Source organism: Compostibacter hankyongensis (assembly GCF_039541075.1).
In the GTDB taxonomy this organism is placed as follows: Bacteria; Bacteroidota; Bacteroidia; order Chitinophagales; family Chitinophagaceae; genus Compostibacter; species Compostibacter hankyongensis.
On record NZ_BAABFN010000007.1, the window covers coordinates 57,672 to 173,014 of the forward strand.

Here is a 115,343-nt window from a genome sequence, read left to right on the forward strand (position 1 = left end):
AAATCGAACCAGGATTTGCCCTCGGCGGCAAATTCCTTTAGCCGTTCGGTAAGTATGGCCTCGTCAATGTCGCTTTTTGAAAGAGAGGAGGCATAGTAATTGTCTACCTGATATGCCCGCTTTGCGATCCGGTTCAGGGCTGAAATAGCCTCTGCACTGTTGCCGAGGGCGTTTTCGATCTCTGCTTTGAATAGCACCGCTTCCGCATAACGGTATATTTTGATGTCGGAGGTAAAGTAGCGGGTCCCGTTCTCCCATTCTCCCAGGTATTTGTTGATCCATCTGAAATGGATATTGTTTCCCGGATCGGTAAAAGCCGCGATGTTGACCTTGGCCCTCGTATCCTGCGGGTCTTCATTCAGGGTGGCTTCAAAATCCGGCGTAAAGCAGACCCATTGCTGGTGGCTGCCGACCTGGATAGGGTTATTGATCAGGCTTTGCGTTTGTATATATTGCACGGCTACCAGGAAATCTGCCGGGAAGCCGCCGGTATACTCATTCTGCTCAAAGTTCAGCGCAAAGATCACTTCGTTGTTATCGTCATTGCTGAAGACGCTTTGATAGCTGCCCAGCAGGGTAAAGTCCGGATCCGCCAACACGTAATCTACGGCTTCTTTTGCCTTGTTCAGATCGTCTTCCTTATGATCCTCCGTTTTGTACATCCACAGGTAATAATCGGCTTTAAGCATATTGGCGGCTGCTTTGGAACCTGATTTGGCGGATGTAAAATCATCCGGGAACAGGGATACGGCTTGCTGTATATCGGCAGCTACCTGCAGGTAAACGCTGTCCCTGGAGCTCCGGGAAGGATACAGGTCCTCTTGTTTGTCCGATTCGAATCCGGATAAAACAACAGGAGCGTCCCCCCAGACCCTTGCACAGTAAAAATAGCAAAGCGCTCTTACAAAATAGGCATTTGCCAGGATAAGGTTTTTATCTTTTTCGTTGTCAAACGTTATCTCCGGGGTGTATTTCAGGATGAGGTTACAATCGTTGATGGCTTTGTAAAGCCCGCTCCAGTCCGTGCCGCTGTCGTCGCGGTTCAGGGAATTATTGAATATATTCTGCAGCAGGCCTTCCGACCCGATGCCGTCTCCGAACAACCCGCTGCGGTAATCTCCCCAAAAAGCGTAATTATCGCTGAGCGCATTTCTCAGCTGGGCATACATGCCGTACATGGCGCCTTCGGCGTCATCTGCCGTTTCCCACATGGAGGCGGAAGAAACAATGCTCTTGGGTTTGATGTCCAGGTCTTTGTTGCATGCGCCGATCCCAAGGACCGCGGATAGCAACAGCAACAGATATATATTTTTCATGTCAGATTTGTTGAGGGTGACTGTCGGTTATCAGAATGTGACTTTTATTCCGAACGCATATTTGCGGACAGGAGGATAGTTATAATAGTTGTTGTTATAGGTGCTGGCGGAACCTTCTTCAGGAGAAACCCCTTTTACGGCGGTAAAATAGTATAAGGTGTTTCCCGAGATATACAGGCTGGCGCCTTTGATCGTGTATTTTTTAAGGAATCCCGCGGGCAGCTGATAACTTAAGATAACATTGCGGAGGCATAAATAATCCCCCTTGTAGGTAAACACGTCGCTCGCCCGGCCGAAATTATTGTTTCCGTCGTCCGGATCATTTGCGGTCAGCCTGGCATATTTTGCTTTCAGATCGTCCGGACCTTTCCAGGTTTGTTTTACATCATCCACCAGTGCATAGTTGTAGGAAAAGGTGTTCATGAAATACCGCATAAACGCCTCGTCAAAAATAGCGTGGCCCAGTCCCCAGTCCAGGTAGATGTCCAGCGACCAGTTTTTGTAGGTGAATTTATTGTCCAGGCCGCCGGTAGACACCGGTACGGTCACACCGAGCTCAAACTGGTCCAGCGAGTTGATGATCCCGTCTCCGTTCCGGTCCGCCCATTCGTAGTCGCCCGGCAGCTTCCTTCCCGGCACCCTTTTCTGGTCTGCAGGGCTCCATCCCCGGGCCAGCTCGTCATAATTGGCCTTGTCGGCCTGCGCCTGGTTTTGCAGGATATAGGCCACGTTATAGCCATAGAAACGATACAGGGATTCTCCTTCTGCTATCCCGCCGTAGTCATTCCCGTCCGGCATGGCTATCCCACCGATCCTGTTTTTCGTCCTGCCGTTATCCGGCAGCTTTAATACCCTGTTCTTTGAAAAGCTCCAGGTGAACGAGGAGTTCCAGGAAAACCGCTGATGCTGTATGTTGACCGAGCTGATATCGATATCAAAGCCGTAAAACCTGACCTTGCCGACATTGGATTCAACGGAAGCGTATCCGGAAGTATTGGGCAGTTCCTTGCTGAACAGGAGGTTTTGGGTTCTTTTATCATAATAATCAAAAGTGGCGTTCAACCGGTTGTCGAAAAGGCCGATCTCTGCCCCGAGATCCAGCTGCTTGGTCGACTCCCAGGTCAGGTTGTTATTGGGCATGGAGGTAGAGCGGATACCGGCATGGCCGTCGTAGATGTAATCCACCGAATATTCCCCCTGGGCGTCGTACAGCCCGATGGAATTATTGCCGGTGAGGCCATAGCTTGCCCTGAGCTTGAGGAAGCTCAGCGCCCGCAGGCTTTTCATAAAGGGCTCTTCGGAAACGATCCATCCGGCGGATGCGCCGGGGAAGAAGCCCCATTGATTGCCGCTGATGAACCTGGAGGATCCGTCTTCCCTGAACGACAGGGAAAGCAGGTATTTCTTATTAAAGTCGTAGCTCAGCCTGCCGAAGTAGCCGATAAGGACCTCCTTTGTGATATAGGTGCTGGCGTCCGTTTTATCGGGAGCGGCATTTAACGTTGGTATCTTATCGGTGTTGCCGCCCTGCGCCGCAGCCGACAGGGTTTTATCATCGATGTTCAGATAGGAATAGCCTCCGGTCAGGTTAAAAGAATGGCCGCCGAAGTATTTATCATAGGTAAAATAGCTCTCCAGCTTTGCCTGCCTGTTTTGTGAAAATCCCGATTCCGCCTTCCGCGAGCCGCTGAATTCATTTGCTTTCTGGAAGAAATCGCTTTGCATGGTCTGGGTATAGTAAGAGCCGTTCACCTTGACCGTTAACCCGTTCAGGACGTTCCAGCTGAGCATTTCCTGGATGCCGGTCTGTTGGTCCCTGCGGCTTTGATCGGTGATATAGGCATACCACGCCGGGTTGGGAGCGGTGGCGTTGAAGCCCGGCGCGGGCCGGCCGTCGTCCCAGTAGATACGTTGGGTAGGAGCGGAGGCCAATCCCCGGGCGATGATGTTTTTCTGATTATCGTACTCCTGAGATTTGCTTTCTGAATAATTCATGTTTGAGGTCAGCTGTAATCTTTTGGAGATATTCACCTCCACGTTGGCCCGGGTGCTGAAGCGGGTCCATCCCGTGGCCAGGGCTACGCCGCCGTCATCGGTATATCCGGCGCTGCCGGCATACTTGATCTTGTCCGTTCCTCCGGTTACCCCTACATAATAGTTTTGCCATAATGCCGGACGGTAGATCACGTCTTTGAAGCTGTTGTCCTGGAATACCAGGGTTTTTGAAGGGTCCAGGGGATCGGGCATGGTTTTCCAACCCTGCGGCGCCGCTTCCCCGGGCTTGAGATAATGTGTGGTAAAAGCAGAGTTGGAAGTGTTTCCGGAGCTGGCTGAGAAGCCGGATATATCATTCCTTTTGGGATTGGGGCTGAGCGCAACGGCGGGCCTTACATAAGAAAGGTAATCTTTTGCGTTCATAAAATCATAGGAGGTCTCTATGGCTTCGCGGGCGAAATCGGATTGAAAGGTTACCCTTGGCGCCCGGTCCTGTTTCCCCGTTTTGGTGGTGACCAGCACCACGCCGTTTGATGCCCTTGAGCCGTAGATGGCCGTGGAAGCCGCATCCTTAAGTACATCCACGGATGCGATGTCATTCGGATTGATATCCGCCAGGCTACCTTCCACGCCGTCTATCAGCACGAGCGGGTTATTGCTTTTATTGATGGAAGAGCCGCCCCGTATCCGGATCACCGGATCGGCGCCGGGGGTGAAGTTGTTGGTATATATCCTTGCGCCGGCCACCCTGCCCTTTAGACCGTCTCCCACATTGTTGATCGGGGTGTTTTCCAGTATTTTACCGTCGATTTTGGAAACAGCGGTGGTAAGCGTCCGTTTGGATTGCTTTCCGTACCCGATGGCGACAACCTCATTCAGCTTCGTTGTGCTGCCTTTTAAAACCGCATCGACCTTTTCCCTGCCGTTGACGCTGATTTCCGTTTCCTGCCACCCTATGGCTTTAAATATGAGGACGGCATTTTCATCCACGTTGATACGGTAGCGGCCGTCGTCCCCGCTGACGGTCCCGTTCTGGGTGCCTTTTTCCACAACGGTGGCGCCGGGGACGGGGTTCCCTGACTCGTCTGTTATGGTCCCGTTTACGCTGATCCTGGTATGACCGGTTTGCAGTTGGTCCGGCAGGATTTTCCCCGGTAAGGCTGTCGGGCATACGGACAGTGCCGGGAGAAGGAGCGCAGTGCCGAGCAGCATACGATGGAGTAAAGCTCTTTTTTCCATAAAGTAAATTTTTATCATGCGGATTTCAATCCGGTCGCCGGCCGGTCCTGTAGATCGGCTGACGGGTTCTTTTAATAAGTACTACATAAAACAGACAAAATAATTATTTTGGGGGCTAAAAGTAGTGTTTTATTTATTATTTGTAATACATAATAGAGAATTTTTGTAAAAAAGTGAGATATTTGCCGGTGAGGGAAGGAGTATCTGCGGGAGAAGTAGCCTTATATTTGTTCCGCAGGTAGGATGTAGGTACGGGCAGCGCCTTTAAATAAGTCAATGATCGACGGATGAAGAACGATTCCACGCTCACCGAACAGGTGGAGCAAAAAATACTGAAGTACATTACCGAGCAGGGCTATCAGATCGGCGATACGCTGCCCAGGGAAAACGAGTTTGCCCTCCTGCTGGGGGTCAGCAGGGTAGTGGTGCGCGAAGCGCTTAGCCGTCTGCGGATCATGGGTTTTGTGGAAACCCGGCGGAAACGGGGCACGGTATTAAAGTCGCCCGACATGTTCTACGGGGTAAAGACGATCATCGGTTCCGGCAAGCTGGACCTTGAGTCGCTGAAGGATCTCTTCGAGGTGCGGATCATGCTGGAGATCGGCATGGCCGATTTTATTTTTATGCGCAGGACCGAAAATGACCTGGAAGAGCTGATGCGGATCATACAGGAAGAAAATGCCACCGGAGAAACCGACTTCGAAAAGCTGGCCCGCCTGGATATACAGTTTCACAGCACATTGTACAAGATATCGGGAAATAAGACCCTGCGGGCTTTCCAGCACCTGCTCAATACCCTGTTTGTAACCTATTCGAGAAACAAAGACTGGAAGCACAAACAGATCATCTCCCATGAAGCGCTGGCCGGTATCCTGGCCCACGGCACGCCGGATGCTTTCCGTTCTGCCATGCGGCTGCACCTGAATACCCGATTCGAGGATATGGAAAAACTGTTCTCGGGTCCGGAAAAACTTCGTATGCCCGATGGAGTTAGTCAATAGTCACTGGTTTGAAGTTTGAGGTTTATCGCTTCTGGTTTATTTCGCGCATAAAGACTTTAAAATGGTCTCACTGAACGCTGCGCGTTTCTCGTTTCCGGCTTGAGGTTTATCTCGCGCGTAATGATTTTAAACGGTCTCGATGAATGCTGCGCGTTTCCGGTTAATTGCCCGGAATGAAACCTAACTTTATCATCAAATCAGCACATCATCAAAGGCGAAGCCTTCACTGAGACAAATAAAAAAACATTATGCACGAAGCAAATTATCAAATCATTAAATGCCTTTCACCCTTCACCTTTGACCTTTCACCTTATTCCGTCGGATACGTCAGCAGGCTGTGCTGGGTAGCCGTATGGAAATCGCGCCATACCCGGTTGATCTCCGTACCGGCCGTGGCGGCGCTGAGCCCGCAATGCGGATATAGTTCGTCCACCAGCTTTCTGGCGGTGGCTGCCAGCTGCCGGCTGGTATTGCTGACCGCCTTCAGGGCGTCTGGGGGAACGGAGCCTTCCGTTACAAGACGGTCCCAGGAATCCTGTACGGCGGCGTAAAACGACTGCCGGTCCCGTTGCCAGCTGTTCCGGCTTTTTTCGAGCAGCTGCTCAGCCAGCAGGATGCGTGGCGCATTGCTGTGCGGCGCTTGCCGCTTCCGGGTAAGCTGATCGTGACACAGCTCCATGAAATGGGCCGCCATGCCGGAGCTGTTTACCACCAGGGTGGCTTCGGCAAACTGCAGAAAAGGATATTGATAAAGCGGATCCTTAAGAAAAGCTGAGGCGCCATCGATGCGAAAGCAACGCGCTGACGGCACCCGCAGCCGTTCTACAGAAAAGCTGTGGCTGGCTGTCGCGATCATGCCGGTGGTCTGCCAGTTCTCCGTCAGGGTCACCTCATCTTTCAAAAACCAGAAGGATCGTATGAGGGGGCTGCCGTCTTCGTTCCTTAATACCGCGCCATCCTTTTCCAGCACACAGTTGACCGTGAATACGGTAGCATGCGGCGCTCCCGTGGCGTAATCCCAGGAACCGGTGATCTCATAGCCGTTACCGGTACAGATTGCCCTGCCGGAGGGCCGTCCGCTGCCGGCGAGACAGACCTCCGGGTCGTGGAAGAGCCGGACGGCCACATCCGGCGGCAGGAACCCGACGAACCAGCACGCGCCGCTGCAAAGGGTAACCGTCCATCCCACGCTGCCGTCGGCCCAGGCCAGGCTTTCCTCGGTGTGCAGCGCTTCCGGCAGCGTCAGCTGCAAGCCTCCGTAATCCCGGGGCACAAACAGTTTAAACCACCGCTGCGCATAGATCAGCTCCAGCTGCCGCGGATGCAGCTTTCCTGATTTTTCGGCTGCGGCAGCGGTTTGCCGGAGCGTTTTTACAAAAGAAGGTTGAAGAAAGGCGGAAGGGTGTGGTACAGTCTGCATGATCCTGGGTTTTACGATGATGTCTTTACGCTTATCCCAAGAAGTGCAAAGCGCCCCGGCTTCACAGCGGTATCCGCTTAATCCCTACGCCGGCATTATCCGGATCAGGTTTATGAAAGCACAGTCAACGGCGCTTTCAACGGGTATGATCTCAGCCTGTCTTTCAGCGGGGCAGGAGCGGCCGGTTTCCGGTCCGCTGCTATCCCGTCAAGGCACCCCTTGGAAATATGATCGCAAAGATAGGGAGAAAAAGCCGCTGTGCCTACCGGATCATGAAAAGAAATGCGGGCCGCAGGAGCCTCATGAATTTTATTTTAATCATTTGATTAAAAAATTTGTTTAATTCTGAAAATAGTTTTTATCTTTGTCCTGCACAACGCAATGATATGGCCAGGCAAAAGAAAACAGATACCGATCTTTCCACGGAAGAAAAGATAAAGGAAGCGGCCCGGAAGGTTTTTACCCGCAAAGGATACGCCGCCACCCGTACGCGCGATATTGCGGAAGAGGCCGGTATTAACCTGGCCCTGCTCAACTATTATTTCCGGAGCAAGGAAAAGCTGTTTCATCAGGTAATGGTAGAAAAGGTGCAGCAGCTCTTCAGCGTGATCGCTCCCATTGTCAATGATTCGTCTATCAGCCTGGAGTCCAAGATCAGCCGCATTGCCGAAAGCTATATTGATATGCTGTTAAAGCATCCGGACCTGCCTATTTTTGTACTGAGCGAGCTCAGGAATAACGTGCCCAGCTTTATGAACATCGTGCATCCGGAAAAGCTCATCCGGAACTCTTCGCTGGTTACGCAGCTGAAAAAGGCGCGGCCGGACATAAACCCTTTGCATTTTCTGGCGAATATCCTCGGGATGGTGCTGTTTCCCTTTATCGCACAACCCGTGTTTGTGGCCGCACTGGCCCTGGATGCGCGGCAATTTAAGCAGATGATGGAAGAAAGAAAGCAGCTTATACCCGCATGGGTAAAAGCTATGCTGAAGACGAAATAATTTTTTTGACCCGGAATTAATCAAATGATTAAATTAAATGAATAAGATCACACGCATCCGGAATCTTGTATGGGCGGCGGTTGTACTGGGCGCGGGGACGAATATCCATGCGCAATCCACCCGGCTTACCCTGGACGAATGTTATGCGCTGGCCAGGTCCCATTACCCGCAGACCAGGAAGCTGGAACTGGTTGCCCGCAGCAGCGGCTATGCCCTTTCCAATGCGGCAAAGCTTTACCTTCCGCAGCTGTCCATCAGCGGACAGGCTTCTTACCAGTCCGAGACGATGGACTTTTCAGAAGTGCTGGGTGAAGGAGCGCCGCCCGGCATACACTTTCCCGAGATCAGCAAAGACCAGTACAAAGTACAGGCGGAAATCAGCCAGACGATTTACGACGGAGGCGAGATAAGCAACCGCCGCGCCTATATCCGCGCCGATCAGGCCATGCGGCAGCAACAGGTGGAGGTATCCCTGTACGCGGTCAAAGAGCGGGTGAACCAGGTTTATTTCTCCATCCTGCTGATGGAAGAGCAGCTCCGGCAGAATGAAATCCGGAAAGCCGATCTGCAAAGCGCTGCAGACAAGACCGCTGCTGCGCTTGACAACGGCGCCGCTTTTCGCAGCGATCTGAATGAGCTGAAGGCTGAGATCGTGAATGCTGATATGACCGGCACTACGCTCCGCACAGGCCGTTCTGCCTATCTGCGAATGCTGGGTATCCTGATCGGGCAGGCGCTGGGCGACAGCACCAGGCTGGTAAAGCCGGAACCTCCTGCTCCGGCCCGTGATATCCGCCGGCCCGAGCTCAAAGGGTTTGCGCTTCAGGATAACCTCTATGACGTAAGGGAAAAGCAGCTGGGCACCGCCTATCTGCCCCGCCTGAGCGCTTTTGTACAGGGTGCATACGGCCGGCCTACCCTGAATATCATTGACAACAACTGGGGTCCCTGGTATATCGCCGGCGCACGGCTCAGCTGGAACCTGAGCAGTCTCTATTCGCTGAAAAACAACAGGCGCTCGCTGGAAGTGGACCGGCAGAACCTGGCCGCCGACAAGGCTACCTTTCTGCTCAATACCGGTCTTTCGCTTGAGCAAGAGGAGGGCGATATCGATAAATACCGCGCGCTTGTCGCCGAAGACAGAAAAGCCATAGCGCTCCGGTCAGCCGTTACACAGTCGGCCCGAGCGCAGCTGGAAAACGGCGTGATCACCACCCATGAATATATCGCCCAGCTCAATGCCGAGCATATGGCCCGTCAGACGCTTATCCTGCATAACCTGCAGCTGTTGCAGGCCCAATACAAACTCAAACACATCACCGGTAACTGATCAATCATCCTGTCATGAAACAAACCTATTTACAAACGGGGTACGGTTTCCCTGCCATGCTGCTCCTGGCCTTCCTGCTGGCTTCCTGTAGTCACAAGAACGATTATGATGCATCGGGTAATTTTGAAGCCGACGAAGTGATCGTTTCCGCACAGCAAAACGGGGAGCTGCTGTCGTTCCCCATTCAGGAAGGAGACCGGTTGAAGGCCGGTGAAGCCGTGGGTCAGATCGACGTCACCCTCTCCCGGCTCGGAAAGGAACAGGTGGAAGCTTCCATTACAGCCCTGCGTCAGAAGACAAGCAATGCCGCCCCGCAGACAGAGCTGGTCCGCCGCCAGCTGGCGGTGCAGCAGGCCCGGCTGGAACAGCAGCAGCGGGAGCGGAGCCGGACGGCCAATCTGGTCAAGGCCGATGCCGCTACCCAAAAGCAGCTGGATGATATCGATGCCGCCATAGAGCAGCTGCAAAAGGAGATGAACGCCACCCGGCAGCAAATCCGGCTGGGAGAGTCCAACACCGCTACGCAGAACCGGGGCATCCTGAGCGAACGCTCTCCACTTGAAGTAACGGCCCGGCAGTACCAGGAGCAGATCGACCGGGGACAGATCATCAATCCCATCTCCGGCGTTGTGCTGACCAAGTATGCCCTCCGGGGCGAGGTAACGGCCATCGGGAAGCCGTTGTATAAAATTGCCGACACCGATACGCTGAGCCTCAAAGCCTATGTGACCGGCGACGCGCTTACACAGATCAAAACCGGTCAGCCCGTGACCGTCCGCATCGACCAGGGGAAAAAAGCCTATAAAAATTATAGCGGTATTATCACCTGGATATCTTCCAAGTCGGAATTTACACCCAAGACCATCCAGACAAAAAGCGAGCGGGCCAACCTGGTATACGCCATCAAGGTGCGGGTAAAAAACGACGGCTATCTCAAGATCGGGATGTATGGAGAAGTGCTTTGGCACCATCCGGAATAATCGTGACAAATGCGGGCCGGGCCCGAAAAACTGCATAGTATGGCATCATCGGTAATACTCGAAAACCTGGTCAAGACCTATAACGGAGGAGAGGTGCTGGCGGTAGATGACGTGTCTTTTGAAGTAAAGGATGGAGAGCTGTTCGGGCTGATCGGACCCGACGGGGCCGGCAAGACCTCCATCTTCCGCATCCTCACCACCCTGCTGCTGGCGGATAAGGGAACTGCCCGCGTAGCGGAATATGATGTGGTAAAGGACTACCGCGCTATCCGTAACTGCGTCGGCTATATGCCTGGCAGGTTTTCCCTTTATCAGGACCTTACCATCCAGGAGAACCTCGAATTCTTTGCCACCGTATTTGGCACCACTATACAGGCCAATTACGACCTCATCAAGGATATTTATGAGCAGATCAAGCCATTCGGCCATCGCCGGGCCGGTAAGCTTTCGGGAGGCATGAAGCAGAAGCTGGCCCTTTGCTGCGCCCTGATCCACAAACCCCGGGTGCTGCTGCTGGACGAACCCACTACGGGGGTGGATGTGGTTTCGCGGAAGGAGTTCTGGGATATGCTGAAAAGGCTGAAGCAGCAGGGGATCACCATATTGGTCTCCACACCGTATATGGATGAGGCCAACCGTTGCGAGCGGATCGCGCTGATCCAGAAAGGCCGCATCCTGTCGGTGGATACCCCGCAGCAGATCATTGATGCTTTTCCGAAGACGCTCTATGCGGTCCGCTCCGCCGATATCTACCGGCTGCTGCAGGATGTCCGGCAGATGGAGGAAGTGGAGAGCTGCTACACCTTCGGGGAGTTCCTGCATGTGACCTTCCGGGATGACCGGCCGGATGCTGCCGGCCGCCTGAAGGACTATGTGGCAAAAAAGGGTCATACCGATGTGGTGGCGGAAAAGACCGCTCCCGGCATAGAAGACAGTTTTATCCGGCTGACGAATGAACATCCGGAGATACAGGAAAAAGTATCTTAATCATTTTTAAAAGCCGACCATGGCAGAGCAAGCGATCATCTGTAAGGACCTGACCAAGCGCTTTGGCGATTTTTATGCGGTAAACAAGATCTCGTTTGAGGTGGATAAGGGGGAGATATTTGGTTTCCTCGGCGCCAACGGGGCAGGGAAGACAACGGCCATCCGGATGCTTTGCGGTCTTTCTTATCCCACATCCGGAGAAGCTACGGTAGCCGGCTTTAACGTATACCGGCAGCAGGAATCCATCAAGAGAAGCATCGGCTATATGAGCCAGAAGTTTTCTTTATATGAAAATCTTACCGTACTGGAGAACATCACTTTTTTCGGAGGTATCTACGGTGTGCCCCGCAGGGAAATAAAAGAAAGGAGCCGCAGCCTGGTGGAGACCCTCGGCCTGCAGCGGGAAGCGGGAAAGATGGTCGGGGAGCTGCCGCTGGGCTGGAAGCAGAAGCTGGCTTTCTCCGTGGCGATATTTCACCATCCCCGGATCGTTTTTCTCGATGAGCCGACCGGGGGCGTGGACCCCGTCACCCGCCGCCAGTTCTGGGACATGATCTACGAAGCGGCGGCTTCGGGTATCACCATCTTCGTGACCACCCACTACATGGATGAAGCCGAATACTGTAATCGTATATCCGTGATGGTGGATGGAAAGATGGCCGCGCTGGATACGCCGACCAACCTGAAAAAACAGTTTTCCGCGGCGGACATGGATGAGGTTTTCTACCAGCTGGCCCGAGGGGCAAAGCGTGCTGAGTAAAAGAACGGATATGAAATCGAGCTTGATCATATTTATCGCAGAGCGGGAGGTTAGTATGCGAGGTTTATCTCGTTCATAATAATAGTCATAGGGCTCGATGCACCTTCGGTGTCGTCCGACCGTTAAAAAAACGGATATTAACAGATGAAACAGCTACTCGTTTTTATCAGAAAGGAATTTTATCATGTCTTCCGGGACCGGCGGACGCTGCTGATCATGTTCGGCCTGCCGGTGGTAGACATCCTGCTGTTTGGTTTTGCGATGACGAGCGAGGTGAAAAATGCCCATATCATCATATCGGATAACGCGCGGGATGTACAGACGGAGCAGCTGATCAGCAAGATCAAGGCCTCTTCGTATTTTACCGTGGAGGAGTCTCCGCTTAACTATAAGGCCGTAGAAAGCGCTTTCAAAAAAAATGCGGTAAAATGTGCGCTGGTCTTTCCGGCAGGTTTCGGGAGCGACCTGCTGCACAAAGGAAAGGCCCAGGTGCAGATCATCACCGACGGTTCCGACCCCAATACGGCGAAGACCATCGTCAGCTACCTGACGGCAATCATCACCGCTTACCAGCAGGAGCTGTCGCCTGTCGCCGGTCTGCCCTACCGCATCATCCCCGAGACCCGGATGCTGTACAACGAGGAGCAAAACGGATCCCTGAATTTTATCCCCGGTGTGATGGCGCTTATCCTGATGATCGTTTGCACGGCCCTTACCTCGGTTTCCATCGTCAAGGAAAAAGAGCTGGGAACGATGGAGGTGCTGCTGGTATCTCCCTTTAAACCCGTGATGGTCCTGATATCCAAGGCGGTGCCTTACCTCGTGCTGTCCCTGGCCAACTTCACCCTGATCCTGCTGCTGGCGGTATTTGCCCTGCATGTGGAGATCAGGGGCAGCTTGCTGCTGCTGTTCTTTGAAAGCACGTTGTTTATCATCACCTGTCTTTCATTCGGGTTGCTGATATCCAATACCACGAGTTCCCAGCAGACCGCCCTGCTGTTGTCTATGATGGGCATGATGATCCCGACCCTGATCTTTACCGGTTTCATGTTTCCCCTGGAGAACATGCCCTGGATATTCCGGGTGATTTCCCATGTCGTACCCGCAAGGTGGTATTTTATCATTATCAAAGCGGTGATGCTGAAAGGACTGGGTTTTGCCTATGTATGGAAAGAAACGTTGGTGCTGGTAGGGATGACGGTGATATTGCTGGGAATTGCCTTAAAGAACTTTAAAATCCGGCTGCAATGAATGTGCTGCGCTTTCTGTTGCAAAAAGAATTCCGGCAGATCTTCCGGGACAGGACTATCCTGGTCATGATGTTTGCCGTGCCCATCATCCAGCTTATCGTCCTGCCGCTGGCCATGAACTTTGATGTCAAAAACGTCAACATTGCGCTGGTGGACCATGATCACAGCCCGCTTTCTCAAAAGCTGGTATCCAAGATCGGGGCCTCGGGTTATTTCAGGATCGTGGGGGCGGACCCGTCTTATCCGGAGGCGCTGCAGCGGATAGAAACAGGGGAGGCCGACCTGGTACTGGAGATACCCTCGGGCTTTGAGCGGAACCTGGTCCGGGAGGGCGCGCAGAAGATCGGTATTGCTGTGGATGCGATCAACGGTACCAAGGCATCCATCGGCGGCGGCTATTTGAATAAGCTTATCCAGGATTTTAATGCCGGTATGGAGCTGAATATTATCAGCAGAACGGTCGCTCCTCCTGCCGGGCAGATCGATATTACCTACAGCAACTGGTTCAATCCCCTGGCGGAATACAAATATTATATCGTGCCCGGTATCCTGGTGCTGCTGCTTACCCTGATCGGCGGCTTTATGGCGGCGCTGAACATCGTAAGAGAGAAGGAGGTGGGCACGATTGAGCAGATCAACGTCACCCCCATAAAAAAATGGGAGTTCATCCTGGGCAAGCTGATCCCTTTCTGGGTGATCGGGATGGTGGTGTTTACCCTCGGACTGCTGGTCTGCTGGGGAGTATACGGCATTTTTCCGGAGGGCAACATGGCTTTACTGTATCTCTTTGCCGCCGTTTATCTGGTGGCCCTGCTGGGCTTTGGCCTGCTGATCTCCACCTTTTGCGACAATCAGGTACAGTCTATGTTCATGGCTTTCTTCTTTATGATGATCTTTACGCTGATGAGCGGTCTGTTCACTTCGGTGGAGAGCATGCCCGGCTGGGCAAGGGTAATCGCCAACCTTACTCCGGTAACCCATTTTATAAAAGTGGTGCGGATGATCGTGCTGAAGGGGAGCGGCCTGGCGGACCTGGCTCCCGAGCTGGGGTATATCGCCGCTTTTGCCGTTGTGCTGAATGCCTGGGCGATCTGGAATTATAAGAAGACGTCCTAAGATCATCAGCCGGATTGGATTTCTGATCTCTGTTGGGAAAAGAGCGTCTAAAAATAAAAGTTGTTAATTTGCCAACTTTTAGGTATATTTGCAATGATAAAAGACTTCTTAATAAAAGAAAAAATGAACTATGGGGAAATACATTAAAATTAGAAAGCAGAATAATGCAGATTGTAGGCTTAAAAAAGCTTAACGATTTTTGGAAAAGGCATCGCGATGCCGGGAGTAGTATTTCAACCTGGAGGAAAATTACATCAGATGCAGAATGGCGCAACCGGAGCCATGTTTTAAGAGATTTTCCAAAAGCAAAAATATTGAAGTATAAAAGAGCCCGGTTTGAGATTTCTGGTAAAAGATATAGAATGGTCTGTGAAATAGATTATGCAGATCAGATTGTTGAAGTGCGTTGGATTGGTACGCATGATGCGTATAATAAAATAGATCCAACGGTCATATAAAAAATGAGGATGCCCATATGTTGAATAGCCATCATCAGTGGTTCTTAATCGAAACGGAGCGGGAGTACCGAAAGGCCATGCAGCGGTACGAGGAGGTGAAGTATGCCAAAAAAGGCACTAAAGATCATAAGGAAAAGCTCCTTCTGGCCAAATTGATATCTGAGTATGAAGAGAAGAAGTGGGAAGTGCCGGAAGTAGATCCTATCCAGCTGATTATAACCCGGATGGAGGAGTTCGGGTATAAGCCTGTCGATCTTGCCAGATTTTATGGAGATAAGGGAACGATCAGCAAGGTGTTAAGATACAAGCAGCCGCTTTCCCTCAATATGATCAGGATTTTTAGTAAGGAATTGCGTATTCCTGCTGATGAGCTGATTGAAGAATATGCATTGCATCCCTGATTTATTGTTGAAACATATGAGCCGGGGCCGAAAGTTCCGGCTTTTTTATTATCTGTCTCAGACAAAGCGGATGTTCAGCTGTTTTTCGTGCTTGCCTTTTCAAAAAGGCGCATCGCCATAAGGCCGTTTCCCACTGCACCGCCGGCGCGAAGGGCAGCGGCTATAAATACCGTTTCGGCAATCTCCTCGCGGGTAGCTCCTGCCTGAACCGCATTTTTAATATGCGCTTCGATGCAGTATGCGCACTGCGTCGTCAGTGCGACGGCCACGGACATCAGCTCCCGGTACTTTACAGGAATGACGCCATCGCTCCGTTCCGCCGTGTATTTGAGGTTGAGGAAGGCCGCCGCCTCTTTGGGGGCAGCATTGATCAGCTTGTCGGTGTATGCGCGGTCTTTCGGGGTTTGATATTCGGACATATGAGCAGATGAAGGATGAAAAGATGGATGCTATTGCAACAAATATACGATATAACTGGATCCGCTTCCTCCTGGCAATGGGGCATAGTATTTTATCTGCTCTTTTGATGCTTCGGCTAAAGAAAATTGGACCCCGTTTATGGTCAACACCTTTACTGTTATATCGCAGGTATATGTTTGCGTTTCCGTTGGTTGTTCATTCGGCTCGCACTGGTTGGCCTTCCTGTTTATAACGAGTTTTCCATTTGATTTGAATCTATAGCTGTCATCCTTTTCACAATCCGGAACGGCTTGGTACAGGATTTTTCCCGGCGGATTGGTGGACGGATTTTTATCGACTATCCCCTTCTTCCATACTTTGGCAGTCAATATATTGGGAGTGGAACGATCTTTATCTTTTTTACAGGCAAAGAAAGTGGATAAAAACAATGTGAAGATGAATAAAAATCGAATATTCATTTGTTTGAGTAAAAAAGAAGTGAAATAAAGCCTTCTTCAGGATCGGAATAAAGGCTTTTCGTTATTCAATATTATTATTTACTGTCTTTTCCCTGTGGCCGCAGCGATAATAAACCCCAGGATAGGACTTAATACTAAAGAAATAACCAAGGTCCACCAAAAGCCGAGATTTCTCTTTCGGCCATATCTCGCTACGATGATTACCAGAATGATCCAAAGTAGCAGGAAGAAGATGCTGGCCAATGGGGTGGGAGAGGATTGCATAGTTGACGGTTTAAGCGGGTTGTTCTATACCAATTTTCTTATTATGAAAATCTCATTTCAAAAATAAATGTATTGAATTGAAACTATATTTACAACTATTGTTTTTTATATAGGTGGGAAATGGTTTTTATTTTAGTGTTAACGTCACATCCTCTTTTTCAAAAGAATGATTAGTATAAGCTTTGCCTGAGAAACTTTAGTAGGGGAGACTATATAGGCTGGATTACCTGCGGTGATCCAAAGGAGGGAGCTTACAAATCTTTCGGCCCCGGCATTCGCCGGAGCCTTCTTTTTGTAGACTGGAGTAAAGCTAAAAAGTTCTTTTCCCTGTCCCCTATACTTGATTCGCAGTTGGATAAGTCAATAAAATGTCGTATTTTTGCACAATAGAATTGTCGTATGTTTGTATCATAAGTATCTAATAATCAGTGAAAAAGTCTTCCACATTAGAAAGCAAGATTCTTGCACGAATTTCCAGAAGTAAGTCTAATATATTTCTGCGGGAAGATTTTGTGGATTTGGGGGGGTACGATCAAGTGGGAAGGGTTTTGCTGCAACTGACCCGGAAGGGTATGCTGATTAAGATTGGCTATGGCCTCTATGCAAAGACCAAAGTATCCACATTAACTGGCGTTAGACTACCAGCGGCTCCCCTCCCTTCTTTAGCAAAAGATGCATTAAAACGACTTGGCGTTAAAGTAGGACCTACACGGGCAGAACTTGATTATCAGGCAGGGCGTTCTAACCAGGTGCCGACAGGAAGGCTGATTGGTGTCAAAAAACGTATCAGCCGCAAAATCGGTTTTAAGGAGGTCACTATTTATTATGAACTTGTTCCCCGATAAGGATCTTATCGAAGAAGTTGCATTACAAAAAGGAATTCAGTCCGCCTTTGTTGAAAAAGACTGGTATGTAACACAGGTTCTCAGAAAGATTATTGAATATCATTTTGAGGATTTTCAGATTGTTTTTACAGGGGGAACTGCGCTTTCCAAAGCACATAAGCTTATTCAACGTTTCTCAGAGGATATTGATTTCAGGGTTATAGTTCCTCCTAATCTGGCAACAGAAAGCAAAAGCAGACAGAGCCGTATTTTATCTGTCTTCAAAAATGAGGTGGTCGCTTATTTAAAAACCGAATTTCCGATTGACAAAGACAAGATTTTTGCAAGAAACGGCAATCAATTTTTTTCCATAGAGTTCTATTATCCTACTTTATTTACACGTTCTGATGTTTTACGCCCTCATCTTTTAATTGAATTTACAGTAGCTAATTCGTTATTACCAGTCGTTTCTTTGCCGGTATCTTCCTTCATTAATGAATTATCCGGCAATACACCCGAGATAGAAATAGTTGGCTGTACAGATCCGGTAGAAAGTGCAATTGATAAGCTGAGTGCCATTACATGGCGGATTGCGGAAAGAGAACGAGGTCAACAAAACGATGACCCGGACATTGTCAGACACATCCACGATTTGTCTATCCTAAGTGAACTTGCCATCAGACATGCTGAATTCAGGCGGTTAGCTATAGAAGTTATGACTAAAGACGAGGCCCGTGCTAAAAAAACAAAAGGACGATCCGTTAAAGAAAAATTTGAAATTGTGTTAAATATTCTTCATGAGGATAAGGAGTATCCAGAAGAGTATGATCGTTTTGTAAAAGGTATGTCTTATGCTCCCAATGCTTCAATAGCCTCTTTTCCGGAAGCCGTAGAAGCGCTTCAAAAATTAATTCATTACATCCTTCAATGATAAGATAATCATTTTTCATTAAAAATAACTAAAATTCATCTTTTTTGTAAAATAGAAATACAATTGTAACCTTTCCAAAAAAATGGCTACTTTTTCCCTTGCCCCTTGAGACGGACTATCATGCGCCTCATGCCCATATCAAGAGTTTTGAGAGAGGCAGATTCAATTTGTATTCCCTGTATTTAGTAAGCGCTTGTATGCGGACACTATATTTTCAGCAGTTTCATGCATTTCGTAACGTACTGCCAATGGACTGCGATTAAAAGTTCTCGCGCTTAATTTTGTAATTTCTTCAGCAACAAAATTTGTAATAATACTAATTTTTCGTAATTTATCTGCATTTGTAATACCGGATATGCTTCTATTGCCTGAACGAGTTGAAAAACTCTCCAGCACATATTTCTCAAATAGCTGAGGATTGACCTCAAACAATGGAGTACCTGCTTGTGGAAATATTGATATCTCTTTAATGGCCCCTGCCAGCGAAGAATGGATAAATCTTTTGATCTTTCGCCTTAGGCCTGCCAAAATGGTTACTTCTGCGCATTTCCTAAACTCTGCACTTGCTTTTACGATATGCTTAATAATAACTGTTTGCTGTATTTCTAATTTTAATATATGATCAGCAAAGGTTAGTCCTTTTATTAACAGAATTTCCTCTGTGGAGTTATGTAAGAGATAAGTTCTAAAAAGCTCCGGATTAGAGATATAAACTGGTAAGGTATTGTCATCCATATTCATAGTGCCGATTTTAAATGAGAAAAATTTATTCATTCCATCAAAATAAAGAATTCATCCGCTGACACTCCTGTATCCGCGCCGACCCGAATCCCAATCTCTCATTTTTTTTGTAGCGAGGGCTGGATTACCTGCGGTGATCCAAAGGAGGGAGCTTACAAATCTTTCGGCCCCCGGTCTGCTGCGCAGATCGGTTTTTTATTTTTCCGCCCCTGCCCGGACCAGTCCGGCAGTTGCTGCAAAATAAAAAACCCCGGCATTCGCCGGGGCCTTCTTTTTTGTAGCGAGGGCTGGATTCGAACCAACGACCTTCGGGTTATGAGCCCGACGAGCTACCTCTGCTCTACCTCGCAATGAGAGTGCAAAGATACTGAACTAATCGTGATCTTCCAAACAACAGCTGAAAAAAAACCGGTAACTTTGTGGTTCGTTTTAATGCCTAACCGCCGCCTGACATGCACAAAGCCGGGTTTGTTCATCTTTTCGGTTTGCCCAACGCGGGCAAAAGCACCCTGCTGAACGCGCTGGTAGGAGAGAAGCTGGCCATCGTATCCCCCAAGGTGCAGACCACGCGCCACCGGATACTCGGTATCCTGACTACCCCGGATTACCAGCTTGTCTTCTCCGACACGCCGGGCGTTGTGGAGCCGCGGTACCGCCTCCATGAGAAAATGATGGCGACCGTAAAGGGGGCCATGGAGGATGCGGATGTGGTGGTGCTCTTGCTGGATGCCGCTTTTGAGCCCGCGCCGCAGCGGGAGCTGCTGGACCGTGTGCCGAGGGATATTCCGGTGGTGTTGGCTGTCAACAAGACGGACCGCGCCGGGGAGGAAAAGCTGAAGGAGATCGGCGAACTTTTTAAGGATACCGCTGTGAGTGAGACGGTTGCCATCAGCGCGCTCAAACAGCAAAACCTGGACCGGCTGCTGGAAGCTATCCTCCGTCATATTCCCGAATCCCCGGCCTATTATCCGGAAGATACGCTGACGGACCGGCCGATGCGGTTTTTCGTCGCCGAGCTGATCCGCGAAAAGATATATCAGCTCTACCGCGAGGAGCTGCCTTATCATACCGCCGTGGTAGTCGGGCAGTTTGAGGAAAAAAATACCCTCACCAAGATCACGGCCGACATCGTGGTGCAGCGGGAAACCCAGAAAGGGATCATCCTCGGCGAGAAAGGAAAAATGCTCCGGGAGCTGGGGACGAGGGCCCGGCAGGATATCGAGCAGTTCATCGGCAGAAAAGTATTCCTGGAGCTGCACGTGAAGGTGCGCGGCAAATGGCGGGACAACGAGATCTTTTTAAAGGAATACGGGTACTGACGATTTGATGATTTGGTGATTCGATGATTTGATGATGAAGCAATGGCTGAGCTTTGGATAAAGACAAGCATCTTTAAGCATTGCAGCAGAATATTAACCGGGTAACAAGAACATGGGATATACAGTTGCTATTGTGGGCCGCCCGAATGTGGGCAAATCAACACTGTTCAACCGCCTGCTCGAACAGCGCAAGGCCATCGTGGACGATACCAGCGGGGTCACGCGGGACCGGCAGTACGGGGTAACGGACTGGAATGGGAAAGTCTTCAACGTGATCGACACCGGCGGCTTTGTGCCGGACTCAGACGATATCTTTGAGACCGAGATCCGGAAACAGGTGCGCATCGCGATGGACGAGGCGGATGCCCTGGTCTTTATGGCCGATGCGGCCACCGGGATCACCGATCTGGATACTTCCATGGCCGACCTGCTGCGGAGAACGGATAAGCCGGTGTTCCTCACCGTCAACAAGGTGGATAATAATGCCCGCCTGCTCGACGCCTCGGAGTTTTATGTGATGGGATTTGAAAATATCTTCTTTATCAGCAGCATCAGCGGCAGCGGTACCGGGGAGCTGCTCGATGCCATCGCCGCAGGTATTCCCGAAGAGGTCTCCGCCGAAGCTGTCGCAGAACAGCAGCTGCCACGCTTTGCCATCATCGGCCAGCCGAATGTGGGGAAATCTTCCCTGCTGAATGCGCTGACCGGGCAGGACCGGACTATCGTCAGCGATATCGCCGGCACCACGCGCGATACCATCCATACGCACTACAAGCTTTTCCAGAAAGAGTTTATCCTTATCGATACCGCCGGCATCCGGAAGAAAAACAAGGAAAAGGACGATCTTGAATTTTACTCCGTGATCCGCGCCATCAAGGCTATGGACGAGGCGGATGTCTGCCTCCTGCTACTCGACGCCGAAAAGGGGATCACCGCCCAGGACGTAAATATCTTTTCGCTCGCGTCCCGGAAGGGGAAGGGCATCGTGATCCTGGTCAACAAGTGGGATCTGGTGGAAAAAAGCACCTATACGGCGCGGGATTATGAAAAGGAGCTGCAGCAAAGGATAGCCCCCTTTACCGATGTGCCCGTCATCTTTATCTCGGCCAAGGAAAAAACACGTATACACAAGGCCGTGGAAACGGCGCTCGACGTATATGAGCACCGCAGCCGGCGTATTCCCACCTCGCGTCTGAACGAAGTAATGCTCAAAGCCATTGCCAGCTATAATCCTCCGGTGGTACGGGGGAACCTCATCCGGATCAAGTATGTGACGCAGCTGCCGACAAAAACGCCGGCCTTTGCCTTTTTCTGCAATTATCCCGACGAGGTGAAGCAGCCCTACCGTAATTATCTGGAAAACCAGCTTCGCGCCCAATTCGACTTTAAAGGGGTGCCGCTGAAAATATTTTTCAGGAAAAAATAAGCTTGCAGATCTAACGACCCGCTGCGGAAATCACCGCCGGAGCCGCGCCCGGAGCCGAGGTCAGCGTATTGCGACAGCTTCCCGGCCGGTCGGTATTGATCACCATATCCGGTCCCAGCTGCTGCAGCGTACGCCAGGCTTCCGGCGTATCCGGAGCGCCCCAGAAGCGAAACGGTTTGCCCAACCCGGCAGCGGCCATCACCAGCCTGCGGAGCGTGGCCCGGCCGCCTTCGGATAAACGGCCTTTCCCGTTCCAGTTTGAATACGTCTCGAAGTTATCGCTGATCATGACCACCTTGCGGAGATCGGCAGGGGCGTAGCGGTGTCCGGGCAATCCGTCGAAAAGGATCAGCGAAGGGTAGTTTCTAAAAGTGCTGTCCGGGGGGCGGTTACCGCTGATAAATACCTGCACGGCCATGGGATTATGGCTCCGGTCAAAGCAGCTGCGGTGCTGCTCCAGCCTGCGGATCAGCAGCGGCAGCACGTCCTGCCAGGACTCCTTGATATCGATCATCAGGTAGAACGTATATCCGTCGTCGTTACTTACCTTCCCCTGGTATTGTTCAAACAAACGGCTGACCGGCTGCAGGTACATCGTTTCCAGCGTATGGCCCGGTTTTATCCCGGAGGCCTGGTGAGCCACCATCAGCGAATCGCCCCGCAGGTATACGTCCGCTTCTATGGAAAAAGCCCTTTGTTCATAAGCGTCCCAGAAAGGCTGCGTATGATCGTAATCGTTATGAGAATGGATCTTTATCTTCCCGGGAGGCGCTTTCACAGGGCGCTGCTGGGCGATCGCGGAAAGCGATAAGGTCAGCAGGAGTGCGAAAAGAAAAATCCTTGGCATAAGATCATGTATGGCTGTTTAGCCGGGCAGCGGCGGCTTTATCTACAAACCAATGCAGCGTACCCGCAGAGGGCCGGATCACCTGCGAGGGAAATTGCTCCGGCCGGAAAGGCCCTTCCAGCACTTCTTTCAGCGTGTCCGCCTTACCGGCTCCGGCGGCCAGGAAGACTACCTGCGCAGACCGGTTTACGATCGGCGCGGTGAGGGTGATCCGGTGCATCTGCTGCGTCGGGAGATAAAAGGAGGTGACCCAGGCTTCCTGTTCGTGTACTACGGGCAGACCGGGAAACAGCGAGAGGGTATGCCCGTCGTCGCCCATCCCCAGCAGCACCAGGTCGAAGCTGGTGCCGGTAGCGCCGAAATACTGGTGCAACAGCTTTTCATATGCCGCAGCGGAAGCTTCGGGACCGATATCTGTCCGCATATAATGGATCTGATCTTCCGGCACCGGTACATGCCGGAGCAGCGCCTCATACGTCATTCTGCCGTTGTTTCTTTCATCGTCAAAAGGCACGGCCCGCTCGTCGCCCCAGAAGAGGTGCAGCTTTTCCCAGGGTATCTTTTCTTTATAGCCCGGCCGGGTGAGCAGCTCATACAGCCGCCGCGGGGTGCTTCCTCCGGAGAGCGACCAGGTATACCGGTCCTGCCGCTCCAGGGTGCTTTGTATATGTTCCGTGATCCAATCGGCCAGGTCACGGCTGAGCTGGTCAAGGTCTTGGGCGATATGTAATTCCATGAACTTAAAAATAAACGCATGAACGATCCCGCAGACCTCACTGTTCCGGACGCGGGTATTTCACGTACGAACAGCGGCTATTCCTGGTGCGGCGCCGGCAGCGTGATCCAGTTGTGCCCGTCCCGGGCGATCAGCGCTTCGGCGTCTTCCGGTCCCCAGCTGCCGGGAGCATAGTTGGGAAAATCCACCGGGCTGCGCGTTTCCCAGGCCTCCAGGATGGGCATGATGATCTTCCAGGCCGCTTCCACCTGGTCTGCGCGCATGAACAGCGTCGCATCTCCTTCCATCACATCCAGCAGGAGGGTTTCATAGGCTTCGGGAGAATGATCGCCGTAGGCTTCGTCGTAGTTGAAGATCATGTCCACCGGGCTGAGGGCCATGGCCTGTCCGGGGCGTTTGGCCTGGAAACGGATACGGATATCCATCTCGGGCTGTATGCTGATGGTCAGCCGGTTGGGCCGCCAGCTTTCCGCCGCCTCCCCAGGGAACGCATAATGCGGGGCGGGACGGAACTGCAGGGTGATGATGGTTGTCTTCTCATTCAGAAACTTTCCGGTCCTCACGTAAAAGGGTACGCCCTGCCAGCGCCAGTTGTCGACATAGAACTTCACCGCAGCAAATGTTTCCACCGGGGAGTTGGGGTCTACGCCTTTTTCCTGGCGGTAGCCGGGCACTTTCTTTCCTTCTATCCATCCGGGAGCGTACTGGCCGCGGACGGCATAATCGTGCACTTCGTCCCGGCCGATACGCCGGATGGCATTCAGCACATCCACCTTTTTATTCCGGATCTCATTGTCGTGGAAGGACACCGGCGCTTCCATCGCTACCATGCAGAGCAGCTGCAGGATATGGTTCTGCACCATATCCCGCAGGGCGCCGGCTTTTTCGTAATAGCCGCCGCGGCCTTCAAGGCCTACGGTTTCCGCGGCGGTGATCTGGACATGCTCGATAAAGTTACGGTTCCAGATGGGCTCAAACAAGGCATTGGCAAAACGGAGCGCCAGGATATTCTGGACAGTTTCCTTACCCAGGTAATGGTCGATACGGTAGATCTGGTCTTCGGCAAACATCCCGGTCAGCAGCTCGTTCAGCTTATGAGCGCTTTCGAGGTCATGCCCGAACGGCTTTTCAATAACGATGCGGGTGTATTTGGTATCGGTGCAGACATTCAGCTTGCCGAGCTTGGTAGCGATATCCGGCACCAGCTGCGGCGCCACAGCCATATAAAAGATCACATTCGGATGTTCTCCCCAGGCTTTTTCCCGGTCTTTTACGATATCGGTGATCTTCTGGTAGGCTTTTTCGTCTTCCGCATCCATCTGCAGGTAAGAGACATGCTCCGAGAAGGAAGTCCAGTGACTATTGGGTTCTTCCTTGCGGCGGGAAAACTTTTTTATGCCGTCCAGGAGGTGCTTGCGGTAGTCCGTATCGGAATAGGGGCTGCGTCCGATGCCGATGATGGCAAAATGCTCGGGCATCCACTCGTCCAGGAAAAGATTATAAAGGGCGGGACTGAGTTTACGGTAGTTAAGGTCTCCGCTGCCGCCGAATATAAAGAGTATAGATGCCGGCGGACGTTTATGTTGCGACATGATCAGTTTGTTTTGAAAAATTACTTCGTTCCGGCTTATCCGGACCCTGTTAAGGAACAGGACCGGTTACTGGTCCCATTCCGAATGAAAAATACCTTCTTCGTCGATACGCTGGTAAGTATGCGCCCCGAAATAATCCCGCTGTGCCTGGATCAGGTTGGTGGGCATCCGTTCGGTGGTGTAGGCTTCGAAGTAAGCCAGCGCGCTTTTCAGACCGGCCGCGGGTATACCGCTCCGAATGGCCTGCGCCAGGATAGCGCGGATGGCCGGCAGCTTCGATTGTACCAGGCCGGACAGCTGATCGTCCAGCAGGATGTTGGGCAGCTGGGGATTTTTCCGGTAAGCCTGGTAGAATTGTTCCAGCAGCGAGGAGCGGATGATACAACCTCCTCTCCAGATCTTCACCACATCCTGCATGGGGATATCCATCTTCAGCTCTTCGGAGGCGTTGTGCAGCAGCGCCAGCCCCTGGGCGTAGGCGATGATGGTGCAGAAGAACAACCCTTCTCCGGCCTCTTGGATAAACTGCTTTTTATCGGCTTTTATCTTTTCGATGACCGGCTTGTAGATCGCCGCGGCCTTTACCCTTTCTTCCTTAAAGGCAGACAGGGTGCGGAGAGAAACGGCAATATCAATGCTGGGAATGGCTACCGGCAGGTCCATGGCATCCTGGGAGGTCCATTTGCCGGTACCTTTGGCCCCGGCCTTGTCGAGAACCATATCCACGAGCCGGTTCCCGGTCTTGTCGTCCTTTTTCAGGAAGATATCGCGGGTGATCTCCACGAGGAAAGATTGCAGCTCGCCTTCGTTCCACGTCTTGAACACCTCGTGCAGCTCGTCGTTGTCCAGCCCGAGGCCGCGGTGGAGCAGGTCGTATATCTCGCTGATCATCTGCATGATCGCATATTCGATACCGTTATGTACCATTTTCACATAGTGACCGGCGGCATCTTTACCCATATAAGCCGTGCAGGGTTCGCCGTTGACCTTGGCGGAAACGGCTTCCAGCACTGCCTTTACATGTTGGTAAGCTTCCCTGTCGCCACCCGGCATGATGCTCGGGCCGAGCCGTGCTCCGCTTTCCCCGCCGGACACGCCCATACCCATAAAATGAATGCCCTTGGGCTGCAGCTCGGTCACCCGGCGCAGGGTATCGGTATAATGGGAGTTGCCGGCATCGATGATGATATCGCCTTTCTCCAGCAGGGGCAGCAGGCTGCCCACCACGTCGTCCACGGGTTTTCCCGCAGGCACCAGCAGGGTGATTTTGCGGGGTGCTTTGAGCATCTTCACCAGGTCCTCCATGGTGTTCACCCCTTTTACATCGGTGTTGGGGGTAGCGCCCTGCTCGAGGGCTGCCGTTTTTTCAGGGCTTCTGTTATATCCTACTACGCTGAATCCGTGATCGGCCATGTTGTATAACAGGTTTTTGCCCATTACTCCGATGCCGATCATACCAAGGTCAAATAATTTGTCTGCCATAATTTTCTAATGTATGTATTTGTTAAACAGGCAATAAAGTTAGGCATTTTACCCGTCTTTAACGGTATAAAGTGCCTGCGGCCACGCCCCGCAGATAGCCTACCGACTCGGCGAGACCGGCCAACGGGTCCTTCATATCTCTTTCGTATTCCATGCTGCAATGTCCTTTGAAGCCGATCTTCTGCAGGGCCAGCATAAGGGCGGGAAAATCGATGATGCCGCGGCCTACCGGGATGGCCTGTCCGTCTCTCTTTGCAGCGGTAACATCTTTTATGTGCAGGTCGAAGATCCGCGGTCCGTATTCCCGGGCTGCTGCGGCGGGATCGGTGCCGGCGCGCTGGCTGTGACCGATATCCAGGCAAAGCCCGACGCGTTCATCCATGTTTTTGATCCGTTTGTACACATCTCCCGGGGCGGGGTACAGCTTGTCTTCCGGACCATGGTTATGGATGGCCAGCCGGATGCCGGACTCCTTCACCTTCTGTTCGGAATAGGAAAGCAGATCGTAGGTCGGCACGCCGATGATCAGGGGCACGCCCACCTGTTTGGCATAGGCAAAGGCGCGGTCCACCTCGGCTTTTGATTTCATGTAGATGACGCCGACGGCGTAGATGCGTACATCCGAGGCTTTGCATTTGTCCACCACGGCGCTGATCTGCTGGGGAGTGCTGTCCAGCGGCAGGTGAAAATCCTTGATGGAAAGATCGTGCACATCCAGCCGCTTCATTATTTGCAATGAGTCGTCGAGGTTGAATTGTGCAAAGGTAAAGCCGGCGATCCCGGTCTGCCAGGCCTGTTTACCGGGAATGCGTTTTCCGGCGGACAACAAACCCTTGCCCAATACCGGCTGTACGGCTGTGGCAGCTACGCCCAGAGAAGCGGTTTTCAGAAATAATCTGCGTGAAGAAGACATAAGCGATATGATTTTTTAAACATAAAAAAGTTATATCCCGTTCAGGTAACAGACAGCTGGATGGCTTCCCGAAGCCGGTCTTTGTTGCCCACGATCCAAACGAGATCGCCCGCTTCCAGCACAAAGGAAGAATCGGGATTGAGCCGCCGTTCGCCATCCCGTTCCACCCCCACCACCAGGCCGGAGGTAGTATTGCGGATGTCTGATTCCCGGATGCTTTTGCCGGTAAACGGCGAATTTTTATCGAGCGTGATCTGCATCAGCTTTATGTTTTCCCCGTCGGCTTCCGCGGGGGCCAGGATGTCTTCCGACTCGATGGTATGCGCAAAATCCTCCAGCTGATCATCGGTACCGATTACGGCTATACGATCTGCGGGGTAGAGGCGCTCCTGCCGGGTGGGCACATGGATCAGCCTTTTTCCGCGTTCGATAAGCGCCACGTTGATGCCGTATTTTTCGCGCCATCCCAGCTCCACCAGGGTCTTTCCCACGCAGGTGGCTTCCGGGGGAATATCGAAATAGGCGAGGTGTCCGTCCCAGGGGATGAGATCGGAATCCACCCGTTGCCCCGAGGGGGTGGGCTCCGCTTCCTTGGAATGGAGGTTGGTCAGAAACCGGTGTTCTATCCGGCCGTAAAACGACTGCAGTCGCTTGGAGAAAAGGATGATCACGAGGATGATGATGGCCACGGCGCCGGCCAGGGCTACGGTGACCGAAAAGACGCGGTTCAGCAGAAAGCCGACGATCAGCACGCAAAGGGCTACGCGGATTACCTCGAGCAGTACCAGCGGTCCGCGGTTATAACCCTTGTTCAGCCAGAGCTTGGAAAACGAGATACGGTCTATCCGGCGGAAGCCCAGCGCCCAGAGGAAGGGGGCGGCCAGCAGCAGGGTGATCAGCGCGGTAGTCAGGGAGCTGATGGTGGAGTTGGCAATACGTTTATCCAGCAGGGGACCTACATACGTGGTAACGAGCAGGATAATGCCGGTGATGATCACGAGGTGGAGGATGATGATCCGCAGGTAGGAGCGGAGCAGCAGACGCCAGGTGCTGGTGGTCTGTATCTTCTGCGCGCCGGTGCTGTAGCGGTTCAGGTAGCTGATCCAGGAAGCGGGCAGGTGCTTTTCCAGCCAGTTGTACAGGGGCTCGGACAGCCGGATCATATAGGGCGAGGTAAAGGTGGTCAGCACTGACACCCCGACGGCTATGGGATATAGAAAGGGGCTGGTCACCTTGAGGTCTATGCCGCCGAGCGTGGCAATAATAAAGGAAAATTCGCCGATCTGGGAAAGGCTCATGCCGGTTTGCAGCGACTGCTTGAGGGGCTGCCCGGATATGAGCGAGCCGATGGTGGCATTCAGCGTTTTGCCGCAGATCACCACCGCGGCGAGGATAAGCACAGGTACAATATACTGCCAAAGCACCGCCAGGTTGATCAGCATGCCGACGGAGACAAAGAAGATGGCGCCGAACAGGTCCTTTACCGATTTGACCAGGTGCTCGATTCTTTCGGATTCGCGGGTCTCCGCGAGGATGGATCCCATGATAAAGGCGCCGAGGGCGGAGGAGAACCCCACCTTGGTCGCCAGCACCACCATCAGCAGGCAGAAGCCCAGCGAAAGCACCAGCAGGGTTTCGTCGTTGACCAGCTTGCGGACCCTTTTGAGGAAGGTGGGCAGCAGGTAGATGCCGGAGACAAACCAGAGGATCAGGAAAAACACCAGCTTCAGCACCGAGAAGAGCATGGTAGCGCCGGAGAATTGCTGGCTGACGGCCACGGTAGAAAGAAGCACCAGGAGCAGCACGGCTACCAGGTCTTCGATCACCAGCACACCCAGTACAAGGCTGGCAAATTTCTGGGTCTTTACCCCCAGCTCGTCAAAGGCCCGGATGATGATGGTGGTGGAGGAGATGCTGATGATGCCGCCCAGGAAGATGCTGTCCATGGTAGACCAGCCCAGCAGCTGCCCGGTGATATAGCCGAACAGCAGCATGAAGGATACTTCGTATATGCCGGTGACGGCCGAGGAGCCGCCGACCTTGAGTAGTTTTTTAAAGCTGAATTCCAGACCGAGACTGAACAGCAGGAAGATGACCCCGATATCCGCCCATACCTTAATGGTGGCGGTATCGGTGATCGTGGGGAAAAGATGGAAATTAGGGCTGACGAGCAGCCCGGTGATAATATAACCCAGTACCAGGGGCTGCTTCAGCTTTTTAAAGATCAATGTGGTAATGCCCGCAGCCCCGAGGATCAATGCCAGATCGATAATAAGCTCGTGTACATGCTCCATGCGCCGCGCCGTTTTGCCTTAAAAATAAGACAGAAAGCAGGAAATAACAAAAATCGGCAGGGGAAAGGCGGGGATTTGATAAATTGGTTAACTTCGGCTAAGACTTAAAACAGAACCCCTGTATGGAAAATACTCCACAAACGCCTCCCGTCGCTCCCTCCGGCACCGACGGAAAAACGGTAGCCATCGTCAGCTACATCACTCTGATCGGCTGGATCGTCGCGCTTATCCTGAACAGTAGTAACCGGACGGCGCTGGGCAGCTTTCATCTCCGGCAAATGCTGATGCTTGTGCTGGCCGGTGTTGCGCTGGGCATTGTCCGGGCGGGGCTCAGCATGATCCCTTATGTCGGGGGAGCGCTGAGCTTCGTATGCGCGCTTGCCGGCATCGGTCTTTTTGTATTATGGGTACTGGGACTGGTCGGCGCGGCCAACGGGGAACAGAAACCCCTGCCGCTGATCGGGCCGCTGGCCCAGGAGTGGTTCAAAGGGCTTTAAAAAAAATAACCCCAGCGGTAGGTCGGGGTTATTTTTTTGTAAAGTCTGATGTTGTTTACAGGTGGATGGCCTCTCCGTAAGCCACCTCGATGGCATCTTTGATGCTTTCGCTGATGGTGGGGTGGGGGTGTACGGCGTTCAGCACTTCCTGGTAGGTGGTCTCCAGCTTGCGGCCCAGCACGGTTTCGGCGATCATTTCCGTGACATTGTAGCCGATCAGGTGGGAGCCGAGCCATTCCCCGTACTTGGCGTCGAAGATCACCTTCACAAATCCTTCCGTTGCGCCGGCAGCGGTGGCCTTGCCGGAGGCGGACAAGGGGAATTTTCCGACCTTGATCTCGTAGCCGGCATCCTTGGCCGCTTTTTCGGTGTAGCCTGCCGAGGCGATCTCGGGGGAGCAGTACGTACAACCGGGAACGTTATGATAATCCAGCGGCTCCGGCTGATGCTTGTATTTCTTTTCGCCGAAGGCGATGTTTTCCACGCAGATAATACCTTCTTTGGAAGCCACATGCGCCAGCGCCTGGCCGGGAACGCAGTCCCCGATGGCATAGATACCGGCCACATTGGTCTGGTAATATTTGTCCACGCTGACCTTGCCTTTCTCGGTCTTGATACCGAGCTCCTCCAGGCCGATATTCTCAATATTGGCCACCACGCCAACGGCGCTGAGCACGATGTCGGCTTCCAGCGTTACGTTGCCTTTGGCCGTCTTCACATTGGCTTTAACGCCTTTTCCAGAAGTATCCACGCTTTCCACGGAAGCGTTGGTCATTACCGCTATGCCTTTTTTCTTATAGCTCTTTTCCAGCTCTTTGGATACGTCTTCGTCTTCTACGGGTACGATGTTGGGGAGAAATTCCACGATCGTAACCTTGGTGCCGATGCTGTTATAAAAATAGGCGAACTCCACGCCAATGGCGCCGGAGCCTACAATGATCATGGATTTGGGTTGTTCCGGGAGCACCATGGCCTGACGGTAGCCGATGACTTTTTTGCCGTCGATCTTGAGACTGGGCAACTCTTTGGAGCGGGCGCCCGTAGCCAGGATGATGTGTTTGGCCTCATGCACGGCGGTTTTGCCGTCCTTATCGGTTACGGCTACCTGTCCTTTGGCCTTGAGCTTAGCGGTGCCGTTCAGCACGTCGATCTTGTTTTTCCGCATCAGGAACTGAACGCCTTTGCTCATCTTGTCGGCCGTACCCCTGCTTCGTTTTATAATGGCGGAAAAATCCGGTTTGGGTTCTTTCACGAGTACGCCGTAGTCGCTGGCGTGCTGTGCATATTCCATGACCTGAGCGCTTTTCAGCAGGGCTTTGGTAGGGATGCAACCCCAGTTGAGACATATGCCGCCCAGTGATTCTTTTTCCACCACGGCCGTTTTAAATCCCAGCTGTGATGCGCGGATAGCCGCAACGTATCCGCCGGGACCGCTTCCGATAACGATTACATCGTATGCCATATATTCAGGTTTTGAATGATAAATACCTACGGGGTTACTGATGTACCGGCAGACCGGTCTTCCCGGGCCGGCCAAAGGTAACAAGAAATCGGGAAAACATCAGCGCAGATCCACTACCTCAACGCCGGGGTGGGCCTTGGCGTCGAACGTAAAGCTGTTGTCGGCCATCGCCGCATTGGGCGTAAAGGCGGTGATTTCATAGGTATAGCGGTTTCCGCTCTGCTCGAATATTTCGGTGCTTACGATATTCTTGGCGGCCTTGTCGATCTGTACCACCACCTTGAAAAAAGGTTTGGACTTATCCAGCGGCGTCATCTCGATCACATCCACCGGTTTGCCGCGGTGCGTGCTGCTGCCGCTCAGACGATAGAGAAATTCCTTGTCATAAAAGTTGGAAAACAGGCGGTCCGGGGTAAGGGTGGCGTTATCCGGGGTGTACGCGCTTATCTGTACCTCTTTTGTATCCTTGTTGTAAGACCAGGTGGTGCTGCCGTCGCAGTATATCTCCTGTCCGTCCAGGAGCACTTTGTATTTTTTCCCTTTCAGGTAAACGGTGCCGGTTTTGGTATCCATTACTTTGTTATCCGGCGTGGTGATCTTGAGTGAGAAACCGGCTTTTATGCTTTTGTAGGTTTTGAATTTAGCGCTGGCGGCATCCAGGATGGCCTTGGCTTTGGGATCGCTCTTCCCGAACGGGGTCTGCTGCTGCGCCTGCACCTGCATAAAGGCGATTCCCGTTAACAATAATGCTGCAATAACTTTTTTCATCCGTTAGTATTTGTTTTCTTTCTTCGTTTGTCACTGTTTCGTTGTGCCGGATGCATGCATCCTCGTTAACCGCGCAGGATGTAGCTTATACCCTGCCGGAACGTCCTTTGTAAGGCAAACCCCGTGCCAGGGGAGGGTAGGAAGACAGGATGTCAGAACAGCTGCTGCAGGTATTCTTCCAGCTCCGTTTCCGTTTTAAAAAGCACATCCCTGGCCTTGCTGCCCAGATTCGGACCGACAATACCGGCTGATTCCAGCTGGTCCATCAGTCTTCCGGCGCGGTTATATCCCAGCTTCATCCGCCGCTGCAGCAGGGAAGTGGAGCCCTGCTGGGTCTGCACGATCACCCGGGCAGCTTCCTCGAAGAGGGGATCTTTTTCACCGCTGCCGAACTCGCGGTTCTCCAGTTCTTTTTCATCTACATATTCGGGCAGCAGGAAGGCCTCCGGATACCCCTGCTGGGCGCCGATATATTCCACGATCTTTTCCACCTCGGGGGTATCCACAAAAGCGCATTGCAGCCGCACGAGCTCCCCGTTATAGGAAATCAGCATATCGCCCTTGCCGATGAGCTGTTCCGCCCCGCCGATATCGAGGATGGTGCGGGAGTCCACCTTGGAGCTGACCTTAAAGGCCATGCGTGCGGGGAAGTTGGCTTTGATGGTACCGGTGATGATGTTTACGGAGGGGCGCTGGGTGGCGATGATCAGGTGTATGCCTACGGCACGGGCCAGCTGGGCCAGACGCGCGATCGGCATTTCGACCTCCTTGCCCGCCGTCATGATCAGGTCGGCGAATTCGTCCACCACCAGTACGATGAACGGAAGATACTGGTGACCTTTCTGGGGGTTAAGACGGCGATGGATGAATTTTTCGTTGTATTCCCGGATATTGCGTGCGCCGGCTTCTTTCAGCAGGTCGTAGCGGTTGTCCATCTCGATGCAGAGCGCATTGAGCGTATGCACCACCTTCTTGGTATCGGTAATGATGGCTTCCTCTTCGCCGGGCAGCTTGGCCAGGAAATGCTTCTCGATCAGCCGGTAGATGGACAGCTCCACTTTTTTCGGGTCCACCAGCACCAGCTTCAGCTGGGAGGGATGTCTTTTATACAGCAGCGATACCAGCAGGGCGTTGATGCCGACGGATTTTCCCTGTCCCGTGGCGCCGGCCATCAGCAGGTGCGGCATGGTGGCCAGGTCCACGATAAAGTTTTCGTTGTCGATCTTTTTACCGACGGCGATCGGCAGGCTCATCTTGCTGTTCTGGAATTTTTCGGAAGCCAGCAGCGCCTGCATGGATACGATGCTTTTCTTGACATTGGGCACCTCGATGCCGATGGTGCCTTTGCCGGGTATGGGCGCGATGATGCGTATGCCAAGGGCAGCCAGGCTGAGCGCAATATCGTCTTCCAGGTTCCGGATACGGGATATCCGTACGCCTGCCGCCGGTACGATCTCGTAAAGGGTAACGGTAGGGCCAACGGTAGCGGATATCTTCTGTATGGAAATATCGTAGTTGCGCAGGGTTTCAATGATCTGGTTCTTGTTGTTCTCCAGCTCATTGTTGTCGTGTATGATCTTGTCCCCTCCGTGATTTTCGAGCAGGTCCAGCGTGGGGAAACGATAGTCCTGCAGATCGAGCGTGGGCTCATAGAGCCCCTGCTCTTTTACCGCCTTGTTGGGCGGTCTGCCGCTGCTTTTTTCTTCTTCATGGGCCGGATTGATCTCCAGGGTCACCTCCCCGTTTTCTTTGGCCGGGCGGCGGGCGGGGAGCGGGGTGGTTTCTTTTCCGAGGGGCAGGTCTACCCGGGAGGATTCGCCGGTCTCTTTTTCTGCGGCCGGCGTTTCTGCGGCCGGTGGCGGCACGTCTTTCTCGATGAGCGTCATTTCCCCGGCAGGCTCTGTTTCCGGAGCATGAAGGGGGTTGATGACTGTAGCGGTATCATCGTCTTTCAGCAGGTTGCCCAGTCCCAGCGGCTGCGGCTTTACCTCCTGCGGACCGTCGGCGGGGGCATAGGTATCTTCCGGCACCGGCGGAACAACCGGCCGCGGGCTTCTGCGCGGAAGCTTAAAATCGAAGTTGAACTGCCAGATGAGAAAGGCCAGTCCGGTAGCGGCGAGCAGCAGGGTGGTGCCGAGGGTGCCCAAGAAGCCGCTGAGCCATTGGCTGATCATGTTACCCAGCGCGCCGCCCCAGGGAAACTGCCAGCCCTGGAAGACAAAGGCAAAAGCCGTGCTGAGCAGGACGATGCCAAAGAGCATATAGCGGAAGTTGCGCCAGATACGGAACACCCTTCTTCCCACAATGCAGTTGACGCCGAGGATAAAGAAGAACCAGCAGCAGAAATAGGCCGTGATACCGATACCGTCATAAAAAAAGAGATGGGCCACAAAGGCGCCCAGGCGGCCCAGCAGGTTCTCCATCTGTATGTCTTCCCGGAAGAGCACGTCGGAGGAAAGACGAAACACCTTGTCCTGGTCGTCCTGCCAGGTAAACAGGTAGGAGGTAAAGGCGATGAACAGGTACAGGGTGAGCAGCAGGCACAGCACGCCCGTGACCTTGTGGGTACGTTCGTCCTTCACGAGGTCCTTCATTTTCACATCGGCGACCTTGTCTTTTTTGAGCCGCTCTGCACCCGTTTTACGGGATTTGGTTGAATTATCGGTTTTGAGTCGGTTACCTGCCATAGTGCTTCAGCTGCAAAGATAAGCATTGCCGGGGAAGGTTTCCGGAATGCCGGCGCTCAGCCCTGGGATGCTTTCAGGAAGGCCAGCAGCAGGGCTGCCCATCCGCCGGTGAGCAGCAGGCCCCCGAGCGGGGTCAGCAAGCCTATGCCCGTGGGCACGCTTTTGCCGCCCGCTTTCATCAGGGTGATCAGGTAAAGCGATCCGCTGAAAAGCACGACGCCGGCAATAAAGAGGATACCTGCCCAGGACATCGCTTTCCCGGGATACCAGCGGTATAATATGCCCACGGCCAGCAGGGCGAAGACATGGTAGAACTGGTACCGTACCCCGGTTTCATAGATCTCCAGTACATCGGGTGTGACCAGGCTCTTCACCCCATGCGCGCCGAAGGCGCCGGTGATAACGGACAGGGCGCCCAGCAGGGCGGCGATGATCAGGTATGTTCTGTGCATTGTCTTATTTTTTCGGCGAAGGTAGCGACGTTATGCGGAACCGGGTCAATGATCAGCCGTGCCTGCTCGTAAAAAACGCGGCGTTCTTCCAGCTTCTGCGTCACGTAGGCTTCGAGGGCGGCGTCATCCAGGTCCCTGACCAGCGGGCGTTTTTCCCGGTTCCGCCGCAGGCGGTTCGTCATTACGGGCACAGGAGGGTTGAGCCAGATGGTCAGCCCGACAACATTCATAAAAGACATGTTGTCGAAAAAGCAGGGAGCCCCGCCTCCGCAGGAAAGGACAAAAGCCGGGGCGGCGGCGGTTTCCCGCAGCATATCCCTTTCCCTTCGGCGGAAGAAATCTTCGCCCTCGGCGGCAAATATCTCCGTGATGCTGCGTTGCTCGGCCTTTACGATCATGGCGTCGAGATCATACAGCGGCAGCTGCAGTTCGGCCGCCAGCTGCCGGCCCCAGTAGGATTTCCCGGAGCCCATGAAGCCGAGCAGAAAGATTTTCATGTTAAAAACAGGTCTGGTGGTTTACGGACGCGGACCGGAGGTCTTCGTTTTACGGGCTTAAAGGTAATAAAACGCCGTTGCTTCCGGATCATTTAAAAGCGCTGATGCCGGTGATGTCCTGTCCGGTGATGAGCAGGTGGATATCGTGTGTGCCTTCGTAGGTGATCACGCTTTCGAGGTTCATGAGGTGGCGCATGACGGGGTATTCGCCGGTGATGCCCATAGCGCCGAGGATCTGGCGCGCTTCGCGGGCCACCGCGAGGGCCATCTGGCAGGCGTTGCGCTTGGCCATGGAAATCTGGGCCGGGGTGACTTTCCCCTCGTTTTTCAGCACGCCCAGCCGCCAGTTCATCAGCTGCGCCTTGGTGATCTCGGTGATCATCTCGGCGAGCTTCTTCTGGACCAGCTGGAAGCCGGCGATGGGCCGGTCGAACTGGATGCGTTCACGGGCATAGCGCAGGGCCGCGTCATAGCAATCCATGGCCGCCCCGGTGACGCCCCAGGCGATGCCGTACCGGGCCGCATCCAGGCAGGAGAGGGGGCCTTTCAGACCGGATACGCCGGGCAATATATTTTCCCTGGGGACCTTTACCCGGTCAAATACCAGCTCGCCCGTAGCGCTGGTGCGCAGGCTCCATTTTCCCCGCGTCTCCGGCGTGGTAAAGCCCTCCATGCCCCGTTCCACAATCAGGCCGCGGATGTGGTCCTGCTCATCCTTGGCCCATACGAGGGCGATATCCGCGAAGGGGGCGTTGGATATCCACATCTTGCTGCCCTGGAGAACGACATGATCTCCTGCAGCGGTAAACCGCGTAAGCATGCCGCCGGGGTTGGAGCCGAAATCGGGTTCGGTGAGCCCGAAGCAGCCCATGAGGGTGCCGGCAGCGAGCCGCGGCAGGTATTTCTGCTTCTGGGCCTCGCTGCCAAAGCTGAATATGGGATGCATAACCAGAGAGCCCTGCACGGAGGCGGTGGACCGGATGCCGGAATCGCCCCGCTCCAGCTCCTGCATGATGAGGCCGTAAGTCAGGTAATCCGCTCCGCTGCCTCCGTATTCCGGCGGCAGGGTAGGACCGAAGCAGCCCATCTCGGCCAGCCCTTTGAGGAGCTGGCGGGGAAACTCGGACCGCTGCGCGCTGGTTTCAATGATGGGGATGACCTCCCGGCTGACCCATTGACGGACGGTGCTGCGCACCAGCTTGTGCTCTTCGCCAAGCAGGTCATCCAGCTGGTAGTAGTCGGGCGACCGGAACTGATCCTTTGACATATCGTCCTCCGCTTATCGGTGAGGAAACGAATATACGAAAACCCCTGATTAGAGGTGAAGGGTGAAAGGTAAAAGGTAAAAGGTGAAGGGTAAAAGGTAAAAGGTAAAAGGTAAAGGGTAAAGGGTAAAGGGTAAAGGGTAAAGGGTAAAGGGTAAAGGGTATGGGACATATTGCAGCGTCAAAAAAGCCGGAAAAAAATTTGAAAACTAATTTCAAAAGAGTAAATTTGTGTTGAATACGTATTCATTATTCTATTTTTCGATTTTAGATTGTGCTGTACCGGCCGTGCAGCGGAAGGGGTAATCCGTTCAGTCTTTAACAGACAGACCGGAAACGCGCGACATTCCGTTACATGGAGTTTTGGTCCGGAGGTTTGATGAGCGCCGGCGACAAATGCATTGCTTTCTTATGGGAATATCCCGACCCTGTCTTTCGGGATAGTTTTATCTATTGAATCCCTTATTATCCTTTTACGGATGCTGCGAAAGCAGTCATTGAAAATATGCGTTGTGCCGGACCATCGCCGGCAAAGGCAGGGCCGGTTTTCAGACCGGCAGGCCGGGATGATTGTTTTCAGTTCCGGAGCAGTCGTTCTCCGAAGGGCTTTCGCAGACAGTTTTTCTTCGGAAGAATTTCCGGAAGATCTTTCTCCGGGAAGGGAATGATCACGTGCTGTTGTGTTATGAATACGTATTCATAATTTTATTGTTTTTCGCAGGCCGTTCCGATAAGAGCGGCATCTCATATAATACTCCAAAAATCCTCAATCATGCACATTTCTACGACGATTTGTCTTCGAAGGATGGTGTGCGCGGGTCATCCCGGGCAATCCTTTTTCCGGCGGCTTTTGGCCGGATGCAGTATGACTGTGCTGCTGTTGCTGACGGTAGTACGCAGCGCCTATTCCTACGGGCTCCGCGATGGTGCCCCTCCCTTAGCGGCTGTTTCCGGAATGCAGAGCGCTTCTTTTGTCCTCTCCGGGGTGGTGGAAAACGAGAAGGGCGATCCCCTGGTAGGCGCCACGGTGGGCGTCAAGGGAACGGCCAACGGGACGAACACCGACATTAACGGCAAGTTTTTGCTGGAGGTTCCCCATGCATCCGATTCCCTGGTGGTCTCGTTCATCGGATACAAGACCCGCACGCTACTCATCGGCAACCGCAAGCATCTTACCATAAAGCTGATGCCGGATGTAGAGGGCAACAAGCTCAATGAAGTTCAGGTGGTAGGCTATGGTACCCAGAAAAAAGCCACCATGGTGGGCGCTATTTCTTCCGTATCGGTAAAGGACCTTCGTCAATTTTCCACCCCCTCCCTCACCAATGCGATCGGCGGTAAGCTTGCCGGGGTGCTCACCCGTCAGACCTCCGGCGAACCCGGGTACGATGCGGCAAAGGTATTTATCCGCGGGCAGGTATCCCAGGCGGGTGTCAACAAGCCGCTGATCATTATTGACGGCGTGGAGCGGGAGCTGCAGGACTATTGGACCACCCTCAATATACAGGACATTGCCAGCTTCTCGGTACTCAAAGATGCCTCGGCCACGTCTGTTTACGGGAACCGGGGCGCCAACGGCGTGATCCTCATCACGACCAAACAGGGGGAAGCCGGCAAGCCGGTGATCACCTTCCGGACGGAGACCGCCGAGGTGACCCCGCTGCGGATACCCGATTACATCAACGGATACCAGTATGCCAACCTGGTAAACGAAGCATTGAAGAACGTAGGCCAGCCTCCTAAATATTCCCCCGCCGAAATTCAGAAATATAAGGATGGAACCGATCCGTACCTGTATCCCAACGTAGACTGGGAAGCGCTTGTTTTGAGAAAACATACCAAGCAGTCGATCAACAACCTGGGGATCTCCGGAGGATCGGAGCGCGTAAAATATTATGCCAACCTGGGATATACGCTTCAACAGGGGATCTACAACGAAGATCCCAAGGTGCCTTACCCCACGAACGCCGCCCTGAAAAGATATAATCTCCGGGCCAACCTGGATTTTCAGCTTTCCCGGCGTTTCTCACTGTCCCTGGATATGGCCGGCATTATCTCTACCGCGAATTTCCCCGGAAGGAGTGCGGGACAGATCTTCCAGGCCCTGATGTTTACCCCGCCGAATGCTTATCCGGTCGTTAATCCGGATGGCTCCAGCCCCGGCGGGTTTGGTAACATACAGCTCAACCCGTATGCTGTGATCACACAGACAGGCTATACCAAGCAGTATTATTCCACCCTGATGAATAACCTCTCGGCCAAATGGGACCTGTCCTATCTTACCAAAGGGCTTTCGGTCACCGGGCTGATTGCTTATGATGTGGTGGATATTACCCAGAATGTGCGGCAAAAGACCCCGGAGCTATATAGCTATACCCGCAACACTTCCGGGGAAGATGTATACACCATCGTATCGACGGAGACGCCGCTTGGATTTTACCTGCTGAACGAAAATTATAAAACGGTTTATTATCAGGGCGCCGTTCACTATGAACGTGCTTTTGCCCGGCATAACCTGACCGGTCTTTTAGCGGCGGAAAGACGCGAATTCACCAACGTCGACGCCGGCAGCTCCGTGGCCAACATTCCCCAGCGGAGACAAGGGATCATCGGACGGGTCACCTACAATTACGATACCCGGTATATGCTGGAGGTGAATGCCGCCTATAACGGCTCGGAGAATTTTCCCAAAGGGAAACGTTACGGACTCTTTCCCTCCGTGGGCGCAGGATGGCTTGTCTCGAACGAGAAATTCTGGCATATTCCCTTCGTCAGCACCCTGAAGCTCAGGGGGAGCTATGGACTGGTCGGCAACGACCAGATCGGGGGAGACCGTTTCCTGTATCTGTCGACGTTCAACAAATCTGCACCGGGGTATACTTTCGGGATCAATCAGAACATCGATCCGGGGGGTAAAAGCGAAGCCCGGATCGGCAACGCAGACCTGACCTGGGAGCGGGCGTATAAAGCGAACCTGGGGTTTGACCTTGAGCTGATGGATGGGAAATTCACGCTGACCGCCGACGTTTTTCACGAACGTCGTGAAGGCCAGCTGTTATCCCGGGCCTCGGTACCCGATTATGCCGGATATCCCGGCGGAACGCTGCCCTATGCGAACATCGGCATCACTACCAATAAAGGGATCGACGGAAGTCTGCAGTTCAGGAACACGACCCAGGGCGGATTTTATTATTCGTTCAACGGCACCTTCACCTTTGCCAAAAATAACATTGTGGAAAATGATGCCCCGCCGGCGCTCTATCCCTGGCAGGAGCTGAGGGATCATGTGATCGGCGCCAACCTCGGTTATGTGGGTATCGGATTTTTTGAGGATCAGAAAGATATCGACAACAGTCCCAGCCAGGCTTTTCTGCAATCCGTCACCCGCCCGGGAGATGCCAAGTACAAGGATATTAACGGGGACGGACGTATTACCGATGCCGACAGGACGGTGATCGGTACTTACGGATCTGAACCGCAGATCATGTATGGTCTGGGCGCCACCGTGGCCTGGAAAGGATTTGACGCCTCCGTTTTCTTTAACGGCGCCGCCCGCCGAGATTATTTCTACTCTTCGGGAGACCAGGCCTATACGGCATGGATATTTTCCGGAGGGGTGGGAACCTATAATGTGCTCAGGGATATCTATGACCAGCGCTGGGTGCCCGGCGCAGACAACAGCCATGCCAAGTTCCCGGCGGTGCGGGGCGTCAGCACCAACAACTATATCGGGTCCACGGTCTGGCAGCGGGGCGGGGATTTTCTCAGGATCAAAAATGCCGAGATCGGCTATACCCTTCCCGAGGTTTGGGTGAAAAGGCTGAAGCTGCGGACCCTGCGCATCTTTATCCAGGGAACCAACCTCGCCACCTGGGATAAGATCAAGGTGGTGGATCCCGAATCGAACTTCAGCACCGGCGCCTACCCGCTGACCAAGACTTACAATTTCGGCCTGGAAACAAGTTTTTAAGCCCTCTAAAGACATTTTTATGAAATTGATTTCTTTTCTTCTTCTATGCCTGCTGGTCATGGGATTGACGGCCTGCAAGAAGGACTTCCTCGATAAGACCCCCGACGGGGATCTCACTTCGGATCAGGTATTTACCAACCCAACCTATGCCGAGCAATATCTGACCAATATCTATACCCATCTGCCCCGGGAGCTGTCCCTGGTAGATAATCCGGGAGCAGGGGAGTCTCCCAGCAACGTCTTTACGGCTGCCTCCGATGAAATGGAAATGTCCTATGATCCCAATTTTGCCAACAACATCAATGCGGGTAACTGGAGCCCTACTTCCTATGTGCAGGATATCTGGTCGCAATGCTATATCGGTATCCGCAAGGCTAACCTGTTTCTGGAAAACATCGGAAAGCTGCCGGTGTCGTCGCTGGCGCCCGAAAGCAAGATCCGGAGATGGCGGGGGGAAGCGATCTTTCTCCGCGCTTTCTATCATTTTCTGCTGGTCCGCGTCTATGGTCCCGTACCGGTCATTGACAAAACCATCAGCCTGGATGCGGACTATCTGGCCTATAGGCGGATGCCGATCGACCAGTGTGTAGACTTTATCGCTGCCCAGTGCGATTCCGCAGCGCTTTTGCTGGATCCGCGCATCACTGCGGCCAATGACTACGGCCGGCCGGACAAGACGACTGCCCTGGCCCTGAAAGCAAGGGTGTTGCTTTATATGGCCAGTCCCCTCTGGAACGGCGGTACCACGCTGAAGGACAAGGACGGCCTCGATTTGTTTCCCGCCCCCGATGCCTCCAGGTGGCAGACGGCTGCCGATGCCGCCAGGGCCTGCATCGATCAGGCTGAATCGGTGGGACATAAGCTATACCGTTCGGCCACCAATGATCCCGAGCTGAACTATGCCGAGATCTTCTATAATAATTTTAACGACGAGGTATTTTTTACCCGGGATGATCCCGGGTATAACAATATCGACGCTTACAGCGAACCCCGGGGGATGGCGGGCGCCTTCTGGCCGCTGCAATCGCCGACCCAGGATATGGTGGACGCTTATGAAATGGCAGACGGAACCCGTCCCATTCTCGGATATAATGCCGACATGACGCCCGTTATCAACCCCTTGTCCGGTTACCGCGAAACCGGTCAGGCCGCTGTGGAAACCAAGGATTATGTGGCGGGCACCCGCAACATGTATGTCGGCCGGGAACCGCGTTTTTATGCGAGCATCATGTTTACCGGCCAGAAATACAAGTGGTCGGCGCCGCAGAACAGGACCACCCCGCTGGAGTTCTGGAAGCTGGGTCTCGACGGGCGGCCTATCGCGAGCGGGGATAATTACAGCAAGACCGGTTATCTGTTGAAAAAGCTGACCAATCCCGCTTTTGTCATGTCGCCCAAGGCCGATCCTATCCGCGTGTGGATATTCTTCCGGCTGGGCGAGCAGTACCTGAATTATGCGGAGGCATTGAATGAGGCGCAGGGTCCGGTTGCCGATGTGTATAAATATGTAAACCTCATCCGGGACCGGGCCGGTCTGCCCGGTCTTCCGCCCGGTCTTTCGAAAGACGCCATGCGCGACGCCATTCATCATGAAAGGAGGATCGAGCTGGCTTTCGAGACGCACCGGTATTTCGATACGCGGCGGTGGATGACCGCGGCGTCCATAGACGATAAGAATATCTATGGACTGGACGTCAACGGAGTGGTGAGCGCCGACCCGCTGGTTCCTTACAACATTACGAGCGATGCATTTTACAAGCGGACGGTGCTGGAGAAGCGCGTGTTCGATACCAAGGATTATTACTGGCCGGTTCCGCAGCGTGAAATAGAAAAGAATCCGAAGCTGGTCCAGAATCCCGGGTGGTGAGGTAGGGGTAAAAGGTAAAAGGCTAAAGGCTAAAGGCTAAAGGTAAAAGGTTAAAGGTTAAAGGCGAAAGTTAAAGGGTAGGTCAACAAATATATTTCCGAGTGTTTTTGGGAAATGATACATTTGAGCGATGGTTACGTATTCATTCTAATGAGACTTTGCCGTGGATAAAAAAACAAAAAAGAGAAATTATACTTCCAAAGAAGTCGCCGAAATGGCCGGTGTCTCACAGTCCACCGTCTCCCGCGTTTTCGCGGGCGGCGCCAACGTTTCCGAAAAAAAGCGGAAGAAGATACTCGAAGTCGCGGACCGGCTGAATTATATGCCGAATGCGCATGCAAGGAGTCTCATTACCCGCAAAAGCATGATGATCGGTATCGTGATGCGCAACATGCGTAATCCCTTTTATTCGGAGGTGCTGGAGATCTTTCATAACCGCTTGTCGGCGCTTGGCTATCACCTGATCTTTATCAATTCGAACAATGAAGAAATTCAGGAGTCGGAAATCACACAGCTGCTTGAATACAGCGTTGACGGCGTCATCATCACCGATGCGCTTTTATCCTCTCCGGCTTCCGACCGGCTGAAGCGTTACGGGATTGCCGTGGTGCTGTTTAACCGCTATACCGAACATCTGGCCTCCAGCGCCGTGTTCTGCGACAATTACCTGGCCGCCAAGCAGATTGCCGCCTACCTCGTCGACATCGGTCACCGGTCATTTGCCTTTATTTCCGGTCCCTCCGATACTTCCACGACCATCGACCGGCTCAGGGGCTTTCGCGAGGTGCTGGATAAAAGAAGAATCGGGAAATTCGTTATCGAGCCGGGGAGCTATACCTACGAAAGCGGTTTCCGGTCGGCACAGGAGCTGCTGACCAAAAATACGGGCATAGACTGCATCTTCTGCGGAAACGATATCATTGCGCTCGGCGTAATGGATGCCCTGCGGGTGATCGGCTTCAAGATTCCGAAGGATATTTCCGTTATCGGCTTCGACAACATCCGCATGGGCGCCTGGGCCTCTTATAGCCTGACCACCTGGGAACAGCCCGTGGAGGATATGGTGGACGCCACCGTGAAGGTGCTGCTCCGGGAAATCAAGGATAAGACGCTTCCTCCCCAGGTGATCACGATGAAAGGACGGCTGATCGTACGCAACTCCGTACGGCCGGCGATCCAGGATGTCAAACCGCGTACCCGCGGACGCCAAACCGGTAAGAAATGATGAAGAAAAAAAATGCGATCGGATATTGGGCTGTGCTCCTGCTGCTGTGCTGCCCGCTTTACTCCGGGGCCCAGGAGCTTTTCGAGGTACCCAGGGATGCCTCCACCCGTTGGGTCAGCTTCGAGAACCTGTCCGGCGCAAAGGGGGCAGCCGCCCTGAAAAACCAGGGCGCCAAAGGCGATGCCAGCCGGTGGATCAAGGCGGGCGACAGCGTAGTGATCCTCGATTATACGGGCTGCGGCGTCATCCGGCGCATCTGGATGACCTTTATCGACAGAAGCCCCGAAGCGCTCCGGTCTATCCGGCTGGATATTTACTGGGACGGGGCCGGCAAACCGGCCGTATCGGTTCCCGTGGGCGATTTCTTCGGCATAGGGCTCGGACGCACCGCTGCTTTTCAGAGCGCGCTGTTCAGCAACCCGGAAGGGAAGTCGTTTAACTGTTATATCCCCATGCCCTTTAAGACCCGTGCCAGAATGGTTTTCGTGAACCAGTCGCAGAAAGACGAGCTGCTTTTTTACGATGTGGATATGACCGTGTCGGAAAAGCCTGCCGAGGACCTGACTTATTTTCACGCTTACTGGAGCGATAACGAGGGTATTGGGCTGGGAGAGGACTTTGAGATCCTTCCCCGGGTCCGGGGCCGTGGAAGGTTCCTGGGATGCAACATAAGCGTCCGCACGGATTCCGTGTACCGGGACACCTGGTTCGGGGAGGGAGAAGTAAAGATATATCTGGACGGAGACGGCAGTCATCCTACGCTGGCGGGGACGGGAACGGAAGACTACCTGGGTTCGGCGTGGAGCCTGGGTCCTTTCAGCCAGCTTTACCAGGGCGCACCTGTCGTGGACAAGCAGAAAGGACAATATGCATTCTACCGCTATCATGTGCCTGACCCCGTTTATTTTCAGCGCGATTGCCGGGTTACCATCCAGCAGATGGGTGGGGGAGGGCGGAATGTGATCCGGTCTATTGTCCGTGCCGGCGGAAAGGTCAGGCCGGTGAGCGTGATGACTGCTGCGGGGCTTGTACGGCTGCTGGATACAACAGGATATCCGGGTCTTTTTGAAGAAGCGTTCCCCGCCGATGACTGGGTCAATTTCTACCGCATCGATCATTATGCGGCGACCGCCTATTTTTACCTCGATACGCCGGACGCTGCGCTGCCCCCGCTGGCTCCGCTTTCCCGGCGGCTGAAGTATATCCGGTAACGTTATCCCCAAAGACGGTTAAGAATAATGGACAGTATTGACCCAAAGCGGCTGAACGGTATAGGTTAGCATTGCCCCAAAGATGCGTGAAGAATATCTGCAATTTCGCCCCCGGCGAAAGCTGAAAAATATCCGGTATCCCGTAAAGGGCATCCGAAAAATATTTGATAAATCCCGTTCGGCAGTAAAATTTTTTTGAAATTTAATAGCCCATTCATTATTTTTGAATACGAATTCAGAAAGTTTTATTTTTTCCGGGTTAATGCATTATTCTCAAAGCTGTTCATAATTGTGAATACGTATGCAAATTAGAAAACTATTTCTCCGGAGCTTCATCCTCCTCTGCTGCGCTGTCGCCTGCCGGCATGCCCGCGCCCAGACCGGAGCTCCGCTGACCCTGCGCGGGCAGGTGCTCAACGAAAACAACAAGCCCTTGCCGGGCGCTTCCGTATCGCTGCGCAGCGGCAGCGGTTCCGCCGTCACGGACCAGGAAGGCAGGTTCTCCATCCAGGTGGGGAACACAAACGATTCGCTGATCATCTCCTATCTCGGTTATCAGCGTCAGACCCGCTCTGCCGCCGGAGGTCCCGTTACGGTAAAGATGCTTCCGGATTTTGCCGCACAGCAGCTCAACGATGTGGTGGTCGTTGCCTTCGGCACCCAGAAAAAAATAGACCTTACCGGGGCCGTCACCCAGATCTCCGGAAAGGAGCTGCAGAACAGGCCTGTTTCCAATGTAGGCCAGGCGCTGGAAGGCAAGGTGGCGAACCTGAACGTGACCACCACCGGCGACCCAGGAGGCCCCGGAACAAATGCCTCTTTCAATATCCGGGGCAACACATCGCTGTCCGGGGGCGGGCCGCTTTATGTGGTGAACGGTATACCGGTGAATGATATCAATGATCTGAATCCGCAGGATATCGCCAGCATATCAGTATTGAAAGATGCCGCCTCCTCGGCCATATACGGCGCCCGCGCCCCTTACGGGGTCATCCTGATCACCACCAAGCAGGGCAGCAAAGGAGAAAAGCCGCGCATCTCGCTCAACTCCTCGGTAGCCTGGAGCTCTTATACGCGCTTACCCAAAATGGCCAGTTCCCTTCAGTTTGCCGAAGCCTATAACGATGCCTCGGTCAACAGCGGACAGGGGGTTACCTTTTCCGATGATATCATCAAAAAGATCAAAGACAATATACAGAAGCCGGGCACCTGGCCCGTGTCTACCCCGGATCCCGCCAACCCAAACAAATATACCTATGCTTCCGCGCTGAATACCGATAACGTGGACTGGTTCAGGGAGTATTTCAAGCCCTGGTCCGTCAGTCAGAAACATGATCTGAGCGTCAGCGGCGGATCCCAGGCCACCACCTATTATCTCGGTCTGGGATTTTACGATCAGGGCGGTCAGCTCCGGTATGCCGATGAGCAATTCAAACGCTACAACGTCACCGGAAATATCCATACCGAACCGGCCAAATGGCTCCGGCTGAACCTGGTTACCCGGTTTTCCCGACACCATACCGATCTTCCTTATCCCTACGCCAGCCAGCTGGGAAACTGGGTACATATGGCTTCCACCCGCTGGCCGAACTGGGCCCTGCGGAATCCTGACGGTCATTTCAGCACCGCTTCCAATGTGGAGTTTCTCACCAGCGGAGGAAGAAGCATACGCGACCTCAACGATATTTCCCTGGTAGGCTCTATCGAAGCCGAACCGGTGAAGAACTGGAAGATCAATTTTGATTATTCCTACGATAACCAGTCGACCAGCTATCAGGACCACAGCGCCTATGTCTATTCCTGGAATGTGGACGGGACCACCTATAACATCGGCCCTTCTGTAAATTCAGTAGGAGAGGGAGGCATATCAGACAATTACAATACCGCCAATCTGTATTCCTCTTATTCCCGGAACTTCGACAAACATCATTTTAAGATACTGGTGGGCTCGCAGTTTGAGCAGTTTAAAGGCTTCGACCAGAGCGCCAGCCGTTCCGATCTCATCACCGACGACATCCCTTCCATCAGCACGGCCACCGGCACACAGAATGCTTTTGACATCCAGACCCAATATGCTACGCTTGGTACTTTCGGGCGACTGAACTACGATTATGATGAAAAATACCTGATCGAGCTCAACGGCCGTTACGATGGTTCCTCCCGGTTCCGCCAGGGAAGCCGCTTTGGTTTCTTCCCTTCCGTTTCGGTGGGCTATAACCTGGCCCGCGAGGGCTATTGGGATAAGCTCAGAGACGCGGTCAATGAATTCAAGCTGCGCGCTTCCTATGGCTCCCTCGGCAATCAGAATGTGCCCAACTATCAGTACCTGGCCACCGTACCCATAGGAACCAACATCGGCTATATCTTGAACGGGGAACGGCCCAGCTATCTGAATGTGCCGGGACTGATCAGCCCCGATCTGACCTGGGAGACCTCCCGCACGCTTGACTTCGGGCTCGATGCGGCTTTTCTCGCACAACGGCTTACGGCCAGCTTTGATATCTATACCCGTACCACCCTGAACATGCTGGGCCCAGCTTCGGTCCTGCCCGCCACCCTCGGCGCAGCCGTTCCTTATCAGAACAACGCCGACCTGAAGACAAGCGGGTTTGAGCTTACCCTCAGCTGGAAAGACCGGATCGGTAGCGCCTTCCGGTACAACGTGTCGGTGGTGCTGTCCGATTACCATTCCACCATTACCCGCTTTTACAATCCCAGCAAGCTGCTTGGCGCCAACTATGCAGGGCTCCGGCTGGGCGATATCTGGGGGTATGAAACGCAGGGGATCATCCAGACCGACAAGGACCTGGCCGATATGGCCGACCAGTCTTACCTGTTCGGAAGCTGGACCCGGGGGGACGTCATGTACAAAGACCTGAACGGCGACGGCAAGATCAATATCGGGGATAATACCCTGGCTAACCACGGCGATTTAAAGGTGATCGGCAACAGCACCCCCAGATACAGCTATGGCGTTAACCTGAGCGCAGAGTGGAAAGGTCTGGACGCCGGGTTGTTCATACAGGGAGTAGCCAAAAGAGACCTGTGGCTGGGCGGTAATGCGGGAAACAATTCAGGGAACATCTTTTGGGGCTTTACCCCCAACTTCGGCAACAATGTTTACAAGACCACGCTGGATTACTGGACCGAAGATAACGCCGGCGCATATTGGCCGAAGCCCTATGTTTCCTCGGAAGGCGCCAAGAACCACCAGGTACAGACGCGGTATCTGCAAAGCGGCGCCTATATGCGGCTCAAGAATTTCCAGATCGGTTATGATCTGCTGCAGCTATGGAAGATCCCCGGCATGAGCCGTTTGCGGATCTATTTCAGCGGGGAGAACGTTCTTACCTTTTCCCGCATCAACAAGAACTATGATCCCGAAGTGGTGGACGGAGGGTGGGGAACCGGCAAGATATATCCCCTTTTGAAAACCTATTCCGTCGGCGCCAACATCGATTTTTAACATCCTAAACCGCATCATATGAACAGGCATATTGCAGGTTGTCTTCTCCTGGGTTTTATCTTGGCCGTTTGCATCTCCTGCGACAAAATGCTGGACAAGCCGCCGCTGGATCAGATCACCGACGAACAGCTGAACTTTACCGCTACGGAAATGAAGCTGTATTCCAACCAGTTCTATCCGGACTTCCCGGGCTGGTTTCCCGGCGCCTATACCGGAGGCATCTTCTGGCTGGATAATGCCACGGACAATATGGTCCACGGGAATTACAATTACAATGCACAGATCTCCGGTACCGGCACCGTGTCCGCCTCCGGCGGCGGATGGGACTGGACCGATATCCGGGCTGTCAACTATTTCCTGGCCAACTATCATAAGTCGCCCGATGCGCCTGCGCTCACCGATACCTATGTCGGGGAAATGTACTTCTGGCGGGCCTGGTTCTATTTTAAGCTGCTCCGGCAGTTCGGCGATCTTCCCTGGTACAGCCGGCCGCTGACGACAGAAGATGAGGAAGCCCTTCAGGCTCCGCGGCTGAAACGGAATATCATCGTTGATTCCATCCTGAACGATCTGGATTCGGCCGTGAACCTCCTGGCGGCGCCATCCCAGGCAGAAGCGCTGCGGATCAACCGGGGTGTGGCGCTGGCGTTCACCTCCCGGGTTGCACTCTATGAAGGCACCTGGGAAAAATACCATAACGGAACGCCTTTCGGCGTAGAAAATGCGGACTACAACAAATACCTCCGCAAGGCTGCCGATGCGGCGCTGACGCTGATCAATGCCGGGTATTACCAGATCGCTTCCATTGCCGATGACCCGAAGTTCGGCTATTGGCGTCTGTTTAACCAGCAGGACCTTTCGAATAATCCGGAGATCATTTTATGGAAGAAGTTCGATAAATCCCTCGGGCTAACGCATTTCGGCCAGAACATGCTGGCGTATGGGGGCAACAATACCGGTCTGACCAAACAGCTGGTGGATGCCTATCTGTGCACGGACGGTAAACCTATCGCGGTCAGCAAAGCGTATAAAGGGGATAACACCCTGGAGGACCAGGTGACCAACCGTGATCCCAGGCTGGCCCAGACCATCCTGTTGCCGGGATATCCCAGGATCATCACCGGCGGCGATACTACCGGCAAATTTATCCTGCCGGACATCAATATGCCGGGCGACGGGCGTTGCACCACCGGCTTTGAGCCCTTCAAGGGGATTGCTCCCGATGATGCCGACGGCACGGGAAGCGCCACGGCCAGCATTATTTTCCGGTATGCCGAAGTATTGCTCAATTACGCGGAGGCAAAAGTAGAACTGGGCGAAGGAACGCAGGAAGTGCTGGACAAGACCGTCAACGTATTGCGCGACCGGGTGGGTATGCCGCGTTTAACCGCGGACGTTGGATTTACCGATCCCAACTGGGAATTTAAAAATCTTTCGCCGCTGCTGAATGAGGTCCGGCGGGAACGCCGTGTGGAGCTGGCTATCGAAGGCTACCGTTTCGACGACCTCATGCGCTGGGCGGCGACGGCGCTGATCAAACAGCCGCTGTACGGCGCGCGCTACAGCCAGTTTGTGGGTAAGCCGTTCAATCCGCCGCTATCCAATATTCCGGTATCGGCCGACGGATATATTTTCCCGCTGAAGAACACGCCTGCGGCGCAGGGATGGCAGTTTAATCCCGGCCGCGATTATCTGCTGCCTATTCCGTCCGATGAGCTGGTTTTAAATAAGCATCTTACCCAGAATCCGGGGTGGTAAGCAGACGAAACCCGATGCAAAAGCACTAACTTAAAGCATGAACTGGAACCGACCGGATATATGGATCATTGCAGGCTATCTCGTGCTGATGTTTGGCCTGTCGCTCTGGCACCGGAGATTCTCTTCTTCCAACCTGGAGAATTTCTTTCTGGGGGGACGAAAGATACCCGGATGGCTGAACGGCATTTCCTATACCGCCGCGCTGGTCAGCCCCGATGCAGCCACCGGTTACGGCGGGCTGGGCATCGTCACCGGCGCTTTTATCTCCTGGTGGTACCTGAGCCGCTTCGGGTTGGCGCTTTTTATCGGCGGGGTGCTGTTCGGGGTTTTCTGGCGAAAGCTGAACCTGTTTACCTCCCTTGAGTTTTATGGTCTCAGGTTTCCGCAAAGGGCGGCATCGGCCATGCGGATCTGGATCGCGGTCCGCACCTCGCTGATCGCCATGCCGGCCTGGACCGGTATTACTCTCCTGGCGGCCTATAAGATCCTCGGGCCTGCCTTCGGTCTGACCAAGCTCGAAACGATCTATCTCATTGTGCCGATCTCTTTTTTGTTTGTCTTTTTTTCGGGCTATAAAGGGGTGGTGATCTCCAACCTGATCCAGATGTGCATTTTCTTTATCGGGACGATCGTGCTGGCCGTGCTCACCCAGATGTACTTCGGCGGCCCGGCAGCCATGACCGCCGCCCTGCAGCACGCTTTTGGCGCAACGCATCCGGAGATGCTGCAGATGGCGCCCCCGGCTACGCATGATGTCTTTCCGTTTACCGCCGCCGTGGCCTGGCTGTTCGGTCAGAGTATCGGCTACGGAGGAGATGCCGCGCCGATGGGAGGGGCCATGGAGGGGCAACGCATTCTTTCCACGCGCACACCTTCCGAAGCGCTGACGATGTATGTGGTCACTGCCGTGAGCATGTTTGTCCTGCTTTTGCTGGTGACGCTGCCCAGCATCTCGGCGGCATTGCTCTGGCCGGAGTTGCGTGCGGCCGGCGCAGACCGGGAGCTGGTATACGGCTATCTGATGAAGACGATGCTGCCGTCCTGGGCCATGGGTCTGCTGGTTGCGGCCATGATGGCGGCCACCATGTCCACCGTGGGGGATAACCTCAATTTCGGCAGCCAGGTATTGGTGAGCGATATCTACCGGCGCTGGTTTGTCCGGCATGCCAGCGAGCGGCACTATATGTGGATGGGGAAGGTGGCGATGGCGCTGATCCTCTCGCTCGCCATTCTCGTGGTATTCCAGGTTCGCATCATCACCAATGTGGCCATCGTCATGCTGCAGCTCAGCTGTGCCGAGCTGCCCGCCAACTGGGCGCAATGGTGGTGGTGGCGTTTTAACGGACCCGCGCGCATCGCGGCCTCTTTCGGCGGCGCGGGCATCTTTTGTCTGGTTGTGCTCGCTCCCCGTCTGCTCGGTTTCATGGGCTTTTCTTCCGCAGCGCATTTTGCGCTGCCCTGGTGGTGGCAGGCCTTGCTCGTGATGGGGCTGACCACCCTTTTGTGGGTGACGGTGGCGCTGCTCACCCCGCCTGATCCGGAGAAGCTGTTGCGGGATTTCTATGCGCGCGCCCGGCCGCTGGGTTACTGGAAGCCCTTTCGCTTGGGCAGCAAAGAAGGATCGCAGGCCGGTATCGTCAAGCCTATTTTCCGGGGATTGCTGATCGCGATCATCGGGTTTGCAGCCGTGTGCCTGCTCATCCAGGGGTTGACCGCAGGATGGTTCGGCTGGTATACGAGCTGCATCAGCGATCTTGTCCTGGCCGTTGTTTTATTTATCGTCTTTAAACGTATGTCCCGCTCCTTCCTGGCTTATCTGGAATCCAGAACGGCGCAGGCGGCCAATGGAAACAACCCTGCATTACCGCTGTTTGCCGGGGAAGAGGAAAGCGTGCGATCATGACCATAGTTATTTAATTTTTAAATGAGAAATAGCTTATGCACACACAAAAAACGAAGGATACGCAGGTGCTTTACCTGGGCGACTGGGTATTCCATCTGGGACCTATGTTTATCGAGACGCCTTTTGGCGTAGAGACCAAAGACGCCGATCTGCATTTTTACGGCAAGCGGCTCACCGAGGCGCTCGAGCCGCAGGCCGATGTTACCGCTTTGGCCAACTGGGAATTGTACCGCCTGGAGCCCGGCAAGCTGGAAGCCATGCTGACAGATTCTCATGCGCTGATCATCAGCGATGTGGAGGCCAAATGTTTTCATTTATACCCCAGCTTTTTTGACAGGGCCCGGCGCGAAAACAAGGTGGTGACTTTTCCCGACCGCCTGGAAGCCATCAAAACCTGGATCCGGGACGGCGGCGGCATGATGATGCTGGGAGGCTGGCTCTCCTTTAGCGGCGTGCAGGGAAAATCCGGCTGGGGCAGAAGCGTGCTGAAGGATGTCCTGCCGGTGGAATGCCTGCCTTTTGAAGACCTGGTAGAATCTTCTGCGGGTTTTACGGCGGAGGTGCTCGCCCCGGAGCATCCGGCCATAAAAGGGCTGGCCTGGGAAAACTTTCCCCCGATCTTCGGCTATAACGAAGTGAAAGAAAAACCGGAGGGAACCGTGCTGGTTCGGGTGAAGGAAACCGGTCATCCCCTGGTGGTAGCCGGTGAATACGGCAGCGGCCGCACCTTTACCTATATGTCTGATCCCGCGCCGCACTGGGGGATCAACTTTGAGCGCTGGGAAAGCTATGATGCTTTCTGGCAGCAATCCTTAAGCTGGGTCCAAAAGAAAAGCTGATGACAACGTTATCTTCCTTGTCGGCCGCCACGGCGGTTGCGGATATTACGCCGCCGCTTGAAGTAGGACTGCTTACTTCCGCAGTTGAGGGTGCCTACGCGCCCTTCCTTTCCGTGCGGCTTCCCCTGAAAGCCCGGGTGCTTGCGTTGCAGCACGGAGCGGTAACGGTGGCATGGGTGTCGCTGGACCTGCTTGCGCTGAATGATACCTCGGTGGGAGGGTGGGAACGGTTTAAACGGGCGCTTTCGCCGGACCTGGATCCCGAAAAGATCATCCTAACGTGTACGCATACACACAGTGCGCCGGAATCGGTGGCGCTGTCGGACCTGTACCGGACGGAAAGCTACCGTCGCTGGCTGGCTGAGATGGAAACGGCCGTCAGCGGCGCGATCCGGCAGGCGCTTGCCAAGCTTCAGCCCGCCGATGTATTTTTCGGGTCCGGGGCGCTCGACGGGTTTTCCCTGCAAAGACGCATACCCACGCCACAGGGGATCATGATGTCCGATTCGGTGCAGCCCATTACCCCCGAGCTGATGGCCCGGGAGCCGGTGGACCGGCGGGTGCATCTCGTACGTTTTGCGGACCGGTCCGGACAAGTGCTGGCCACGGTTGTTCACGCGGTATGCCACCCCGTGCATGAGATGTGTATGCCGCATATTTCTCCGGATTTTCCCGGTGAGCTGTGCCGGATGCTGGAGCAACCGGGTCAATACGGCATGGCCCTGTTTTTGAACGGCGCAGCCGGCGATACCAATCCGCCGACGGTATCCGGCGGTCCCGCCTGCGCGCAGGCGCACGGACAGGCGCTGGCCCGGCTGGCCATGGATGCGCAGCAGTGGCAGAAGGCCGATACCGGCGTTTTCGGATTTACGAGAGATACCTGGTCGTTTACCGCCAGACCGGAAGCCGGTCTGGATAATTCCGGCGATGCCGTGGCAAGATGCAGCGCGTTGTGTATCGGTCCGCTTGCGATCGTGTTCCTGCCGGGAGAGCCCTTTGTGGAAACCGCCTTCGGTATCGAGCGGCTGTCTCCCTTTCCCTGTACCATCGTAGCGGGTTTCGGGGAGAACAATATCGGCTATCTGCCTACGGAGGCCGCCTTTGATGAGGGCGGCTATGAAACAGGACCGGGCAAATGGTCCTTTTTACCCCGGGGCGCCGACAGGATAATTCAGACAAAGGCCCTGGCCTTGTTAAACAGCCTGCCGGCTCCCTCACCAACCCTGTAAAGTCTTATATCTGCTATGATGATTCGTAAGAAGACCTGTTTCCTTTTTCCCGGGCTGCTGCTGATCGCGCTCTGCATCGGGAGCCTGCCGGTGAAAGCCCAGACGTCCGCGGACGCTCCGTCCGTATCCTTTTACGGAAATCCGCAAAACGACCTGTACCGGCTTTTGCAGCGCGAAGGTTTCCGGGTGCGGCTGTACCCGACGCCCGATGCCGCCGTCGGCGCCGCGCCGGACAACTCCGGCGTTTTTATCGTCGGCGCCCGTTATCCGGCCGTCGATCTGGTGAATAAGATCAGCGCTTCCCTGATGAATAAAGCCGCAAAAAAACACCTGCGGCTCTATATCGAATACCCGGCGGCTTTCCCGGGGCTGGATATCCCGTCCGCTCCCCTGGAAACCCACCTCGAACGCGGGGTCGTCACCTCTTCTGTATTGGGCCTGCCGCAGCTTTCTCTTCTCGGTATCCACAACAGCTACGTATTACCCGTAAAAGCGGCCGACCCTATGCTGGTCCTCGCCAAGGTAGTGGGGGTGGACCGGGCCGAGCTCGGGCTGGACAGTACACCGTCTTACCCGTTGCTGTTTGAAAAGCAGGGTGCGCTGCTGGCGATGACCGGTCTCAGTAATTTTCAGACGGGTCGCTATGGTCCCGATGCTTCGGTCAGAACGCTCTGGCGTTACCTGATCTCCCGCATCGCCGGACAGGATGTCCGGCTTGACCATTGGGTGGAAGATGTAAAACCCAGCTATGGCCGCAACGAAACCCTGCCGGCCGGCGCCGTCCGCAGCAGTATCCAAAAGGGCGTGCAATGGTTCTATCAGGGACGGTTCTTTATTGACCCGAGCTGGAAGGCCGACTGGATAAAATACGGCAGCAACGGCCTTAAACCCGTGGGCCCGCCTCTGGGGCAGAATAAGCGCAACGGAAACGGAAGTCTGGGCGTGCTGGAAGGGCATACTTCCACGATCTATTACAACGGTACCCAGCAATACCGCTATTGGATACGCGCCGATGTCCAGGGAGAGGTGTCCATGGCCCTGGCCGCCGCCGGAAAATTTCTCGGGGATACGGCCTGGCAGGGACAGTCTGCCCGCCTGCTCGATTTTCTTTTTAACCGGTCGAACCTTCGTGCGGGTCATAAAAATGATCCGCAAAGCGCGGTCTTCGGGCTGATCGGCTGGGCCTCTACCAATGCCGGCACCTTTTACGGAGACGATAATTCCCGCGCCATACTCGGCGCTATCGGCGCTTCGGCTTATCTGAAAAACGATCGCTGGAACAAGGTCCTGGCCGAAGCCATCATGGGGAATTTCAGGACCACGGGTAAGGAAGGATTCCGGGGCGACCGCCTGGAAGAAGCGGATATCCTGAAAAACGGATGGCCGTATTATTTCAACCGTGATATCAAAAACCCCTCTCCGCATTTTGAATCCTGGATGTGGGCCCTTTACTTATGGCTTTATGATAAAACCGGTTATAAACCTCTTTTGGAAAGGACTGAAAAAGCGATCCGGATCACCATGGCCGATTATCCGGATAAATGGCTCTGGGGGAGCAGCCTGCAGACCCAGCGGGCCAGGATGATCCTGCCGCTGGCCTGGCTGGTGCGTGTCAGCAATACGCCGGAACACCGGCAGTGGCTCGACCGGATGGTCAAAGAATTGTTGTCCTACCAGGACGCCTCGGGGGCCATCCGGGAGGAGATGGGAAAAGGAAAGGGAATGTTCCGGGAACTGAAGAAGAACAGCGACTACGGATCCGATGAAGGCTCCCTGATCACGCACAACGGGCAGCAGATTGCCTGTATGCTCTACACCAACAATTTTGCCTTGTTCAGCCTCCACGAAGCCGCCATGGCCACGGGCGATCCGTCCTATATGCAGGCGGTGGAGAAGCTCTCCGGCTTTCTGACCCGTATCCAGATCAGCAGCACAAAACACCCCGATCTCGACGGAGGGTGGTTCCGGGCATTCGACTATGGAAAATGGGACTACTGGGCTTCCAATTCGGATGCCGGCTGGGGCGCATGGTGTACGCTCACCGGATGGATACAGAGCTGGATACTCACCAGTCAGATTGAGATATCGAAGCAGGAAAGCTACTGGGATATTACCCGCGGACTGAAGATGGGACCTACGGCCAGGGAGGTCATCCGCCGGATGATGACGCCTCCGGCGACAGCCGGCCGGTAGCCGCGCCGGAGATTGTGCCGGGTGGCCTCTGAAAGCCTGCCCGCGGGAAGAAAAAGATTAATGATTTACCTTCATAAACAACAGTGAATAATGGCAGTTTATCTGAAAAACAGGAAAAGTGAATCCGAGATTGATCATGACGACAGCATGGTCAGACAAACCGTGGAGAAAATCATCCGCGAGATTGAAACGGAGGGAGATGCGGTCATCCGGAAATATGCCAGAGCATTTGATCATTATGCGCCGGAACGTTTCCGGTTGTCGGATGACGAGATACAGGATATCGTGGCCCGCACACCGGAAAGGGTAAAAGAGGATATTCTTTTCGCGCAGCGGCAGATCCGGTCTTTTGCCGAGCGGCAGCGTGCTTCGGTGCTGGATATCGAAGTAGAGACCCTCCCCGGTGTGTTCCTGGGTCACCGGAACATCCCGGTCAGCCAGGCAGGATGTTATATACCCGGCGGCCGTTATCCCATGGTGGCCTCCGCTCACATGAGCGTGCTTACGGCGAAGGTGGCCGGGGTGAAGAGAGTAGTGGCCTGCACGCCGCCCGTCGATGGGAAGATACCCGAAGCCACGGTTTGCGCCATGCACTTTGCGGGAGCAGACGAGATATATGTGCTCGGGGGCATACAGGCACTGTGCGCCATGGCTTTCGGTTTTGAGGAGATGCGTCCGGTAGACATGATCGTGGGGCCGGGTAACGCGTATGTCGCTGAAGCCAAAAAGCAGCTTTTCGGCAAAGTGGGCATCGACCTTTTTGCAGGACCTACGGAGATCCTGGTCATCGCGGATGAGACGGCCGATGCGGAAATGGTGGCCTGCGATCTGCTGGGTCAGGCGGAACACGGACCTACTTCCCCCGCTGCGCTCATCACCACCTCCGAAGCCCTGGCCCGGGAGACGCTGTTGGAAATAGACCGTCAGCTTGGCCGGCTCGCTACCGCGGAGATCGCCGCCGTGTCCTGGAGGGATTACGGTATGGTGATCCAGGTAAAGGATGAGCAGGAAGCGGTGCAGGTTGCCGATGAGCTGGCTTATGAGCATGTGGAAGTGCTCACGCGGAATCCGGACTATTTTTTGACCCACCTGTCCAATTACGGGGCCCTGTTCCTCGGTCCGGAAACCAATGTGGCTTACGGGGACAAGGTCATCGGCACCAACCATATTCTTCCCACCCGGAAAGCGGCCCGGTATACGGGTGGACTATGGGTAGGCAAGTTTCTGAAGAACTGTACCTATCAGCGTTGCACCGAAGCGGCCAGCGCCATAGTAGGGGAATATGCCGAGCGGCTTTGCGAGCTGGAAAGGTTTGCCGGTCACAAGGCCCAGGCCACGCTGCGCGTAAAGCGGTATGGCAAAGAAAAAAACAGATAACGATAACCCAACCGTATGGCTAAAATTTTCACTGTCATTCTTTTGACCTGCAGTCTTTCCGGCTATGGCATGATCCGTCTTCCCGGCATCATCAGCGACAACATGGTGATGGAGCAGCACAGCGACGTCAGGATCTGGGGATGGGGCGAACCTTATGAGAAGGTGAGCGTCACCACCTCCTGGGATCATAAAACCTATCCGCCGGTCGTTGTGGATGGAAATGCCCGCTGGGAGCTTACCATTCATACCCCGGCTGCCGGCGGTCCCTATACGCTGGACATTGAGGGAAAGAATCATCTGACGGTGAAAAACATCCTGATAGGGGAGGTATGGCTTTGTTCCGGTCAGAGCAATATGGAGATGTGCGCCAACTGGGGGCTGAAGGATGCACAGGCGGCTTTGCCCCGGTCGCACTGTCCTGAGATCCGTTTTTTCCAGGTTCCCAAAAGAACGGCTTCCGTTCCCCAGCAGCAGATAGAAGGCCGGTGGGTGATTTGCGACAGCGCCACCCTGGCGCCTTTCAGCGCGGTGGGTTATTTCTTCGGACGAACGCTTTATCAGCGGCTCGCCTGTCCTGTTGGCCTGATCGAGTCGGCCTGGGGCGGTACTTCCGCCGAAGTCTGGTCTCCCGACAGCATGATAACCCATGACCCGATACTGCAAAGGGCAGCCGGGAAGATCGTTCCGAACGGACAATGCCCCAACCTGCCGGGATATGCTTTTAACGCCATGATCGCACCCCTCATTCCGTATAAAATTGCCGGCGTCATCTGGTACCAGGGCGAAAACAATACGGTCAACGCCGGTTCCTATGCGCGGCTGTTTACCCGCATGATGGATTCCTGGCGCAGCGGGTGGGGATATGATCTTCCCTTTTATTTTGTACAGATCGCCCCTTATCATTACGGGCAGCCTTATGTAGGTGCGTTGCTGCGCGAAGCGCAGGCAGCGAGCGCCCGGTTACCCCATACGGGCATGGTGGTGATTACCGATCTGGTGGACGATACCAGCAACGTGCATCCTGCGGACAAGCATGATGTGGGGCTGCGGCTCGCGAACCGGGCCCTGTCGGAAACCTATCATGTCGGCGGCATCGCCTACCAGAGTCCGGTATTTAAAGCAATGACGATCCGAAATCATCAGGCTTGGGTGACTTTTCAGCATGGTGAGGAAGGGTTGACGGTAAAAGGCGGACAGGTCAGGGAGCTCTTTATCGCAGGAGAAGATCAGATTTTTTATCCTGCCGAGGCCAGGATAAAAGATGATATGCTGATCGTATGGAGTGATCGTGTTCCCCGTCCAGTAGCGGTTCGTTATGGCTTCAGCAATACAGGCATCGGTAACCTCTTTGGAAAAAACGGGTTGCCCGTGGGGCCTTTCCGGTCAGACCATTGGGAGGTGGTTGTGCCACGGTAATAGATGGTCAAAGGCGAAGGGTTAACCATCCCTACCCGATTAAGTCTCCTCCAGGCAGGCCTGCATTTCCTGCTGATATTGCCGGGCGGCGGCAGCGGCATCTTCTGCGAAGTCGGGGCCGTTGCCGGCAAAGATAACCGCACGGGAGGCATTGACGAGCAGGCCTCCTTCCGGGGTAAGTCCATGGCGGGATATCGCTTCCAGACTGCCTCCCTGCGCCCCTACGCCGGGGACGAGCAGGAAATGTTCCGGGATGCGGCTGCGGATCGCGGAAAGCTGTGCATCCTGTGTAGCCCCCACGACGAACATCAGGTTGTCCGCCGTTCCCCATTGGGTGGCTTGTTGGATCACTTTTTCATAGAAATATTCGCCGTCGCCGGTTTTCTGCAGCTGGAAGTCCCGGCTGCCTTCATTGCTCGTCAAACCGAGCAGGATGGTCCATTTGCCCGGGTATTGCAGAAAGGGTGTAACGCTGTCCTCGCCCATATAGGGCGCTACGGTAACGGCGTCGAAACCGAAGGTCTCAAAAAAAGTTTTGGCGTAATGGTGGGCGGTATTGCCGATATCGCCGCGTTTGGCATCAGCGATCCGGAAATGGGTTTCGGGGATATAGGCGAGGGTCCGTTCCAGGCTTTCCCAACCGCGGATGCCGCGGCTTTCATAAAAGGCGGTGTTGATCTTATAGGCCACGCAAAATTCCCGGGTGGCGTCGATGATGGCTTTGTTAAAGCTGAATACGGGATCGGGCTGGCTGAGCAGGTGCTTGGGTATCCTGCTGATATCCGAGTCCAGTCCCACGCAGAGATAAGATTGCTTTTGCCGGATAAGGCGGCTCAGTTCCTGTCGGGTCATGGGAAGCCAATTGTCTAAAGTTGATTTGATGATTTGGAGATTTGATAATTTGATGATAAGGTAATCAGCACATCATCAAATCGTCATCCCCTCATTTCCACCACACGGGTGGGTGCCTGTTTGGCGTTCCGGATGGCGATCTGCCGGGCGGCCTCCTGTGCCATTTCGCCAAAGGCCTTGCGGCTGACGGCATCCTCCTCGTTCAGCATGACGGGCACACCGCGGTCTCCCCCCTCGCGTACGCTTTGCACCAGGGGTATCTGCCCCAGGAAAGGCAGCTCAAAATCTTCCGCCAGTCTTTTTCCGCCCTCTTTGCCAAAGATGTAATACTTGTTTTCAGGCAGCTCCTGCGGGGTAAAATAGGCCATATTCTCCACCAGCCCGATGATGGGCACATTGATCTGCCCGATGTTGAACATGATCACCGCCTTTTTGGCGTCGGCCAGGGCTACGTCCTGCGGCGTGGTGACGATGATGGCGCCGGTGACCGGTACCGTCTGCACCAGGGTAAGGTGGATATCGCCGGTGCCGGGCGGCAGGTCGATGATCAGGTAGTCGAGCTCTCCCCAGTTCACATCCGTCACAAACTGTTTTAAGGCGCTGCTGGCCATGGGGCCGCGCCAGACGATGGCCTGCTTCTCATCCAGCAGCAGTCCGATGGACATCAGCTTGATGCCGAACCGTTCCATGGGAACGATCATATCCTTGCCGTTGACCTGGGTCATCAGGGGACGCTCTCCGCGGAGCCCGAACATGATGGGTACGCTGGGTCCGTAGATATCCGCATCCATCAGTCCCACGCGGGCTCCGTCCTGCGCCAGCGCCAGCGCCAGGTTGGCGGCCACGGTGGACTTGCCGACGCCGCCCTTGCCGGAAGCCACGGCGATGATGTTCCGCACATCCGGCAGCAGGGCTTTTCCGTCTTTCCGGTTGGAAGTGACCCGGGACGTCATGTTGACCGTTACGCGGGCTTCTTTATCCACCAGATGGTGGATGGCGTTTATGCAGGCATTGCGGATCAGCTCTTTCAGGGGGCAGGCCGGGGTGGTGAGCATTACCGTAAAAGACACCTCCTGCCCGTTTATTGCGATATCGTGCACCATGTTCAGCGTCACCAGATCCTTTCCCAGGTCCGGCTCCTGTACGTTGCCCAGGGCTTCCAATACTTGTTCTCTGGTCATCCTCACTGTTTTTTAACGTTGTTTTGATAAGATGGATACCAGGCCATCCCGTGGGCAAAGGTAACCCAAATGAGGCGGATTATTAAGCCGGAAGGTAGGGTGTTAACGGTAAATCGTTTAATTTTGGGGAGATGAAGATACGGGTACTATATGTGATCCTTTTTATCCTGTTTTTCCCGCTCCTGCTGCATGCGCAGCAGGATACGCTCGTGGAAGTATCCGGGGTAACCATGACGGCAGACAGCCTGCGGGCGGTGCCCAATGTGAGTATATTGGTAAAGGGGCAAAGCCGGGGAACGGTTACCAACGAACAGGGCGTTTTTTCCATCGTGGTCTTCAAGGGGGATACCCTGGTATTCAGCGCGGTAGGTTTTAAGGGCGGCGAGGTCCGGATCCCCGACGGGCTGGAAAGCAACCATTATTCGCTGCTCCAGCTGATGGCCCAGGACACCACTTATCTTCCGGTGGCCATCATCCATTCCTATCCGAGCCGGGAAGAATTCCCCGATGCTTTCCTGCACTGGGAGATCCCGGACGACAAGCTCGCCGTGGCCCGGCGCAACCTGGATGCTGCCAAGCTCCGCGCGCTGGCGATGACCCTGCCGGCCGACGGCACCGAAGCCGTGAGCCGTACCCTGATGCAGCGAGCCCAATCCATGTACTATTCGGGTCAGCGTCCACCACAGAACATCTTCAACCCCCTGGCCTGGGCGCAGTTCATAGAAGCCTGGAAACGGGGCGATTTCCGCAGAAAATACTGATTTTCCTGAAAAAAAACCCCACCGGGAACGGCGGGGTCTGTGTTAAACCCTTTGAAAAAATTACTACTCTCTGCTATTGCAGGCTTGACTGCTTTAGCTTCTTACGAAATACCGCCCAAAGGAAGGCGCATCTCTGATATTTTTACTGGCTTGTAAACCCTGATGTTTTGCCTGAAAGCGTTAATGCAAACTTACAGAAAGCCTTTCTTTGAAGATGTTAACAAGATGTTATTGAAGGATCAGCGTTATTCCTTTAAAGTATTGCTTCACCTGAAGGAGCAGTGCGTGAGGGGCGAAGCACATAGGTGAGCGAGCTGCTCCGGGCAGGATATTTCCGGGCGTGTAGCCAGGAGCGTAGTCCCTGGAGAAACCCTGCCGGCAGCCGGGTATGGCCGTGCCGGTATTTTTCGCTCAGCAGGCTGATATAAAAAGCATCGAAGGGCATGGGTATCTGGTGCCCGACCCGGAAGCCCTGCTGTCCGGCCAGGGAAGCCAGGGCGGCGGGGGAGAAGTGGTAAAGGTGTCTGGGTACGTCGTAGGCCGCCCAGTCTGCCTTGTAATACAAGGCATCGGCTGCCGTGAAGTTGGGCAGGGCCAGAAAAAGGGTGCCGCCGGGCTGCAGCAGGCGGAGCATCTCGTCCATATATTCGTGCAGAGCGTGTACGTGTTCCAGCACATGCCAGAGGGTGATCACCCGGAAGGCGCCGTCGGGTAAGCTGAACAGCGCGTCGGGGGTCAGGGGCTCTACGCGGTGCAGCGCCAGCGCATTTTTCCGGGCCGTTTCATCCGGTTCTATACCGGTAACCTGCCAGCCCGCCTGCTTCATGGTGGCCAGGAAAGCGCCTGTGCCGCAGCCGATATCCAGGAGTGCTCCGGTATGATGACCGCTGTAGCGCGTTACCCAGTGTTTTTTCTGCTGCATGGCCCTGCCCCGGGCAATATGATAAAGCCGGTTGATGATGCCCTTGCGCGTGTCGCTGTGAGAGATATAAGCTTCGGACTGGTAGTACTTTCCGCTTTCTGCCTCGTCCGGAGCATCCTGGGTAAAGCGGCCGGTGCAGGCATCGCAGTGCCAGATGGAAAAGATTTTTCCGGATACGGTATGATCCCTCGCCTTCAGCGCGGGATGGATGCTTTCCGAATGACAAAGGGGGCAATGATGGCGGTGGATCAGCGGCATACCGGCTCTTCTTATTTGTATACGATAAATGCATCCTGCCCGTAGAGCGCCTTCATCTCTTTCAGGTGCAGGGCGGTATCGGCAGGCATGGAAGTAAAAGGCATGGCCAGCCGGAAGGTGGAAGAGTCTTCCGCCAGCAGCTCAACCGGCAGACCCCAGCTTCTGAATTTGCGGTATTGCTGCCCGCCCCGTTCCAGGGTGGGGTAGGTGGCGATCACGATATGGTAATGCAGAGAATCGTTTCCCGCGGGCTGGTCTGCGGCAGAAGACGAGGCCCCGGCTTCGGCAGCGGTGCTGTCTGCCGCGGGGGTAGCCGCTTCCGGCCTGATTTGGCGCTCGCGTTGGGGACGGTACAGCAGGAAAAACAGGATGCCGGCGACGATCAGCACCGCGGCGGCGATCCACCAGGACTGCAGCCGTTTTCCGGAACGTTCTTCCGGCAAGGGATAGGGATACAGGTCAGGATATTCCGGGGCGGGATCCGGTACTTCGTGCGTCGTTACCGCTTCGGGCGCCGTTCCTGTTTCAGAAGCCTTTGGTGCTTCGGAAGACGGAGCTATTCCGGAGGGCGCAGCTGTTTCCGGTGCCGCCGGCGTTTCTGAAGCCAAGGCTGTCGTCATCTCAGTTGGTTCGGGTGCGGCGGCGACCGGAGGGGGGGCGGATGTTGCCTCTGCGGGCGAGGCGGCTTCCCCGGCTGTGGATGGCGCTGCCGCCTTCCGGGAGGAGTGTTCTGCCTGCGTTGTGGTCACCGGACCGGGGAGTACCACCGGTTCTGCTATGGCATCGCCGGGGTAGTCCCTGAAAGAGATATTACCCTGCTCATTGCCTTCCAGCACGCCGATGCCGGGCAGCTCCCAGGATCCGCCGCCGGCGGTCTTTTCCCGGATACGGTCCGAGAAGAGCTGCCACTGCTCCTGCAGGCCGGCTATACCGGGCCGTCTTTTCTCAATATAAGCCAGCAGGGAAAGGTCGTCTACGCGGGTAGCTTCCCGGAAACTGATCACCGGGGCGGGGGCGGAAAGTTGCACACCTCCGGCCAGCCGCTGCGCCGCCCGTTGCGAGAGCGTCAGTATGCCAATGCCCGGCAGGGTGCTGGCCCCTTCCAGGGAAAGTTGCTCGGCGATATATTTCAGGAAGAGATGTTCCATCAGAATTTGAAAAGGATGCCTCCCAGGGCATTCAGACCCAGCGAAGGGTAGTTATGCCAGCGCTGGTAATGCGATCCGAGCAGGTTATTGACATTGGCCCATACGCCGAAGTGCTTGCCGATCTGGTAGGAAGCGCCGAGGTTCAGGTCGAAGGCGCCCTTGGTTTTGTGATCCACGAGCGCGCTGTCCTGCCAGGAGCTTCCGCTCAGGGCAAAGGCATCCGCGCTCAGCCGGAACTTTTCGCCGATGGCGTACTGGAAGGACAGGTCGGCCCGGAAGGGCGAAAGTCCCCAGGGCTTGGCCTCGGTTTTCTGCTTGAAATAGTTAAACCAGTTCATGCTCAGCCTGGCCTGGAATTTTTCTTCCTGGACATAACCTATTTCGGCGTGCAGCTGATAAGCTTTCAGCTCTTCTTCGTACCGCGTCGTGAACTTATTGCCCATCAGGGTATCGTTCAGGTACAACGGCCGGTCCTCATACACTACGTAAGCGAACTTGGTGTTGTAATTGAAGTGGCTGTTGATGGATCCTTTTATACCGGTATATTTTTCCTCCACCCTTGTGTTGGTGGGGCTGGAGTAGTCGCCCAGGAAGGGGTTTTCCGACACCAGGTGCTGATAGCTGTTTTTCGTGAAGTACGATATCCACCCGCTGCTCAGGATCAGCGAGTTTTTAATCAGGTGCGTTTCGTTAACGATGTCGGGCAGCAGCACAAACTTATTGTTCGTCCAGGTAGGGTTTATGCCGGCGCGCAGCACAAAGCCCGGTTTGGAGATCAGCACGGCGGGGTGAAAGGCTACGATGGAGTTGGAAAAAGAGCTGTCTCCCTGATGCCGGTAGTTGGAAAAGTCGCCGATAAAGTCCGCTACCAGGAAGATGTCTTTTACGATCTTTTTCTGGGCGGGTATCTTCAGGTAAAAGGTGAATTCGCTCTGGTCATGCGCATCGGCAAAGCTGGTGAGCTTCAGTTCCGGCTGGTAATTCAGCGTCAGCCTGTTTTCCTCGGTATTGCTCAGTCCGAACGATACGGAAAAGGTATTGTATGCCTGGCGGACATCGTCGCGGGAGAGCTTCAGGCTGTCGTGATCATAGCCGTAGTAATTCACTGCATTCCGGTCGTATCCGACGTTGGCGTGAAACTCGTGACCTCCGGCGAAATACTGTCCCCGCAGATGCAGGTTATCATTGCTGAACTGCTGGTGCTCGATCGATCCCTTGGAGGAGAGATGGTTGAAGAAGAGGCTGTAGTTATACTGGTTGTTCCGTCCGCTGCCCAGTCCTACCTGCAGCAGCGGTGTGCTGTAGTTGCCAAAGCCGGCTTTGATAAAATTGTTCTGCAGCGCTTCGAGTGAATCCTTTCCCATCGCGAGCGGACGCAGCGGCACCGGCTGGTAGGTAAAATAAAGGTTTTGCGAAGGGATATTGTATACCAGCCGGGGCCGGGTAGTGTCGATAGAAGGCAACGCCGTGGTAAGGTTCAGCTTGGCGGCATTCCGCAGTTCGGGCTGATATACGTTGTAGATATCGATCGTCTGCTGCTGGATGGTGGAATCCTGTTGCTGCGCCCTGGCGCCGAGCGCGGCCAGCAGGCAGATACAGGAGCCCAGGGCAACCCGCAGCAGGTAAGGGGGGCGTATATGCTGAAAAACTTGCATCGTCTTTATGGCTGTTTCAATCATGTTTTTTGCTTGCTTCGGTATGTTTTTTCCGGCTCCGTCCTGCGGTGACCCCGGTTTATTTTGTGGAATCTTCCTTGATCCTCGACTGTGATTTTTCGAGGCTTTCCACCTCGCTCAGCTTTTCTTTTGCCTTGCTGACCAGGTCGGGTATCTTGCTGTTGTCCACGATGCTCTGCAGGGTGGCCTTGGCATTGAAATAATCCTTTTCCCGGGTATAGATATCGCCCAGGAGGATGTATGCGCTGGCTACCCAGTAGTCGTAGGACGGCGTATTCTTGATGACGTCGAAAGCGGCGGTCTCGGCCTGCTTCAGCTCCCGGTTTTTGAAATGACATTCGGCGATGTAGTAGCGGGCCTGTGCGCCCAGCTCGGACTTGGTTTGCCGGGCCGTTTGTCCGAAGGCAACCAGGGCGCTGTCGCAGTTGTCCTGTGCCCGGTAGGCCTGCCCCGCATAGAAATGGGCTACGATCTGATCGTCCGTGCTGATATTGGACAGCGCCAGCAGATCAGCGGCGCTGGTTTTTACCTGATCCCAGTTTTGCAGTTCGTAGTTGGCGCGCAGCAGACCCCGCCGGGCTTCCAGCGCATTGTCGCGGGTGACGGCTATCTGTTTCAGCTGTCCGTAGTACTGCAGCGCTTTGCTGTAATCCTTGTTTTCATAGAACTCGATCCTGCCGGCCTGGGCCACGGCGCGTTCGGTAAAGGGGGTATTGCCCTGCGACAGGATATATTCGTAAGCGTTAAGCGCGTTGCTGTAGTCCTTTTGCATAAAAAGACATTCCGCCTTGTAGAAGTTGGCATTCAGGGTGAACTGTCCCTGCGGATAACGGCTGAGATAGTTGTTGAAAGCGCTGAGGGCCCCGGAGTAATCGCCGTTTCCAAAGCGGGCTTCCGCGGCCGCGAAGGTAACCGAATCTGCTACGGAGCGGGTAATGGTTTTGCCCGTGGATTTCAGGAAGCTGAGGAAGGCGTCCGTATTGCCGTTGTTGACATACAGGGTGCGCAGGCTTTGCAGCGCTTCGTTGGATTCGGGGCTGTTGGGATATTGCTGTACCACCTTTTTGTAATAGTCGGTTGCCTGGCCATTGTCGCCCATATTCAGATGGGCAAGCCCCAGCTTCAGGGTAGCCTTGGGTGCATTGGGACTGTTGGGCTGCTGCTGTATCACCCGTTCCAGGTAGGGAACGGCTTCCCGGTATTTCTGTTCGGTGATGTACGTAGAGCCGATCTCGTAGTCGGCTTCGTTGTTGAAACCGGATTTCGGATATTGCTGCGCCAGCTGTTTCAGCAGGCTCACCTTCTCATCGTTTTTGCCGCTGGCGCCCAGGATCATGCTTTTCTGATACAGTGCGTAGTCGGATCCGGATCCGCTGCTGAGGGCCTGGTTGTAGATATTCATGGCCTGGCCGTAGTTCCGGAGCATGTAATAGCAGTCGGCGGTACGCAGCTTGGCATCCTGCGCGATCTTTTCCCCGTTGGCGCCGAATACGATTTCTGCTGCTTTGAACTGATCCAGGGCGCCGTTATAATCGCCTTTTCTCATCAGGGCGTATCCGAGGTTATAATGCGCGGTTTGCTCGTTGGCTTCCCCGGAAGCGGCGGCAGCGCTGGAGCGGGCGAGGCTGAAATACTGGTTGAGATAAGCCGTTGCCTGATCAAACTGTCCTTTCCGCAGGCTGATCTCTCCTTTCCAGAAATAAGCCAGCTGTTGCAGCTGCGGGTCCATCGGGTTTTGCAGGGATATGTCCAGCAGCTTGCCGGCATCCTCCGTCTGGTTGTCATTGATCAGCTGCATGGCCCGTCCGTAGGCTACCTTCTGGTAGGCTTTCCGTACGTTTGGCGTTTTATTCGGTATCCCTTCCACGGCGGAGAGGGCGTTTTTATAATCGTTGGTATTCATGAACAGCTGGGCGAGGATCTCGCGGGTCTCCGGGATGTATTCGGACTGGGGATATTGCTGCACAAAGCTTTTCAGCTCATTGAGGGCCACATCCTGGTATCCCAGCTCATAGGAAAGCTTGCCGTAGTTGAATCGGGATATCTCCTGTTGCTTGGCATTATAGCTGTTGCGCGCACAGATGGCAAAAGCGTTACGGGCGCTGCTTTTCTGTCCGGTCTTCAGGTAACAGTCGCCCAGCAGGTACATGGAGTTCTGCCCGAGGGAATCGGCAGAGCTGCTCAGCTGCTTGAATCCGCTGATCGCCTTGTCGAGCTCGTTGGTCTGGTAATAGCAGTAGGCCAGCTCATATACATCTTCCTTATGCAGCTCGTCGGTGTTTTCCTCGTATTCTTCAAGATAAGGCAGGGCTTTTACATAATCCTTTTTTTCAAAATAGGTCTGGCCGATCAGGTGCTTGAGGGGAGCGTTATAATAGAGATTCCCTTTCTGCGCGTAGGGCAGGGCATAGTCCAGCAGTTGATCCAGCTTGTTCTGGTAGTAATAGATCTCGGCGATATAATAAGGAACGATAATGTCATATTTTTTTTCCTTCACCACACGCTGAAAGCTGGTCAGCGCCGCATTATATTGCTTGTTGTAATAGGCGATGAATCCGTAATAGTAGTTGGAGGGGATGTAATATTTGTTATGAATGTCCTTTATGGAGGCAAAGAGCGGCTGGGCCTTTGCAAAGTCCTTTACATTGAAATAACAGTAGCCCAGCTCGAACTTGGCGTCGGTGATCTCCTGGTTGGACAGGTTGTCGATCCCGGCTTTTTCATAGTAGGGGATGGCTTCACGGACCTTGTTCTGGTGAAAATAATAACGGGCCAGCTGGAAGCTGGCCATTTGCTGGCGGGCGTGGTTATTGGTTTTTTCAATAAATGTTTTGGTGAGCGATTCGCCGTCGGGCTGGCCGAGCTGAAGAGCACAGATCACGTAGTAGTAGCGGGCGTCCTGCCAGGTCAGCTCACGGTTGGTTTTCTGGAAATAATCCACATCGTCCAGCGTTTTGCGGAACAGCTGCTGGGCCACGGCATACTTGCCGAGCTGGAAGTATTCCTGTGCTTCCCTGAACAACGCGTCCGGCTGGTCATGGATGGCGGTTTGCTGGGCCGCGGCAGTTTGGGCGAGACCCAGACAGGCCACCGCCAGCAGCAGACGGCAGCGGCGGAGGTTACAAAAAAAGCGGTGATGCGAAAAGAATATAAGAAGCCTGTCTGACTGCATGTTATAGTAATTAATCCGGTTTATCCCCGACTGTAACGTATGAATAAGCTGTTTTATTTTTAGCCTTCCCGCCCTCCGGCAAATGTCATGCCGCTTTGGGCTTCAGGTGGGAACCGGCATGCGGACAAAGATAAAAGATTCCTGCTATTGTCACAGGGAGGGGAAAAGTTTGTGGATAATTCCCGGCGGAGATCTGGGGGGATTTACTATTTTCGATTTTTGAAACCACTTTGAAAAGGTCCCGATGCATCTTCGGTGTCATCTGTCCGCCGTAAAGCTATAGCAGGCGGGTCCGACCATTAAAAACAAAAATATTAACAGATGAAACTGCTTTCTACCAAGGTCAATACCGGGATGGTGCACTTTAGCCTGTTGCTGCTCCGCGTGGGGCTGGGCCTGATGATGATGGTGCATGGCTGGCAGAAGCTGCAGCGTTTTTCCGAGATGGCGGCGCAGTTTGCCGATCCCCTGCATGTCGGCACCCGCGGTTCGCTGGTGCTGGTGCTGTTTTCCGAGCTGGGCTGCGCTTTCCTGGTCATGCTGGGGCTCCTTACCCGTTTTGCGGCCCTGGTACTGCTGATCCAGCTGTGCATTGTGGTGCTGATCATCCATCGCGGGGATTTTGGTCACCAGGAGCTGGGCCTGCATTTCCTGCTGGGGTACCTGGTGATATTGCTTTGCGGACCGGGCCGTATTTCGGTAGACCGGCTGATCGCCCGGTAAGGGATTTTTAACTGCAACAGATGTATACTGCCGTTACGCAGGTGCGCGTTCGCTACGGCGAAACGGACCAGATGGGTTTTTTATATTACGGGGCTTATGCCCTTTATTACGAGACGGGCCGGGCCGAGGCCATCCGGGCCTTAGGCTTCTCCTATCGCCAGCTGGAAGAGCAGGGGGTGATCATGCCGGTAGTGGAGTTGCAGAGCCGTTACCTGCGTCCGGCATTGTACGACGACCTGGTGACTGTAAAGACGACGCTGCGGGAAATGCCTTCCGGCAGCAAGATACGTTTTCATTCCGAGCTGTATAACGAGGCCGGGGCGCTGCTCAATGCGGGCGTTACCACCCTGGTGTTCCTGGATGCCTCCAGCCGCCGGAAAGTAGCCGTACCGGCGATATTGCTGGAGAAGCTGGCCCCCTATTTTGCTTCCTGAGTCCTGCCGGCATGTTCCGTCTTGGCGGGAGGCGTCCGGGCTTTTGGAGGACGAACCTTGTCGTTGATCGATAGCAGGGTATTGGGGAACATATCCACGATTCTTCGTATTTCCGTCTCCGTTATTTTGCCGTGCAGCTGCAGCTTCCCGATCTTTATCTTCCCCATTTCATCCGGTATCCGGATGCTGTCGATAAAGGATATCTCCAGCTGCGGGATTTCCTTCAGCGCCAGCAAAGGCGGAGGCACCTCCTTTACCCGGATCTGTATACGGCCCCAGTGGCCGGGATGGCCCAGTTTTCCCTTTAGCGCCAGGGCGGAGGTATCTTTTACCCGTACCATCCAGCCTATCTGCGGCCGCAGCGCCAGCGTCCGGTTGTTCTGCCGCAGCCCCACGAAGCCGGCCCACAGCTCCAGCGGCGTTTCGGTGATGCGGCTGTTATCCGAATGCAGATATCTGAGGTCTACCTTGGCGATCTCATTGGGAAGCTGGTTGCTGCTGCCGATCTCCTTCAGGTTCATTCTTTTCCCGTTTTTGTCATACGGAAAAAACCGGACGATCCACCCGTCGATCACCTTCGGATTGCCATATTGCTCTTTAGTATGGTATTTAAACATATCCCTCCAGAAAGCGGTGTCGATATGACCGCCGGAGGCATTGACAAACTCCTTCAGCACCGGGTCCAGCCCGTCGACCCACCAGCCCAGCCGGTATTTCCGGAGCTGCCGGGTCTTTTCCCGCACCCGCTGCCAGTCTGCAGGGCTGCCTTCGAGGGTGATCCCGGGAATGCCGCAGCTGATCACAATAACCACGAAATCGAAGTAAGGCTGCATGCTTTCCATGGCGGTGATCTGTGCGGCCACCCTGTCGGTAACCGTGGTAGTGGAAAAGTCCGGAATGAGGGTTTTCAGGAGGCCGGGATCGGTATTTTCGGCGATCTGGCCGGTAAGGGCGTTCAGCACCTCCTCCCAGGGACCGTCCGGATCGTCCAGCGAGATCCGGTTGTCCTGAACGATCAGCGTTTGCTTTCCGTTGAAGTGCACCAGCTGGTCCCGGAGGGCTTCGGCGTTATTGATCACATGCAGGGCAAACCCCTGTGCGATCAGCAGCCAGATCATATCCGGCGACAGCACAAAGGGGCGGTGATCCGCATAGGCCTGGTACATCCCGTTGAAAAAGGGATGATAGCCGAAGGTCACCATACTGTCCGGTATCCGGCTGCAGGCGATGATCCGGAAGGGAAGCTGAAGGTGGTGCTCCGCTATCTCTTCCGGGGTCAGTCCCACATCCCTTTGGATGAGGTCTTTCAGGATATCGGGATAGGCGGCCACCGGCAGGCGATGATCCGGTCTTTCCAGGTCTTCGATGGTAAAGGTGCGTTGGGCTTGTGCGTGGAGGAAAGGAACTGCCAGCAGGAGCAGGAATGTGGGTAGACGCAGATGCATAGGAGGAGGAATAGTGTTCTACTAATATAAGGTTTTTTTAAAAAAAAGGAGCATTCCTGGGAGCCGTAGTCTGCAGGGAGTGAGCATCATGATCTCATGAAATTCCCTTAACTTTGGTAAAGTTAAATTTACGGCCATGGAGATTGAAAGGACAAAAAAAGAAGTGATCATCCGGCTTCCTTCAACGGTAGATACAGAAGACCTGCAGGCTTTTCTGGATTATGCCCGGTATAAAGAGTTGACATCTTCTTTCAAAGCCAGTCAGGAGGAAGCGGATAAGCTTGCCGGCCAGATCAATAAGGAATGGTGGACAAAGCACCGGAAACGGTTTGTTCCGTGAGGATCATTGTAGACACCAATATTGTTTTCAGTGCTATTCTGAATACCACGGGTCGAATTGGCAAGGTTCTCATAGGTTCAGGTACCCATTTCCAGTTTTATACCTGTGATTTTCTGCGAATTGAATTGCAAAAACATCGAGGAAAGCTGTTAAAAATAACAAAGCTGACCGAAGGGAAACTGCATGAGTTAGAGTTGCTTATTACCAGTAATATAAAATTTATCAATGAAAGCCTTATCGCTGAAAAACAATGGTTATCAGCAAATATACTGCTGAAGGATATAGATCCTAATGACACTCCATTTGTGGCTTTGGCGAAAGAATTGGATGCAAAACTCTGGACTGGTGACATGCAATTGTATCACGGATTAAAGGAAAAAAGATTTAAGGCAGTGATTACTACGGCTGAACTTTCCTTTATACTGGATGAACTGGAACGGAAATAGGAATATTCTTCAGATTTTAGTACCGATCCCTTTCTGACAAATGGCGTAGGTTTGTCCCAAAAAAGTGGAGAAAACAGAGGCTACCATCATTACGATCGGGGATGAGTTGCTGATCGGACAAACCATCGACACCAATTCGGCCTGGATGGCTACCCGCCTGAACGAGGCCGGCATCTGGCTGCGGCGGCGGGTGGCGGTCGGCGACAGCCGGGAGGACATCCTGCAGGCGCTACGCGAAGAAAGCGCCAAGGTGCCGCTGATCCTCATCACCGGCGGGCTGGGCCCGACGGCAGACGATATTACCAAGGACGTATTGTGTGAATATTTTGATACCCGGCTGGTATGGAATGAAGCGGCCCTGCAGCGGGTAACACAGCTGCTGCAGCGGAGAGGACTTCCCATGCTGGAACGCAACCGGCAGCAGGCCCTGCTGCCGGAGGCCTGTACCCCTGTACCCAATGAAAGGGGATCGGCGCCCGGCATGTGGTTCGAGAAGGACGGCGTGGTGTACGTCTCCATGCCCGGCGTGCCGTATGAGATGCAGGGGATGATGGAAGCTACCGTGCTGCCCCGTCTGCATACCCGCTTTCATACCCCGGCTATTCTGCACCGTACCCTGCTGACCTCCGGCATGGGGGAATCCTTTGTCGCGGAGCGGCTGGCAGATTTTGAAAAGGGACTTTTTGCCATACCTCCGCCCGTCAGCATTAAGCTGGCTTACCTGCCGGATTTTGCCCTGCTAAAGCTGCGCCTGACCGCCATCGGTCCTGTCCCTGCAGATACAGAAGCCGTGCTGGAGCGGCAATTCGGTCAGCTGCAGGCCTTGCTGCCGGATATTACCGTGGCCACCGCTGATATCACCCTTGAAGCCCTGCTGGGGCAGCTGCTGCTCCGGAACGGGCGCACGCTGGGGACGGCGGAAAGCTGCACGGGAGGCTATATTGCCCATCGTATTACTTCGGTGCCCGGCAGCTCGGCGTATTTTAAGGGCAGCGTGGTGAGCTATGTCAATGCCGTAAAGCAGGAAGTGCTGAAGGTGGGAGCGGATACCCTGCAGCAGCACGGCGCCGTCAGCGAAGCCGTGGTGCGGGAAATGGTGACGGGCGCCCTGGCGCTTTTGCATACAGACTATGCGATAGCCGTCTCCGGTATCTTAGGTCCGGGAGGCGGCACTCCCGAAAAACCCGTGGGCACGGTATGGGTGGCGGCAGGTAGCCGCGACCGCACGCTCGCCAAAAGCTATCATCTGCGGCACGACCGGCAGCGCAATACCGCGATGGCGGCGTCCTATGCCATGAACCTGCTGCGGACGCTCCTCGAAACGGGGGAGGCCCTTTAGCACTTTGCCGCCTGCTGCCGTTTACTTACTTTTGTAGTTAAACCTTAAGCAGCAAAACTTAACCGTGAACTTATGGCAGTAGTTGACCTGATCATGCCCAAGCTGGGAGAAAGTATTATGGAGGCAACCATATTGCACTGGCATAAACAACCGGGTGATAAGGTAAAGGCGGATGAGACGGTGCTGGAGATCGCTACCGATAAGGTGGACAGCGAGGTGCCCGCGATCGTGGACGGCGAGATCAGGGAACTGTTGTTCCGGGAAAACGATGTGGTTCCCGTGGGGGCGGTCATTGCCCGGATCGAGACCTCGGCTTCGGCCGACAGCGGGGCGGAAGATGTGCTGGCCGGCGAAGCGCTGGATGCGGACGTCTTCGATATGGAGGGTGAAGAAGAGGGGATAACCGAAGAGGAGGAAACAGAAAGAGAGGCGCCGGTACAGCAGGAAGGACGTTTTTACTCCCCATTGGTGCTGAAGATAGCCCGGGATGAAGGCGTGAGCATGGCCGAGCTCGAGCAGGTGCCGGGTACAGGGCACGAAGGACGGGTAACCAAAAAGGATATGCTGGAGTACGTATCCGGAAAACGGAGCGGAAAACCCGCTGCGGCCTCGGGCTCGTATGATACGGACAGCCGGACCGCCCCGGAGCGGTCGGTTACGGTGAGCAGCCCGCTTTCTTACCGCGGCAATGTAGAGATCATCGAAATGGACCGTATGCGCAAGCTGATTGCCGCCCATATGGTGCAGAGCAAACAGACCAGCCCCCACGTCACCAGCTTTTCCGAAGCCGATGTGACCAACCTGGTGCAGTGGCGCACCCGCGTAAAAAAGGATTTCGAGCAAAGAGAAGGGGAGAAGATCACCTTTATGCCGCTCTTTATCGAGGCTATCGTCCGTTGCATCAAACGTTTCCCGCTCATCAACAGCTCGGTGGACGGGGACCGGATCATTGTCAAAAAAGATATCAATATCGGGATGGCCACGGCGCTGCCCAACGGCAACCTAATCGTACCGGTGATCCGGAATGCGGACCAGCTGAACCTGACCGGCATCGCCAGGCAGGTCAACCGGCTGGCGGCGGCAGCCCGTAACGGCAAGCTGCAGCCGGAGGACACGCAGGAGGGCACCTTTACCCTGACCAACGTAGGCACCTTTGGCAGCCTGTCCGGCACCCCCATCATCAACCAGCCGCAGTCGGCCATACTGGCGGTGGGGATCATCAAGAAGCGTCCCATGGTGGTGGAGACAGCCCAGGGCGATTCCATCGCCATCCGGCATATGATGTACCTTTCCATGTCCTACGATCACCGTATTATCGACGGCTCCCTGGGGGCTACCTTTCTCACCGCGGTAGCACAGGAGCTGGAGCATTTCGATCCCGCACGTAATTTCTGACCATGGAACAGCAGGGATATGTAGACTACAGCGTTGACCAGGCCGTAGGTACCATCCGCTTTTTTCATCCTGCCCATAATGCCCTGCCTGCCTATCTGCTGGAAGCGTTGACCGCCGCCGTCGAACGGGGCGGCGCGGACCCGGCCGCACATGTGCTCCGGCTGGAGAGCGCAGGCGACCGCACGTTCTGTGCCGGCGCCAGCTTCGACGAATTGGCGGCGGTGACCGATGAAGCGGCGGGAATAAAGTTTTTTTCCGGTTTTGCCGCCGTGATCAATGCCTGCCGGCGCTGTCCCAAGCTGATCATCGGCCGGGTACAAGGCAAGGCAGTGGGAGGGGGAGTAGGTATAGCCGCAGCCACCGATTATTGCTTTGCCACCGAGGCTGCCGCCATCCGCCTCAGCGAGCTGACCCTGGGCATCGGTCCTTTTGTGGTGGCTCCTGCCATAGAAAGAAAGATAGGCCTGGCGGCCCTGAGCAGACTGGCCATCCGTGCATCGGAATGGCAGAGCGCGGCATGGGCGCGCGAGCATGGGCTCTATACCGAACTTTTTGCGGATATCGCCGGCATGGACGCCGCTATGGCAACATTGGCGGCGGAGCTGGCGGCTTCTTCCCCGGCGGCCATGCGGGCCCTTAAGCAGATGCTCTGGCAGGGTACGGAGCACTGGGATACGCTGCTGGCGGAGCGGGCGGCGCTAAGCGGGATGCTGATCCTCTCAGCGCAGGCGCGCGCAGCCATGGCCGCCTTCAAAGCCGGTAAACGTTAAACGGCAGCCGGTGCCTTCCTCAGACTGTAGCCGGCTCTTCTCCCGCAGGAACAGCCTTCTGCTGCGGCAGGCGTTCTTTGCGGTGCCGGCGGAGGGTCTGCCACGACTGCATCGCCACCGACAGAAAGATCAGGAAAAGACCCATATAAAAATGCTGTCCCAGGGAACGGTTTTCCTTAAAGATCAGAAAGGCCAGCAGGATACCGTACACCGGCTCCAGGTTATAGGTAAGATTTACCGTAAAGGGCGATACCTTCTTCATCGCATTCAGCATCAGATCATAGGCCCAGATGGTACAGCACCAGCTCATGAGCAGCAGGTAACCCCAGTCTGACCAGCTGGGAACCAGCCGGCTTCCGGGGAAGACATGCAGATAAAAAGGCATCAGCAGGCTCAGACAGAGAAAGCCCGAGCCCAGCTCGTAAAAAGTAATGGTTTGGGAGGTATGCCGGTCTGTGAGCTTTTTGTTCAGGATGGTGAACAGCGCGCTGAGGAAAGCGGCCGCCAGCCCGAGAATGATGCCGGTGGTATAGCGGCGGTCGAAATGCAGGATGATGTAGATGCCGCCCATGCCGATCACCGAAAGCAGCGCCTCCCCGGCATTGAACCTTTTTCTGAGCAGCAGGGGTTCGGTAAGCGCTGAAAAGAAGCTGCCCGCCGAAAAGCAGACCAGGCAGATCGATACGTTTGCGTATTTGATGCTGCCATAAAAGCAAAGCAGGTGGAGCGCTACCAGGAGCCCGACAAAAGCAATACGCGCTATCTCCCCCGGCGGAAGACGGGGAATCTTCCTGCGGACGGCAAAGATCAGCAGCAGCGTAAAGGCAGTGATACCCAGGCGGTACCAGACCAGTACGCCTTCGTTCAGGGAGATCAGGCGCCCCATTACCCCGGTAAAGCCGGCGAGCAACACGGCGGTGTGCAGCTGCAGGAGTGCCTTTTTCATCCTTGGGTTGCTTGATTTTTTTTAAAGGTCATCCGCCTGCCGAGGCGTTGACGAAACCGGGTTTATGGCAGCCCGGAACGGTACATGACAAGGGCAGATCTGCATTTTCATTTGCTCACCCTGCTCCGGTAGTTGCGGAAAAGGCTCATCCACTGGATCTTCAGCACCCCGAATATGCCTTCTTTGATAATGCCCCGGCTCATTTTGGACTGTCCTTCCTGCCGGTCCACGAAGGTAATGGGTATTTCCCTGATCCTGAAGTCCAGCTTCCAGGCGGAGAATTTCATGGCGATCTGGAAAGCGTAGCCCACAAAGGGTATCTCGTCCAGGTGAATGGCCTCCAGCACCCGGCTTTTGTAACAGACAAAGCCGGCCGTGGCGTCCTTTACCGGCATCCAGGTGACCAGGCGTACATATACCGAGGCCCCGTAAGAAAGAATGTTGCGGTCCCAGGGCCAGTTTTCCGTACGGCCGCCCTTCACATAACGGGAGCCCACTGACACGTCGGCTCCCTCTTCGGCGCAGGCCCGGTAGAGACGGATCAGATCTTTGGGATTGTGCGAAAAGTCAGCATCCATTTCGAAGATATAGCCGTACCCGTGCCGGAGCGCCCATTTGAAGCCGTGGATATAGGCCGTGCCGAGGCCGAGCTTACCGGAACGCTGTTCGAGGAAGAGCCGGGCGTTGTACTGCGGCATAAGCGACTGTACAATAGCGGCAGTGCCGTCCGGAGAGCCGTCGTCCACCACCAGTACGTGAAAATCTTCCGGCAAGGCGAAAATAGCCTCCAGCATCCTGGCAATATTTTCCTTCTCGTTATAGGTGGGTATGATGACTAATTTTCCCAAACAGGCGTATTTTTTGAAAAAAACAGGGCGAAACTAACATAAACCGCTGAACAGATGCGGGAACCCGCCCGTGAATTAGGATTTCTTTAACATCATGTCGCTGTAGATCTCAGACAGCTTCTGTTTGGTATGGAGCGGGAAATCGGCCTTCATCATCCAGTCGTAATATTGCGGTTCCTGCCGCAGCACCTCGCGAACGGGTTTCCCTTTATATTTTCCAAAATTAAATATTTCAACGCCGTTTTCCATCACAAAGCGTCTTCCGAAATCCACAAAACATTCTTCTCCCCCGAAGGCGGACAGGGCAAGCACATCGTTGCTCAGCTCCGTATAGCGATCGATCTGGGCCTCCAGTATTTCGAAGGTTGCCCGGGCATCGGCTTCCGCATTGTGGGCATTGTCGAGGGACTTATAGCAATAAAACTGATAAGCGGCCCCCAGGGTGCGCTTTTCCATCAGGTGAAAGATCTTCTGCACATCGATGAATTTCCGGTCCGTAACGCTGAAGGAGAGGCCGATACGCAAAAACTCCTCTACCAGCAGGGGGATATCAAAGCGATTGGAATTATAGCCGGCCAGGTCGCAGTTTTCGAGGAACTGCTTCAGCTCGTTGGCGGCTTCCCGGAAAGTAGGGCAATCTGCCACATCCTTATCATAGATACCGTGTACCGCGGAAGAGCCGGGCGGTATCGGAATGCCGGGGTTTATGCGTTTTACCTTGGACTGCGAGCTGCCGTCGGGGAATATTTTGATGATGGCGATCTCAATGATCTTGTCAATGGCAATGTTGGTACCGGTGGTTTCCAGATCGATAAAAGCAAGCGGTCGTATTAATTTCAGATTCATGAGCGGTAATGCCTTAATTTTTTTCAAAAATAATGGATTCTTTCAAAGCCGGGGCAGGCTTGTTCGTCCGGAAGGCAGAACTTTGTAAAAAAAACCGGGATTTACTATGCATAAAATGGTACTTTTAACGTTGAAAATAAGGGAAATAAAAAAAGGAAAATACCGATGAATAAGTGGGCAAGATATATACTGATCGCCGGCTGTATGGCACTGTTCGGAGCAGCGCTGACCTCCTGCGGCGCCTCGAGGCAGCTGGGATGTCCCGTGCAGGCAGAAGCCTTTCCGGCACATACCGGAGCAGTACGGGTCTGATGCCGGCGACGTTTAACCTGATCAGCGCACGGCTCCTTTTGACCTTTGCATGCGTCAGCGGCTCTTATATGCGCGGCCATAACCCGTGTAATTCATATCTATGACGATAGCCATTATCAATGGTCCCAACCTGAACCTGCTGGGCAAACGCGAGCCCGGCGTATACGGAGACCAGTCTTTTGAGACTTTCCTGGAGGAATTGCGGCAGCGATATCCGGAAGTGACTTTTCATTATTTTCAGAGCAACGTGGAGGGAGAGCTGGTGAATGTGCTGCAGGAAAAAGGCTTTTCTGCAGACGGCATACTGCTGAATGCAGGGGCCTACACCCATACCTCGGTGGCCATACGGGATGCCATTGCCGCCATACCTGCACCCGTAATCGAGATTCATATTTCCAATATCTATGCGCGGGAAGCTTTCCGCCATACTTCTCTCATTGCCCCAAAATGCGTAGGTTCGGTATGCGGGCTGGGACTGGAAGGATATGCCCTGGGCGTGGCTTACTTCGGGAAGAGCGGGGAGCTGAAGAACAGGGGAAAGGCGTAGTAAAAAACCCGCAAGTCTGGATCAACATGCGGGTTTATCATTCAGATTTTGGTTGATGAGGGTAAATATAGTTAAATTTTGTTAAAAATACACTTTTTATCCGAGATTTACCAGGGCCTGCCTTTTGAAAATTAAGAAAACTTTTTAACGAGAGCGCTTTCCGGGAAACGATAGAATGGTAAATTTGCCTCTTAAATTATAATTATCCTTTATCTGAAAACATGAAGTGGAAATTCTCCTCCGGGAAAAAAAGAAAGAAGTCAGTTGTCCGTGAATGGATAGACGCCGCCATTTTTGCCATCATCGCCGCTACGATTATCCGCACTTTTTTATTCGAAGCCTATACCATACCCACGCCCTCGATGGAGAAGACGCTCCTGGTAAACGATTTTTTGTTTGTCAACAAGCTGAGCTATGGCTCCCGTGTGCCGATGACGCCCCTGGCGGTACCGTTTACGCTTCATACCATGCCTTTGTTCAACATCAAATCCTATTCGGACTGGCCGCATTTCGGCTACCACCGTTTGCCGGGTTTCGGAAAGATCCGGAACAACGACGTGGTGGTCTTTAATTTCCCCGAGGGAGATACGGTGGTGCTGGAGCAGCCCGAGCAGGATTATTACCAGCTGAAGCGGGTATACGGAGACGCCTATATGCGGAGTAATTATAAAATCGTTTCCCGCCCGGTAGACCGCCGTGAAAATTATATCAAACGTTGTCTGGCCATCCCCGGCGATTCGCTGCAGGTGGTGGATGGCTATGTGTATGTCAACGGGAAGATGGCGCCCGTTCCTCCGCATTCGGAAAAGCGGTTTCTGATCCAGACCGACGGCACGGCCATCAATCCGGACCGGCTGGATGAGCTGAGGATCGATCCGCCGGACATCGTGAATGCCGCCAACGCGGTATACGGATTTTATCTGACGAAGGACGACTCCGCTGCACTGTCCCGGTTCACCAACATAAAACGCATGGAGCGTACGGACGACAGCGGTATCGACCCGGAGGTTTTTCCGCAGGATACGGCGCATTACAAATGGAACCACGACAATTACGGCCCCATCTGGATACCCAAAAAAGGCGTCACCGTGCATCTGGATTCAGCCAGCATCGCGCTGTACCGTCGCCTCATCAGTGTATACGAGCAAAACAAGCTGGAGGAAAAGGACGGGAAGATATATATCAATGGTCAGCCGGCGGATCGTTATACTTTTAAGATGGACTATTACTGGATGATGGGCGACAACCGGGACAACTCCCTGGATTCCCGCTACTGGGGTTTTGTGCCGGAAGATCATGTGGTGGGCAAGGCCTGGTTTATCTGGATGAGCTATGATCACCACGGCCTGCGCTGGCGTCGCTTTTTTAACGGGATCCGTTAGAGGTGAAGGGTAAAAGGTAAAAGGTAAAAGGTGAAGGGTAAAAGGTGAAGGGTGAAAGGCGAAAGGTGAAAGGCGAAAGGCGAAAGGTAAAGGGTGAAAGGCAGTTTAAAGTTTGAGGTCCAAAGTCTACGGTTTATCTGCCTGGAACGAAACTTTAGACCGTTGAACCGGAAATTGGAAACGCGCAGCGTTCATCGAGACCTTTAAAATCATAGTGCGCGAGATAAACTTCAAACCAGAAACATTCCTTGTCATGATATTCAACCGCACAAAAAAAGAAAAGAAAACGGCAGGCCGCCGGAAGAAGTCGCCGTTGCGCGAGTGGACGGAGGCGCTGGTGTTTGCGCTTCTCGTGGCCGGCCCTATCCGCATCTTCGGCTTCGGGCTTTATCATATCCCTTCCGCCTCCATGGAGCATACCCTGATGACGGGCGATTACATCTTTGTGGACAAATGGAGCTACGGGGCCCGCATTCCGATGACACCGCTGAGCGTTCCTTTTGTACAGAACAGCATCTTTGGCCTGCGCTCCTTTTCCACGCTGATCAGCCTGCCCTACCTCCGTACGCCGGCTGCCGGCGAGATCCGTCGAAACGACGTGGTGGTGTTTAACTTTCCTGCGGGCGATACGGTCATCGACCGGCCCGAATACGGTTCGGAGATCACTTACTACCAGGTCATGCGCGAGCTGGGAAGGGAGGAGACCTGGAAGAAATTCGGACAGGATATTGTCGTGCGGCCGGTAGATAAGGAGGAGAACTTTGTAAAACGCTGTGTGGGCCTGCCGGGCGATACCCTCCAGCTGACCGATAATAACCTGTATATCAACGGACGTTTGTCGGCGCTGCCTGCTGAAGCGGAAGGAAATTACCGGGTGCAGACCAACGGTACGCCCTTTAACGGCGAACGGTTGAAAGAGCTGGGCATTGCCACGCCCGGGCAGTATGCTGCGGATACCTATGTTTTCAGCCTGACGCCCGGGCAGCTGAAGACCCTGCGGTCATTCACAAATGTGGTGGACATCAGCCGTATGGAAAGGGCGTCCTCGGGAGAGCTTTTTCCGCACGACCCGCAGCATTTTTCCTGGAGCAACGGTAACTACGGCCCGGTCTATATCCCCAGGAAAGGAGCGACGGTCCGGCTGGACTCCGCCAGTGTTTCGCTGTACAAAAGGATCATCACCACCTACGAAGGCAATAAGCTGACCGTATCGGGCAACCGTATCCTGATCAACGGAAAGGAAACCGATCATTATACCTTCCGGAAAAACTATTACTGGATGATGGGGGATAACCGGGACAACTCCCTGGATTCCCGCTACTGGGGCTTTGTGCCGGAAGATCATATCGTGGGCAAACCGCGTTTTGTCTATTTCAGCAAAGGAGATGACGGCATCCGCTGGAATCATCTTTTCAGCGGAATAAATTAGAGGTGAAAGGTAAAAGGTGAAAGGTGAAGGGTGAGGGGTGAAAGGCATTTTAAGTTTAATGTTCAAAGCCTAAAGTCCAAAGTTTCATCCCGGGCAGATCAACTTTAGACGTTAAACTTTAGACCTTGAACCTCAAACCGGAAATCAGAAACCGGAAACCAGAAACTTCAAATGGAACAAGTCCGCCATTCTTTTGAATATACTACCTATCCCGACATCGCTGCGCTGCCGGAAGCGGACCGTATGCTGCTGCTGCAGGCGCAGCAGGCCATTGCGCAGGCTTATGCCCCGTATTCGCGGTTTCGCGTGGGAGCGGCGGTCCTGCTGTCAAACGGAGAAGTGGTGACCGGCGCCAACCAGGAGAATGCAGCTTCCCCGGCGGGCCTCTGCGCCGAGCGTGTTGCCCTGGCTGCCGTCTCCGCAAGCTACCCCGGCACTGCCGTGGATACCCTCGCCATCAGCTACGATCCCGAGGCGGGCAAAAGCGACCATCCCGTTTCGCCCTGCGGCATCTGCCGGCAGACCCTGCTGGAATATGAAGGCCGGCTGCAGCATCCCATCCGGGTGGTTATGGGCGGCAAAACGGGCCCTGTATGGGTCATCCCTTCCGCTTCCCTGCTGCTGCCCTTTGCTTTCTCGGCGGCCATGCTCGGCTGATCCCGTCAATTCGTAAGCCATACGTTCACGCTGCGCTGCAGGATGCCGAAGGCGATCTCGGCCATCCGGTTCTCCTTGTCCAGCGTAGGATTTACCTCCGTGATCTCAAAGCAGCAGACCTTACGGTGCCGCATAAACCGGGCCATCAGCTCTCCCGCTTCCTGCTCGTGCAAGCCGTTGCTGACGGGTGTGCCGGTGCCCTTCGAGATAGCGGCATCCAGGCTGTCCACGTCAAAGGAAATATAAACGGCATCGCAGCCGTCGAGATAATCCAATACGGACTGCGCCACCGCTTCCGCGCCTTGCTTCCGTATCTCGGCGGTCGTGATCACCTTCATATGGTATTTCCGGATCAGGTGCTCCTCTTCCTTTTCGTAGTCGCGCAGCGAGATAAAGACCACATCTTCCGGAGACACCTTGGGGCGGATATTACCCGTGTTTTTAAGCTGTTCCCATTGTCTTGCCGTGTTTTCGTCTATGGCATGGACCTGGCATTCGCGGTTGTCTTCCCCGAGGGCGGTCGCCAGGGGCATGCCATGCAGGTTACCGGAAGGCGTGGTGTAAGGGGTATGCAGGTCCGCATGCGCATCTATCCAGATCAGCCCGAGCCTGGCGGCGGGGCGGGCCATCCGGATGCCGGCGATAGTGGCTCCTGCGCTGGCATGATCACCCGAAAGCACAACGGGGAAGCCGCCTTCCTGCAGCGCGCTGCACACGCTTTTGCTGACCCGGTCATACAGATCCACCATGCCTTTGATGCGTTTGGCATAGGGCGATGCCACCGGTTCGAAAAGCAGCCGGTTTTCCGTTTCCACTTCTTCAACCGGAAAGCGGTCAAAGAAATTGCTCATGAAATCGAGAGAGGCGATCCGGATGGCGTCCATGCCCAGGCTGGCGCCCCGCGTGCCCGCGCCGATCTCCGACTTTACCCCGATTAGCCTGATCTTTTTCATGCCCGGCAAACCTAACGGTTTTTTACACACCGCCAAAATACCCGCTATGAAGGATTTCAGAGGGCTGTAAAATATTTAAAAAAGACGCGCGTCCTGTTGTTTTTCTCTAAATAAAACCCACCGGACAGGAAGGCCGTTTAAATTAATCCAGCCCCTTTTTCCGCGCACCGAATTATCAGTAGGTTTGTCGCATTGGCTTTAATCGATAAGTTATGCAAATCCAGTTCAGCGAAGAACAACTGATGATCCGGGATGCAGCCCGGTCTTTTGCCCGGCAGGAGTTGCTGCCCGGCGTTATCGAGCGCGACGAGAAACAGTATTTCCCGGAGGAGCTGATAAAAAAAATGGGTGAGCTGGGCTTTCTGGGTCTCATGGTAAGTCCCGATTACGGAGGAGCGGGGATGGATACGGTATCTTACGTGCTGGCCATGGAAGAGATTGCTGCAGTGGATGCTTCGGCCGCCGTTTGCATGAGCGTCAACAACTCCCTCGTATGCCGGGGGCTGGAGCAGACCGGCACCGGAATGCAGAAACAACGCTACCTGCTTCCGCTGGCGCGGGGGGAAATGCTGGGGGCTTTTCTGCTCAGTGAGCCGGAAGCCGGCTCCGATGCGGCGGCACAGCAGACCACCGCCGTCGATCAGGGTGATCATTACCTGCTGAACGGCGCCAAGAACTGGATCACCAACGGCAGCTCCGCTTCGGTGTATATCGTCATGGCGCAGTCCCGCCCGGAGCAGGGAACTCATGGCATAAATGCCTTTATCGTCGAAAAAAGCTGGCCCGGCGTGACCGTAGGGCTCAAGGAGAACAAGATGGGCATCCGGGGCAGCGATACGCACAGCATCCTGTTTGAAGACGTGAAGATACCGAAGGAAAACCGCCTCGGGGAAGAAGGATCCGGTTTCGGATATGCCATGCAGTGTCTCAACGCGGGGCGTATAGGCATTGCCGCACAGGCCCTCGGCATTGCCGCGGGGGCGTATGAACGTTCCCTCCGCTATGCCGGCGAGCGACAGACCTTTGGCAAGCCTATCGGCATGCATCAGGCCATACAGTTCAAGCTGGCGGACATGGCCACCCGCATAGAAGCCGCCCGCCTGCTGTGTCTGAAGGCCGCCGCGGATAAGGACCTGGGGCGTGACTATACGCTGAGCAGCTCCATGGCCAAGCTCTATGCCTCGGATACCGCCATGTGGGTCACCACCGAAGCGGTACAGATACACGGCGGCTACGGCTATGTAAAAGCCTATCATGTAGAACGCATGATGCGGGATGCCAAGATCACGCAGATCTACGAAGGCACCAGCGAGGTGCAGCGCATGATCATCAGCCGTTCCGTGCTGGAAAGCGCCGGCTGAGCCCGCATCCGCCACCGGCCTGCTCTTTTCCGTCAGGCGGAAGAACAGTATCTTTGCGTTTTTGTCCTCAACGCAATATGTCAGTAAACATCCCCGCTTACCGGGAACTTTGTACGGTAGCCGCCGCTTACGGCGCAAAGCTGGCGGCGGTATCCAAGACAAAGCCGGCATCCGATATCCTTGCCCTCTATGAAGCCGGACAACGGATCTTTGCCGAGAACTATGTCCAGGAGCTGACCGCCAAATATGCCGCCCTGCCCAGGGATATCCGCTGGCATTCTATCGGGCACCTGCAGACCAACAAGGTGAAATACATCGCTCCCTTTGTATCTGTGATACAGGGTGTGGACAGCCTGCGGCTGCTGCATGCGATAAACCGGGAAGCCGGGAAGAATGGCCGCCGTATCGACTGCCTGCTACAGATTCATATTGCTACCGAAACCACCAAGTTCGGTCTCGATGAGCAGGAGCTGGACCAGGTGGCGGAAACGGTAACCGCTGCGCCGGAAGATTTCCGGCATATACGGCTGACCGGGTTGATGGGCATGGCCTCGTTTACGCCGGATCAGCAACAGGTGGCCGCGGAATTTGGGAAATTGAAGACGCTCTTCGGAAAGGTCCGCGACCGGTATGGTATGGACCCCGAAGTATTCTGCGAGTTGTCTATGGGCATGAGCGCAGACTACCGCCTGGCGCTGGAAGCGGGCAGCACCCTCATACGTGTCGGCAGCCTCCTGTTCGGGGAGCGGAACAGGCCTTAACGGGAAGGAAAGGGATAAAAAAGGGCCGGATAACCGGCCCGGCTGGCAAAAAATATGTATGCAATTAAGCGAGTTTTACATTTACTGCATTTAATCCTTTTTTGCCTTGAACGACATCAAATACGACCTGGTCGTTTTCGCGGATTTTGTCAATTAATCCCGTAACGTGTACGAAGATTTCCTGACCATCTTCAGTTTTGATGAAACCAAATCCTTTGGCTTCATTGAAGAATTTTACGGTGCCTTTTTTCATTGATAAATAATTAATAACAAATAATAAATTGCTGTCTGCAAGATACGTTTTTTACATAGATATGAAAAATTTTTTTATGATAAATTAAAAGCTGTTCTTCCACATCATACTTTCCACGGGCCGGACCGTGCGGGTCGTGTATTTGGCGTTCCCTTTGGTATGGTAAAACGTGGCTACCTCGCCTTCCACCATGAAGTAGATCAGCTGCCCGATGGGCATCCCCGGGTATATCCGGACCGGCTGGGCGCAGGATATCTCCAGCGTCCAGGTATTGCAAAAACCCACATCGCCCTTCCCGGCGGTGGCATGGATGTCTATACCCAGGCGGCCGGTAGACGACTTTCCTTCGAGAAAGGGTACATGGGCATGCGTTTCGGTATACTCAAGCGTCACCCCGAGGTAGAGGACGTCCGGCTGCAGCAGGAAGCCCGTCTCCGGTATCTCGAAATGCTCTATCTCGTTGTGTTTGCGGGCATCCAGCACCCTGTCCTTGTATACGGCCAGGTATTTGCTCAGGTGCACGTCATAGGAGTTTGTGCCCAGATATTTCCGGTCGAACGGATCTATTACAATAGTGCCTTTCTCTATTTCCTCGAGGATGCGGGTGTCGGATAAAATCATGCTCCGTGTGCGTTTTACTTTATATTTTTGGGTGGAAAATTATGCCCTTAATCCGAGCTATACAAATTGATGCGGACACAAAGATAGGAATTTGGCGCATCGCGGAAGCAGCTGACTATTTTAACCAGGTCATACCGCCTGAAACGCCGGTACAGCATCCCCGGAAACGGCTGCAGCACCTGGCTGCCCGCCACCTCCTCACCGTACTGGCCCCCGGCTTTCCCGTTCATGATATCCGCCTGGGCAATGCCGGAAAACCTTATCTTCCCGGGCATGCCTTTCATTTTTCGCTTTCCCACAGCGGGGACATGGCCGCTGCCATCGTCAGCACCGGCCACCGCGCGGGTATCGATCTCGAGCATATCGACGACCGGGCATGGCGGGTAAGACACCGCTTCCTCAATGCGGCGGAGCTGGAAGCCTGTCCCGGGGACCACGGCCGGGCTTACCTGACCCTGTGCTGGTGCGCCAAGGAAGCGGTATACAAATGGCACGGGGACGGCGGCATCAGCTTCCGCGAGCACATCCGTCTGCGTCCTTTTATGCCCGGGCCCGCCGGACAGATCAGCGGTTACCTCGAGCAGGGCGCGTCGTCCTGCCCCTTTCGTCTGCATTACCTGCTGGAAGATACCTTTGCGCTGGCCTGGACGATGACGCCCTGATACCGCCCGGCAGGTTCGGGAATAATTTCGTATATTTATCAGAACACCAATGCAGCCATTGCCATGGATACCCGTTACTGCCTGGAATGCGGCGCCAGGATAAAGGGACGATCAGACAAGAAGTATTGCAATGACCAGTGCCGCAACAGCTACAACAACCGGCAGAAAGGAGATGCCAATGCATTCGTGCGGAGGGTAAACCATATCCTCCGGCGTAACCGCAGTATCCTGGAGACTCTTATTCCCCCGGATACCGGGAAGATACGGCTTGCCCAGTCCCAGCTGGTCGACAAAGGGTTCAACTTCTCCTATTATACCCATATCTACAAAACACGCAACCGTCATACCTATTACTTCTGCTACGAGTACGGCTATATGCTGCTCGAAGACGATTACTATATGCTGGTCAAAAGAGAAAGCCGGCCTCAGGATGCCGTGCTGAGCTAAAACAGCAGGACAGGACAGGATGGTTCGGCTTCCGGGGCGCCGTACTTTGGCATCCGTCGAAGACAGGTATTTCCTGCTGTCGGACAGCAGGTTGCCGCTCTTTGCCGCTATAAACCCGATAAATGATGAAGGGAAAACTATCCGTCTTCTTTCTTGTGGCTATACTGTTTTGTTCACGGGAACTTTTCTCGCAGTCCCATACCTCGTATTACCGCGATCTGTATCCGGATACCTGGGTGGCGACCGACGCCCTGGGGCGGACCATGCCCGGCGAACAGGAAGCGGGCCCTCCGAAGAAAGATCACCGCCGCGTAGTCGGTATGTTTTATATCACCTGGCACAGCGATCAACTGGCGAAGCTGAAAAGTCCCTATGCGGGGGATGTCACCAAAGTGCTGGCGGCCGATCCCGGCGCACGGCTGGATGCAAAGCACCCCCTCTGGAAGGAAGGCTCTTATCACTGGGGAGAACCCGAGGCCGGATATTTTCTCAGCAAGGACGAATACGTGGTCCGGAAAGATATGTCCATGCTCAGCGATGCCGGCGTGGATGTCCTGATCATGGATGTCACCAATGCCGTGCGTTACTGGAGCGAGTGGGATGTTATCTTCGGAGTGATGGAGAAGATGAAGGCGGAAGGCAACAAGGTGCCGCAGTTTTGTTTCTGGGCCTTTAACGGACCGGTGATCAGCGTGGTGCAGGACCTCTATGACAAAATCTATAAAACAGGAAAGTACAGGGACCTCTGGTTCTACTGGGACGGCAAGCCCCTGCTGCTGTATAACGGCATGCCCAGCGTGGACGCCAACGGGGGAGGCGTAAAAAATCCCAACCCGCATTACGACAGCACTGCGCGGACCGACACCCGCAATCCCCATTACGGCGATCCGGAATATACACAGCCGTTTTACCACGACTATACGCACGCGGTAAAAGACTTTTTTACCCTCCGGACCATGTGGTGGGGCTATTACAAATGGGGCGGAAAACGTTTTGTGGGCACCGAGGATAACTGGAGCTTCGGCTACGACATGGGCAATGAAAATGTGAAGATCATGTCCCCGGAGGAACTGGTTTCCCGGCATAACGGCAAAAAAGAGGAAGCTGCCGTAACGCCGGGGCAGCATGCATCGAGCATGATCGGAAAATCCTGGACCCGGGAGAAAGGAGAGCCTCCGCTGAACCGGTACGATCTTCCGGATTCGGCCTATGTGCCCTGGCTGGGAAAAACCGTTCGTCACCCGGAAGGATATGGCATCTATTTCCAGCAGCGCTGGGATGAAGCCCTGAAGGTTGATCCGCAGTTTCTGTATATCAACGACTGGAACGAGTGGACGGCGGGAAAATACCAGCCGGGCGAAGGGAAGACCACGTCGTTTATGGGAAGGAAGAGCCCTTACTTCTTCGTGGATCAGTACAACGCCGAGTTCAACCGTGCCATTCAGCCGATGAAGGGCGGGTATACGGATAATTATTACATGCAGATGGCGGAGAACATCCGGCGTTATAAAGGCGCCCGGCCCATACCGGTGCTGAAAGGCTGGTCTTCGTTGAAGATCGACGGGGATTTCTCCGACTGGAAGAAGGTAGCCGTGGAGTATCGCGATACCCGGGGAGACGTTTTTCACCGGGATTATAACGGATACGGCGGCCTGCATTATACCAACAACTCAGGACGCAACGATATCGTGACCTGCAAGGTGGCTGTCGACCGGGACAAGGTGTACTTCTATGCAGCCACGGACTCGGCGCTTACCCCGCATACGGGTAATAACTGGATGCTGCTGTTGATCGATGCGGACCGGAACCCTGCCACCGGCTGGCATGGCTACGATTTTCTGATCAACCGGAAGATAGTGGATGGAGGTACCACAACATTGATGCGGTATGATCCGGATAGGGGCGGGGATCCCTGGAAGACGATAGCCAGGCTGGATTACCGCTACCGCGGCAATGCCCTGGAGCTGGCTGTTCCGCAGAAGCTGCTGGGTCTGAAAGGCAATGCGTTGAGCTTTGATTTCCACTGGTGCGACAATCCCGCCGACCTTAAGGACCCGATCTCGCTTTGTATCGACGGGGACAGCGCCCCCAACCGCCGGTTCAATTACCGCTGCATCTGGAAGAAATAACCGGCGCGGCCGTGAAAGACGGCAGGCAGTACAGCACAGGATAGTAAAGCAGGGGTTATCGTCTATTTTTATCGCCGGGGCTGCTTCAGCGGCGGCGTCCGGTCATCCTTTATACCCAAAAACAGGTTGAGCATGAAATTCGGAATAAACACCTTTTTGTTCAGCTCCCCCTTTACCAATGGGGACATCGGCTATTTCTCCCGCTTTAAGTCCTGGGGATTTGATACCGTGGAAATCGCGCTGGAAAATCTTACCGATATCGATGCCCATACGGTAGCGAAAGCCCTGTCGGACGACGGGCTCAGCTGCGCTTCCCTCTGCGCCGCAATGGGACCGGGCCGCGACCTGCGGGGTACGCCCGCCGAGCAGCAAACCGCGCTGGATTATCTTAAAGGGCTGCTGGATATTATGCCCGAGCTGGGCTGCAAGGTGCTGGCCGGCCCCCTGTATTCGGTGGTGGGAAGAGCGGAAGCCACACCGCCTGAAGACTATAAACGGCAATGGGAAACGGTGGCCGGGCACCTCCTCACGCTGGCAGAACATGCGGAAAAGGCAGGCCTGCTGCTGGCGATAGAGCCCCTGAACCGTTATGAAACGGATTTTATCAACACCGGAGCCCAGGCGCTGCGTATGATCCGGGAAGTGGACAGTAAGGCCCTTACGGTGCACCTCGATACCTTCCATATGAATATCGAGGAAAAGCATCCTGCGGAAACGATCCTTGAAGCGGGTGCCCGGCTGGGACATTTTCATGCTTCGGGAAGCGACCGGGGAGCGCCGGGTAACGATCATACAGACTGGCAAGCCATAGCGAAGGCCCTGCAGCAGGTGAATTATACCGGCCCCGTAGTCATCGAGTCATTTACCCCCGATGTAAAGGTCATTGCCCGCGCCGCCTCCATCTGGCGGGAAATAGAACCTTCGCAGGAAGCGCTGGCCACACAAGGATTGAAATTTCTCCGGTCCTGTTTTCCGGGATAAAGCCGATCATGCTAAACAATATATCATGAACTGTCCTCTTGACGGCCCTGTCCGCCGGGTATTATGGCTCGTATTTGCACTGACGGGCATGACCGCCTGCCGGCAGGTCCGTAAAAAGACGTCGCCGGATGAACACCGTTACCGGAAAGTGGTGCTGGCGGAGGGACTGACCAATCCCATAGGGCTGGACTTTGATACCGCCAACAGGATCTATATTGCCGAGATGTCCGGCGACCTCCTCATCTTTGATCAGCGGACAGCGCAGCTGAAGCATGCAGGTTTCCTACCCACATACGACGGCGGGGAGTTTGGCATTACCGGCATGCGGCTGGATCCGCATTTTGAAAAGAACGGGTTTATCTACCTGCATTATTTTAAAAAAGATACGGCCCGCATGGAATGCATATCGCGGTTTACCATGCAGGACGATTCCCTGGACCCGGCCACGGAAAAAAGATATCTCGAATTCCGGCATGATAACACCTGTTGCCATACCGCCGGCGGCATGGCTTTTGACCGCGACGGCAACCTGTATGTGGCTACGGGCGATAATTCCGACGCTTTCTTTACGCATTACGCGCTGACCGACGACCGTCCCGGGCATGTCTTCAACGACGCCCTCCGCTCCGCCGGCAATACCAACGATTACCGGGGCAAGATACTCCGTATCCACCCCGAGCCGGACGGCAGCTACACCATTCCCAGGGGCAACCTTTTTCCGCCGGGGACGGACAGCACGCGTCCGGAGATCTATGTAATGGGAAACCGGAATCCTTATCGCATCACCATCGATCCGCAAACCAATTACCTGTACTGGGGAGAAGTGGGGCCGGATGCCGACAAAGACAGCACGCGGGGCTCGCGGGGATATGATGAGTTCAACTGCGCAAAGAAGGCGGGTTATTTCGGATGGCCCCTGTTCATCGGCAACAACCGTCCCTATAACCGGGTTTATTTTGAGGACGGCGAACGTATCGGCGCCCCGTTTGATACCGCAAATCCGGTGAACTTCTCCCGGAATAATACCGGTCTGTATCACTTGCCGCCCCCGCAGCCTGCAGTGATCTGGTATCCCTACGATTCCTCCGATGTATTTCCCTCCTTCGGCACCGGGGGGCGTACCGCCATCGGGGGACCCATCTATCACTACGATCCGGACCTGGATTCAAAGGTGAAGTTTCCGGCCTATTTTGATCATTGCTGGTTTATCGCCGACTGGATGCGCAACTGGATCAAGGTGGCTCACCTGGATGATCATGGCACGCGGGGCGACATCGAAGATTTTATGCCCCATACGCTTTTCAAAAAGCCCATCTTCATGCAGTTTGGCCGCGACGGAGCGCTCTACCTGCTGGAATTCGGCTCTGCCTGGAGGGATAATACCGATACCAAGCTGGTCAGGATAGAATATATTTCGGGTAACCGTCCGCCGGTGGCCCGCATGCAGCCGGACCAGGCCTTCGGGAAGGCGCCGCTCACCGTTCATTTTTCCGCGGACAGTTCGGTAGATTATGATGGCGATGCCCTGGAGTATACCTGGCAGAACAGCGCAGACAGTATACTGGGCAAGGGAGCGCATGCCGCCGTCACCTTTGCGCAGCCTGGAAAATACCCGGTTAAGCTGGTGGTGAAGGATGCTAACGGCGCCACCGCCCGCAGGGATACACTGATACAGGTGGGGAACGCCATGCCGGAAGTAACGATAGACGTGCCCAACCGCTCCTTTTACCGCGATACGATCCGTTATGCAGTGCGTGTAGCGGATGCGGAGGACGGGATGCTGGGGAAGGGCATCAGCGCCGCCGATGTGCATACCACCCTGCGCTACCTGCCCCCCGGCAGCAGCCTGAGCCTGAACGGGGCTGCCGTGCATTCCCCGGGCGAAGTGCTGATGAATGAAAGCGACTGCAAAAGCTGTCATCAGATGAACCGCAAATCGGTCGGTCCGAGCTTTGAGGAAGTGGCGGCGAAATACGGCGGGAAAGCATCGGAGATACCGCGGCTGGCGGAGAAGATACTGAAAGGCGGAAGCGGGGTCTGGGGCAGCAGCAGCATGAGCCCGCACCCGCAGCTGAATATGGACCAGACCACCGAGATCGTGAAATATATTTATTCCCTCGCTGCAGGAAAAGGCGCTGTGCAGGAGGTCTCCCCGCAGGGCGCTGTGTCTGCCGGCGATGCCGCCGGAAAGAACGGGGGACATTATATCCTGCAGGCCTCCTATACGGACAAGGGCGGCGCTCCGATCGGTCCGCTGACGCAGCAGAGCACGGTCGTCCTGCGCAGCCCTCTGATCGCAGCAAAGGATTTTGACCGGATATATGATTCCAAGGTTGCCGGCGACGCCCTCGCCGGTATCCATAATTCACATGCCATGATCCGGCAGGTAGACTTTACCGGCATACGCCGCATCGTCCTTTCGGCCAGGGGGAGCGGCGGCATAGCCGTCCGCCTCGATTCGGTGAATGGCCGGCAGATCGGTGCAATACATTTTGAAGGCCACCCGGAACCGCTCTTCCCGGTGAGCCTGCCTCCGCTGAAGGGTGTGCACGATGTGTATCTTGTATTTGTCAACCCGCAAAACCGCTTTACCGGCATTTCGCTGAAATGGGTAAGGTTTGATGACAATGCGGAGCGCCCGCTTTAACAGAGAAAGTCTTTATGAATTTTAAAAGTGACGTTATTACAATGAGATCATTTCCCCGGAAAGGATCAGCCGTTTCTGCGCTGAAGACGATGTTGATGATGGCCTGTTTGTCTGCGGGACCGGTGGCGGGTCATGCACAGGTCCATGACGTATTGCTGCCCCTGCCCGCCGCGGCTGTCCACCTGAACGGGTATCTGCAAAATGATATCGAAAATTCGTTGCTGCACTGGAACAAAGGCGTAGTGCCTTATGCCGGCTTCGTGGAGACATTCCGGAAGGGGCGGGACTTCTTTGCCCAGGGAGAGATGTGGGGAAAGGCCGTTCGCTCCGGTTGTATGCTGTACCGGTATACGCAGGACCCTGAGCTCAAAAAAATGCTGCAGGCCACCGTGAATGACCTGATCAGCACACGCCGTCCCAATGGCAGCATCAGCGCGTCGGTAGTTTCCAAGCAACCGGATGGTCCCGGCGGCGATCTTTGGGAAAGGAAGTATGTACTGCTGGGGCTGGAAGGCTATTATTCGCTGGTGGACAAAGACCCGCGCGTGCTCCGGGCCATGATCGGCGAGGCGGATGCCACCCTGGCGCAAATCGGCCCTGCTCCCAAGGTCAGCATTACAGATCAGGGCTGGAGTCCGAACCATATCGAGTCCAGCACCATCCTGGAACCCATCATGCGCCTGTATAAGATCACCGGCTATAAGCGTTACCTGGATTTTGCACAGTATATCGTCAACACCGGTGGCGCAAAAGGATATAACATCATAGCGGCGGCGTATGAAAACAAAGACCCTTATAAGATGGGCGGCCCCTATCCCAAAGCCTACGAGATGATGTCCCTTTTTGAAGGCGTAGTGGAGTATTACCGGACCACGGGTAATGAGCGCTGGAAGCAGGCGGTCATGAACCTGTATCAAAAGATCAGGACCGAAGAGATCACGTTGATCGGCAACGGCGGCGGCGACCAGCCCTATCATCCTGCGGTGATGGGCGAAGCCTGGGATAATACCGCAAAGGAACAGACGAACCCGGATATCAAGCGAATGATGGAAACCTGTGTGGGCGTTACCTGGATGAAGCTTTGCAGTCAGATTCTGCGGCTGACCGGTGATCCTTCCGCGGCGGATGAGATCGAAAAGTATGTATACAACGGCCTGATCGGCGCTATGAAGCCCGAGGGCGACGGCTTCAGCTATGTCAACCTGCTGAACGGCGTCAAGACCAATACCCACGGCTGGGGCGGCAAGGTGAACGGGGTGGATGTCACCTGCTGTAATCTCAACGGTCCCATGGGATTGGCCTATATCCCTTATGTGGCGGTCATGAATTCCGCCCAAGGCCCTGTGGTGAATCTCTACAATGCCGGCACGGCCGAAGCCGCCGCTCCGGGTGGTAAAAAGGTCAGGCTGGACCTCGTCACCGACTTCCCGCATTCGGGTAAGGTAGTGATAAATGTGACGCCGGAATCAGCCGGTCAGTTTGGTATCAGGCTGCGTATCCCTGCCTGGAGCAAAGAGACCGTGCTGAAAGTAAACGGCAGGAAGCAAAAGGTCAATCCCGGCACTTATCAAAACATCACACGCGTATGGTCACCCGGAGACAAGATCGAGCTTACACTGGATATGCGTTGCCGTTTGATAGACGCCCCGCACGGCAGCAACCGGGCGGGTGATAATTACCAGGCGCTCGTCAGCGGTCCCATTGTGCTGGCAAGGGATGAAAATACAGATCCGGATTTTAACCAGCCTGTTCATATTCTTTCAAAAGGCGGTTATGTGAAGGTGATGCCGGTGACGCCTACGCTCTCCGGCACCCGGCTGCAATTCCGCGTACCTACCGCCAACGGCTATATTCAGATGGTAGATTATGCTTCCGTAAACAGCTGGTCCGGCAAGCGGGTATGTACCTGGCTGCCGAAAGCAAAATAATCGTAAAAGATATCCGGTATTTGTATGATGCGGACATGCCGCCGGGTAATGCTTATTCTTAATCCGAACCCTTACCTATGATGAAATTGTTTACGGGCGTCACGCTCCTCCTTACGGCTATGCTGCTGTTTTTCCAAGCGGGGTCTGCGCAGAACCTGGCCGGCACCGATGCGCTGGGCCGCACGCTGTTGCAGCATGATTCGGTCGGCGATGCCCGGCCGGACAGGAAGGTGGCTGTTTTTTATTTTCTCTGGCAGGACAAAGCCCCGCGGAAGTACTGGGACCTCAGTAAGATCGTCTCCGCTCATCCCGAAGTGCTCAATGATTTTGATAACCCTTACTGGGGCGGCGGCGGAATGTATTACTGGGGCGAGCCCATCTATGGCTATTACAAAGCTGATGATTACTGGGTACAGCTCAGAAGCATACAGCTGCTTACGGACGCCGGCGTGGACCTGCTGGTGATCGACGCCACCAACACGCTTACCTATCCCCGGCAGGCGGATGTGCTGATGCGTGCCATGGACGCCGTTCGGACTCAGGGCCGCAAGCCGCCGAAGATCGCCTTTTATACCAATACCGCTTCCGGCAAGACGATGCAGAAGGCCTATAACGAATTTTACAAAGCCGGCGCTCCCTACCGGCATCCGGATTGCTGGTTTTACCTGGACGGCAAACCGCTGATTATCGGCATATCCAAGGAAGCAGCCGGGAAGGACTATGCCTCCTTTTTTACCTTCCGCGAATCGCAATGGCCGAACGAGCCGCAGAAGCAGAACGGCTGGCCCTGGATCGAATTTACCCGTCCCCAGAAAGTGTATTACAACAGCAGGGGTGAAAAAGAGATCGTAAACGTATCCGTTTCGCAGCACCCCAATGTGGAAGCGGGAATGGGCGGAGCCGCCTTCTACGGCAACCGGGATAACTGGGGGCGCAGCTACCACAACGGCTCGCACGGCAACCCGGCCAGGGACCTGCCGTATGGATATAACATCCAGGAGCAATGGGATTTTGCCATAAAGCAGCAGACCCCTTTCATCTATGTCACCGGCTGGAATGAATGGATCGCCGGAAAATTTTCCAGTCATGACGGCAACCCGGAACATTCCTGGTTCTGCGATCAGGCCAGCCCGGAATACAGCCGGGATATCGAACCTTCCCTCACCGCCGGGCTGAAGGACAATTATTACATGCAGCTGGTGAACAATATCCGGCGGTATAAAGGTCTGCCGCCCAATCCGTCCCTCAGCGCCCCCGTTACGATCCGGAACTTCGGCGACTGGGAGAAGGTGACGCCCGCTTACCACGATTATACCGGCGACACACAGCCGCGCCATCATGCCGGTACGCCGGTGGAACCTGCCGTTATGTATACCAACACCACCGGCCGGAACGATCTTGCGCTGATGAAGATAGCGCGGGACGACAAAGACATTTATTGCTATGCCCGCACCGTGTCGGAGATCACTTCCCCTGCCGGAAGTAACTGGATGCGGCTGTACCTGGATACAGACCGGAAAGCCGGCACCGGCTGGAAGGGATACGACTACCGGGTAACAGGTGGAAAGATACTCGAACGGTATACCGGCGGACGCTGGAAAAAAACGGGGACGGTGCGGTACCGCGTCCGCGGCCGCGAGATGATGATCATCCTTCCCAGAAAGGCGATAGGACTCTCTGCCGGACCGGTCAATTTTGAGTTCAAATGGTCGGACAACATGCAGGACGACAACGACCCGCTGGACTGGTATATAAACGGGGATGCGGCGCCCGGCGGAAGATTTAATTATATCGCCGCCGGGTCGTGATCGCACCCCCCTGTCCCGGAGAAAAAAGCTGTCCACCCTTTGGTATGGCGGATATCCGTAATGAAATTCCCTTGTCATCCCTTCAATTGGTTAAGATATGTTTAAAGACAACGATCTCCCTGTTTCCCGTTTCCGTAAGGCGGCGACGGCGCTTTGCTTCCTGTTGTGCTGTCCGGTCCTGCTCTTTTCGCAGACACCGGAAAACTACAGCGCCAACCTGCCGGCCACCGACGCGCTGGGCAGAAAGCTGCCGGGGTATAAGGAGGCGGGCCCTCCGCGTAAAGACAAATTTGTAGGACTCTTTTACTGGACCTGGCATACCCGTCCGGGCAGACAAAACCCGCCCTACGACGTGTCCCGCATACTGGCCGAAAAACCCGAAGCCATCCGGGATTATAACGATCCCATCTGGCCGAAGACCAGCTCCCCCTTCTTCTGGGGCGAGCCTTTGTTTGGCTATTACCTGGACACCGATCACTGGGTATTGCGGAAGCATGCGGAGATGCTGGCCGATGCCGGCGTGGATGTCATCATCTTCGACTGTACCAACGGAGATATCACCTGGAAGGAATCCTATATGGAGCTGTGCAAAGTATTTAGCGAAGCCCGTAAGGACGGCATCCGTACCCCGCAGATCGCCTTTATGATGGGACTTTTCGGACAACCGGAAAGCCTGAAGGCCATGGAGAAGCTGTACCGGGATCTCTATAAGCCCGGGTTGTACAAAGACCTCTGGTTTTACTGGAAAGGGAAACCGCTAATCATGGCTTATCCCGAGTTGCTGAAACCGGTCCCCGGCGATGAAGCCGCCACGCAGCTGCACCGCGACATCCGCAACTTCTTTACGTTTCGCCCCGGGCAGCCGGCGTACAACAAGGGGCCGCAGCGCGCAGACGACTGGGGCTGGCTGGAGATTTACCCGCAGCACGGCTATGTGAAAAATCCGGGCGGCGGCTTTGAGCAGGTGACGGTAGGCGTGGCCCAGAACTGGTCGGCCGAACGGGGACTTACGGCCATGAATGCCCCGGGCGCCTTCGGGAGAAGCTATACCCATGCGCACGGAGAAATACGTACCCCCGGCGCCGTTAATCACGGCTATAACTTTCAGGAGCAATGGGAGCGGGCCCTGCAGCTGGATCCCGAGTTTATCTTTATCACCGGCTGGAACGAGTGGATTGCCGGCCGGTACAAAATGTGGCAGCAGCAGGCGAATGCCTTCCCGGATGAGTTTAACGAAGGATTCAGCCGCGATGTGGAACCGATGAAAGGCGGACACGGCGATGATTATTACTACCAGATGGTGGCCAATATCCGCCGCTTCAAAGGCGTGCCGCCCGAACCTTCCGCTTCCTCCCCGCAGACGATCGCGATAGACGGCAACTTTGCGGAATGGGAGAAGGTAAGACCGGAGTACCGCGCTCATAAAGGCAATACGCTTCACCGCAACAGCGCGGGGTGGAAAGGATACCATTATTCCAATACAACGGGCCGCAACGATATTGTGGGCGCCCGGGTAGCGCGCGACCGGGATTTCCTCTATTTCTATGTGGAGACGGCCGGCGCCTTAACGCCTGCTACGGACCCCGCATGGATGCGGCTTTTTATAGATACGGACCGCAACAAAAAGACCGGCTGGGAAGGATATGATTATGTGGTCAACCGGCGCAGTCCCGGCAGGAAGGCCTATGTGGAAAAGAGCGGGGCTGGCGGAAGCTGGTCTGCCGCCGGCGAGGTTGATTTTGCGGTAAAAGGAAATAAGCTGGAACTGAAGGTCCCCAAAAAAATGCTGGGTATTACCGGGGCCGTCGACATCGAATTCAAGTGGTCGGATAATATGCAGCGGCCTGACATCATGGACTTTTGGGTAAACGGAGATGCGGCGCCCGCCGGCAGGTTTAATTATCATTTTGCCGCGGAGTAAGATCTGCCGATGGAACAATCTTTTTGCTGCCGGGCAGCACAGTACAGGATGGACGTACCACGGGGATGTATAATTTTACCCTTCCTATCCGTAACCTAAAAGGTTCCCTGGCTTTTGCCTGTTTCAGAAACGAGAACAATTATGTCGCTGACAGAAAACTGATCATCAAGATTCCGTTCATTTAAAAATTGTGCCTTTTTATGACACACACTTTACGACCTATAAGGTGGTATGGAGCAATACTGCTGTTTCTTGGCGCCATACCCCTCAACCTCCGGGCCCATGCTTTTTCTGATCCCGGGGACAGGGCGGCCGCGATATCCGGCGTATGGTCTTCCCCGTTAGGCGCCCTGCCTTATCCTGTTGCCGGAAAGATAATGCCGGAAGATCCTGTGCCGGTGAAGGGTATAGTAAAGGACAAAACCGGCAGTCCCCTGGCCGGCGTAACGATACAGGTAAAAGGAAAATCCGTCGGCGTGGTGACCGATCCGGATGGGAAGTTTGCGCTGGCTGCGGAACCGGAAGACTCCCTCGTGATCTCCTACATCGGATATGAAACCCAGGTGCTCCGTGTCGGCAAGACCTCCGACCTGGCCATCACCCTGGATGCGCTGAGCGGCAGCCTCAACGAAGTAGTGGTGGTGGCGTACGGGCAGCAGAAGAAGGTGACGGTCACCGGTGCGGTATCTTCCGTAAATACCGATCAGCTCCGGCAGAGCTCTTCGGCCAGTCTCGCCAATGCACTGGCGGGGAGATTGTCCGGTCTTACTTCCATACAGTCGGCAGGCGGACAGCCCGGTCGCGACGACGCCACCATGTATCTCCGCGGCGCCGCCACCACCAACGGTACCGCGCCGCTGATCCTGATCGACGGGGTGCCGCGGGACAATATCCGGACGCTGGATCCCAATGAAGTGGCTTCCGTTTCCGTACTGAAAGACGCTTCGGCCACGGCGGTATTTGGCGTCCGCGGGGCCAACGGGGTGATCCTCATCACTACCAAACGCGGCTCTGCCGGAAAGACCCAGCTGAACATCAATGTAGAGCAGAGCTTCTCTTCCTTTACCCGTGAACCCGAACGGCTGCATTCCCTTGAATATATGAAGCTGAGAAACGAAGCGGCGGCCAACGACGGCATCGCCGAACCGCCGTTCAGCCAGGAAGTGATGGACCGCTATGCGAACCCCCTGGCCGGCCTGGATCCTTCGGACCCGGATTATGCCCAGCAGGCCGCGCTCCGGAAATACATGTACCCGGATCACGATTATTACCGCGAATATATTGCTCGTTATTCTCCGCAGACGCGGGTTAACCTGGGCGCCAGCGGGGGTACCGCCAAGGTAGCCTATTTTGTAAACGCCGTTTACCTGCACCAGGGCGGCAACCTGAAAACCGAACCCGAATCGAACCTGGGCTATGATCCCTCGTCCTGGATGGACCGTTATAATTTCAGGGCCAACCTGGACTATAACATCAGCAGCTCTTTTAAAGCCTTTCTGAATATCGGCAGCTATATCGAAAAAGTGAACATGCCCGCTGCATGGCTGTATGGCGACGATACCAACTGGATGATGCGGGATCTGCTCTACCAGGCGCAGACCATCCTGCCGATCACGCCCGGTCCGACCACCCTGCCGGGTTACGGCATTGAAGCGGGGCAGATCGTGGATCCGGGCTATCTGGACCGTTCGGCCTTCGAGATCATGAACCGGATGGGCTACCGGAATGAGGTACGATCCAACCTCAATACTTCGCTGGGGATGGAATGGGATCTCGGTAATACGGTGACCAAGGGGCTGAGCCTAAAAGGAATGATCTCCTATGATTCCAAGGCCACTACCGCCACCCAGGGCAGGAAATCCGAAAGACTTTATCTGGCCAATGTCGATCCGGCAACCAACACCCTGAATTACGCGGTAAAGCGGGCCGACGAAGACCTGCTGGCCCTGGTGAAAGGCGCCGATTCCCGTTATAACATCAACCTGCAGGCTTCGCTCAACTATAACCGCTCTTTTGGAAAACATGACGTGGGCGGAATGCTGCTGGCGCAGCGCGATAACTGGGAATCTACCGGAGGGGAGTTGCCGTTTAATGTGGTCGGGCTGGCTTCCCGCTTTACCTATGCCTATGACAATCGTTATCTGGCCGAAGTGGATATGGGGTATAACGGTTCCGAGCAGTTTGCCCCCAGCCGCCGGTTCGGGTTTTTTCCCGCCGTATCCGCCGGCTGGGTGATCAGCAACGAGGCCTTTCTGAAAGGCAACCGGACGCTGACCAACCTGAAGCTGAGGGCCTCCTACGGGAAGGTGGGCAATGATATTCTGGGCGCAACAAGGGAGACGAGCCCGCGCTTCCTTTATCAGAGCGATATTACCCTTGGCGTTCCCGCTCCCTTTTCCAGTCTGGGATTGGGTCAGTATGTTAATATGGGACTCTTAGGCAATCCCGATATCACCTGGGAGCTTTCCGAAAAGCAGAATTACGGTATCGATATCGGGCTTTTCTCCGACCTGAGCCTCTCGTTCGACTACTATCTGGAGCACCGTACCGATATCCTCATCACCCGGGGCACCGTACCGGAATTCCAGGGGGTGCCGCTGGGCAATATTCCCAAGGTCAATATGGGACGGGTGAAAAACCAGGGTTATGAGATCGAGCTGACCTATAACAAGACCATCTCCAAGGACCTGGCCATAACCGTGCGGGGCAACTATGGCTACAACCATAACATCGTGGAATTTGTGGACGAGCCGCAGCGGGATGAGACCTATGCCTACCGGTACCGGACCACCGGCTTCCCCATCGGGCAGGCCTGGGGGTATAAGATCGATTACAGCAACGGGAACGGCTACTTCAACACGCAGCAGGAGCTGGATGACTACCTGTCCCATACCACCTACAGCTTCGGGGCTCCACGGCTGGGCGACTTTAAGTACGTGGACCTGAATAAAGACGGCGTGATCGACGACAAGGACCAGGCGCCGATCAAATACTCGAGCATCCCCGGCATCATCTATGGTCTTTCTTTTTCTGTGCAGTACAAAGGGTTCAGCCTGACACCTTTCTTCCAGGGCGTAGGCCGTTATTCCACCAACTATGCGGATCAGGGGGTATATGAAAACATCAAGAACGGCACCTACTTCAGCTACCAGAAAAACGCCTGGACCCAGGAACGGTATGAAAACCATGAAAAGATCACCTACCCGGCCCTGAGCACGCATACGACGACCAATCACCGGGCCAACGATTTCTTTATCATGGACCGTTCGTTTATCCGGCTGAAGGATATCGAGCTGGCCTATACGCTTCCCGCCGGCGTCCTGAAGAAATACGGGGTACAGCAGATCCGGTTTTACATCAGCGGACAGAACCTTTTTACCTGGGATAAGCTGCGGATGAACCACCTGGATCCGGAGAACAGCGACCCTATCGGTTATCCCGTGACCAAGATGACCAATTTCGGGGTCAACATCACCTTATAATTTTCAAACTGATCAACCATGAAAAGAGGATATATTACCTTATTGGTCCTTATAGCGCTGGGCCTGCTGGGCTCCTGTAAAAAGGCCCTGGATATGGCGCCTGACGGTAAGCTGACGCTGGACCAGGTCTTTGCAGATAACGATAAGGTGAGTGCGTTTCTGAACACCTGCTATACCAATATTCCCGATAAAGGGGTAAGGTATTATTTCTGGTGCCGGGGGCCGGTGGAATGGAGCGACGAGGCCTGGGATACCGATGCGGAAGCCGAACCCTCGCTGATGTCCGGCCGTATGTACAACGGGGATGCTTCCGCAGGGAACCACCCCGCCACCAATATAAGCGCCGACGCCGGGAACGGGGATTACTGGGCCCGGTACTGGAACGCCATCCGCAACTGCACCTATTTCCTCAGCCGGATTGATGAGGCCACGGTGAACAGCGAAAGCGACCGCAGCCGCTGGAAGGCGGAAGCGCATCTGCTAAGGGCCTACTACTATTCCGAGCTGCTGAAATGGTTTGGGGCCGTGCTGCCCATAGAACGTGAACCCTATAATTTTACGGATGATTTTTCCGGAGAAAAGAAAGCCACCTATTATGAAGTGGTACAGTTCATCACGGAAGACTGCGATTCAGCCCTGGCCAGTCCCGATTTGCCCTGGAGGATAACCGTGGCGAATGAAGGCGGTCGCGTGACAAAGGCCCTGGCCGAAGCCATTAAGTCGAAGATGATCCTGTTCGCAGCCAGCCCGCTGAACAATGCGGGTAAGGATCTCTGGGAAGAGGCCTACCAGGTGAACAAGACCTCCCTGGCCAACTTGCGGAGCCACGGATATGCCCTGTACAACAAGGTGAACTTCCCGCAGACCTATCTTTCGGATATTGCCTTTATCGGGCCGGACAAGAACCAATATGCCGCCCTGTATAATGAATACTTCACGCAGTCCATGCAATATTCTTCCAACCCGGTGGATAAGGAGACCATCTTCCAGAGCCGGGGTGGTCAGGGGAATATATGGGATATCGACGGTATCGGCGCGCAGGACGGCTACAAATCCGGCACCTGTCCCTCGCAGGAGCTGGTGGACGCCTATGAAACGATCGACGGGCAGCCGATTCTCGACCTGAAAAAGCCTTATCTGGACGATAAGCATCTGCAGCCGAATTACAATCCCAAGAACACCCTGTACGATCCGCAAGATCCTTATGCCAACCGTGATCCGCGTTTCTATGCCTCCATCTATTACAACGGCTCCAAACGGAAATGCCTCTGGGGATTTGCGGAAGTGCCCGAGTCGCATGAGAACTATCCCGCCGGCATCGGCAACCGGACCCGTATCATCGCTACGTATGTGGGAGAGCCGCAGACCGGCATTGACGCCAGCACGCGGAAGGCTACCCGTACCGGCTATTATGAACGAAAGTTCCTGCATCCCAATTCCGGCAACGACAACCCGGTAGCCGGAGCCTACTGGAAATATTTCCGCCTCGGAGAAGTGATCCTGGATTTTGCGGAGGCGGCTGCCGAAGCCGGCCATCTGGCCGAAGCCGCCGCAGCGGTTAACGAGATCAGGGAAAGGGCAGGCATGCCGGATCTGCCCACGGGTCTCGCCCAGGATGAGCTGATCCTGCGGGTCCATCATGAGCGCAGGGTGGAGCTGGCCATGGAGGAGAACCGGTACTTCGATGTGCGGCGCTGGTCCAAGCCGGGCGAGGACCTTGCAGCGACGGATCGCTGGATCACCGGGGCGGAGATCAAACGCAATGCCGACGGAAGCTATACTTATGGCCGCCGGGTGGTCCGCTCCACCGAACGGAAATGTTATACCAGCAAGTTCCTCTGGCTGCCCATACCGCTCAACGAGGCCAACCGCATGATGTCCATTACCGGGGAGAACTGGCAAAATCCCGGATGGTGATCGATACAACTATTCATGACTGATAATGATAAAACAGATGAAACCGAGCATGATAATGCCTATCACTTCAAGAGGCATGTTAATTTATACGAGGTTCCATCTGACCATTAAAAAACGAAATATTGACAGATGAAACATATTTCTATCCTTAACATCACCATGCTGCTGATCCTGGCTATGATAGGATGCCTGCCTTTGTCGGTCAGGGCGCAGGATTCTTCTGCCGCCATACAGGGGGTGGTCAGCGACCCGTTCGGGAAACCGTTGCTGGGTGTACTGGTCAATTCGGGTAACGGAAGGAACGGTACTTCCACCGATGCCGGTGGAGCCTATACGCTTACGCTCGACGACGGGAGCGATGTGCTGATCTTCTCAAAGCGGGGATACCTTATTCATAAAACAGCCATCGGCGACCGGAAAGAGATCAACATCAGCCTCGAACGGGATGTGCATAAAAAAGACGAGGTGGTCGATCTCGGTTATACCACCCAGCTGCGTAACGAAGTATCCGGCGCCGTGGCGACGGTAAGCGGAGAAGAGCTGGAGCGCGCTCCTGTAGCTAACTTTACACAAACCCTGCCCGGCCGCCTGCCGGGCCTGACCACCCAGGAGGTTTATTCCGAATTATCGCGCGCCACCACCAATCTCTATATCAGGGGACTTTCCGCCGCCCGGGACAACGGCCCCCTGGTGGTGATCGACGGCATCGTCAACGCCTATAACAGCAACCAAAGCCTGGAATATATTTCTCCCAACGAGATCGAATCCATTACCCTGCTGAAGGATGCATCCACAGAAGCGCTTTACGGGATAGAAGGGGCGAACGGGGTAATCGTAGTAAAAACCAAGCGCGGCCGGAAAGGAAAGCTGCAGGTATCGGCGCGGTTTGATCAGTCTCTGCAGCAGGTCACCACCCGTCCTGCCTTTTACAGCGCAGCTGATTATGCTACAATGCGGAACCAGGCTGCGATAAACGACGGGGAAACGCCGTTCTTTACCGATGAACAGATTGAAAAATACCGCTCCGGAAACGATCCGAGCTATCCGAACAACAACTGGTATGACCGCTATATGAAGGACTTTGCCGTTATGCAACGCGTGGGGGTTAACGTTACAGGCGGCGACGACCGGATACAGTATTTTTCCAACCTCAATATCATGCATCAGGGCGGGCAGTTCAAAACCGACCAGACCCGTTACAACCCGAATGCAAACGACGTTTGGGTAAACTACCGCTCCAATGTGGACATGAACATCAACCGTTACCTGAAGGCCTATGTGCGGCTCAGCGGCAACATCAAGCGGGAGCGTACGCCCGGGAAAAGCAACGAGGACGTGTACGGCAGCATCTTCAAGATACCGTCCAATATGTACGGTCCCGTTACCCCGCCCGTACTGGACGATACGGGCGGCATCGCCGATCCGGGCGGACAGGTGCTCACTACCCAGCAGGTGAACGACCCCACCTACGGGATGCTGAACCGGACCGGTTATGTCCGTCATACTGTAACCAATATCAGCTCCCAGTTCGGGCTGGACCTGGATATGGGCTTTCTGACCAAAGGGCTGAGCCTGAGCGGCGTGTTTGCCTATCAGACCAACTCGGTAGGCAGCCTGTCCACCACGCAGGATTATGAGCGCTGGACGAGAACGGACGACCTGGAGACGCTGGATTTTGTGAAAAAGGGCGGAGAGACCAATACGCCGCTGGCCTACAGCAAAAGCCATTCTTATTACTATCACCTCAGCTATAATGCCCGGCTGAATTACAACCGTACCTTCGGCCGACATCAGGTGAGTGGTATGGCCTATGCCTTTTACCAGAACCTGACCAAGGCCGATGTATCCTCCCCGCTGCTGCTGCCGTATAACCGGCTGAGCTCAGGGCTGGAAGGCACTTACGGATACGACGGCCGGTATTTTGTAAAGCTGGATGTCGGCTATTCCGGTTCTGAGCAGTATGCCCGGGATAAGCGGTTTATAGCCACTCCCGCCGTGTCGGCGGCCTGGGTGCTCAGCAACGAAACTTTTCTGAAAGGAGTAAGCTGGCTCAGCAATCTCAAGCTCAGGGCTTCCTACGGGAAAACGGCCAATGACCGGAGCGACCTGGCGCGTTTTGCTTATCTCGATGATATCCGGGTAACGCGCGGCGGACCACTGGCTTATCTGCAATACTATATCGACGAGGGACTGAAAGGCAATCCCGGTATCCAGGCCGAAGTATCGAAGAAAATGAATTTCGGGATCGATATCGGATTGTTCAACGCGCTGTCCGTTTCCGTGGATGTGTTCCGGGAGCGGATGGACAACATGATCGTAGAGGATTCTTCCGCTATTCCCGCTTACCAGGGTATTCCTCTGGAGGATTATCCGGGAACCAATACCGGCGCCTTTGAAAACAAGGGTTATGAGATCTCCGTCACTTATGACAAAGTTCTTAGCCGGAACCTGAGCTTTTCTGTAGGAGGGATGCTGAGCTATGCCAGGAATACCGTTCTGGATGTCAATGAGCCTCCGAAAACGGAGGATTATACCTATAAAAAGTGGAGGGAGGGATATGCTTACGGACAGCAGTTCGGCTACCTCGTCGACTACAGCAACGGGAATGGCTTTTTTAATACAAAGGCGGAGCTGGACAACAGTCCCGCTTACAGTTTCGGGCAGCCCCGGCTGGGCGACCTCCGATACCGGGACCTGAATAACGACGGAATTATTGATGAACGCGACCAGGCTCCCGTAGGAACGGGCCTGCTGCCCCGCGTGGTGTATTCCATGTCTGCAGGCGTTACTTACCATGCGTTTGAGCTCAATGTGCTGTTCCAGGGCGTAGGGGATTATTCCACCATGATGAACGGTACCGGTATCTGGGAAACCGATTACGACGGCGTCTTCGGAGCGCTGCATGCCCATGCCTGGACGGCGGAGCGGTATGCGAACCACGAGAAGATCACCTGGCCCGCGCTTTCCCTCAACAAAAGCGTCAGCCAGGAGCTGAGTGATTTTGTCAATTATAACCGGGCTTATCTGCGGCTGAAAAATGTAGAGCTCGCCTATACGCTGCCGGCTTCCCTGTCGAAAAAAATATCGATGGATCAGATCAGGGTGCTGCTCAGCGGACAGAACCTGGTTACGTGGGATAAAATGAAGTCAAAGGATTTCGGACCGGAAGGCGGGGGATACCTGTCGTTTCCCGTTTACCGGGTTTATAACATAGGCGTCAATGTAACCTTCTGACATAAAAATATTTACGAATGAAAAAGTATAAAATCATCATCGGCTCCCTGCTTGTCCTGGGGCTGTTCTCCTGTAACAAGCAGCTGGACCTGCCCAGCGACGGACGCATATCGCTGGACCAGGTTTTCAGCGATTATAACCGGACAAGGGGTTATCTCAATTCCTGTTACGGATATTGTCCGGCGCCGACCATAGACCGCGCTTCTTTCACGGATGAGGCGGAAGATGCGGATGACGTCACTGCCGGCTCAAAGTTTGCCGCATGGTATAGCGGAAGCGTAACCTCCACCAATTATGCTGAAAATTCGGCGGACGGCAATCCCTGGACAACGTTATACCAGGGTATCTATAAATGCAATAATTTTATTCAGAACATCAGAACTGCCACGCTGCTGGTTTCTGACGAAGAAAAGGCCGGATGGGTGGCGCAGGCCCATGCGCTGCGGGCGCTGTATTACCTGCAACTGATCAAGCGTTACGGAGGCGTGCCGATTTTTGATCAGCCTCTCGGGCTGGATCATGATTTTTCCCAGGATAAACGGGCTTCTTTTTCCGAGGTGGTGAAGTTTATCCTCGCGGATTGCGATACGGCCCTGAAAGTTCCCAATACGCAGCTGGGTTTTTCCTGGAATATCTACGACAACCAGTTCGGCATCATGACACGTGCAGTGGCTTACGCCATCATGTCCGAGGCGGTAACCTATGCCGCCAGCCCGCTCTGGTCCGACGGTACCTACAGCTGGGCCGACGCTGCGCAGATCACCGGGGAAGCTTTACGGCAATGCCTGGCCAACGACTACAAGCTTTTTGACGAGGTGCCTGCGGGCGATGTGGCCCAGAATGCCTATGCGCTCTATTTCTTTACCAGCTCAAACGACCAGCGCGCGGTGGATAAGGAAACCATCTACCAGGCTGGTGCACAGATGCAGATATGGAGAGACGCCGGCCTGCCTACCAACCCCGGCATGATCAAGGCAGGACCCTGTCCCACGCAGGAGCTGGTGGACAGCTATGAGATGGCTAACGGGGAAGCCCCTGTTAGCGGCTATAGCGACGGCAACCATCTGGAGCCGGTCATCAACGCCGCGTCAGGTTATGATAAGAATGATCCCTATGCCGGCCGCGATCCCCGGTTTTATGCTTCCATCTATTATAACGGCGCCGTACGCAACCTGGATCAGCCCTCCGGGAAAAAGGTGGAGACCTATGCCGGCGGAGCGGAGGCCCAGTCGGCTACCAACCTTACCCATACCCGTACCGGTTACTACCTCCGGAAATTCAACAATTATAAATCGGGACAGAACAATAATGCGGACGGCGCCATAAGACTGTTCCGCCTGGCCGAGCTGTACCTGAATTTTGCCGAATGCGCTTACCAGTCGGCCGGTCCGGATGTCCCCGTGACTATCGACGGCTGGTCCATGACGGCCAAACAGGCGGTGGATGCGGTCAGGGCCAGGGCAGGCATGCCGCCTTTCCCTTCCGGCATGACCCGGGCGGCCTTTGAAAAGAAATACCGCAACGAACGCCGCGTGGAATTTGCCTTTGAAGGACAGCGGTTTTTTGACGTGCGCCGCTGGAAGATCCTCGGTACAACGGATAAACTCGTGACCGGCATGCGGATCACCAAAGACGGATCGGAGCTGAAATATACCCGCTTTAAGTTCAGCAACCGGGCCAGCGCGGCAGACAAATACCTGCTTTACCCCATCGACCAGGACGAGGTGAATAAGGTGATCGGTCTTACCGGTGAGGACTGGCAGAATCCCGGATGGCTGGATTAGACGGAGTGTCCTGCCGCCCTTCCGTAAACAGCGCACTCCTCAGGACCGTTATCCTGACTGCCGGTACGGTCCGGAGCAGGACAGCGCAGGATGAGGATATGCGAGGCTTGCCGTAGTTTGACGCTTTTCTGTTATGCTGAATAAGACAAAATGCGTATGAAACGGCTTTTCGGAGGCTTGGTCCTGTGTTTTTTACTGTTTGTATCGCAATCCTGCCAGCAAGGCGGTAGCCAAAAACAGGCTTATGATGTCGCCGCCTTTTACTGGCCGGCTTACCACTATGAGCCCAGGCTGGAACATATTTTCCCGGATAAAAAAGGAGAGTGGCAGGTGATCTACAATGCCCGGCCCAAAGAGCCTGGGCATCAGCAGCCCAAAGTGCCGCTGTGGGGATATACCGACGAAGCCGATCCCGCCGTCATGGACAAGAAGATCGATGCGGCGGTGAGTCACGGTGTGAACGTGTTTATCTTCGACTGGTACTGGTATGATAACCAGCCCCTGCTGGAAGACTGTATCGACAACGGCTTTTTAAAGGCCAATCATGACAGGATGCAGTTTTACATCATGTGGGCCAATCATGATGCTACTTCTTACTGGGACCCGAAGAACCCGGACAAGAACCAGCTGTACTGGAAGGGAAGCGTGGACCGGAAAACCTTCGACGTCATCGTGGACCGCGTCATCAGCCGGTATTTTAAAAATCCGTCCTATTATAAAATAGACGGGAAGCCGGTTTTCTGCATCTATGAGCTCAATAATTTTATAAAAGGCTTTGGCAGCCCGGAGGCGGCAAAAGAAGCGCTGGACTATTTCCGGGAGAAGACGGTAGCGGCCGGATTTCCCGGCCTGCACCTCCAGGCCATCCTGTGGTCCGCGCTGCCCAAAGATATTGAAGGCGTTCCTGCCGATAAGACAGGCACCCAGGATCATGTGCTGAAATATTTCGGGTTTAACAGCCTGACCAACTATTGCTGGGCACACCTGCAGAACCCGGAAGGGGATTATGACAAATGGGCGACCGCTTCCACGGATATGTGGAAGAGCTTTGACAGCTCTTTTTCCATACCTTATTTCCCCAATGTAACGGTCAGCTGGGATGCTAATCCGCGGTTTATTCCCCGCACCGGTTATATCAGCAACCCCACCCCTGAAAAATTTGAACGTTACCTGCGCAAGGCCCGGGACTATGCGGATCAGCATCCGGAGCAGCCGAAGCTGATCACTGTCAATGCCTGGAACGAATGGTCGGAAGGCAGCTACCTGGAGCCGGATACCACTTTTAAGATGGGTTACCTGGATGCGGTGAAGTCCGTTTTTGCTCCGTAAAGGGCATTCCTACATAGCCCTGCCGATGTATTGACGAATGCGATCTCTCCATGCCGCTCAAAGTATACAAAGCCGGTGATCCCCTGATCTGGGAGGCTGTCCTGAACGGCGATCAGGATGCGCTGGCCGTCTTGTACCGGTCCTGCTTTGACCGTCTGTATGAATACGGCATCCGTTTTTGCCGGGACAGGGAACTGACCCGGGATTGTATTCAGGACCTCTTTATAAAATTGTGGGCCAACCGGGACAACCTTGCAGTCACCACAGCCGTAGAGCCTTACCTGTTTACTGCCCTTAAAAACCTTATACTGAACGGGCTTGACCGTACTATGAAAGCGGACCGCAGGGAAGAAAGGGCCGCCCGCATGTATACCTTTGAGATGCATTATGATCCGGCGGAAATGGACGCTGACGACGGAGATCTGAAAAGGAAGGTCCGTATCTCCCGGGCATTGGACCAGCTCACCCCACGCCAGAAAGAAGGCATCTTTCTCCGCTTTTATGCCGGGCTTGAATATGCGGATATCGCGGGCATCATGGGCGTAAGCGTAAAAGCCGCCTATAAGATCATTGGCAGGGCCATGACCGCGCTGCGCGAACATCTCAAGGATACGGCCGGCTATCTCACCAGCCTGCTTCCGCTGCTGATCCTGCCTGCTGTCCTGACATAGCCTGCCTTTCTCATCCTTTTTAAAGTACGGACGTCGGATAATTTATCCCGATTTGCTTTCCCCCGGAAAAAAATAAGAAACCGTGGGGTAAATTTTTTGTACAGCACTGTTTATACAACTATATAGGTCCGGGTAACCGGGTATTTTATGGAACGGGATTATACCGATTATGATGTAGCCGACTTCCTGGAAGACAGCGCTTTTATAGCCTGGATGAAGGGAGATGATAAGATCGGCGGCTTCTGGGAAAAATGGCGGCAGGAGCATCCGGAAAAGGAAGCTGTCCTGGCCGCAGCACAGGAACAGTACAGGTTGCTGGCGGGCTTTAGAAAGATACGTCCGCAGCCGGGAGATGAAGAAGCCGTATGGCAGCGCATAGCCGCGGAAATACATGGAATGCCTCCAATGCGGGTACATGCCGTAAAGCGGAGCTGGTTCCGAAGGCCCTGGTGGCAGTATGCAGCAGTATTGCTGGCAGTTGCCATGGCATCCTGGGCCGGGTACCGGCAGTGGCAGCCGGCCGATAATGGCAGGGTAGTGGTGCAGGCCGGCAACGGATTAAAAGAAGTGATACTGCCGGACAGCACGGTAGTGGTGCTGGACCGGGGCGCACAGCTTAGCTATGCTGCAACGTACAACCGGCACGTAGGATTAAAGGGAACCGCTTTTTTCAGGGTAAGCAAGCAGTGGAGCCCGGCATCCGGGGCCCGGCCGTTTACCATACAAGCGGGTAAGATGCAGGTGACGGTGCTGGGTACGGTATTCTCCATAAGCCGCCGCCGGGACTCCGTTCAGGTGGTGCTGCAGGAAGGGAGTGTAAAAGCCGCTGCGGGTGGCCGGGCTGTAATCATGCACCCCGGCGAAAAGCTGAGATGGTCCGGTCGCGGCTTTGACCGGTCGGCAGTGAATGCCCAGCTGTATATGGCCTGGAAGGAAGGCACGTTTCATTTTAACCATACCGCCGTTGGGGAACTGCCGGATCTGGTGAAATACCTGTACGGGTATGATCTGGTTATAAAGCACGAAGCATCGCTGCCGGTAAGGTATATCAGCGGCAGGGTATCGGCCGCTAATGAAGAAGACCTCTGGAAATCGCTTGAGCTGCTGCTGCATGTACGGGTCAGGAAGCAGGGCAACCGGATAGTGCTGTGGCCCCGTTGATTGCTTGTTCTTGTTTTTATAAAATAAATCCTCCTTTTATGCTCCGGATTTTACGACATGCCACCCGCTGGTGCGGGCTTTTACTGTTGCTATGCGGACTGCTGCCGCAGATGCTCAATGCGCAAAGGGCTTTTGCGGCAGCGGACCGGCAGACCGTTGCAACAGGGGTAATGCCTGCTGCACCATCCGCCATGCTAAGCCTCGGGGAACTATCGGAAGAGGCCTACCGGCAATACGACCTGAAGCTCATATACGATGCCCGGCTGGCCGGATCGGTACAGCTGCCCGCAGCGTTGCTGACCCTGCAGAAGAACCGGTTTATGACCGCGTTGCAGGAAAAGCTCGGCAGCGCCGGCCTCCAGCTTACGCAGGTCAGCAGCAGGCAGTTCGGGATCATACGGCAGGATAAGCCCGAAGGCGCGCTGACCCCTCCCGTACTGCCGCCACCGCCGGGAGAGATCAGCGTCTCCGGCACCGTGAAAGACCAGTCGGGCGCTCCGCTGGTGGGCGTCACTATCCGGGTGAGGGGAAAGACCATCGGTACTTTTACAAATGATCAGGGGCACTTTGCTTTAAAGACGGATCCGGAAGATTCGCTGGAAATATCCTATGTGGGTTATGAAACCCGGATCGTCGGTATCGGCAGCCGGCAACAGCTGCAGATCGTCCTCCGCGCAGATAACGGAGGGCTGAATGAGGTGGTCGTAGTGGGATACGGCACACAGCAGAAGCGCGACCTTACCGGTTCGGTATCGGCGATCAACCAGAAGGCGGTCGTCGACCTGCCGGTATCGTCCCTCGACCAGAAGATGATAGGCCAGGCGGCCGGTGTGCATATCTTGCAGCAAACCGGTGCGCCGGGGGGAGGCACTTCGGTCAGGATCCGTGGCAGCGGGTCCATAGGAGCGGGAGACGAACCCCTGTATGTGATAGACGGCATGCCTTATTCCTCAAGCATGAACCAGACGCTCAACCCGCTGGTTTTTATCAATCCCAACGATATTGAATCCATTACGGTCTTAAAGGATGCATCGGCTACGGCGATATACGGGTCACGCGGCGCGAACGGGGTGATCATGATCACGACCAAAAAAGGACATTATAACGAAACGGAGGTTAGCGTTTCCGCCATGATGGGCGTACAGCAGGTCCCCGAAAAAGGTCGTCCGAAGATGATGAATCAGCGCGAGTTTGCAGAATTGCAGCGCGACAAGATCGATATTGCCGTCCGGCAGGTGGAGCACCGGGAGCCGACATCAGAGGATTACCCGGAGGTATACCGCAATCTGGATATGCTGAAGGGGAACGGCACCGACTGGTACGACCTGCTGCTCAGGACCGCCAGGGTGCAAAGTTATGACCTGAGCTTGCAGAAGGGTACGGAAAACTCCCGCATGAACTTCAGCCTGGGATATTTTAAACAGGACGGCACCGTTCAGTATACCGGCCTGCAGCGTTTCAGCGGCAAAATAGGTATCGAGTCCAGGCTGGGCAGCACCGTTACGGTATCCGCTTCGTTGCAGCCGACCTATATTAAACAGAGAAGGGCCAATACAAATCAGGGCCGGGCCGATATTATCGGTGTTTCCCTCTGGGCCAATCCCGTATTATCTCCCTATGATGAGAACGGGCAGCTGATACCTTATCTTACCTCTCCGGATAACAAGTATTTCTCGGCCTGGGATTTTCCCAATCCCCTGTATATGCTGAAAGAGATATCCCAGGAACAAAGTCAGTTCCAGAACCTCGGCAGCGCCTTTATCGAATGGGAGATCGTCCCCGGCCTGAAGGCAAAGACTTCGCTGAATACGATCTGGTCCACGGCCAAGTATACATCCTATATTCCCAGTACGGTCGGGAGCCCGAATGTCCCTCCTACGG

General features: G+C 54.5%; 89 protein-coding genes, 1 tRNA gene and 1 pseudogene (2 of these 91 cut by a window edge). 59 read left to right on the plus strand and 32 right to left on the minus strand.

Translation table 11 applies throughout. The features are described 5' to 3' along the window. A protein-coding gene (locus ABD851_RS13690; RefSeq protein WP_344980216.1) for a RagB/SusD family nutrient uptake outer membrane protein crosses the window boundary here: on the minus strand, nt 1-1,316 show its 5' portion. 139 nt of this gene lie to the left of the window's left edge; the window shows 1,316 of its 1,455 coding nt (coding positions 1-1,316); the start codon lies at nt 1,314-1,316; the stop codon falls past the left edge of the window. A 30-nt stretch (nt 1,317-1,346) separates the two neighbouring features. Then, nucleotides 1,347-4,550, minus strand: a complete 3,204-nt coding sequence (locus ABD851_RS13695; protein ID WP_344980218.1) for a SusC/RagA family TonB-linked outer membrane protein — start codon at nt 4,548-4,550, stop codon at nt 1,347-1,349. A 287-nt stretch (nt 4,551-4,837) separates the two neighbouring features. On the opposite strand from ABD851_RS13695, the gene ABD851_RS13700 reads away from it, so the two are divergent. After that, the gene (locus ABD851_RS13700; protein WP_344980220.1) at nt 4,838-5,551 is read left to right on the plus strand and encodes a FadR/GntR family transcriptional regulator; all 714 of its coding nucleotides are present in this window, start codon (nt 4,838-4,840) and stop codon (nt 5,549-5,551) included. Nucleotides 5,552-5,861: 310 nt separating this feature from the next. Here the strand turns inward: ABD851_RS13700 and ABD851_RS13705 are convergent, their stop codons facing one another. Beyond that, complete coding sequence (locus ABD851_RS13705; protein ID WP_344980222.1) at nt 5,862-6,971, minus strand: acyl-CoA dehydrogenase family protein; 1,110 nt, start codon at nt 6,969-6,971, stop codon at nt 5,862-5,864. A gap of 112 nt (nt 6,972-7,083) precedes the next feature. On the opposite strand from ABD851_RS13705, the gene ABD851_RS18045 reads away from it, so the two are divergent. From ABD851_RS18045 to ABD851_RS13750, 10 genes are all read left to right on the plus strand, one after another. Continuing rightward, complete coding sequence (locus ABD851_RS18045; protein WP_425549954.1) at nt 7,084-7,314, plus strand: hypothetical protein; 231 nt, start codon at nt 7,084-7,086, stop codon at nt 7,312-7,314. Between the two features lie 43 nt (nt 7,315-7,357). Next, nucleotides 7,358-7,972 carry a TetR/AcrR family transcriptional regulator gene (locus tag ABD851_RS13710; RefSeq protein ID WP_344980224.1) on the plus strand — a complete coding sequence of 205 codons (615 nt, stop codon included), beginning with the start codon at nt 7,358-7,360 and terminating at the stop codon, nt 7,970-7,972. Between the two features lie 37 nt (nt 7,973-8,009). Beyond that, nucleotides 8,010-9,302: a TolC family protein gene (locus ABD851_RS13715; RefSeq protein ID WP_344980226.1), complete on the plus strand. Its 1,293-nt coding sequence runs from the start codon at nt 8,010-8,012 to the stop codon at nt 9,300-9,302. A 14-nt stretch (nt 9,303-9,316) separates the two neighbouring features. Further along, on the plus strand, nt 9,317-10,282 hold the full coding sequence (locus tag ABD851_RS13720; RefSeq protein WP_344980228.1) for an HlyD family secretion protein: 966 nt from the start codon (nt 9,317-9,319) through the stop codon (nt 10,280-10,282). A 39-nt stretch (nt 10,283-10,321) separates the two neighbouring features. Beyond that, entirely contained in the window at nt 10,322-11,269 is a 948-nt protein-coding gene (locus ABD851_RS13725) for an ABC transporter ATP-binding protein (RefSeq protein WP_344980230.1), read from the plus strand. 19 nt (nt 11,270-11,288) lie between these two features. Next, the gene (locus ABD851_RS13730; RefSeq protein WP_344980232.1) at nt 11,289-12,029 is read left to right on the plus strand and encodes an ABC transporter ATP-binding protein; all 741 of its coding nucleotides are present in this window, start codon (nt 11,289-11,291) and stop codon (nt 12,027-12,029) included. 144 nt (nt 12,030-12,173) lie between these two features. Continuing rightward, the gene (locus ABD851_RS13735; protein ID WP_344980234.1) at nt 12,174-13,280 is read left to right on the plus strand and encodes an ABC transporter permease; all 1,107 of its coding nucleotides are present in this window, start codon (nt 12,174-12,176) and stop codon (nt 13,278-13,280) included. Next, the gene (locus ABD851_RS13740) at nt 13,277-14,395 is read left to right on the plus strand and encodes an ABC transporter permease (RefSeq protein WP_344980236.1); all 1,119 of its coding nucleotides are present in this window, start codon (nt 13,277-13,279) and stop codon (nt 14,393-14,395) included. The genes ABD851_RS13735 and ABD851_RS13740 overlap by 4 nt, the downstream gene beginning before the upstream one ends. 32 nt (nt 14,396-14,427) lie before the next feature. Continuing rightward, nucleotides 14,428-14,853: a type II toxin-antitoxin system HigB family toxin gene (locus ABD851_RS13745; protein ID WP_344980238.1), complete on the plus strand. Its 426-nt coding sequence runs from the start codon at nt 14,428-14,430 to the stop codon at nt 14,851-14,853. A gap of 17 nt (nt 14,854-14,870) precedes the next feature. Beyond that, entirely contained in the window at nt 14,871-15,254 is a 384-nt protein-coding gene (locus tag ABD851_RS13750; RefSeq protein WP_344980240.1) for a helix-turn-helix domain-containing protein, read from the plus strand. 74 nt (nt 15,255-15,328) lie between these two features. On the opposite strand, the gene ABD851_RS13755 is transcribed toward ABD851_RS13750, so the two are convergent. Both ABD851_RS13755 and ABD851_RS13760 read right to left on the minus strand, forming a co-directional pair. Beyond that, nucleotides 15,329-15,673: a carboxymuconolactone decarboxylase family protein gene (locus ABD851_RS13755; protein ID WP_344980243.1), complete on the minus strand. Its 345-nt coding sequence runs from the start codon at nt 15,671-15,673 to the stop codon at nt 15,329-15,331. Between the two features lie 30 nt (nt 15,674-15,703). Continuing rightward, complete coding sequence (locus tag ABD851_RS13760; protein WP_344980245.1) at nt 15,704-16,132, minus strand: hypothetical protein; 429 nt, start codon at nt 16,130-16,132, stop codon at nt 15,704-15,706. A 692-nt stretch (nt 16,133-16,824) separates the two neighbouring features. On the opposite strand from ABD851_RS13760, the gene ABD851_RS13765 reads away from it, so the two are divergent. After that, complete coding sequence (locus ABD851_RS13765) at nt 16,825-17,241, plus strand: DUF6088 family protein (RefSeq protein ID WP_344980247.1); 417 nt, start codon at nt 16,825-16,827, stop codon at nt 17,239-17,241. Continuing rightward, nucleotides 17,222-18,151 (plus strand): nucleotidyl transferase AbiEii/AbiGii toxin family protein, encoded by a 930-nt coding sequence (locus ABD851_RS13770; RefSeq protein WP_344980249.1) that lies wholly within the window; start codon nt 17,222-17,224, stop codon nt 18,149-18,151. Before ABD851_RS13765 ends, ABD851_RS13770 begins: the two co-directional genes overlap by 20 nt. 162 nt (nt 18,152-18,313) lie before the next feature. On the opposite strand, the gene ABD851_RS13775 is transcribed toward ABD851_RS13770, so the two are convergent. Beyond that, entirely contained in the window at nt 18,314-18,892 is a 579-nt protein-coding gene (locus ABD851_RS13775) for a hypothetical protein (protein ID WP_344980251.1), read from the minus strand. A gap of 278 nt (nt 18,893-19,170) precedes the next feature. After that, nucleotides 19,171-19,242 (minus strand) — tRNA-Met (locus ABD851_RS13780). A gap of 102 nt (nt 19,243-19,344) precedes the next feature. Between ABD851_RS13780 and era the strand changes: the two genes are divergently transcribed. Together era and der are read left to right on the plus strand one after the other, a co-directional pair. Continuing rightward, nucleotides 19,345-20,211, plus strand: a complete 867-nt coding sequence (gene era / locus ABD851_RS13785; protein ID WP_344980253.1) for a GTPase Era — start codon at nt 19,345-19,347, stop codon at nt 20,209-20,211. 112 nt (nt 20,212-20,323) lie between these two features. After that, nucleotides 20,324-21,637 carry a ribosome biogenesis GTPase Der gene (gene der / locus ABD851_RS13790; protein ID WP_344980255.1) on the plus strand — a complete coding sequence of 438 codons (1,314 nt, stop codon included), beginning with the start codon at nt 20,324-20,326 and terminating at the stop codon, nt 21,635-21,637. A gap of 10 nt (nt 21,638-21,647) precedes the next feature. Here der and ABD851_RS13795 read toward each other — a convergent pair whose 3' ends face one another. The 6 genes from ABD851_RS13795 to ABD851_RS13820 form a co-directional block, all read right to left on the minus strand. Next, nucleotides 21,648-22,484, minus strand: a complete 837-nt coding sequence (locus ABD851_RS13795) for a phosphatidylinositol-specific phospholipase C/glycerophosphodiester phosphodiesterase family protein (protein WP_344980257.1) — start codon at nt 22,482-22,484, stop codon at nt 21,648-21,650. Between the two features lie 4 nt (nt 22,485-22,488). Then, nucleotides 22,489-23,220, minus strand: a complete 732-nt coding sequence (gene pgl, locus ABD851_RS13800; protein WP_344980259.1) for a 6-phosphogluconolactonase — start codon at nt 23,218-23,220, stop codon at nt 22,489-22,491. Nucleotides 23,221-23,297: 77 nt separating this feature from the next. Continuing rightward, a complete protein-coding gene (gene zwf / locus ABD851_RS13805) occupies nt 23,298-24,812 on the minus strand; it encodes a glucose-6-phosphate dehydrogenase (protein ID WP_344980261.1) in 1,515 nt (504 codons plus the stop codon). 66 nt (nt 24,813-24,878) lie between these two features. Next, entirely contained in the window at nt 24,879-26,294 is a 1,416-nt protein-coding gene (gene gndA / locus ABD851_RS13810) for an NADP-dependent phosphogluconate dehydrogenase (protein ID WP_344980263.1), read from the minus strand. Nucleotides 26,295-26,352: 58 nt separating this feature from the next. Continuing rightward, nucleotides 26,353-27,207, minus strand: a complete 855-nt coding sequence (locus ABD851_RS13815) for a sugar phosphate isomerase/epimerase family protein (RefSeq protein WP_344980265.1) — start codon at nt 27,205-27,207, stop codon at nt 26,353-26,355. Nucleotides 27,208-27,248: 41 nt separating this feature from the next. Then, nucleotides 27,249-29,501, minus strand: a complete 2,253-nt coding sequence (locus ABD851_RS13820) for a monovalent cation:proton antiporter family protein (RefSeq protein WP_344980267.1) — start codon at nt 29,499-29,501, stop codon at nt 27,249-27,251. 122 nt (nt 29,502-29,623) lie between these two features. Here ABD851_RS13820 and ABD851_RS13825 point away from each other — a divergent pair, with 122 nt between their 5' ends. After that, nucleotides 29,624-29,998: a DUF4870 domain-containing protein gene (locus tag ABD851_RS13825; RefSeq protein WP_344980269.1), complete on the plus strand. Its 375-nt coding sequence runs from the start codon at nt 29,624-29,626 to the stop codon at nt 29,996-29,998. Between the two features lie 55 nt (nt 29,999-30,053). Here the strand turns inward: ABD851_RS13825 and lpdA are convergent, their stop codons facing one another. From lpdA to ABD851_RS13855, 6 genes are all read right to left on the minus strand, one after another. Continuing rightward, nucleotides 30,054-31,460: a dihydrolipoyl dehydrogenase gene (lpdA, locus tag ABD851_RS13830; protein WP_344980271.1), complete on the minus strand. Its 1,407-nt coding sequence runs from the start codon at nt 31,458-31,460 to the stop codon at nt 30,054-30,056. Nucleotides 31,461-31,559: 99 nt separating this feature from the next. Next, nucleotides 31,560-32,228 (minus strand): outer membrane lipoprotein periplasmic chaperone LolA1, encoded by a 669-nt coding sequence (lolA1, locus tag ABD851_RS13835; RefSeq protein ID WP_344980273.1) that lies wholly within the window; start codon nt 32,226-32,228, stop codon nt 31,560-31,562. Between the two features lie 152 nt (nt 32,229-32,380). Beyond that, nucleotides 32,381-34,915: an FtsK/SpoIIIE family DNA translocase gene (locus ABD851_RS13840; protein WP_344980275.1), complete on the minus strand. Its 2,535-nt coding sequence runs from the start codon at nt 34,913-34,915 to the stop codon at nt 32,381-32,383. Nucleotides 34,916-34,971: 56 nt separating this feature from the next. Next, nucleotides 34,972-35,367 carry a DUF423 domain-containing protein gene (locus ABD851_RS13845; protein WP_344980277.1) on the minus strand — a complete coding sequence of 132 codons (396 nt, stop codon included), beginning with the start codon at nt 35,365-35,367 and terminating at the stop codon, nt 34,972-34,974. Continuing rightward, the gene (locus tag ABD851_RS13850) at nt 35,349-35,864 is read right to left on the minus strand and encodes a shikimate kinase (protein WP_344980279.1); all 516 of its coding nucleotides are present in this window, start codon (nt 35,862-35,864) and stop codon (nt 35,349-35,351) included. The genes ABD851_RS13845 and ABD851_RS13850 overlap by 19 nt, the downstream gene beginning before the upstream one ends. Before the next feature lie 88 nt (nt 35,865-35,952). Continuing rightward, on the minus strand, nt 35,953-37,131 hold the full coding sequence (locus tag ABD851_RS13855) for an acyl-CoA dehydrogenase family protein (protein ID WP_344980281.1): 1,179 nt from the start codon (nt 37,129-37,131) through the stop codon (nt 35,953-35,955). A gap of 863 nt (nt 37,132-37,994) precedes the next feature. On the opposite strand from ABD851_RS13855, the gene ABD851_RS13860 reads away from it, so the two are divergent. The 12 genes from ABD851_RS13860 to ABD851_RS13915 all read left to right on the plus strand — a co-directional run bounded on the left by ABD851_RS13860 (nt 37,995) and on the right by ABD851_RS13915 (nt 59,583). After that, nucleotides 37,995-41,099, plus strand: a complete 3,105-nt coding sequence (locus ABD851_RS13860; RefSeq protein ID WP_344980283.1) for a SusC/RagA family TonB-linked outer membrane protein — start codon at nt 37,995-37,997, stop codon at nt 41,097-41,099. Between the two features lie 19 nt (nt 41,100-41,118). Then, the gene (locus ABD851_RS13865; RefSeq protein ID WP_344980285.1) at nt 41,119-42,966 is read left to right on the plus strand and encodes a RagB/SusD family nutrient uptake outer membrane protein; all 1,848 of its coding nucleotides are present in this window, start codon (nt 41,119-41,121) and stop codon (nt 42,964-42,966) included. A 163-nt stretch (nt 42,967-43,129) separates the two neighbouring features. After that, a complete protein-coding gene (locus ABD851_RS13870; protein ID WP_344980287.1) occupies nt 43,130-44,191 on the plus strand; it encodes a LacI family DNA-binding transcriptional regulator in 1,062 nt (353 codons plus the stop codon). Continuing rightward, nucleotides 44,188-45,402 carry a glycoside hydrolase family 172 protein gene (locus tag ABD851_RS13875; protein WP_344980289.1) on the plus strand — a complete coding sequence of 405 codons (1,215 nt, stop codon included), beginning with the start codon at nt 44,188-44,190 and terminating at the stop codon, nt 45,400-45,402. Before ABD851_RS13870 ends, ABD851_RS13875 begins: the two co-directional genes overlap by 4 nt. Nucleotides 45,403-45,703: 301 nt before the next feature. Further along, nucleotides 45,704-48,868, plus strand: coding sequence for a SusC/RagA family TonB-linked outer membrane protein (locus ABD851_RS13880; protein ID WP_344980291.1), 3,165 nt, complete (start codon nt 45,704-45,706; stop codon nt 48,866-48,868). Nucleotides 48,869-48,886: 18 nt separating this feature from the next. Then, entirely contained in the window at nt 48,887-50,626 is a 1,740-nt protein-coding gene (locus ABD851_RS13885) for a RagB/SusD family nutrient uptake outer membrane protein (RefSeq protein WP_344980293.1), read from the plus strand. Between the two features lie 37 nt (nt 50,627-50,663). Next, nucleotides 50,664-52,529, plus strand: a complete 1,866-nt coding sequence (locus ABD851_RS13890) for a sodium:solute symporter family transporter (protein WP_344980295.1) — start codon at nt 50,664-50,666, stop codon at nt 52,527-52,529. Between the two features lie 35 nt (nt 52,530-52,564). After that, nucleotides 52,565-53,368 carry a glutamine amidotransferase gene (locus tag ABD851_RS13895; RefSeq protein ID WP_344980297.1) on the plus strand — a complete coding sequence of 268 codons (804 nt, stop codon included), beginning with the start codon at nt 52,565-52,567 and terminating at the stop codon, nt 53,366-53,368. Beyond that, entirely contained in the window at nt 53,368-54,597 is a 1,230-nt protein-coding gene (locus ABD851_RS13900; RefSeq protein WP_344980299.1) for a hypothetical protein, read from the plus strand. The genes ABD851_RS13895 and ABD851_RS13900 overlap by 1 nt, the downstream gene beginning before the upstream one ends. A gap of 15 nt (nt 54,598-54,612) precedes the next feature. Next, entirely contained in the window at nt 54,613-56,790 is a 2,178-nt protein-coding gene (locus ABD851_RS13905; protein WP_344980301.1) for a hypothetical protein, read from the plus strand. 90 nt (nt 56,791-56,880) lie between these two features. Continuing rightward, nucleotides 56,881-58,167 (plus strand): histidinol dehydrogenase, encoded by a 1,287-nt coding sequence (hisD, locus tag ABD851_RS13910; protein ID WP_344980303.1) that lies wholly within the window; start codon nt 56,881-56,883, stop codon nt 58,165-58,167. A 15-nt stretch (nt 58,168-58,182) separates the two neighbouring features. Then, nucleotides 58,183-59,583 carry a sialate O-acetylesterase gene (locus tag ABD851_RS13915; protein WP_344980305.1) on the plus strand — a complete coding sequence of 467 codons (1,401 nt, stop codon included), beginning with the start codon at nt 58,183-58,185 and terminating at the stop codon, nt 59,581-59,583. Between the two features lie 39 nt (nt 59,584-59,622). On the opposite strand, the gene pyrF is transcribed toward ABD851_RS13915, so the two are convergent. Beyond that, the gene (gene pyrF / locus ABD851_RS13920) at nt 59,623-60,435 is read right to left on the minus strand and encodes an orotidine-5'-phosphate decarboxylase (RefSeq protein ID WP_344980307.1); all 813 of its coding nucleotides are present in this window, start codon (nt 60,433-60,435) and stop codon (nt 59,623-59,625) included. An 83-nt stretch (nt 60,436-60,518) separates the two neighbouring features. Then, a complete protein-coding gene (locus ABD851_RS13925; protein ID WP_344980310.1) occupies nt 60,519-61,616 on the minus strand; it encodes an Mrp/NBP35 family ATP-binding protein in 1,098 nt (365 codons plus the stop codon). Nucleotides 61,617-61,747: 131 nt separating this feature from the next. Between ABD851_RS13925 and ABD851_RS13930 the strand changes: the two genes are divergently transcribed. Further along, nucleotides 61,748-62,377, plus strand: coding sequence for a carboxypeptidase-like regulatory domain-containing protein (locus ABD851_RS13930; RefSeq protein ID WP_344980312.1), 630 nt, complete (start codon nt 61,748-61,750; stop codon nt 62,375-62,377). A 253-nt stretch (nt 62,378-62,630) separates the two neighbouring features. On the opposite strand, the gene ABD851_RS13935 is transcribed toward ABD851_RS13930, so the two are convergent. From ABD851_RS13935 to ABD851_RS13950, 4 genes are all read right to left on the minus strand, one after another. After that, entirely contained in the window at nt 62,631-63,557 is a 927-nt protein-coding gene (locus ABD851_RS13935; RefSeq protein ID WP_344980314.1) for a class I SAM-dependent methyltransferase, read from the minus strand. Between the two features lie 11 nt (nt 63,558-63,568). After that, complete coding sequence (locus ABD851_RS13940; RefSeq protein WP_344980316.1) at nt 63,569-64,705, minus strand: hypothetical protein; 1,137 nt, start codon at nt 64,703-64,705, stop codon at nt 63,569-63,571. Next, nucleotides 64,705-66,360 carry a TonB-dependent receptor gene (locus tag ABD851_RS13945; RefSeq protein ID WP_344980318.1) on the minus strand — a complete coding sequence of 552 codons (1,656 nt, stop codon included), beginning with the start codon at nt 66,358-66,360 and terminating at the stop codon, nt 64,705-64,707. Before ABD851_RS13945 ends, ABD851_RS13940 begins: the two co-directional genes overlap by 1 nt. 79 nt (nt 66,361-66,439) lie before the next feature. Beyond that, nucleotides 66,440-69,553 (minus strand): tetratricopeptide repeat protein, encoded by a 3,114-nt coding sequence (locus tag ABD851_RS13950; protein ID WP_344980320.1) that lies wholly within the window; start codon nt 69,551-69,553, stop codon nt 66,440-66,442. Nucleotides 69,554-69,874: 321 nt separating this feature from the next. Here ABD851_RS13950 and ABD851_RS13955 point away from each other — a divergent pair, with 321 nt between their 5' ends. Both ABD851_RS13955 and ABD851_RS13960 read left to right on the plus strand, forming a co-directional pair. Next, nucleotides 69,875-70,276: a DoxX family protein gene (locus ABD851_RS13955; protein ID WP_344980322.1), complete on the plus strand. Its 402-nt coding sequence runs from the start codon at nt 69,875-69,877 to the stop codon at nt 70,274-70,276. 20 nt (nt 70,277-70,296) lie between these two features. Continuing rightward, nucleotides 70,297-70,710 (plus strand): acyl-CoA thioesterase, encoded by a 414-nt coding sequence (locus tag ABD851_RS13960; protein WP_344980324.1) that lies wholly within the window; start codon nt 70,297-70,299, stop codon nt 70,708-70,710. Here ABD851_RS13960 and ABD851_RS13965 read toward each other — a convergent pair. Next, nucleotides 70,695-72,155, minus strand: coding sequence for a DUF4419 domain-containing protein (locus ABD851_RS13965; protein WP_344980326.1), 1,461 nt, complete (start codon nt 72,153-72,155; stop codon nt 70,695-70,697). The two genes, ABD851_RS13960 and ABD851_RS13965, sit on opposite strands and share 16 nt — an antisense overlap. A 136-nt stretch (nt 72,156-72,291) precedes the next feature. On the opposite strand from ABD851_RS13965, the gene ABD851_RS13970 reads away from it, so the two are divergent. From ABD851_RS13970 to ABD851_RS13990, 5 genes are all read left to right on the plus strand, one after another. After that, nucleotides 72,292-72,495 carry a hypothetical protein gene (locus ABD851_RS13970; protein WP_344980328.1) on the plus strand — a complete coding sequence of 68 codons (204 nt, stop codon included), beginning with the start codon at nt 72,292-72,294 and terminating at the stop codon, nt 72,493-72,495. Further along, nucleotides 72,462-72,941, plus strand: coding sequence for a PIN domain-containing protein (locus tag ABD851_RS13975; RefSeq protein ID WP_344980330.1), 480 nt, complete (start codon nt 72,462-72,464; stop codon nt 72,939-72,941). The genes ABD851_RS13970 and ABD851_RS13975 overlap by 34 nt, the downstream gene beginning before the upstream one ends. 64 nt (nt 72,942-73,005) lie before the next feature. Further along, nucleotides 73,006-74,280, plus strand: coding sequence for a CinA family nicotinamide mononucleotide deamidase-related protein (locus tag ABD851_RS13980; protein WP_344980332.1), 1,275 nt, complete (start codon nt 73,006-73,008; stop codon nt 74,278-74,280). A 72-nt stretch (nt 74,281-74,352) separates the two neighbouring features. Next, on the plus strand, nt 74,353-75,675 hold the full coding sequence (locus ABD851_RS13985) for a dihydrolipoamide acetyltransferase family protein (RefSeq protein ID WP_344980334.1): 1,323 nt from the start codon (nt 74,353-74,355) through the stop codon (nt 75,673-75,675). Nucleotides 75,676-75,677: 2 nt separating this feature from the next. Next, nucleotides 75,678-76,445 carry an enoyl-CoA hydratase/isomerase family protein gene (locus ABD851_RS13990; RefSeq protein ID WP_344980336.1) on the plus strand — a complete coding sequence of 256 codons (768 nt, stop codon included), beginning with the start codon at nt 75,678-75,680 and terminating at the stop codon, nt 76,443-76,445. 19 nt (nt 76,446-76,464) lie between these two features. Here ABD851_RS13990 and ABD851_RS13995 read toward each other — a convergent pair whose 3' ends face one another. The 3 genes from ABD851_RS13995 to ABD851_RS14005 all read right to left on the minus strand — a co-directional run bounded on the left by ABD851_RS13995 (nt 76,465) and on the right by ABD851_RS14005 (nt 79,085). After that, nucleotides 76,465-77,391 carry a DMT family transporter gene (locus tag ABD851_RS13995; RefSeq protein WP_344980338.1) on the minus strand — a complete coding sequence of 309 codons (927 nt, stop codon included), beginning with the start codon at nt 77,389-77,391 and terminating at the stop codon, nt 76,465-76,467. Between the two features lie 107 nt (nt 77,392-77,498). Further along, nucleotides 77,499-78,239: a polyprenol monophosphomannose synthase gene (locus ABD851_RS14000; RefSeq protein WP_344980340.1), complete on the minus strand. Its 741-nt coding sequence runs from the start codon at nt 78,237-78,239 to the stop codon at nt 77,499-77,501. Between the two features lie 75 nt (nt 78,240-78,314). Beyond that, nucleotides 78,315-79,085, minus strand: coding sequence for an exonuclease domain-containing protein (locus ABD851_RS14005; protein ID WP_344980342.1), 771 nt, complete (start codon nt 79,083-79,085; stop codon nt 78,315-78,317). A gap of 165 nt (nt 79,086-79,250) precedes the next feature. Here ABD851_RS14005 and ABD851_RS14010 point away from each other — a divergent pair, with 165 nt between their 5' ends. From ABD851_RS14010 to ABD851_RS14030, 5 genes and pseudogenes are all read left to right on the plus strand, one after another. Continuing rightward, nucleotides 79,251-79,397: a hypothetical protein gene (locus tag ABD851_RS14010; protein WP_344980344.1), complete on the plus strand. Its 147-nt coding sequence runs from the start codon at nt 79,251-79,253 to the stop codon at nt 79,395-79,397. A 100-nt stretch (nt 79,398-79,497) separates the two neighbouring features. Further along, entirely contained in the window at nt 79,498-79,944 is a 447-nt protein-coding gene (gene aroQ, locus ABD851_RS14015) for a type II 3-dehydroquinate dehydratase (RefSeq protein WP_344980346.1), read from the plus strand. Nucleotides 79,945-80,165: 221 nt separating this feature from the next. Continuing rightward, a complete protein-coding gene (gene lepB, locus ABD851_RS14020; protein WP_344980348.1) occupies nt 80,166-81,326 on the plus strand; it encodes a signal peptidase I in 1,161 nt (386 codons plus the stop codon). Between the two features lie 253 nt (nt 81,327-81,579). Continuing rightward, complete coding sequence (gene lepB / locus ABD851_RS14025) at nt 81,580-82,755, plus strand: signal peptidase I (protein ID WP_344980350.1); 1,176 nt, start codon at nt 81,580-81,582, stop codon at nt 82,753-82,755. A gap of 168 nt (nt 82,756-82,923) precedes the next feature. Next, nucleotides 82,924-83,412, plus strand: a pseudogene (locus tag ABD851_RS14030) (cytidine deaminase); the annotation flags it as partial. A 5-nt stretch (nt 83,413-83,417) separates the two neighbouring features. On the opposite strand, the gene ABD851_RS14035 reads toward ABD851_RS14030, so the two are convergent. Next, nucleotides 83,418-84,365: an arginase gene (locus tag ABD851_RS14035; protein ID WP_344980422.1), complete on the minus strand. Its 948-nt coding sequence runs from the start codon at nt 84,363-84,365 to the stop codon at nt 83,418-83,420. A 212-nt stretch (nt 84,366-84,577) separates the two neighbouring features. Here ABD851_RS14035 and ABD851_RS14040 point away from each other — a divergent pair, with 212 nt between their 5' ends. Next, nucleotides 84,578-85,726, plus strand: coding sequence for an acyl-CoA dehydrogenase family protein (locus ABD851_RS14040; protein WP_344980352.1), 1,149 nt, complete (start codon nt 84,578-84,580; stop codon nt 85,724-85,726). A gap of 77 nt (nt 85,727-85,803) precedes the next feature. Beyond that, nucleotides 85,804-86,487 carry a YggS family pyridoxal phosphate-dependent enzyme gene (locus ABD851_RS14045; protein ID WP_344980354.1) on the plus strand — a complete coding sequence of 228 codons (684 nt, stop codon included), beginning with the start codon at nt 85,804-85,806 and terminating at the stop codon, nt 86,485-86,487. Nucleotides 86,488-86,551: 64 nt separating this feature from the next. Here the strand turns inward: ABD851_RS14045 and ABD851_RS14050 are convergent, their stop codons facing one another. Together ABD851_RS14050 and dcd are read right to left on the minus strand one after the other, a co-directional pair. Then, entirely contained in the window at nt 86,552-86,740 is a 189-nt protein-coding gene (locus ABD851_RS14050) for a cold-shock protein (RefSeq protein WP_344980356.1), read from the minus strand. A gap of 84 nt (nt 86,741-86,824) precedes the next feature. Next, nucleotides 86,825-87,361, minus strand: a complete 537-nt coding sequence (gene dcd / locus ABD851_RS14055) for a dCTP deaminase (protein ID WP_344980358.1) — start codon at nt 87,359-87,361, stop codon at nt 86,825-86,827. A gap of 41 nt (nt 87,362-87,402) precedes the next feature. On the opposite strand from dcd, the gene ABD851_RS14060 reads away from it, so the two are divergent. The 16 genes from ABD851_RS14060 to ABD851_RS14135 form a co-directional block, all read left to right on the plus strand. Next, nucleotides 87,403-88,023, plus strand: coding sequence for a 4'-phosphopantetheinyl transferase family protein (locus tag ABD851_RS14060; protein ID WP_344980360.1), 621 nt, complete (start codon nt 87,403-87,405; stop codon nt 88,021-88,023). A gap of 63 nt (nt 88,024-88,086) precedes the next feature. Then, entirely contained in the window at nt 88,087-88,470 is a 384-nt protein-coding gene (locus ABD851_RS14065) for a hypothetical protein (protein ID WP_344980362.1), read from the plus strand. A 125-nt stretch (nt 88,471-88,595) separates the two neighbouring features. Further along, nucleotides 88,596-90,599: a hypothetical protein gene (locus ABD851_RS14070; protein ID WP_344980364.1), complete on the plus strand. Its 2,004-nt coding sequence runs from the start codon at nt 88,596-88,598 to the stop codon at nt 90,597-90,599. A 132-nt stretch (nt 90,600-90,731) separates the two neighbouring features. After that, nucleotides 90,732-91,580, plus strand: a complete 849-nt coding sequence (locus ABD851_RS14075) for a sugar phosphate isomerase/epimerase family protein (RefSeq protein ID WP_344980366.1) — start codon at nt 90,732-90,734, stop codon at nt 91,578-91,580. Between the two features lie 25 nt (nt 91,581-91,605). Then, nucleotides 91,606-94,227, plus strand: coding sequence for a PQQ-dependent sugar dehydrogenase (locus tag ABD851_RS14080; RefSeq protein ID WP_344980367.1), 2,622 nt, complete (start codon nt 91,606-91,608; stop codon nt 94,225-94,227). A 41-nt stretch (nt 94,228-94,268) separates the two neighbouring features. Continuing rightward, a complete protein-coding gene (locus ABD851_RS14085; protein ID WP_344980368.1) occupies nt 94,269-96,155 on the plus strand; it encodes a beta-L-arabinofuranosidase domain-containing protein in 1,887 nt (628 codons plus the stop codon). Between the two features lie 77 nt (nt 96,156-96,232). Then, nucleotides 96,233-97,963 (plus strand): hypothetical protein, encoded by a 1,731-nt coding sequence (locus tag ABD851_RS14090; protein ID WP_344980370.1) that lies wholly within the window; start codon nt 96,233-96,235, stop codon nt 97,961-97,963. A gap of 97 nt (nt 97,964-98,060) precedes the next feature. After that, nucleotides 98,061-99,884, plus strand: a complete 1,824-nt coding sequence (locus ABD851_RS14095) for a glycoside hydrolase family 71/99 protein (RefSeq protein ID WP_344980371.1) — start codon at nt 98,061-98,063, stop codon at nt 99,882-99,884. 200 nt (nt 99,885-100,084) lie between these two features. Continuing rightward, nucleotides 100,085-103,366 carry a SusC/RagA family TonB-linked outer membrane protein gene (locus ABD851_RS14100; protein ID WP_344980372.1) on the plus strand — a complete coding sequence of 1,094 codons (3,282 nt, stop codon included), beginning with the start codon at nt 100,085-100,087 and terminating at the stop codon, nt 103,364-103,366. An 18-nt stretch (nt 103,367-103,384) separates the two neighbouring features. Beyond that, complete coding sequence (locus ABD851_RS14105; RefSeq protein ID WP_344980373.1) at nt 103,385-105,283, plus strand: RagB/SusD family nutrient uptake outer membrane protein; 1,899 nt, start codon at nt 103,385-103,387, stop codon at nt 105,281-105,283. 129 nt (nt 105,284-105,412) lie between these two features. Then, the gene (locus tag ABD851_RS14110; protein WP_344980374.1) at nt 105,413-108,517 is read left to right on the plus strand and encodes a SusC/RagA family TonB-linked outer membrane protein; all 3,105 of its coding nucleotides are present in this window, start codon (nt 105,413-105,415) and stop codon (nt 108,515-108,517) included. Between the two features lie 17 nt (nt 108,518-108,534). Then, on the plus strand, nt 108,535-110,301 hold the full coding sequence (locus ABD851_RS14115; protein WP_344980375.1) for a RagB/SusD family nutrient uptake outer membrane protein: 1,767 nt from the start codon (nt 108,535-108,537) through the stop codon (nt 110,299-110,301). Nucleotides 110,302-110,457: 156 nt separating this feature from the next. After that, nucleotides 110,458-111,630 carry a glycosyltransferase WbsX family protein gene (locus ABD851_RS14120; protein WP_344980377.1) on the plus strand — a complete coding sequence of 391 codons (1,173 nt, stop codon included), beginning with the start codon at nt 110,458-110,460 and terminating at the stop codon, nt 111,628-111,630. Between the two features lie 50 nt (nt 111,631-111,680). After that, nucleotides 111,681-112,301 carry an RNA polymerase sigma factor gene (locus ABD851_RS14125; RefSeq protein WP_344980379.1) on the plus strand — a complete coding sequence of 207 codons (621 nt, stop codon included), beginning with the start codon at nt 111,681-111,683 and terminating at the stop codon, nt 112,299-112,301. Between the two features lie 147 nt (nt 112,302-112,448). Further along, the gene (locus tag ABD851_RS14130; RefSeq protein ID WP_344980381.1) at nt 112,449-113,462 is read left to right on the plus strand and encodes a FecR family protein; all 1,014 of its coding nucleotides are present in this window, start codon (nt 112,449-112,451) and stop codon (nt 113,460-113,462) included. A gap of 38 nt (nt 113,463-113,500) precedes the next feature. Next, nucleotides 113,501-115,343, plus strand: partial view of a SusC/RagA family TonB-linked outer membrane protein gene (locus ABD851_RS14135; RefSeq protein WP_344980383.1) — the 5' portion only. It continues 1,613 nt past the right edge of the window; only the first 1,843 of its 3,456 coding nucleotides appear in the window; the start codon lies at nt 113,501-113,503; the stop codon falls past the right edge of the window.

What these genes read in the sequence shown, in the direction of transcription:
- ABD851_RS14125 (WP_344980379.1), top strand. Translation starts at nt 111,681, where the DNA reads ATGCCGCTCAAAGTATACAAAGCCGGTGATCCCCTGATCTGGGAGGCT.
- ABD851_RS13915 (WP_344980305.1), top strand. Translation starts at nt 58,183, where the DNA reads ATGGCTAAAATTTTCACTGTCATTCTTTTGACCTGCAGTCTTTCCGGC.
- der (WP_344980255.1), top strand. Translation starts at nt 20,324, where the DNA reads ATGGGATATACAGTTGCTATTGTGGGCCGCCCGAATGTGGGCAAATCA.
- ABD851_RS13700 (WP_344980220.1), top strand. Translation starts at nt 4,838, where the DNA reads ATGAAGAACGATTCCACGCTCACCGAACAGGTGGAGCAAAAAATACTG.
- ABD851_RS13845 (WP_344980277.1), bottom strand. Translation starts at nt 35,367, where the DNA reads ATGCACAGAACATACCTGATCATCGCCGCCCTGCTGGGCGCCCTGTCC.
- ABD851_RS13995 (WP_344980338.1), bottom strand. Translation starts at nt 77,391, where the DNA reads ATGAAAAAGGCACTCCTGCAGCTGCACACCGCCGTGTTGCTCGCCGGC.
- ABD851_RS13740 (WP_344980236.1), top strand. Translation starts at nt 13,277, where the DNA reads ATGAATGTGCTGCGCTTTCTGTTGCAAAAAGAATTCCGGCAGATCTTC.
- ABD851_RS13970 (WP_344980328.1), top strand. Translation starts at nt 72,292, where the DNA reads ATGGAGATTGAAAGGACAAAAAAAGAAGTGATCATCCGGCTTCCTTCA.
- dcd (WP_344980358.1), bottom strand. Translation starts at nt 87,361, where the DNA reads ATGATTTTATCCGACACCCGCATCCTCGAGGAAATAGAGAAAGGCACT.
- ABD851_RS13840 (WP_344980275.1), bottom strand. Translation starts at nt 34,915, where the DNA reads ATGGCAGGTAACCGACTCAAAACCGATAATTCAACCAAATCCCGTAAA.
- ABD851_RS13750 (WP_344980240.1), top strand. Translation starts at nt 14,871, where the DNA reads ATGTTGAATAGCCATCATCAGTGGTTCTTAATCGAAACGGAGCGGGAG.
- ABD851_RS13885 (WP_344980293.1), top strand. Translation starts at nt 48,887, where the DNA reads ATGAACAGGCATATTGCAGGTTGTCTTCTCCTGGGTTTTATCTTGGCC.
- ABD851_RS13815 (WP_344980265.1), bottom strand. Translation starts at nt 27,207, where the DNA reads ATGTCTTCTTCACGCAGATTATTTCTGAAAACCGCTTCTCTGGGCGTA.
- ABD851_RS14065 (WP_344980362.1), top strand. Translation starts at nt 88,087, where the DNA reads ATGGATACCCGTTACTGCCTGGAATGCGGCGCCAGGATAAAGGGACGA.
- ABD851_RS14050 (WP_344980356.1), bottom strand. Translation starts at nt 86,740, where the DNA reads ATGAAAAAAGGCACCGTAAAATTCTTCAATGAAGCCAAAGGATTTGGT.
- era (WP_344980253.1), top strand. Translation starts at nt 19,345, where the DNA reads ATGCACAAAGCCGGGTTTGTTCATCTTTTCGGTTTGCCCAACGCGGGC.
- ABD851_RS14080 (WP_344980367.1), top strand. Translation starts at nt 91,606, where the DNA reads ATGAACTGTCCTCTTGACGGCCCTGTCCGCCGGGTATTATGGCTCGTA.
- ABD851_RS13720 (WP_344980228.1), top strand. Translation starts at nt 9,317, where the DNA reads ATGAAACAAACCTATTTACAAACGGGGTACGGTTTCCCTGCCATGCTG.
- ABD851_RS13990 (WP_344980336.1), top strand. Translation starts at nt 75,678, where the DNA reads ATGGAACAGCAGGGATATGTAGACTACAGCGTTGACCAGGCCGTAGGT.
- ABD851_RS13755 (WP_344980243.1), bottom strand. Translation starts at nt 15,673, where the DNA reads ATGTCCGAATATCAAACCCCGAAAGACCGCGCATACACCGACAAGCTG.
- ABD851_RS13905 (WP_344980301.1), top strand. Translation starts at nt 54,613, where the DNA reads ATGATGATTCGTAAGAAGACCTGTTTCCTTTTTCCCGGGCTGCTGCTG.
- ABD851_RS14010 (WP_344980344.1), top strand. Translation starts at nt 79,251, where the DNA reads ATGAATAAGTGGGCAAGATATATACTGATCGCCGGCTGTATGGCACTG.
- ABD851_RS13935 (WP_344980314.1), bottom strand. Translation starts at nt 63,557, where the DNA reads ATGCCGCTGATCCACCGCCATCATTGCCCCCTTTGTCATTCGGAAAGC.
- ABD851_RS13930 (WP_344980312.1), top strand. Translation starts at nt 61,748, where the DNA reads ATGAAGATACGGGTACTATATGTGATCCTTTTTATCCTGTTTTTCCCG.
- ABD851_RS14115 (WP_344980375.1), top strand. Translation starts at nt 108,535, where the DNA reads ATGAAAAAGTATAAAATCATCATCGGCTCCCTGCTTGTCCTGGGGCTG.
- ABD851_RS13775 (WP_344980251.1), bottom strand. Translation starts at nt 18,892, where the DNA reads ATGAATATGGATGACAATACCTTACCAGTTTATATCTCTAATCCGGAG.
- ABD851_RS14045 (WP_344980354.1), top strand. Translation starts at nt 85,804, where the DNA reads ATGTCAGTAAACATCCCCGCTTACCGGGAACTTTGTACGGTAGCCGCC.
- ABD851_RS13695 (WP_344980218.1), bottom strand. Translation starts at nt 4,550, where the DNA reads ATGGAAAAAAGAGCTTTACTCCATCGTATGCTGCTCGGCACTGCGCTC.
- ABD851_RS14090 (WP_344980370.1), top strand. Translation starts at nt 96,233, where the DNA reads ATGATGAAATTGTTTACGGGCGTCACGCTCCTCCTTACGGCTATGCTG.
- gndA (WP_344980263.1), bottom strand. Translation starts at nt 26,294, where the DNA reads ATGGCAGACAAATTATTTGACCTTGGTATGATCGGCATCGGAGTAATG.
- ABD851_RS14075 (WP_344980366.1), top strand. Translation starts at nt 90,732, where the DNA reads ATGAAATTCGGAATAAACACCTTTTTGTTCAGCTCCCCCTTTACCAAT.
- lepB (WP_344980350.1), top strand. Translation starts at nt 81,580, where the DNA reads ATGATATTCAACCGCACAAAAAAAGAAAAGAAAACGGCAGGCCGCCGG.
- ABD851_RS14130 (WP_344980381.1), top strand. Translation starts at nt 112,449, where the DNA reads ATGGAACGGGATTATACCGATTATGATGTAGCCGACTTCCTGGAAGAC.
- ABD851_RS14085 (WP_344980368.1), top strand. Translation starts at nt 94,269, where the DNA reads ATGAGATCATTTCCCCGGAAAGGATCAGCCGTTTCTGCGCTGAAGACG.
- ABD851_RS14095 (WP_344980371.1), top strand. Translation starts at nt 98,061, where the DNA reads ATGTTTAAAGACAACGATCTCCCTGTTTCCCGTTTCCGTAAGGCGGCG.
- ABD851_RS14110 (WP_344980374.1), top strand. Translation starts at nt 105,413, where the DNA reads ATGAAACATATTTCTATCCTTAACATCACCATGCTGCTGATCCTGGCT.
- ABD851_RS13955 (WP_344980322.1), top strand. Translation starts at nt 69,875, where the DNA reads ATGAAACTGCTTTCTACCAAGGTCAATACCGGGATGGTGCACTTTAGC.
- ABD851_RS13825 (WP_344980269.1), top strand. Translation starts at nt 29,624, where the DNA reads ATGGAAAATACTCCACAAACGCCTCCCGTCGCTCCCTCCGGCACCGAC.
- ABD851_RS13890 (WP_344980295.1), top strand. Translation starts at nt 50,664, where the DNA reads ATGAACTGGAACCGACCGGATATATGGATCATTGCAGGCTATCTCGTG.
- ABD851_RS14100 (WP_344980372.1), top strand. Translation starts at nt 100,085, where the DNA reads ATGACACACACTTTACGACCTATAAGGTGGTATGGAGCAATACTGCTG.
- ABD851_RS13850 (WP_344980279.1), bottom strand. Translation starts at nt 35,864, where the DNA reads ATGAAAATCTTTCTGCTCGGCTTCATGGGCTCCGGGAAATCCTACTGG.
- ABD851_RS13770 (WP_344980249.1), top strand. Translation starts at nt 17,222, where the DNA reads ATGAACTTGTTCCCCGATAAGGATCTTATCGAAGAAGTTGCATTACAA.
- ABD851_RS13760 (WP_344980245.1), bottom strand. Translation starts at nt 16,132, where the DNA reads ATGAATATTCGATTTTTATTCATCTTCACATTGTTTTTATCCACTTTC.
- ABD851_RS13730 (WP_344980232.1), top strand. Translation starts at nt 11,289, where the DNA reads ATGGCAGAGCAAGCGATCATCTGTAAGGACCTGACCAAGCGCTTTGGC.
- ABD851_RS13860 (WP_344980283.1), top strand. Translation starts at nt 37,995, where the DNA reads ATGACTGTGCTGCTGTTGCTGACGGTAGTACGCAGCGCCTATTCCTAC.
- ABD851_RS13900 (WP_344980299.1), top strand. Translation starts at nt 53,368, where the DNA reads ATGACAACGTTATCTTCCTTGTCGGCCGCCACGGCGGTTGCGGATATT.
- pyrF (WP_344980307.1), bottom strand. Translation starts at nt 60,435, where the DNA reads ATGACCCGACAGGAACTGAGCCGCCTTATCCGGCAAAAGCAATCTTAT.
- ABD851_RS13795 (WP_344980257.1), bottom strand. Translation starts at nt 22,484, where the DNA reads ATGCCAAGGATTTTTCTTTTCGCACTCCTGCTGACCTTATCGCTTTCC.
- ABD851_RS13725 (WP_344980230.1), top strand. Translation starts at nt 10,322, where the DNA reads ATGGCATCATCGGTAATACTCGAAAACCTGGTCAAGACCTATAACGGA.
- ABD851_RS14040 (WP_344980352.1), top strand. Translation starts at nt 84,578, where the DNA reads ATGCAAATCCAGTTCAGCGAAGAACAACTGATGATCCGGGATGCAGCC.
- ABD851_RS13945 (WP_344980318.1), bottom strand. Translation starts at nt 66,360, where the DNA reads ATGCAAGTTTTTCAGCATATACGCCCCCCTTACCTGCTGCGGGTTGCC.
- lolA1 (WP_344980273.1), bottom strand. Translation starts at nt 32,228, where the DNA reads ATGAAAAAAGTTATTGCAGCATTATTGTTAACGGGAATCGCCTTTATG.
- ABD851_RS14060 (WP_344980360.1), top strand. Translation starts at nt 87,403, where the DNA reads ATGCCCTTAATCCGAGCTATACAAATTGATGCGGACACAAAGATAGGA.
- ABD851_RS13865 (WP_344980285.1), top strand. Translation starts at nt 41,119, where the DNA reads ATGAAATTGATTTCTTTTCTTCTTCTATGCCTGCTGGTCATGGGATTG.
- lepB (WP_344980348.1), top strand. Translation starts at nt 80,166, where the DNA reads ATGAAGTGGAAATTCTCCTCCGGGAAAAAAAGAAAGAAGTCAGTTGTC.
- ABD851_RS13985 (WP_344980334.1), top strand. Translation starts at nt 74,353, where the DNA reads ATGGCAGTAGTTGACCTGATCATGCCCAAGCTGGGAGAAAGTATTATG.
- ABD851_RS14070 (WP_344980364.1), top strand. Translation starts at nt 88,596, where the DNA reads ATGAAGGGAAAACTATCCGTCTTCTTTCTTGTGGCTATACTGTTTTGT.
- aroQ (WP_344980346.1), top strand. Translation starts at nt 79,498, where the DNA reads ATGACGATAGCCATTATCAATGGTCCCAACCTGAACCTGCTGGGCAAA.
- pgl (WP_344980259.1), bottom strand. Translation starts at nt 23,220, where the DNA reads ATGGAATTACATATCGCCCAAGACCTTGACCAGCTCAGCCGTGACCTG.
- ABD851_RS13925 (WP_344980310.1), bottom strand. Translation starts at nt 61,616, where the DNA reads ATGACCAGAGAACAAGTATTGGAAGCCCTGGGCAACGTACAGGAGCCG.
- ABD851_RS13965 (WP_344980326.1), bottom strand. Translation starts at nt 72,155, where the DNA reads ATGCATCTGCGTCTACCCACATTCCTGCTCCTGCTGGCAGTTCCTTTC.
- zwf (WP_344980261.1), bottom strand. Translation starts at nt 24,812, where the DNA reads ATGTCGCAACATAAACGTCCGCCGGCATCTATACTCTTTATATTCGGC.
- ABD851_RS13710 (WP_344980224.1), top strand. Translation starts at nt 7,358, where the DNA reads ATGGCCAGGCAAAAGAAAACAGATACCGATCTTTCCACGGAAGAAAAG.
- ABD851_RS13855 (WP_344980281.1), bottom strand. Translation starts at nt 37,131, where the DNA reads ATGTCAAAGGATCAGTTCCGGTCGCCCGACTACTACCAGCTGGATGAC.
- ABD851_RS13880 (WP_344980291.1), top strand. Translation starts at nt 45,704, where the DNA reads ATGCAAATTAGAAAACTATTTCTCCGGAGCTTCATCCTCCTCTGCTGC.
- ABD851_RS13715 (WP_344980226.1), top strand. Translation starts at nt 8,010, where the DNA reads ATGAATAAGATCACACGCATCCGGAATCTTGTATGGGCGGCGGTTGTA.
- hisD (WP_344980303.1), top strand. Translation starts at nt 56,881, where the DNA reads ATGGCAGTTTATCTGAAAAACAGGAAAAGTGAATCCGAGATTGATCAT.
- ABD851_RS13960 (WP_344980324.1), top strand. Translation starts at nt 70,297, where the DNA reads ATGTATACTGCCGTTACGCAGGTGCGCGTTCGCTACGGCGAAACGGAC.
- ABD851_RS14005 (WP_344980342.1), bottom strand. Translation starts at nt 79,085, where the DNA reads ATGAATCTGAAATTAATACGACCGCTTGCTTTTATCGATCTGGAAACC.
- ABD851_RS13820 (WP_344980267.1), bottom strand. Translation starts at nt 29,501, where the DNA reads ATGGAGCATGTACACGAGCTTATTATCGATCTGGCATTGATCCTCGGG.
- ABD851_RS14105 (WP_344980373.1), top strand. Translation starts at nt 103,385, where the DNA reads ATGAAAAGAGGATATATTACCTTATTGGTCCTTATAGCGCTGGGCCTG.
- ABD851_RS13735 (WP_344980234.1), top strand. Translation starts at nt 12,174, where the DNA reads ATGAAACAGCTACTCGTTTTTATCAGAAAGGAATTTTATCATGTCTTC.
- lpdA (WP_344980271.1), bottom strand. Translation starts at nt 31,460, where the DNA reads ATGGCATACGATGTAATCGTTATCGGAAGCGGTCCCGGCGGATACGTT.
- ABD851_RS13950 (WP_344980320.1), bottom strand. Translation starts at nt 69,553, where the DNA reads ATGCAGTCAGACAGGCTTCTTATATTCTTTTCGCATCACCGCTTTTTT.
- ABD851_RS13940 (WP_344980316.1), bottom strand. Translation starts at nt 64,705, where the DNA reads ATGGAACATCTCTTCCTGAAATATATCGCCGAGCAACTTTCCCTGGAA.
- ABD851_RS13875 (WP_344980289.1), top strand. Translation starts at nt 44,188, where the DNA reads ATGATGAAGAAAAAAAATGCGATCGGATATTGGGCTGTGCTCCTGCTG.
- ABD851_RS13895 (WP_344980297.1), top strand. Translation starts at nt 52,565, where the DNA reads ATGCACACACAAAAAACGAAGGATACGCAGGTGCTTTACCTGGGCGAC.
- ABD851_RS14120 (WP_344980377.1), top strand. Translation starts at nt 110,458, where the DNA reads ATGAAACGGCTTTTCGGAGGCTTGGTCCTGTGTTTTTTACTGTTTGTA.
- ABD851_RS14035 (WP_344980422.1), bottom strand. Translation starts at nt 84,365, where the DNA reads ATGAAAAAGATCAGGCTAATCGGGGTAAAGTCGGAGATCGGCGCGGGC.
- ABD851_RS18045 (WP_425549954.1), top strand. Translation starts at nt 7,084, where the DNA reads ATGAAAGCACAGTCAACGGCGCTTTCAACGGGTATGATCTCAGCCTGT.
- ABD851_RS13705 (WP_344980222.1), bottom strand. Translation starts at nt 6,971, where the DNA reads ATGCAGACTGTACCACACCCTTCCGCCTTTCTTCAACCTTCTTTTGTA.